General features: G+C 32.5%; 73 protein-coding genes, 2 tRNA genes and 1 pseudogene (1 of these 76 running past the window's edge). 53 read left to right on the top strand and 23 right to left on the bottom strand.

Annotated features, from left to right (window positions below; translation table 11 throughout):
- Window positions 1-483: 483 nt before the first annotated feature.
- Together SOJ_RS10795 and SOJ_RS10790 are read left to right on the top strand one after the other, a co-directional pair.
- Window positions 484-1,686, top strand: coding sequence for an MFS transporter (locus SOJ_RS10795; RefSeq protein ID WP_002508133.1), 1,203 nt, complete (start codon window positions 484-486; stop codon window positions 1,684-1,686).
- 106 nt (window positions 1,687-1,792) lie between these two features.
- Complete coding sequence (locus SOJ_RS10790) at window positions 1,793-2,335, top strand: GNAT family N-acetyltransferase (RefSeq protein ID WP_002508132.1); 543 nt, start codon at window positions 1,793-1,795, stop codon at window positions 2,333-2,335.
- Window positions 2,336-2,859: 524 nt separating this feature from the next.
- Here SOJ_RS10790 and SOJ_RS10785 read toward each other — a convergent pair.
- The 4 genes from SOJ_RS10785 to SOJ_RS10770 all read right to left on the bottom strand — a co-directional run bounded on the left by SOJ_RS10785 (window position 2,860) and on the right by SOJ_RS10770 (window position 7,239).
- On the bottom strand, window positions 2,860-3,240 hold the full coding sequence (locus SOJ_RS10785) for a YbaN family protein (RefSeq protein WP_002508131.1): 381 nt from the start codon (window positions 3,238-3,240) through the stop codon (window positions 2,860-2,862).
- Between the two features lie 131 nt (window positions 3,241-3,371).
- A complete protein-coding gene (locus tag SOJ_RS10780; protein WP_002508130.1) occupies window positions 3,372-4,361 on the bottom strand; it encodes a glycerophosphodiester phosphodiesterase in 990 nt (329 codons plus the stop codon).
- Between the two features lie 309 nt (window positions 4,362-4,670).
- On the bottom strand, window positions 4,671-6,044 hold the full coding sequence (gene argH, locus SOJ_RS10775; RefSeq protein ID WP_002508129.1) for an argininosuccinate lyase: 1,374 nt from the start codon (window positions 6,042-6,044) through the stop codon (window positions 4,671-4,673).
- Entirely contained in the window at window positions 6,034-7,239 is a 1,206-nt protein-coding gene (locus tag SOJ_RS10770) for an argininosuccinate synthase (protein ID WP_002508128.1), read from the bottom strand. The genes argH and SOJ_RS10770 overlap by 11 nt, the downstream gene beginning before the upstream one ends.
- A 342-nt stretch (window positions 7,240-7,581) precedes the next feature.
- On the opposite strand from SOJ_RS10770, the gene SOJ_RS10765 reads away from it, so the two are divergent.
- The 9 genes from SOJ_RS10765 (at window position 7,582) to SOJ_RS10725 (ending at window position 21,110) form a co-directional block, all read left to right on the top strand.
- Window positions 7,582-8,913, top strand: coding sequence for a glucose-6-phosphate isomerase (locus SOJ_RS10765; RefSeq protein ID WP_002508127.1), 1,332 nt, complete (start codon window positions 7,582-7,584; stop codon window positions 8,911-8,913).
- Between the two features lie 275 nt (window positions 8,914-9,188).
- Window positions 9,189-9,764, top strand: a complete 576-nt coding sequence (locus SOJ_RS10760; RefSeq protein WP_002508126.1) for a TVP38/TMEM64 family protein — start codon at window positions 9,189-9,191, stop codon at window positions 9,762-9,764.
- Between the two features lie 4 nt (window positions 9,765-9,768).
- A complete protein-coding gene (lepB, locus tag SOJ_RS10755) occupies window positions 9,769-10,287 on the top strand; it encodes a signal peptidase I (protein ID WP_002508125.1) in 519 nt (172 codons plus the stop codon).
- Window positions 10,288-10,305: 18 nt separating this feature from the next.
- On the top strand, window positions 10,306-10,881 hold the full coding sequence (lepB, locus tag SOJ_RS10750; RefSeq protein WP_002508124.1) for a signal peptidase I: 576 nt from the start codon (window positions 10,306-10,308) through the stop codon (window positions 10,879-10,881).
- Between the two features lie 293 nt (window positions 10,882-11,174).
- A complete protein-coding gene (gene addB, locus SOJ_RS10745; RefSeq protein WP_002508123.1) occupies window positions 11,175-14,642 on the top strand; it encodes a helicase-exonuclease AddAB subunit AddB in 3,468 nt (1,155 codons plus the stop codon).
- Window positions 14,636-18,295, top strand: a complete 3,660-nt coding sequence (addA, locus tag SOJ_RS10740; RefSeq protein ID WP_193379195.1) for a helicase-exonuclease AddAB subunit AddA — start codon at window positions 14,636-14,638, stop codon at window positions 18,293-18,295. Before addB ends, addA begins: the two co-directional genes overlap by 7 nt.
- Before the next feature lie 24 nt (window positions 18,296-18,319).
- Complete coding sequence (locus tag SOJ_RS10735; protein ID WP_002508121.1) at window positions 18,320-19,459, top strand: DUF418 domain-containing protein; 1,140 nt, start codon at window positions 18,320-18,322, stop codon at window positions 19,457-19,459.
- A 113-nt stretch (window positions 19,460-19,572) separates the two neighbouring features.
- Window positions 19,573-20,478, top strand: coding sequence for a fumarylacetoacetate hydrolase family protein (locus SOJ_RS10730; RefSeq protein WP_002508120.1), 906 nt, complete (start codon window positions 19,573-19,575; stop codon window positions 20,476-20,478).
- A gap of 242 nt (window positions 20,479-20,720) precedes the next feature.
- The gene (locus SOJ_RS10725; RefSeq protein WP_002508119.1) at window positions 20,721-21,110 is read left to right on the top strand and encodes a YisL family protein; all 390 of its coding nucleotides are present in this window, start codon (window positions 20,721-20,723) and stop codon (window positions 21,108-21,110) included.
- 81 nt (window positions 21,111-21,191) lie between these two features.
- On the opposite strand, the gene SOJ_RS10720 is transcribed toward SOJ_RS10725, so the two are convergent.
- Together SOJ_RS10720 and SOJ_RS10715 are read right to left on the bottom strand one after the other, a co-directional pair.
- Window positions 21,192-22,514 (bottom strand): CoA-disulfide reductase, encoded by a 1,323-nt coding sequence (locus SOJ_RS10720; protein WP_002508118.1) that lies wholly within the window; start codon window positions 22,512-22,514, stop codon window positions 21,192-21,194.
- Window positions 22,515-22,546: 32 nt separating this feature from the next.
- Complete coding sequence (locus tag SOJ_RS10715; RefSeq protein WP_002508117.1) at window positions 22,547-23,389, bottom strand: Cof-type HAD-IIB family hydrolase; 843 nt, start codon at window positions 23,387-23,389, stop codon at window positions 22,547-22,549.
- Window positions 23,390-23,502: 113 nt separating this feature from the next.
- Here SOJ_RS10715 and SOJ_RS10710 point away from each other — a divergent pair, with 113 nt between their 5' ends.
- Together SOJ_RS10710 and SOJ_RS10705 are read left to right on the top strand one after the other, a co-directional pair.
- Window positions 23,503-23,811 carry a metal-sulfur cluster assembly factor gene (locus SOJ_RS10710; RefSeq protein WP_002508116.1) on the top strand — a complete coding sequence of 103 codons (309 nt, stop codon included), beginning with the start codon at window positions 23,503-23,505 and terminating at the stop codon, window positions 23,809-23,811.
- A 232-nt stretch (window positions 23,812-24,043) separates the two neighbouring features.
- On the top strand, window positions 24,044-25,858 hold the full coding sequence (locus SOJ_RS10705; RefSeq protein ID WP_002508115.1) for an acyltransferase family protein: 1,815 nt from the start codon (window positions 24,044-24,046) through the stop codon (window positions 25,856-25,858).
- Window positions 25,859-26,080: 222 nt separating this feature from the next.
- Here SOJ_RS10705 and SOJ_RS10700 read toward each other — a convergent pair whose 3' ends face one another.
- On the bottom strand, window positions 26,081-26,500 hold the full coding sequence (locus SOJ_RS10700) for a nuclear transport factor 2 family protein (protein ID WP_002508114.1): 420 nt from the start codon (window positions 26,498-26,500) through the stop codon (window positions 26,081-26,083).
- A gap of 288 nt (window positions 26,501-26,788) precedes the next feature.
- On the opposite strand from SOJ_RS10700, the gene clpB reads away from it, so the two are divergent.
- Window positions 26,789-29,398, top strand: coding sequence for an ATP-dependent chaperone ClpB (gene clpB, locus SOJ_RS10695; RefSeq protein WP_002508113.1), 2,610 nt, complete (start codon window positions 26,789-26,791; stop codon window positions 29,396-29,398).
- A 104-nt stretch (window positions 29,399-29,502) separates the two neighbouring features.
- Here the strand turns inward: clpB and SOJ_RS10690 are convergent, their stop codons facing one another.
- Window positions 29,503-29,697 (bottom strand): DUF2929 family protein, encoded by a 195-nt coding sequence (locus tag SOJ_RS10690; RefSeq protein WP_002508112.1) that lies wholly within the window; start codon window positions 29,695-29,697, stop codon window positions 29,503-29,505.
- 227 nt (window positions 29,698-29,924) lie between these two features.
- Here SOJ_RS10690 and SOJ_RS10685 point away from each other — a divergent pair, with 227 nt between their 5' ends.
- The 3 genes from SOJ_RS10685 to SOJ_RS10675 all read left to right on the top strand — a co-directional run bounded on the left by SOJ_RS10685 (window position 29,925) and on the right by SOJ_RS10675 (window position 33,624).
- Window positions 29,925-30,866: a beta-ketoacyl-ACP synthase III gene (locus SOJ_RS10685; RefSeq protein WP_002508111.1), complete on the top strand. Its 942-nt coding sequence runs from the start codon at window positions 29,925-29,927 to the stop codon at window positions 30,864-30,866.
- Window positions 30,867-30,877: 11 nt separating this feature from the next.
- The gene (gene fabF / locus SOJ_RS10680; RefSeq protein ID WP_002508110.1) at window positions 30,878-32,122 is read left to right on the top strand and encodes a beta-ketoacyl-ACP synthase II; all 1,245 of its coding nucleotides are present in this window, start codon (window positions 30,878-30,880) and stop codon (window positions 32,120-32,122) included.
- A gap of 269 nt (window positions 32,123-32,391) precedes the next feature.
- Complete coding sequence (locus SOJ_RS10675) at window positions 32,392-33,624, top strand: MFS transporter (RefSeq protein WP_002508109.1); 1,233 nt, start codon at window positions 32,392-32,394, stop codon at window positions 33,622-33,624.
- Window positions 33,625-33,679: 55 nt separating this feature from the next.
- On the opposite strand, the gene SOJ_RS10670 is transcribed toward SOJ_RS10675, so the two are convergent.
- Window positions 33,680-34,054, bottom strand: a complete 375-nt coding sequence (locus tag SOJ_RS10670; RefSeq protein ID WP_002508108.1) for a DUF3899 domain-containing protein — start codon at window positions 34,052-34,054, stop codon at window positions 33,680-33,682.
- Between the two features lie 244 nt (window positions 34,055-34,298).
- On the opposite strand from SOJ_RS10670, the gene opp3b reads away from it, so the two are divergent.
- From opp3b to SOJ_RS10645, 5 genes are read left to right on the top strand one after another with little or no spacing between them, the layout of a single operon-like run.
- A complete protein-coding gene (gene opp3b / locus SOJ_RS10665) occupies window positions 34,299-35,225 on the top strand; it encodes an oligopeptide ABC transporter permease (protein ID WP_002508107.1) in 927 nt (308 codons plus the stop codon).
- Complete coding sequence (opp3C, locus tag SOJ_RS10660; protein ID WP_002508106.1) at window positions 35,225-36,292, top strand: oligopeptide ABC transporter permease; 1,068 nt, start codon at window positions 35,225-35,227, stop codon at window positions 36,290-36,292. The genes opp3b and opp3C overlap by 1 nt, the downstream gene beginning before the upstream one ends.
- Window positions 36,293-36,310: 18 nt before the next feature.
- Window positions 36,311-37,393 carry an ABC transporter ATP-binding protein gene (locus SOJ_RS10655; RefSeq protein ID WP_002508105.1) on the top strand — a complete coding sequence of 361 codons (1,083 nt, stop codon included), beginning with the start codon at window positions 36,311-36,313 and terminating at the stop codon, window positions 37,391-37,393.
- Window positions 37,383-38,327, top strand: coding sequence for an ABC transporter ATP-binding protein (locus SOJ_RS10650; RefSeq protein WP_002508104.1), 945 nt, complete (start codon window positions 37,383-37,385; stop codon window positions 38,325-38,327). The genes SOJ_RS10655 and SOJ_RS10650 overlap by 11 nt, the downstream gene beginning before the upstream one ends.
- Before the next feature lie 20 nt (window positions 38,328-38,347).
- Window positions 38,348-40,000 carry a peptide ABC transporter substrate-binding protein gene (locus SOJ_RS10645; RefSeq protein ID WP_002508103.1) on the top strand — a complete coding sequence of 551 codons (1,653 nt, stop codon included), beginning with the start codon at window positions 38,348-38,350 and terminating at the stop codon, window positions 39,998-40,000.
- Between the two features lie 276 nt (window positions 40,001-40,276).
- Here the strand turns inward: SOJ_RS10645 and trpS are convergent, their stop codons facing one another.
- Entirely contained in the window at window positions 40,277-41,266 is a 990-nt protein-coding gene (gene trpS / locus SOJ_RS10640; RefSeq protein ID WP_002508102.1) for a tryptophan--tRNA ligase, read from the bottom strand.
- Window positions 41,267-41,570: 304 nt separating this feature from the next.
- Between trpS and spxA the strand changes: the two genes are divergently transcribed.
- From spxA to SOJ_RS10615, 5 genes are all read left to right on the top strand, one after another.
- A complete protein-coding gene (gene spxA / locus SOJ_RS10635) occupies window positions 41,571-41,966 on the top strand; it encodes a transcriptional regulator SpxA (RefSeq protein WP_002483765.1) in 396 nt (131 codons plus the stop codon).
- Window positions 41,967-42,304: 338 nt separating this feature from the next.
- Window positions 42,305-43,024, top strand: coding sequence for an adaptor protein MecA (gene mecA, locus SOJ_RS10630; protein ID WP_002508101.1), 720 nt, complete (start codon window positions 42,305-42,307; stop codon window positions 43,022-43,024).
- A gap of 181 nt (window positions 43,025-43,205) precedes the next feature.
- Window positions 43,206-44,204 (top strand): competence protein CoiA, encoded by a 999-nt coding sequence (locus tag SOJ_RS10625; protein WP_002508100.1) that lies wholly within the window; start codon window positions 43,206-43,208, stop codon window positions 44,202-44,204.
- Window positions 44,205-44,258: 54 nt separating this feature from the next.
- Entirely contained in the window at window positions 44,259-46,067 is a 1,809-nt protein-coding gene (pepF, locus tag SOJ_RS10620; RefSeq protein ID WP_002508099.1) for an oligoendopeptidase F, read from the top strand.
- A 314-nt stretch (window positions 46,068-46,381) separates the two neighbouring features.
- Window positions 46,382-46,996, top strand: coding sequence for an NAD(P)-dependent oxidoreductase (locus tag SOJ_RS10615; protein WP_002508098.1), 615 nt, complete (start codon window positions 46,382-46,384; stop codon window positions 46,994-46,996).
- Window positions 46,997-47,443: 447 nt separating this feature from the next.
- Here SOJ_RS10615 and yjbH read toward each other — a convergent pair whose 3' ends face one another.
- The 3 genes from yjbH to SOJ_RS10600 form a co-directional block, all read right to left on the bottom strand.
- Window positions 47,444-48,232: a protease adaptor protein YjbH gene (gene yjbH, locus SOJ_RS10610; RefSeq protein ID WP_002508097.1), complete on the bottom strand. Its 789-nt coding sequence runs from the start codon at window positions 48,230-48,232 to the stop codon at window positions 47,444-47,446.
- A gap of 17 nt (window positions 48,233-48,249) precedes the next feature.
- Window positions 48,250-48,621, bottom strand: coding sequence for a truncated hemoglobin YjbI (locus SOJ_RS10605; protein WP_002508096.1), 372 nt, complete (start codon window positions 48,619-48,621; stop codon window positions 48,250-48,252).
- A gap of 87 nt (window positions 48,622-48,708) precedes the next feature.
- On the bottom strand, window positions 48,709-49,293 hold the full coding sequence (locus SOJ_RS10600) for a CYTH domain-containing protein (RefSeq protein WP_002508095.1): 585 nt from the start codon (window positions 49,291-49,293) through the stop codon (window positions 48,709-48,711).
- 188 nt (window positions 49,294-49,481) lie between these two features.
- On the opposite strand from SOJ_RS10600, the gene SOJ_RS10595 reads away from it, so the two are divergent.
- From SOJ_RS10595 to fabI, 7 genes are all read left to right on the top strand, one after another.
- Window positions 49,482-49,829: a hypothetical protein gene (locus tag SOJ_RS10595; protein WP_002508094.1), complete on the top strand. Its 348-nt coding sequence runs from the start codon at window positions 49,482-49,484 to the stop codon at window positions 49,827-49,829.
- Window positions 49,830-49,845: 16 nt separating this feature from the next.
- Complete coding sequence (locus SOJ_RS10590) at window positions 49,846-50,481, top strand: GTP pyrophosphokinase (protein ID WP_002508093.1); 636 nt, start codon at window positions 49,846-49,848, stop codon at window positions 50,479-50,481.
- Between the two features lie 11 nt (window positions 50,482-50,492).
- Window positions 50,493-51,302 carry an NAD kinase gene (locus SOJ_RS10585; protein WP_002508092.1) on the top strand — a complete coding sequence of 270 codons (810 nt, stop codon included), beginning with the start codon at window positions 50,493-50,495 and terminating at the stop codon, window positions 51,300-51,302.
- Complete coding sequence (locus SOJ_RS10580) at window positions 51,302-52,156, top strand: RluA family pseudouridine synthase (protein ID WP_002508091.1); 855 nt, start codon at window positions 51,302-51,304, stop codon at window positions 52,154-52,156. Before SOJ_RS10585 ends, SOJ_RS10580 begins: the two co-directional genes overlap by 1 nt.
- 27 nt (window positions 52,157-52,183) lie before the next feature.
- Window positions 52,184-53,569 (top strand): magnesium transporter, encoded by a 1,386-nt coding sequence (mgtE, locus tag SOJ_RS10575; protein ID WP_002508090.1) that lies wholly within the window; start codon window positions 52,184-52,186, stop codon window positions 53,567-53,569.
- 9 nt (window positions 53,570-53,578) lie between these two features.
- On the top strand, window positions 53,579-55,423 hold the full coding sequence (locus tag SOJ_RS10570) for a monovalent cation:proton antiporter family protein (RefSeq protein ID WP_002508089.1): 1,845 nt from the start codon (window positions 53,579-53,581) through the stop codon (window positions 55,421-55,423).
- Between the two features lie 264 nt (window positions 55,424-55,687).
- A complete protein-coding gene (gene fabI, locus SOJ_RS10565; RefSeq protein ID WP_002508088.1) occupies window positions 55,688-56,458 on the top strand; it encodes an enoyl-ACP reductase FabI in 771 nt (256 codons plus the stop codon).
- Window positions 56,459-56,638: 180 nt separating this feature from the next.
- Here the strand turns inward: fabI and cozEa are convergent, their stop codons facing one another.
- On the bottom strand, window positions 56,639-57,724 hold the full coding sequence (cozEa, locus tag SOJ_RS10560) for a lipoteichoic acid biosynthesis protein CozEa (RefSeq protein ID WP_002508087.1): 1,086 nt from the start codon (window positions 57,722-57,724) through the stop codon (window positions 56,639-56,641).
- A 338-nt stretch (window positions 57,725-58,062) separates the two neighbouring features.
- Between cozEa and SOJ_RS10555 the strand changes: the two genes are divergently transcribed.
- The 3 genes from SOJ_RS10555 (at window position 58,063) to SOJ_RS10545 (ending at window position 61,071) form a co-directional block, all read left to right on the top strand.
- On the top strand, window positions 58,063-59,634 hold the full coding sequence (locus SOJ_RS10555) for an alanine/glycine:cation symporter family protein (protein WP_002508086.1): 1,572 nt from the start codon (window positions 58,063-58,065) through the stop codon (window positions 59,632-59,634).
- A 95-nt stretch (window positions 59,635-59,729) separates the two neighbouring features.
- Entirely contained in the window at window positions 59,730-60,476 is a 747-nt protein-coding gene (locus tag SOJ_RS10550; protein ID WP_002508085.1) for an esterase family protein, read from the top strand.
- Window positions 60,477-60,561: 85 nt separating this feature from the next.
- Window positions 60,562-61,071 (top strand): YjcG family protein, encoded by a 510-nt coding sequence (locus SOJ_RS10545; protein ID WP_002508084.1) that lies wholly within the window; start codon window positions 60,562-60,564, stop codon window positions 61,069-61,071.
- A 115-nt stretch (window positions 61,072-61,186) separates the two neighbouring features.
- Here the strand turns inward: SOJ_RS10545 and ltaA are convergent, their stop codons facing one another.
- The gene (ltaA, locus tag SOJ_RS10540) at window positions 61,187-62,389 is read right to left on the bottom strand and encodes a lipoteichoic acid biosynthesis MFS flippase LtaA (RefSeq protein WP_037539564.1); all 1,203 of its coding nucleotides are present in this window, start codon (window positions 62,387-62,389) and stop codon (window positions 61,187-61,189) included.
- The gene (locus SOJ_RS10535) at window positions 62,367-63,542 is read right to left on the bottom strand and encodes a diglucosyl diacylglycerol synthase (protein ID WP_002508082.1); all 1,176 of its coding nucleotides are present in this window, start codon (window positions 63,540-63,542) and stop codon (window positions 62,367-62,369) included. Before SOJ_RS10535 ends, ltaA begins: the two co-directional genes overlap by 23 nt.
- A 431-nt stretch (window positions 63,543-63,973) precedes the next feature.
- Between SOJ_RS10535 and SOJ_RS10530 the strand changes: the two genes are divergently transcribed.
- The 8 genes and pseudogenes from SOJ_RS10530 to SOJ_RS10500 all read left to right on the top strand — a co-directional run bounded on the left by SOJ_RS10530 (window position 63,974) and on the right by SOJ_RS10500 (window position 73,607).
- Complete coding sequence (locus SOJ_RS10530) at window positions 63,974-65,458, top strand: UDP-N-acetylmuramoyl-L-alanyl-D-glutamate--L-lysine ligase (RefSeq protein ID WP_002512244.1); 1,485 nt, start codon at window positions 63,974-63,976, stop codon at window positions 65,456-65,458.
- On the top strand, window positions 65,448-65,687 hold the full coding sequence (locus SOJ_RS10525; RefSeq protein WP_052034664.1) for a YueH family protein: 240 nt from the start codon (window positions 65,448-65,450) through the stop codon (window positions 65,685-65,687). Before SOJ_RS10530 ends, SOJ_RS10525 begins: the two co-directional genes overlap by 11 nt.
- 12 nt (window positions 65,688-65,699) lie before the next feature.
- Window positions 65,700-67,262, top strand: a complete 1,563-nt coding sequence (locus SOJ_RS10520) for a peptide chain release factor 3 (protein ID WP_002508079.1) — start codon at window positions 65,700-65,702, stop codon at window positions 67,260-67,262.
- Between the two features lie 353 nt (window positions 67,263-67,615).
- A complete protein-coding gene (locus SOJ_RS10515) occupies window positions 67,616-68,419 on the top strand; it encodes a TerC family protein (protein ID WP_002508078.1) in 804 nt (267 codons plus the stop codon).
- Between the two features lie 269 nt (window positions 68,420-68,688).
- Window positions 68,689-68,779: pseudogene (locus SOJ_RS14885) on the top strand (hypothetical protein); the annotation flags it as partial.
- 152 nt (window positions 68,780-68,931) lie between these two features.
- Entirely contained in the window at window positions 68,932-70,476 is a 1,545-nt protein-coding gene (locus tag SOJ_RS10510; protein ID WP_443255803.1) for a S1C family serine protease, read from the top strand.
- An 18-nt stretch (window positions 70,477-70,494) separates the two neighbouring features.
- On the top strand, window positions 70,495-71,853 hold the full coding sequence (locus SOJ_RS10505; protein ID WP_002508076.1) for a TrkH family potassium uptake protein: 1,359 nt from the start codon (window positions 70,495-70,497) through the stop codon (window positions 71,851-71,853).
- Between the two features lie 245 nt (window positions 71,854-72,098).
- The gene (locus SOJ_RS10500; RefSeq protein WP_002508075.1) at window positions 72,099-73,607 is read left to right on the top strand and encodes a bifunctional metallophosphatase/5'-nucleotidase; all 1,509 of its coding nucleotides are present in this window, start codon (window positions 72,099-72,101) and stop codon (window positions 73,605-73,607) included.
- Window positions 73,608-73,868: 261 nt separating this feature from the next.
- Here SOJ_RS10500 and SOJ_RS10495 read toward each other — a convergent pair whose 3' ends face one another.
- The gene (locus SOJ_RS10495) at window positions 73,869-74,471 is read right to left on the bottom strand and encodes a CPBP family glutamic-type intramembrane protease (RefSeq protein ID WP_002508074.1); all 603 of its coding nucleotides are present in this window, start codon (window positions 74,469-74,471) and stop codon (window positions 73,869-73,871) included.
- 6 nt (window positions 74,472-74,477) lie between these two features.
- A complete protein-coding gene (locus tag SOJ_RS10490) occupies window positions 74,478-74,663 on the bottom strand; it encodes a YkvS family protein (protein ID WP_002508073.1) in 186 nt (61 codons plus the stop codon).
- A 200-nt stretch (window positions 74,664-74,863) separates the two neighbouring features.
- Here SOJ_RS10490 and SOJ_RS10485 point away from each other — a divergent pair, with 200 nt between their 5' ends.
- Entirely contained in the window at window positions 74,864-75,853 is a 990-nt protein-coding gene (locus SOJ_RS10485) for a lipoate--protein ligase (RefSeq protein WP_002508072.1), read from the top strand.
- A 99-nt stretch (window positions 75,854-75,952) separates the two neighbouring features.
- Here the strand turns inward: SOJ_RS10485 and SOJ_RS10480 are convergent, their stop codons facing one another.
- Window positions 75,953-76,171 (bottom strand): IDEAL domain-containing protein, encoded by a 219-nt coding sequence (locus tag SOJ_RS10480; protein ID WP_002508071.1) that lies wholly within the window; start codon window positions 76,169-76,171, stop codon window positions 75,953-75,955.
- A gap of 252 nt (window positions 76,172-76,423) precedes the next feature.
- Between SOJ_RS10480 and SOJ_RS10475 the strand changes: the two genes are divergently transcribed.
- The 3 genes from SOJ_RS10475 to SOJ_RS10465 all read left to right on the top strand — a co-directional run bounded on the left by SOJ_RS10475 (window position 76,424) and on the right by SOJ_RS10465 (window position 77,307).
- Window positions 76,424-76,987 (top strand): competence protein ComK, encoded by a 564-nt coding sequence (locus SOJ_RS10475; RefSeq protein ID WP_002508070.1) that lies wholly within the window; start codon window positions 76,424-76,426, stop codon window positions 76,985-76,987.
- Between the two features lie 154 nt (window positions 76,988-77,141).
- Window positions 77,142-77,216, top strand: a tRNA-Asn gene (locus SOJ_RS10470).
- Between the two features lie 2 nt (window positions 77,217-77,218).
- Window positions 77,219-77,307, top strand: a tRNA-Ser gene (locus tag SOJ_RS10465).
- 118 nt (window positions 77,308-77,425) lie between these two features.
- Here the strand turns inward: SOJ_RS10465 and SOJ_RS10460 are convergent.
- Entirely contained in the window at window positions 77,426-77,968 is a 543-nt protein-coding gene (locus SOJ_RS10460) for a recombinase family protein (protein ID WP_002508069.1), read from the bottom strand.
- 109 nt (window positions 77,969-78,077) lie between these two features.
- Between SOJ_RS10460 and SOJ_RS10455 the strand changes: the two genes are divergently transcribed.
- Window positions 78,078-79,529 (top strand): SulP family inorganic anion transporter, encoded by a 1,452-nt coding sequence (locus tag SOJ_RS10455; protein WP_002508068.1) that lies wholly within the window; start codon window positions 78,078-78,080, stop codon window positions 79,527-79,529.
- 13 nt (window positions 79,530-79,542) lie between these two features.
- Window positions 79,543-79,956, top strand: coding sequence for a universal stress protein (locus tag SOJ_RS10450; RefSeq protein WP_002508067.1), 414 nt, complete (start codon window positions 79,543-79,545; stop codon window positions 79,954-79,956).
- A gap of 150 nt (window positions 79,957-80,106) precedes the next feature.
- Here SOJ_RS10450 and SOJ_RS10445 read toward each other — a convergent pair whose 3' ends face one another.
- The 3 genes from SOJ_RS10445 to SOJ_RS10435 form a co-directional block, all read right to left on the bottom strand.
- On the bottom strand, window positions 80,107-80,220 hold the full coding sequence (locus tag SOJ_RS10445; protein WP_002508066.1) for a hypothetical protein: 114 nt from the start codon (window positions 80,218-80,220) through the stop codon (window positions 80,107-80,109).
- 13 nt (window positions 80,221-80,233) lie between these two features.
- Entirely contained in the window at window positions 80,234-81,118 is an 885-nt protein-coding gene (locus SOJ_RS10440) for a permease (protein ID WP_002508065.1), read from the bottom strand.
- A gap of 75 nt (window positions 81,119-81,193) precedes the next feature.
- Window positions 81,194-81,514 (bottom strand): ArsR/SmtB family transcription factor, encoded by a 321-nt coding sequence (locus tag SOJ_RS10435; protein WP_002508064.1) that lies wholly within the window; start codon window positions 81,512-81,514, stop codon window positions 81,194-81,196.
- Between the two features lie 156 nt (window positions 81,515-81,670).
- On the opposite strand from SOJ_RS10435, the gene SOJ_RS10430 reads away from it, so the two are divergent.
- Both SOJ_RS10430 and arsB read left to right on the top strand, forming a co-directional pair.
- Window positions 81,671-81,985, top strand: a complete 315-nt coding sequence (locus tag SOJ_RS10430) for an ArsR/SmtB family transcription factor (RefSeq protein WP_002508063.1) — start codon at window positions 81,671-81,673, stop codon at window positions 81,983-81,985.
- On the top strand, window positions 81,985-82,550 hold the beginning of the coding sequence (gene arsB, locus SOJ_RS10425) for an arsenite efflux transporter membrane subunit ArsB (RefSeq protein WP_002508062.1). Its footprint extends 727 nt past the window's final position; only the first 566 of its 1,293 coding nucleotides appear in the window; its start codon is at window positions 81,985-81,987; its stop codon lies off the right edge, out of view. Before SOJ_RS10430 ends, arsB begins: the two co-directional genes overlap by 1 nt.

Raw genomic sequence — 82,550 nt, 5'->3', positions numbered from 1 at the left:
TAATATAGATCGTATAACTTCGTATATGTATGCTATACGAAGTTTATTACGTATAACTTTATCGATATTTTTTTGTTAGTATATTACATTTAATTATCCATTTTTCTAAGGCTATGAGTACTGGTAGAAACTTTAATCATATTTCGGTTAATGAATAAACATTTATTGTATTTTATATGCTCTCTTCAAAGTGGAAGTTTAAAAAGTGAAAAACTTTATTTTTTGTATGCTACACAAAAATCTATACTAAACTTATAATTGTTATTAACATTGATTTAATTTAAACTGCTATGTTATTTATTTTCCGAATTATCAGACTTGTCGTACTTTTTTAGTTATGCTATTGTAAAAAAGAATATTAATAGCTAAATAATTAACTCCACCTTATAAACTATATAAAGAAAAGGATGACGACCCGATGTAAGATTATATTTAATTTAAAATAAAAATTAAATAATAAATTAATTCAAGGAGTAATTTCTGATGAATAAATCATCGTTTCGTTTTTTATGGATTGGTCAATCTCTCGCAAATAGCGGAGATGTTTTTTATATGGTGGGTTTAATAGCGATAATATACGAATTAACAGGTTCTGTAACTTATATGGCTTTTGTACCTTTTTTTATAACAGCATCAAGGTTTGTAAGTGGCATCATAGCTCCTTTAATTATTGAACGAGTTAGCCTAAAGGCACTTTTAGCTTATTCCCAATTAGGTAAAACAATAGCTATAATTATACTTATAGGTTATATAGATGTTTTTTCTTCTATTAACACAACTGTTTTAATTTTTTTCTTTGTAATTGCCATCTCCTTTTTAGACGGATGGGCAAATCCAGCGAGAAATGCATTTATTCCAATATTAGTCGAACAAAATGCTCTGGTGAAAGCTAATAGTTTACTTGCTATTCTTGATCAAACAATTCGTTTAGGCGGATGGGCAGTTGGAGGAATGCTTGTTGCTATTATAGGGGGAGTAAACGTTCTTTGGTTTACATTTTTCTTGTTTGTAACATCAACTTTTATGATGTTTTTAATTCCTAGTATTGATAAAAATATAGTGAGAGATGAACAGTCAATAAAACTATCAAATTGGGAAGTGTTAAAAAAAGGATGGGTAACTATTTGGCAAACACCCACCTTACGTACTATTAGTATCGTAGAATTTTTTGAATCGATTGCAAATGTGGTATGGGTAGCTGCAATTATGTACGTGTATGTAGACCAAGTTTTGCAAACTGGAGAACAATGGTGGGGGTATATAAACGCGACTTTTTTTTCTGGATTAATGATAGGTGGGTTTTTAAGTTTAAAATGGTCACATTTAGTAGATAGACTTTCCAGTAAAGTTATTTTAGTTGGAGCTCTCTTAGCTAGTTTAACAACTCTAATGTTTGGTTTAACGTCGACTCCGTGGATGGCATTAGTATTATCCTTATTATTTGGTTTGGTAAATCAGATGAAGGATGTTGCTCAAGAGACATTAGTACAGAAGAGTGTGGTTCATAGACTTTTACCTAATATTTACTCAGCAAAAGACGCTTTAATAACGGCAATTTTCGGGGGTTCCTCGCTAATTTTAGGTAATTTGACCGACTTATTTGGTGTGAGATTCATATTTATGTTAGCTGCAACACTGCTTTTTATATCTTCGATTATTGTGATTATAAATAGAAAGGATATTTGAGTAATCTATAATAAATGAAAAGGAAAATACATTTATTATTCGTTTTACACCTAAATAAAATATCAAAATATAAACACACTTATAAGATTTTAAAAGGAGGAGTACTATGTTTAAAACAAAGATTAATGACAATTTAAGCCTTAAAATTTTAGAAGAAAGAGATACTCAAGCACTTTTTAATATAGTAGATAATTCAAGAGACTATCTAAATGAATGGCTTCCCTTTGTAAAATTCACGAAAACAAGTGAAGATACTAAGCAATTTATAAAATCTGCGCTAAATCAATTTATAGAAAATGATGGGTTTCACTGTGGTATTTGGTACAACGAACAATTGATTGGTGTCATCGGATTACATTACATAAATTGGTTGAATGAAAAAACATCTATAGGCTATTATATTGATCAAAATTACGAAAATTTAGGAATAATGACAAAATGCACAAAATTTTTAATAGATTACTGTTTCAATGAAATAAATTTGAACAGAATTGAAATACAAACAGCGACTAAAAATATTAAAAGTCAAAAAATCCCCCGCAAATTAGGATTTAAACAAGAAGGCATTTTAAGAGAAGATGAAAAATTGAATGGAAAATTCGTTGATAGTTACGTGTTTAGCTTGCTTAAATCTGAATATAATAATTAAAAACTAAATTTTTCAGAAGATTATAGTTACCGAAGTTTACAAATAAAAAACTTACATTTTAAACTCACATTTTAAAACAAAGACAAATCAATTGTGATGTGAACCCCAAAAGTTGGACTTAAAAATCTAATTTTTAGGGGTGTTTTTTATAGATATTATATCTTTGAAACACTCTATTCCATGAAACTTATCATTTAATTCTTTTTGAAATTTAGGGTATCTCTATTTGTTGACACAGTAAATATATTAATTTCATTTTCTTTTGAAAAAGGGTGATTTATTGTGCGATTCCTTACTCGGTAAAAAAGCACTAGACAAAGAATACAGAAGAGGCTGTGTCCGTGGAAAGTGTGCATAAAAAAATGTCAACAAAGTCACAGAATTTGTTGACACTCTAAAAAGTTAGTTTGAAAACTAACTTTTTAAGTAAATGCGTTTAATAAATTTAATAGTTAATCCATATATCCAGTAATGGGATGATTATTAAAAAATAATACTTTCCTCAACACTATTATTTTTACCAGCTATTTTTTATCATAAAAATTAGCTGGTAATGTTTTTACAAAAGTAAATAAAACTATCGTCTGCAACGTTACCATGACTAATAAACCCAATCTTATATAAGGATGATCTATCATGAAAATTGAAAAGCCGATAACTATATAAAGACTTAACAAAAGTTTGAACTTATCCTTCAATGTATAGCCTTTGTTTTCTTTAAAGCTCTCAACATAATTAACATAAACCTTTGTTTGTACTAACCATTTTTCAAATTTATCAGAGCTTTTAGAAAAACAAAGTACTGCAACTAATAAAAATGGCGTAGTTGGTAACAAAGGTAATAAAACGCCAGCAAAACCAATGACTGTAAATAACACACCAATAATAATTAAAAAATATTTCAAAAAAACACTCCTATTGATAGCTATTATCAATAATAAACTAATTCATCACTATAGTAAATAACATAACATTTTACAGGATAGTTTTTATTTTGGTTGTTAATTTAGACATTTGTTGTAGGTAATGGAAATTCTTATTTTGCTTGTGTTTCATTTTCATTAATTACTTGTTTGTATAAATCTGGATAATTCGTAAAGACGCCATTTACGCCATATTCATTGAGTCGTTGCATGTCTGCTTTTTCATTAACAGTAAACGGATGAACTAAGAGACCTGCTTTTTTGAGATTATGCACATTTTGTTTTGTTAAATCTGTATGTTCAGGTCCTACGCCGACTACATACTGTTTGATTGCATTAAAGTCTTGTTGTGTCATACTAGGTAATTCACCCTTATCTAATAAGCGTACAAGCGGTATGTTAGGGTTAAGGTTTTGTAGCTTTAATAAACTTTCTTGTGAAAAGGATTGAAGCATAACATGTCCATTTTCAAGCGAATCACTATTTAATAAATTGTGTTTATTTAATGTATCTAGAAGTTTTTCTTCCATGCCAGGATAAACATCAGGCGATTTTGTTTCAATATAATAATTGGCACCTGAACCATAGCGTTGGAAAATTTCATCTAATGTCGGTACTTGGACACCTTCATAGTTTGAATTTGCATATTGAGGATTTTCCGCATTAAATTTACTTCCTGCATCTAATTGTTTCAGTTCTTCAAGTGTATATTGATCGACTCTACCTGTACCATTCGTTGTTCTATCAACAGTTTCATCGTGCATTGCGACGAGGTGACCATCTTTAGTCATTTGTAAATCAATTTCTATATATGATGCGCCTATGGCATTGTGACTCTTATCGTAAGCCGCTAGGGTATGCTCTGGTGCATAGCCACTTGCGCCTCTGTGAGCGATTGTTGTGAATTTTTCACCTGTTAAATTATGTAATTCGTTCTGCTTATTATTTATACCGTTTGAATGAGCGCTTTGTTGTGAATGAGAAGCGTTCTGATTTTCCATCTGACTGCCTTTACCACTTGCGTGAATCTCTGGAGATGCACCGAGACTCAATAATGATGTTACTGCAATACTTGAAATGATAAATTTACTGACGTGTTTCATAATGTTGTCACTCCTTAATCTGAACTGTAATTTCATAGTACAAAATAAAATCAGAAATAAGAATAGGATTTACAACATATTTATTCAAACTAAATAATGTTAAACATATAATTACAATTTATATCAAAAAATTACAAATAAAAGAACGACACTATACCTTGAATGGCTAATACAAGCTGTTTTCTCAAGAATTGTGGCTATTTGAAGATATATTAACTAGCAATACTGTCATTACGTCACAGGGTGCTATATATGTAACAAAAAGAACTGGAAGACCGCTTTTTTAAGCACGTTTCCCAGTTCTTTTTGCTAAAGTTGTTGCTTTATTATATTGATTTGTTGTTTTACTGCTTCTTGTCCCGTTGAACCATAACTGATTCTACGACTTACACAGTTTTCAGGTTTTAAGTAATCATAAATGTCCGCTTCGATACTAGCATGCGCGTTTTGATATTCTTCTAATGGAACGTCTAGTAAATAAACGTTATGTTGTATAGACCAAAGCACAATTTTACCAACGATCTCATGCGCATTTCTAAATGGCACACCTTTGTTGACTAAGTAATCTGCAAGTTCTGTTGCATTTGAAAAATCATTGTAGACTGTTTCTTGTAAGTGATCCACATTCACAGTCATTGTATCGACCATGCCTTCGAAGATACGTAGAGAACCTTTAAGTGTATGCACAGCATCAAAGAGTCCTTCTTTATCTTCTTGCATATCTTTATTGTATGCTAAAGGCAAACCTTTAAGTGTCATAAGCATACTCATAAGATTACCTGTCGTACGTCCAACTTTACCTCTAATTAATTCTGCCATATCAGGATTTTTCTTCTGTGGCATGATAGAAGAACCAGTTGAAAACACATCGGATAAAGTTATGAAATTTGCTTCTGCTGATGACCAAAAAATAATTTCTTCAGCAAAACGAGAAAGGTGAACCATAGTTAATGAAATGTTGTGTAACGTTTCAACAATGTAATCTCTATCGCTTACAGCATCCATGCTATTTTCATAAAGTGCGCTAAAGTTTAATAAAGATTGTGTTTCATGACGATCAATTGGATAAGTAGTACCACTTAATGCAGCTGCACCAAGAGGGGAAATGTCAATACGCTTTAAGCTATCTTGGAAACGTGATTTATCTCTTTCTAACATCCAATAATACGTCAATATATGATGTGCAAACGATATTGGTTGTGCTCTTTGTAAATGCGTATAACCAGGCATAATTGTATCAACATGTGCTTCAGCAACTTTTACAATAGTTTGTTGGAAAGCAGTGATAGATTCAATTAAGTAGTTAACTTCTTCTTTTGTATATAAATGCATATCAGTAGCGACTTGATCATTTCTACTACGTCCAGTGTGTAATCTGCCACCAGCATCACCGATACGTTTAATTAATTCATGTTCAATATTTAAGTGAATATCTTCTAAAGAAACGTCTAAGTTTAAATTACCTTGTTTATAATCAGCTAAAATAGCATTTAAGCCATCTATAATTTGTTCACAGTCTGAATCAGAAATAATACCTTGTTTGGCTAACATCGTTGCGTGAGCAATACTACCTTGGACATCGTATTCGATTAATGCTTTGTCAAAGTGGATAGAAGCATTGAATTCATCGACCCATGCTTCTGGTTGTTCACTAAATCTACCACCCCAAGCTTTACTGCTCATCGTTATATCCGCCATGTAACATAGAATTCACTTTAGTAGGTAGGCCAAAGATATCGATGAAACCAACTGCTGATTCTTGATTAAACGCGTCTTCTTTTGTATAAGTAGCTAATTTTTCATTATATAGTGTATGTGGCGATTTTCTGCCATTAACGATTGCATTACCTTTGTATAATTTAATACGTACATCACCTGTAACATATTGTTGCGTACTATCGACGAATACTTTTAAGCTATCTGTTAATGGAGAGAACCATAAGCCATTATAAATTTGTTCTGAGAATTGTTTTTCGATTACTGGTTTGAAATGTGCTACATCTTTTGTAAGGGTAATTGTTTCAAGTGCTTTGTGCGCTTTTACAATTACTTCAGCTGCAGGTGTTTCATAGACTTCTCTTGATTTAATACCTACAAGTCTATTTTCTACATGGTCAATTCTACCAATACCATGTTTACCAGCTAATTTATTTAAATATAAAATGAGCTCACTTAATTTATATGATTGACCGTCTAAAGCAGTAGGGATACCTTGCTCAAATGAAAGTACAATTTCATCTGATTCGTCAGGTGTATTTTCTATTGGATTAGTTAAGTCATATGCATCTTCTGGTGGTGTGGCATATGGATCTTCGAGAATACCACATTCGTTACTTCTACCCCATAAGTTTTGGTCTATTGAATAAGGTGTATCGTGTTGAATCGGTACTGGGATATTATGTTTAATTGCATAATCTATTTCTTCTTCACGACTCCAAGCCCATTCTCTAACTGGAGCAAATACTTTTAATTCTGGATCCAAAGCTTTAATTGCTACTTCAAAACGAACTTGGTCATTACCTTTACCAGTACAACCGTGTGCAATACCAACTGAATTTGTTTTGCTAGCAATTTCAACTAATTTTTTTGAAATTAAAGGTCTTGATAATGCAGATACTAATGGATAAGTACCTTCATACATTAAATTACCTTTAATTGCATATGATACGAAATCTTGACTGAATTCTTCAGTAGCATCAATAATGTGACATTCACTTGCCCCCATATCTAATGCTTTTTGATGAACGATGTCTAAATCCTTACCTTCACCTACGTCTAAACAACAAGCTACAATGTCGTAACCTTTATCTAATAACCATTTTACTGCAACACTTGTGTCTAAACCGCCTGAATATGCTAATACTATTTTCTCTTTCATAATTTCCACCTCTAATTGATATTTTTAAAATTTGTTTTTTTATTTGATATTGAATAGTATAGCAGATGTTTATTGAAAATAAAACCACTTTTATACATAAATATGCAAAAATATTCAGATAGGCTTATTCGTTAAAGGAAGTATTTATGTTACGAATATTGGAATAGTGTTGATTAAAAGGTTATATCTATATGTATATAATAATGAATAAAAAAAGTGATACGCTAAAAATAATTAGCAAAATTGTCATAATTTATGACTGATTATAGGCTAGTTGTTTGAATAGTCAAAATAAACTTAGTAATATTATACTGAAACTAAAAACACTGGAGGCAATATCAAATGACTCATATTCAATTAGATTATGGTAAAACTTTAGAATTTTTTGGAGAACACGAACTACAACAACAAAAAGATATCGTTAAATCAATTCATAAAACAATTCATGAAGGAACAGGCGCTGGTAGTGATTTCTTAGGTTGGATAGACCTTCCTGTTGATTATGATAAAGAAGAGTTTTCACGTATTTTAGAAGCTTCTAAACGTGTTAAAGAAAATACAGATGTATTTGTAGTAATTGGTATCGGCGGTTCATATTTAGGTGCACGTGCAGCTATTGAAATGTTAACTTCTTCATTTAGAAATAGTGATGAATATCCAGAAATCGTCTTTGTAGGTAATCATTTATCTTCAACATATACACAAGAGCTAATTGATTATTTAGATGGAAAAGATTTCTCAGTCAATGTAATTTCAAAATCTGGTACAACAACTGAACCAGCAGTTGCATTCAGATTGTTTAAACAATTACTTGAAAATAAATATGGCAAAGATGAAGCGAAAAAACGTATTTTTGCAACTACAGATAAAGAAAAAGGTGCATTAAAAGAATTAGCTACAAATGAAGGCTATGAAACATTTGTTGTACCTGACGATATTGGTGGTCGTTATTCAGTATTAACTGCAGTGGGCTTATTACCAATTGCAGTTGCTGGAATTGATATTAAAGCAATGATGGAAGGTGCAGCTAAAGCACGTGAAGAATTGTCATCAGAAAACATAGAAGACAATATTGCTTATCAATATGCAACTATCCGTAACGTTTTATATGCAAAAGGTTATGACACTGAAATGTTAATCAACTACGATCCTTCAATGCAATATTTCAATGAATGGTGGAAACAATTATTTGGCGAATCTGAAGGTAAAGACTTCAAAGGTATTTATCCTTCAAGTGCAAACTATACAACAGATTTACATTCTCTTGGCCAATATGTTCAAGAAGGACGTCGTTTCTTATTTGAAACAGTAGTAAAAGTAAATAATCCAAAACATAACATTACTATAGAAGAAGATAATGATAATTTAGATGGATTAAATTACTTAGCAGGTAAAACAATAGACGAAGTTAATACAAAAGCTTTTGAAGGTACACTATTAGCGCATACAGATGGTGGCGTTCCAAACATTGTTGTTGATATTCCTCGTTTAGATGAAGAAACATTTGGTTATATCGTTTACTTCTTCGAATTGGCTTGTACAATGAGTGGTTACCAATTAGGTGTGAATCCATTCAACCAACCAGGCGTTGAAGCATACAAACAAAATATGTTTGCTTTATTAGGTAAACCTGGATTTGAAGATAAAAAAGCAGAATTAGAAAAACGTTTATAATATAGAAACACTTGTTTCATTAAAATAGTGATTTAAGAAAAGACTCATTCCAAAAATAAATTTGGAATGAGTCTTTTCTGTATTGAAAACGCTAAAGTGAATAATAATTAGCTATATTTTTTCAAGCACATTACGATTACTAATACTATAAGTCTCTGACATGATGCTTTCTTCATTCTCGAGACTGATTTATATTAAATCTAGTACTTTATAGTTTTAAAAACATGATATTACACTTATAATTATAATCAATAGAAATGATGGAGATGGGTTAGATGACAGAAGAACAAGTACAATATTGGTTTGATTTATTCGGAAACCTAGGATATATTGTAGGTTTTTTATTGCCATTTATTGAAGCTTTTATTCCTATTTTGCCAATCATTGTATTTGTCATTGTTAACGTTAATGCATATGGTTTTATAATCGGAACTTTATTGGCTTGGATGGGTACAGTGGCTGGTAGTTATATAGTGTTCCTATTTTTTAGAAGGCTTACGCATACACGTTATATGAAGAAAATACAACAACGTACCTCTGTTCAGAGATTGATACATTTCATTGATAGAAAAGGCGTTCTTCCAATTTTTATTTTAATGTGTTTTCCATTTACACCAAGTGCTCTAGTCAATATTGTCGCAAGTTTATCGCATATTAAAGCACATGCCTATTTGACCGTTCTTATAGCTTCAAAATTTGTAATGATTGGGCTTGTAGGTTGGTTGGGGAATGATATTACAACTTTATTCACAAGCCCTACAAGATTGATAACTATCATCATCGTCATTTTAATAGTATGGTTTGTAGGACGAAAAATCGAGAAACATTTTATGCATTCTTCAGAGGAGTGACAACGTGCGATTCATAGTAAAACATTTGATTTCCATAATATTTGCGATTATTATTGTACTATTGATACAAGCGTTTGTAATTACAGGCGCCGTCATTAAAAATGATTGGATGGCTCCGAACCTTAAACAAGATGATCGAATTATTGTAAATAAGATTAAAACTACATTTAACATATTAGATAATAATGATATTATAATGTATCGTAAAGGCGATGAAATTCAATTCAGTAGAATTATTGGTAAACCTGGTCAATCTATTGCATATAAGAACGGGACGTTATACAGAGATGACAGGGCAGTGGATGAGCCTTATGCGAGTAATAGTATAAATGATTTATCACTTAGAAATATTCAGCAATCTGAAGGAGATATCATTCCACCGAATGCTTATTTTGTACTCAATGATAATCGTGAAAATAAACAAGATTCTAGAACGACTGGATTTATACAGAAAGAAGACATTATTGGAAATGTGAGTTTGAGGTATTTCCCATTTGAAAAATTCACAGTGAACTTTGATTAAATAGACGAGGTGTAAAAATTGAAAAAAGAGATATTGGAATGGATTGTGTCGATTGTCGTTGCAGTGGCATTGGTATTACTAATTGTAAATTTTGTGGCAAAACCATATACAGTTAAAGGTGACTCCATGGATCCTACGCTAAAAGACGGCGAACGTGTCATGGTCAATTTATTTGGTTATAAATTTGGCGATATAAAAAACGGTAACGTCATTGTCTTTCATGCAAATAAAGAAAGCGATTATGTTAAACGTGTTATCGGAACTGCTGGCGATAATGTTGAATACAAAAAAGACAAATTGTTTGTTAATGGTAAAGAAGTAGAAGAACCATATTTAGATTCAAACAAAAAAAATAAACAATATGAATATATTACAGGCAGCTTTGAAACAAAAGATTTAAATCAAGTAGATGGGAAAAATAAAATTCCTGAAGACAAGCTACTTGTGCTCGGTGATAATCGTGAAGTAAGTAAAGATAGCCGCTCATTTGGTTTAATAGACGAAGATCAAGTGGTTGGTAAAGTAACATTTAGTTTCTGGCCACTTAATGAAATGAAATTTGGATTTGATCCTGATACAGATCAAGATAAATAATAACTGAATTTAAGATATGGTTACCTAATATTATAAGAGAAGTGTTAATCTGTTAATTTAATGGATTAGCACTTTTTCTATACAAAAATCTATGAAATTAAATAATTTTCATTAATCAGCGTAGAGGTAATTTAAATCAGAGATCGTTACGGAATTTAAAAAAACATATGAAGGGGTATTTTTTATAAAGAACTGATTCAAATACTTAAAATAGTTGAATCAGTCAGATGAAAGATTCGTAAAGAAGAACCTTTTCTATGTTAAAATGTGAGTCAAAGGAGTGGAAGTTTGCCATGGAATTAAATGCTTATATTGGAAGAGCAGGAACAGGGAAGTCACATGAAATCATTGAAGAAATTAAAAGTAAAATGAAACAAGATCCACTAGGCGATCCCATTGTATTAATTGCTCCTACGCAAAATACTTTTCAACTCGAACAAGCATTTGTAAACGATCCTGAACTAAGTGGTAGTCTTAGAACAGAAGTGCTACACTTTGAACGTTTGAGTTACCGTGTGTTTCAAGAAGTCGGTGGCTTGATGGAACAACAGTTATCAAAAGCAGGTACAGAGATGATGATTTATGATATCATCCAACAACATCAAACAGAGTTGAAGCTCTATCGCTCTCAAGTTAAATACTATGGTTTTAGTGAAAAACTTTATGAACAAATACAAGATTTTAAAAAATATGCAGTTTCTCCAGAACAATTAGAGGAATATATAGCTGCAAATCAGTTACAAACACGCACGAAACATAAATTGCAAGACATCGCGCTTATTTATAAGCATTTAGAAGATAGAATAAATGGTGAATATGTATCAACTGAGGATTCGCTTCAACGTTTTATAACGATGATGGATCAATCTGAGTGGTTGAAACGAGCCGAAATATATATCGATGGTTTTCATAACTTTTCGACGTTAGAATATCAAATTATTCGTAGCTTAGTAAGTTATGCGAAAAAGGTTACCGTAGTATTAACTACAGACGGGGACAAAGATACGTTTAGTTTATTTAGAAAACCATCTGAATCTTTAACGCATATTGAAGACATCGCGAATGATTTGAATATTAAGGTCAACACTAAACGTTTTAATGAAACAAATCGGTTTAATAATAGTGATTTAAAACATTTAGAGCATAACTTTAACGCATTACAATTTGAGCCAATCTCGGCACAAGGCAATATTGAAATTTTAGAGGCATCTGTAATGCGCGAAGAAATTAATGAAGTAGCTCGTCGTATTTTGAGAGAAAATCGCGAACAAGGAAGACGTTTTCAAGATATCGCAATTTTGTATAGAGATGAATCTTATGCATATTTGATGGAATCGATATTACCGCAATATGATATTCCATACAATATAGATATTAAAGAATCTATGACGCATCACCCAGTAATGGAAATGATGCGCTCACTCATTGAAGTCATACAAACAAATTGGAATTTTGATCCACTTATGCGTCTGTTTAAGACAAATATACTTTCTAAAAAGTTTAAAGATAGTCATTATCTTATTGATATTTTAGAAAACTTTGTACTGGAACGTGGAATTTATGGCAAACGCTGGATTGATGAAAAATATTTCCATGTTGAACAATTTAGAAAAATGGGATTAAAGCGCCAGCCATTAACTGATGAAGAACGTGAAACGTTTGAACGTGTAATTCAAATGAAAACAGATGTGATTGATAAAGTGATGATGTTTGAATCGAAAATGAATAATGCTACAACTGCAATTGAATTTGCGACAGCCTTTTATGAAGCTATAGAAACATTCGATTTACCTAGTCAATTGATGACAGACCGAGACACATTAGATGTTGAGGGCGAACATAAAAAAGCAGAAGAAATTGACCAGATATGGAATGGTTTTATTCAAACATTGGATGATTTAGTTACTGTTTTTGGCGAACAGACTATGACTCAAACACGTTTTTTAGAATTGTTTGATATTGGCTTAGAGCAATTAGAATTTGTGATGATACCGCAAACGATTGATCAAGTGAGTATAGGGACGATGGATTTAGCTAAAGTTGATAACAAAGCACATGTATACCTTGTCGGTGTAAATGATGGGGTCATGCCACAAACTGTTGCATCATCGAGTTTGATTACAGACGACGAAAAGAAATACTTCCAAGAACAGTCAACGATAGAATTGAGCCCTACAGCAGATATATTACAAATGGATGAAGCATTTGTGTGCTACATTGCTATGACAAGAAGCCGTATAGCTGTTACATTTTCTTATTCTTTGATGGGAACTAGCGGAGATGAAAAAGAACCGAGCCCATTTTTAAATCAAATTCAACAGTTATATACAAATCTAGATATTCAAAATATTCATCATCAACATCAAGCTAATCCATTATTACTAATGGAACACCCACATCAAACTAAAATTGCATTATTTGAATCGTTAAAAGCATGGTTAGATGATGAGATTGTGGCTGATACATGGTTAGACACATATCAAGTGATGAGAGACGATAACAATTTAAATGATGGTTTGAGTTACTTATTATCGGCATTAATGTATGATAATGAAACGGTCCAATTAAGTGAATCATTGTCTTCAGATTTATATGGGAAGACGATTAATGCAAGTGTATCCAGATTTGAAGGATATCAAGCTTGTCCATTTAAACATTTTGCCTCACATGGTTTACGACTTAACGAACGTACAAAATACAAACTTGAAAATTTTGATTTAGGTGATATTTTCCACCAAGTGTTGAAATTCATTTCAGAAAAAGTGAATGGTGACTTTAAAAACTTAAATACGAAACAAATTCATAAATTAACATTAGAAGCTTTATCTGAAATATTACCTGAAGTTCAATTTAACTTGTTGAATTCAACGGCTTACTATCGCTATTTATCGCAACGAATCGGCGCTATTGTTGAGACCACTTTGACTGCGCTCAAATATCAAGGTAGTCACACAAAATTTACACCACAACGTTTCGAAGCAGGATTTAGAAGAAAACCGCGTGATAATAGTGAATTGTTAGCTGAGCCATTGAAGACAACACAAGGCGTTCCAATCAATATTCGTGGACAAATTGATCGTATAGATACATATCAGCAAGGTGATCAAAGTTTTGTGAATATTATTGATTATAAGTCTTCAAAATATAGTGGGACACTAGATTTGACTAAAGTCTATTATGGTATGCAAATGCAAATGATGACGTATATGGATATTGTGTTACAAAATAAATCACGTCTTGGTTTAACAGAGATGACTAAACCAGGAGGACTTTTATATTTTCATGTTCATGAACCGCGTATTAAATTAGCGTGGAACCAATTAAATGAAGATAAAAGAGATACAGAGTTTATTAATTCGTTTAAATTAAGTGGATTATTAAATAGTGATGAATCAGTATTAGATGCTTTTGATACAAGATTAGAGCCAAGTTATAATTCTGATATTGTACCACTTGGATTGAAAAAAGATGGCGGAATTAAAAGTAACGGTAAAGTTGCAGATGAAGAAACAATTTATAAATTAATAAAGCATAATAAAAAGAATTTTATTGAAACTGCCTCCAGTATTATGGATGGTCATACAGAAGTTGCACCAATGAAATATAATCAAACATTACCTTGTGAATTTTGTAATTATAAATCTGTATGTCATGTAGATGGTGCTATTGATAGCAAACGTTATCGTACTGTAGACGAGTCGATTAATCCGTTAGAAGCAGTGCAAAATGTGGAGTTAGAAAGCGAGGAAGATGAATTATGAGTCAAATTCCAGCAAAGCCAGCTGATACAAGATGGACTGATAACCAATGGAAAAGTATTTATGCCAAAGGACAAGATGTACTTGTAGCTGCGGCTGCAGGATCAGGCAAAACAGCTGTTTTAGTTGAGCGTATTATTCAGCGGATTATCAAAGATAAAATAGATGTTGACCGCTTACTTGTAGTGACTTTTACAAACGCAAGTGCACGTGAAATGAAACATCGTGTAGATCAACGTATTCAAGAAGCATCTATGGCATCACCTGATAATGCACATTTGAAAAATCAGCGGATCAAAATTCACCAAGCACAAATTTCTACACTCCATAGTTTTTGTTTGAAATTAATACAACACCATTACGATGTTTTAGATATTGATCCAAACTTTAGAACAAGTAGTGAAGCGGAAAATATTTTATTGCTTGAACAAACGATTGATGAAGTATTGGAAAGTCATTATGATGTGTTAGACCCAAGTTTCGTAGATTTGACTGAACAATTATCGTCTGATCGAAATGATGATCAATTACGGAATACGATTAAACAAATGTTTTATTTTAGTGTGGCGAATCCCAATCCTTTAACTTGGCTGCAAAATTTAGCAGACCCTTATTACAATGCTGAGCAACAAGATGATTTACTACAATTATTGAATGAAGTAGCAATGATTTTTATGAATTCAGCATTAGAAGCGTTGAATAAAAGTTATGATTTATTCATGATGCTAGAAGAAGTAGATAAACAAGTAGCTGTATTAGATAAGGAACGACACTTTTTAAATCAAGCGATGGAAGGCGGTCAATTGAATACGCAAGTCATTGCTGAACACCAATTTGAAGCGCGTTTCCCAGCTAAAAATAAGAAGATTAAAGAAGCGAATGAGATGATGCTTGATGCGTATGATGATGGTAAAAAACACTATGATCAATATAAAGCATTGGTCTCAAAAGTTCAGGAAGATTATTTTTCACGTGAAGCAGAAGAATTGAAGCTTGATATGCAGCGCTTAGCACCGAGAGTATCATATCTAACGCAAGTGACAGCAGATGTAATAAAGCAATTTAATTCGAAAAAAAGAAGTAGAAATCTCTTGGATTTTTCTGATTATGAACATTTTGCGTTACGCGTATTAATGAATGATGACGATACGCCTTCAGAAATTGCGGACATGTACCGTCAACAATTTGAAGAAATTCTTGTTGATGAATATCAAGATACGAATAGAGTTCAAGAGAAAATATTATCATGTATTAAACGAGGTAACGAGTCAGACGGCAACTTATTCATGGTAGGTGACGTGAAACAGTCTATCTATAAATTTAGACAGGCAGATCCAAGTTTATTTATAGGAAAATATAATCGTTTTTCATTAGATGGCTTAGAAAATGGTATGAGAATTGATTTGTCACAAAACTTTCGTTCAAGAGAAGAAGTACTAACAACAACGAATTATTTATTCAAACATATGATGGATGAAGCAGTAGGAGAAATTGTATATGACGATGCTGCACAATTGTATTATGGTGCTCCTTATGATGATAAGCCTCATGATGTTCAGATGAATATGTTGATAGAAGATGCTGAGTCAGATTTAAAAGGCGCAGAGCAAGAAGCTGAATATATCGTACAACAAGTTGAAGAAATAATGGATAAACATGAAATATATGATATGAAATTAGATGAATATCGTAAACCAAGCTATAAAGATATTGTCATACTTGAACGTTCATATGGTCAAGCACGTAAGATTCAACAGGCGTTTAAAGATCACAATATACCGTTCCATGTGAATAGTAAAGAAGGGTATTTTGAACAAGTAGAAATACGATTGATATTATCCTTTTTAAGAACAGTTGATAATCCGTTACAAGATATCTATTTAGTAGGGTTAATGCGTTCTGTGATTTATCAATTTACTGAAGATGAATTATCTAATATTCGCGTATTTAGTCCTAACGATGATTATTTTTATCAATCAATTAAAAATTATATGCTGAATGATGTTGCAAATAAAAAATTAGTGAAAAAATTAGATGCATTTCTAAAAGATATAGAGATGTATCAACATTATAGCCAAAGCCATCCGGTTTATCAGCTAATAGATAAGTTTTATAATGAGCATTATGTGATTCAATATTTCAGTGGTATTGTTGGAGGCAAAGGGCGTCGCGCCAATTTATATGGATTATTTAATAAAGCAGTAGAATTTGAGAATTCTAGTTTCCGTGGTTTATATCAATTTATCCGCTTTATAGATGAATTAATAGAACGTGGCAAAGATTTTGGAGAAGAAAACGTTATCGGTCCAAATGATGATGTGGTTAGAATGATGACGATTCATAGTAGTAAAGGGTTAGAATTTCCTTTTGTAATATATTCGGGGTTATCTCGTAAATTCAGAAGAGATGATTTACATAAACCAGTGATTTTAAATCAAACTTACGGTTTAGGAATGACTTATTACGATGTGGAAAGTAATTTATCGTATCCTTCGCTATCTTCCGTTACGTATAAAGCCATTGCAGAAAAAGAAATGGTCTCTGAAGAGATGAGACTCATATACGTTGCGCTCACACGTGCAAAAGAACAATTATTTTTAATAGGACGTGTTAAAGATGAGAAGGAATTAGCTCAGTTTGAACAAGTTTCTGTGTCGGATACTCATTTGCCTGTAAGTTATCGACTAACTGCGCAAAGACCGATTGATATGATTTATCCAATATTGTCTAAATATCAGTCATCTGCTTTACCGAATGAATTGCGTTTTGAACGCTCGATTGGTGACATCGATGCAACGATGAAACCCTATGTTCAATTAAATATAGATTTTTATCAAGATATTGCATCAGAAGCGGTAGTTGAAGAAAGTGAACGACGCACGATAGAAGATATTGAGACGCTGAATACGAATGACGAAGCAATTAAATCACAAATTCATCAACAGCTGAGCTATACGTATCCTTATCAAGACGTTGTCGATAAACCTTCAAAGCAGTCTGTATCTGAATTAAAACGTCAACTAGACACGGAACAAGCAGATACAAATTATGATAGAGTAAGACAATATCGTATAGGAACATCGTCTTATGAAAGACCTGGCTTTTTAAGTCATAGCTCTAAAAGGAAAGCAAATGAAGTTGGTACATTGATGCATACAGTGATGCAACACCTACCATTTAAACGCGATGGTCTATCACAACGTGAATTACATGCACATATTGATCAAATGATTGAAAAACACATCATACCGGAAGATGCGAAAGACGATATGCGCTATGAGGATATCTACACATTTATTAGTAGTGAACTATACACAATCATCGCCTCTAGTGATGCAATATATCGTGAATTACCATTCGTTGTGAATCAATCCAATGTGGATCATTTAAAAACCGATGACGAAGATGCTTCAATCATTCAAGGTATGATTGATCTTATATTTTTAAAAGATGACCAATATTATTTTGTAGATTATAAGACAGACGCATTTAATAGACGCCGGAACATGTCAGATGAAGAAATTGGTGCTCAATTAAGAGCGCGTTATAAGATACAGATGGAATATTACCGCACCACATTAGAAACAATATTAAAAACCGAAGTTAAAGGATATTTATATTTCTTTAAATTTGGACAACTTTCAATTGATACTTAAATTTCCAAAAAGAGGTGCTATATTGTGTCACCGCAACGCAGGTTATTTGAATTAGATGCATTACGTGGTTTTAGTTTGTTTGGCATCATATTAATGAATATTTTAGTTTTTAGTTTTCCTTATGAGGAAACTTATCTACCTGGAGTATTAAATGGTGCCAATGAAGGGCTATTCCGCATTGTTACACTTTTTGTTATCAGTTCATTTTATCCAATATTTACAATGTTATTTGGATATGGATTAAGCATTATGTATGAAAATAGTAAACGTAGAGGGATGTCATATTATCCTTTTATATATCGAAGATTAGTAGTTTTACTTATTTTTGGTGTACTACATGGCTATTTTTTATTTAATGGAGATATTTTATTTGGATATGGTTTTACCGGTATGATTGCAGTTTTATTTATCAAATTGAAACCTAAGACTTTAATTAAATCAGCTGCTGGCTTATTTATAATGAAAATTGTCATATTGGTTATTCCAATTTCTTTAGCATACTGGAATAAAGGTCGCCATGAAGCAAGTAATTATTCAGGTAAGTCACTTGCGCAATTGGTTGATATCAAACAAAATGGTCATTACTTTGAATTCTTACAAGTAAATGGATTGGAAAGTAAGTATAGTGTTATAGATATTGTTACAAGAGCTGCATATCTTGATCTTTTACCTTACATACTTATAGGTATTGCCGCACAAAAATTAAGTTTGATAACTAAGATTCAAAACAACCCACGTAGTGCCATGACATGGGGGAGCACTTTATTTATTATCGGTTATTTTATTAAACTTCCATTTGCCTTAGATTATGCAAACAATACGTTTTCAGTCATAAGTTCAATGGTAGGTGGTCCGATTCTTGCGATGGGATACATCTTGATCTTTGTTCGTTTATGTCAATATGCCAAAGCTGCGAAGGTACTAGACATTTTTAAATATCCTGGAAAACTTAGTTTATCAGTTTATATATCACAAAGTATCATTTTCACATTCATTTATAATGACATAGGATTAAGTTTATACAACAAGTTACCGCTCTATCAATCTTATATTATCGTAGTAGTTGTATATAGTTTGCAACTTTTAGCTTGTTATTATTATTTGAAATTCTTTAAGTATGGACCCATCGAGTGGTTATGGCGGAAAATTACTTACTTAAAATAAGACGCATTAGACACAAAACAATAGAATTTTGAAAATTCTAGTTATTTATTTGTTATTTAGTAGTAAATATAGTTATAATATGTAATAAGATATAGATGAGGAGCTGATATTGAATGAAATTCCTATCATTCAGACATGAAGGACAGACATCATATGGTGTGAAAGTAAAACGTGAAGAAGCTGCGTGGGACTTACAAAAAGTTTTTGCAGATTTTTCGGAGGGCGCGTTCCATCCTAAAACGTTATTAGACGGCCTTCAACAAAACCAAGTCGTAGATTTTCAAGAAGAAGTTCGTAAAGCAGTTGTTGCTGCAGAAGATAGTGGTAAAGGCGAAGATTATAAAGTACAATTTGCTGACATTGAATTTTTACCACCAGTAACACCAACTAATAATGTCATTGCCTTTGGACGTAATTATCAAGATCATGCTAACGAATTAAATCACGAAGTTCAACGCTTGTACGTATTTACTAAAGCCGCTTCTTCATTAACTGGAGATAATAGTACAATTCCTAATCATAAAGATATTACAGATCAATTAGATTATGAAGGTGAATTAGGTATTGTTATTGGAAAATCTGGTGAAAAAATACCAAAAGGCTTAGCATTAGATTACATTTATGGTTATACAATTATTAATGATGTTACAGACCGTAAAGCTCAAGATGCACAAGATCAAGCATTCTTATCTAAAAGTTTAACTGGCGGATGCCCCGTTGGACCTTACATCGTAACTAAAGATGAATTACCTACACCTGAAGACGTGAATATTGTTACAAAAGTAAACAATGATATTCGTCAAGATGGTAATACGAGTGCAATGATTCTTAAAATAGATGAATTAATTGAAGAAATTTCTAAATATGTTGCTTTACATCCAGGTGATATTATTGCAACTGGCACACCTGCTGGCGTAGGTGCAGGAATGAATCCTCCGCAATTTTTACAACCAGGTGATGAAGTTAAAGTTACAATTGATAATATTGGTACACTGACTAATTTTATCGCAGAAAAATAAACGATAGATATATTAACCGGGCTGACATATGTGATGCCCGGTTTTAATATGCGGAAAATAGAATTAACATTGCAATAACCGGCATATTCAAATAAAATAAGTAGTGCAGAATTTCTTTTTTGAAAAATATACTTATTTTGAGTATGATTAAGAAAGGCACTTTTTATTTTACTAATTAAAAGGTGCAACATACTTCTGTTTTACATATTATTGAAGTAAAAATTGTGTGGGGGTTATATATTATGTTACACATGCATATTGCAAGTTGGGTGTTATTAGTAATCTTGTTCTTTGCTGCTTATTTTAATTTTTCAGTAAAACAAGGCGCATCACCTTACTTTAAACCAATCCATATGCTCTTAAGAGTGTTTATGGTATTAGTTTTAATTTCAGGTTTTTGGACATGGATTCAAGCATTCTCATCTGGTAACGCTGGCGGGCATATGTTACTTACGTTGAAAATGATTGGTGGCGTAGCAGTAGTTGCACTTATGGAAGTGTCACTTGCAAAACGTAAAAAAGGTCAATCAAGTCATGGTTTATTGTGGACAACGATTATTGTTATTTTAATTACTATGCTGTTAGGTGTTATCTTGCCATGGGGACCAATTACGCAACTATTTGGTTTATAAAAAATTTAAAACATAAATCAAGTTTAATTAAAAAGGGATCTTCCAATTTTGGAAGGTCCCTTTTAGTTTGAATCACTAGTGCTATTTATTGCGTGCTTTGTAACCAATCATATTAATGATATCTTTAGGTCTACTATAGGGTGGGGCATAAGCAACTTCAAATTCTGTTAATTCGTCTATAGTTAATTTATGCATCATTGCCATAGACAGCACATCTATACGTTTGTCTGCACCTTTCTTTCCAACAGCAGCGGCACGTAAAATACGTCGGTTCGTTTTGTCAAAATGAATGCGTAAATGTAACTTTGTATTACCTGGATAATAACCCGCATGTTCTCCTTGTTTGGCTTCAACAGTTTCATAGTCGAAGTTCGAAAGTTCCTGTGGAGATACACCGACACTTGCAAAAGTATAATCGAAAAATTTTACAATATTTGAACCTAAGTAACCTTTAAATTGTATAGATGGGTCACCGGCTAATTGTTCTGCAATGATGCTTGCACCACGATGTGCACCCCAAGCTAACGGGATATGTGCATTTAAATCTACATGGCGATAATGTGAAGTGATAATATCACCTAAAGCATAGATATTAGGAATGTTAGTTTGAAATTGATCATTCACTGGCACATAGCCCTTGTCATCTAGAATGACATTGGATGACTCAATAAATGCTGAATTTGGTTTGACTCCGATACCTTCTATTATAAGGTCATAATCTTCGACTTTACCCGACTTAAAGTGAACTTCATTACCAATAACTTTGGATACTTGTTCATTTAAACGATAGTCTATATGTCTTTTTTCAATTTCATCGATAATTGGCTGATTCATGTCTTCGTCCATTAATTTATTGAGATGTGTTGAACGATGAACTAACGTAGGTGCGATACCTCTTTCATATAAATTATCTATAATTTCTAAACCAATATAGCCAGCGCCGATAACGAGCGCTTTTTTAACTTGGTTAGCTTCAATAAAGTCTTCAATTGCATCTGTATCTTCCATATTTCTTAAAGTGAATGTCATATCGCTATTTAAGTTTAACGTATTAGCACTACAGCCAGGGCTTAGAATTAATGTGTCATATCGTTCTTCAAAGGTTTTATCTTGGGTGTAATCGTAAACAGTTATGGTTTGTGAAGTATCATTGATTGAGGTTACTTCATGATAAGGTTTCACTACAATCTGTTTAGCATCGTAAAATGATTCTGGTGTTGCTTCTAGTATTTGATCTCTTGATGCTACGACGTTTCCTAAATAATAAGGCAAGGCGCAGTTTGCAAAACTCATATCACGATCTTTCTCGAAGACAATGATTTCACTTTCTTGATCTAATCTTCTTATTTGGCTGGCGACAGTCGCACCACCAGCAACAGCACCAACGACTATGATCTTATTCATAATAAATTGCCTCCTAGTGAGTAATTCTCATATTAAATATAAGATTTTACAGTTACTTCATATGGAATGTTTAATTGGAAGTAATCATTTAAATAACGACCAATACCATCATTATTATTTGAATGCGTGACTTCATTCGCAATATGTTTTAACTCATCTAAGCCATTTTCCATTGCGATACCATGTTTTGCGTATTTAATCATTTCTAAATCATTATCTTCATCACCGAATGCGATAATATGATTTCTATCAATATCTAAATGTGTTTTAACATAATCAATACCGCGTGCTTTGCTGATACCTTGTTTTACGATTTCTATAACTGGGAAAGGTGAACCCCATCTACGGTGTTCAATATTTTCTGCATAGAATCGTGTAAGCATTTGTTTAACTCTAGGAATCATAAATTCTTCTGCTTCTACTAAAATTGAAGTCGGTGATTCATTTAAACATGTAAGTAAATCGCCTGTTTCAATTTTTGGCGTACCCATGGAAAAACCATCGAATAATTTTTGATCATAGCTATTAAGAAATACATAATCTTTCACTTCTGCAATAATATTAGTAACGCCAAAATCATTTAAAGATTGAATAATATTTCGAGCTAAATCAAAATCTAGTCTTTCATGCATTGTTTCAAATTGATCATCTTTTGGATGATGTACAAATGCGCCGTTAAAGTTAACGACAGGTGTATTCATGTTAAGTTCATGATAATAAATTTGGCTTGCTCTGTAAGGTCGACCAGTAGCAATCATTAATTTGTGACCTTGATTTTGTAAAGTTGTTAGTACTTCTTTGGTATATGGTGTGATCACTTTTTCGTCGTTCAAAAGTGTTCCGTCTAAATCTAGACAAATTAAATAAGGTTTCATGTAAATCTCCTTAATCTTTGATAATTGATGTATAAATATCATAGCATTTTATTGGCGTTTTGTAAGATATTTGATATATTGTTAATAAGATTAAATACGAAGAGGTGAAATTTATGGAGGAAGATTTAAAAGATAGCATATTAGGTGCTTTAGAAATGGTAATTGACCCTGAGTTAGGTATTGATATTGTGAACTTAGGCTTAATATATAATGTGAATGTTGATGATGAAGGCTTATGCACAGTAGATATGACACTGACTTCTATGGGTTGTCCAATGGGACCGCAGATTATGAATCAAGTAAAAGAAGTATTAGCTGAAGTTCCGGAAGTTAAGGATACAGAGATTAATATCGTTTGGAGTCCACCATGGGGCAAAGATAAGATGTCTCGTTACGCTAAGATTGCTTTAGGCGTAAGCTAAGCTTTAATATGTAGAATGAAAACTAGTCTAGTAAGTACATTTTCAAATGTACTTTTACTTAGACTAGTTTTTTTGTCTTCTAAAATACAAACAATTTAAAATGTTTGATTTTATATTGCTCAATTCATTAAAAGTATTGCAGTTATATTACAAAAGTATTACAATGACTTTTGTAATACGTTACTATACATACAGTCATTTATACATTTTAATGAAGAAAGTTTGAGATAAAATGAAAAATAATTTGAATCAGCGTAATGGTATACAACAGCATACGCGTTATATGCCAGGACTAGATGGATTGAGAGCAATATCAGTAATTGGAATTATCATATATCATTTAAATAAACAATGGTTATCTGGTGGTTTCATTGGTGTCGATACTTTTTTTGTTATATCAGGTTATCTAATAACGAGTTTATTGTTAAAAGAATATGAAGAAACAGGTATTATAAATTTGAAACAATTTTGGTTGCGTCGAGTTAAAAGACTTATACCTGCAGTTTTCGTATTAGTACTTGTAGTTACATTGGCTACACTTATCTTTAAACCTGAACATATTGTTAGCATAAAACATGATGCATTTGCGGCATTTCTTTATGTATCTAATTGGTGGTATATAGCAACAGATGTTAATTATTTTGAACAGTTTGCATTCATGCCACTTAAACATTTATGGTCGCTTGCGATTGAAGAACAATTCTACATATTTTTTCCGGTAATTTTGATAATGTTGCTTTTAACAATGAAAAAACGTCGTAATGTCATCTTAATTTTTTTAGCGACATCAATCATTTCTTTATTGACGATGGTCATTATTTCAGGGCCACATTCATCACATTCTCGTGTGTATTTTGGGACTGATACGAGACTACAGACAATGTTGTTAGGGGTAATCCTTGCATTTATTTGGCCTCCATTCAAACTAAAAAAAGACCCTAATATCATTTTGCGCAATATAATTGATAGTATAGGCATGTTCGCTTTACTAGGACTATTGTTAGTGTTTTTCAAAGTAAGTGATGATAGTAGTTGGATATATAATGGAGGATTCTATTTAATATCCACATTAACTTTATTTGTGATAATTAGCGTAGTACATCCATCTGGTTATTTCGCTAAAATTATTGGTAACCGTTTGTTTGTCTATATTGGCAAACGCTCGTATAGTTTATATTTATGGCATTTTCCAATTATTAGTTTTTTACATGCTTATTATGTAGACGGTCAAATACCTGTTTACGTTTATATTATAGACTTAACTTTCACAGCTATTTTCGCAGAATTATCTTATCGTTATATTGAGACACCGTTTAGGAAAAATGGTTTTAAAATATTTACGTTTAAAAAGCTTAATAAAGTTCGATTTATTAGAACTGTAATATTAACTCTTATTGTGATTCCAACGCTCTTCGTTTTTGTAGGCGCTTTTGATCATTTAGGTAAAGATACAGATTCAAATAAAAAGACGACTTTTAATACAGAAAAAATTGATAAAACTTTAGTGCATCCAATACCAGTAGATGATGTTAATTTCTTAGGTAATGCAAATTTTAAAAAGGATAAGGATAATAAAGTGTACACGGATTTAAAACCGTTGTTTATTGGTGATTCCGTTATGGTTGATATTGGTCAACATCTAAATTCGCGTGTGCCTAATGCTAAAATTGACGGTGAAGTTGGACGAAATTTATATGATGCTATACCGTTAGTGGAACGGCAATATAATAAAAAGTATGACCAAGTCATATTAGAATTAGGTACAAACGGTGATTTTTCTAAAGAACAATTAAATGAATTAATTGGTAAATTTGGTAGTGCTAAAGTTTATTTAATAAACACACGAGTACCAAGAAATTATGAAAGTCACGTTAATGCGCTGATGAATGATGCAGCTAAAGAACATGATAATGTCATGCTCATCGATTGGTACAAACGTTCTGCAGGTCACTCTGAATACTTTGCACCAGATGGTATTCATTTAGAAAAGTCAGGTGTTGAAGCTATGACTGATAAAATATTAAAACATATAATTCCGAAAAAATGATGAATAAACAAGAAGTAATATGAGGAAGTGTATAATTAAAATAATAAAACGCCCTCAATTTTTGAGGACGTTCAGAATGTCGACAAAGTCTTACGCTTTGTCGATAATTTTTATGCATGCTTTCCAAGACTATAGCTTCAAACTGTAGTCTTTGTCTAGTGTTGTATTAACTAGTCAAACGTGGTCATAAAATACAGCTATGATGAATTGCACATTTTAATTTCAATATTTTTTATCTGCTGCATGAATAGGGTAATCATTCGCGCTCATATCACGTCTTGTCATGAATCCATTAGCATTAAATTCCCAATGTTCATTACCATGCGTACGCATCCACTGATTTGTACTTGCATCTCGCCATTCGTATTCAAATCTAACAGATATACGGTTGTCAGTATAGGACCACAATTCTTTCATTAATTTATAATCTAGTTCTTTATCCCATTTTCTATAAAGAAATGCTTTAATTTGCTCACGACCTTCGAAAAATTCACTACGGTTTCGCCAAACTGAATCTTCTGTATATGCTAAGCATACTTTTTCTGGATCTCTAGTATTCCATGTAGTTTCTGCCATTTTCACTTTTTGTAAGGCGCTCTGTGCATTGAAAGGTGGGACAGGCACTTTGATTTCTTCAGTCATTTTTGGACACTTCCTTTATTGTAAAGTTACAAGAAGTCTAGCAGAATATACTTTTTAATCAAGTTTTTACCACGCTATTTAAAAGCGGAAAAACAGTGTTTAAGCGTAGTGAAAAATGGGCAAAAGACTGATAGACATTGACTTATAAATAGGTGAAATAAATTTTAAAATGTAGACTAATTTGTTGATTATTTAAATGGAAAAGACTATAATTAAATTAAGGTCAAAGAAAGTCAAAGTCAAACTTGATTTATTTTGATCAAACTTTTAATGGTGAGGTGAATCATTTTGGATATTAATCAAATGACCTATGCAGTTCAAGGTGCTTTACAAAAAGCAGTTGAATTGGCAAAAGAAAATGAGAACCAAAATATAGAAATTGAAGCTGTGCTTAAAGCAGCACTTGAAGAAAATGAAAGCCTATTTAAAAGTGTTCTAGAAAGAGCAAATATTAATACAGAACAACTTGTTAATGCATATAATGAAAAATTAAAAAATTATCCATCGGTTCAAGGAGAAAACATTCAATATGGGCAATACATCAGCCCTAAAGCAAACGAACTTTTAAATAAAGCAGAATTTTATATGAATTCCTATGAAGATGAATATATATCTATGGAACATCTTATACTTTCTGCCATGGAAATTGATGAAACAACAAAACAGTTTGTCGGTAACAAAAAAGAAGTCATCGAAGAAATTATTAAAAAAATAAGAGGAGGTAATCACGTGACGTCACAAAATCCAGAATCAAATTATGAAGCATTAGAAAAATATGGTCGCGATCTAGTTGAAGAAGTACGTAAAGGGAATATGGATCCAGTCATAGGTCGTGACGAAGAAATTAGAAATACAGTCAGAATTTTAAGTAGAAAAACAAAAAATAATCCAGTATTGATAGGTGAACCTGGCGTTGGTAAAACAGCAATTGTTGAAGGACTAGCTCAACGTATTGTGCGTAAAGACGTACCTGAATCTTTACTAGATAAAACAATTTTCGAATTAGATTTAAGTGCACTTGTAGCAGGTGCTAAATATCGTGGTGAATTTGAAGAACGTTTGAAAGCAGTATTAAAAGAAGTGAAAGATTCAGATGGCAGAATTTTATTATTTATTGATGAAATTCATATGCTTGTTGGTGCAGGTAAAACAGAAGGTGCTATGGATGCTGGGAATATGTTGAAACCTATGCTTGCACGTGGCGAATTACATTGTATTGGTGCAACAACATTGAATGAATATAGAGAATATATTGAAAAAGATTCGGCTTTAGAACGTCGTTTCCAAAAAGTAAATGTATCTGAACCTGATGTAGAAGACACAATTTCAATTTTACGTGGACTAAAAGAACGTTACGAAGTGTATCATGGTGTCCGTATACAAGATAAAGCAATCGTAGCTGCTGCAGAATTATCAGATCGCTATATTACAGATCGTTTTTTACCTGATAAAGCGATTGATTTAGTGGATCAAGCGTGTGCAACGATCCGCACTGAGATGGGTTCCAATCCTACTGAACTAGATCAAGTCAATAGACGTGTAATGCAATTAGAAATTGAGGAAAGCGCCTTAAAAAATGAATCTGATAATTTAAGTAAACAGCGTTTACAAGAATTGCAACAAGAATTATCTAATGAAAAAGAAAAACAAAATGCAATACAATCTCGTGTTGAAGAAGAAAAAGGTAAAATAGCAAAACTACAAGAAAAACGTACAGAATTAGATGAAAGTAGAAAAGCATTAGAAGATGCTGAAAATAATTATGATTTAGAAAAAGCAGCGGAATTACAACATGGTAAAATTCCAGAATTAGAAAAAGAATTACGTGAACTTGAAGATGCGTTCCAAAACGAACAAAATGGTGATAATGATCGCATCATTCGCGAAATTGTTACAGATGAAGAAATTGGCGATATTGTTAGTTCTTGGACAGGTATACCAGTATCTAAACTTGTTGAAACTGAAAGAGAAAAATTATTAAATCTATCTGATATTTTACATGAGCGTGTAGTAGGACAAGATAAAGCGGTAGATTTAGTTGCAGACGCTGTTGTAAGAGCACGTGCGGGTATTAAAGATCCCAATAGACCCATTGGTAGTTTCTTATTCTTAGGTCCAACAGGTGTAGGTAAAACAGAACTTGCTAAATCATTAGCATCAACGTTATTTGATTCTGAAAAACATATGATTCGTATCGATATGAGTGAATATATGGAAAAACACTCAGTTTCACGCTTAATCGGTGCACCTCCAGGTTATGTAGGCCATGATGAAGGTGGACAATTAACAGAGGCAGTTCGCCGTAATCCTTATTCAGTGATATTGTTAGATGAAATTGAAAAGGCACATTCAGATGTATTTAATGTGCTTTTACAAATATTAGAAGAAGGTCGTTTAACGGATTCTAAAGGTCGAGAAGTTGATTTTAAAAATACAATTATTATTATGACAAGTAATATAGGATCTCAAGTACTATTAGAAAATGTTAAAGATGCAGGTGTCATTACTGATGCAACTGAAAAAGCTGTAATGAATAGCTTGAATCAATATTTCAAACCTGAAATTATCAACCGTATGGATGATATTGTACTCTTTAAACCATTAACAATTGGCGATATGAGTTTAATTGTAGATAAAATATTAACGCAATTAAACATCAGACTTATGTCACAAAGACTCTCAATTGATGTGTCTGATAAAGCAAAAGCATGGCTAGGTGAAGAAGCTTATGAACCACAATTTGGTGCTAGACCATTGAAACGTTTTGTGCAAAGACAAATTGAAACACCACTGGCACGCAAAATGATTAAAGAAAACTTAACAGAAGGTACAAAAGTAAACATAGACTTAGTGGATGATGGTTTGATATTTGAAGAAATCAAACCAAACAATGAATAAGAGTTTGATAAGTAGACACTTAATTTTAAAAATTAGTACAAAAAATGCCAACAAAGTCTCTGACTTTGTTGGCATTTTTTTTCGCGTCTAATTATAGACGTGTTCTAATGTTGTTCCTTTGTATCATCATTATTGCCTTTAATAACCATTTCAAATAATACAATAATAATAGTGAAAAATATCGCGCCTACAATAGGTGTGATGAGATTAAGCTCGCCACCGCCTGCTAAACTATTAAGCACAAAATTAATCATTTGCAATAAGACAATAGACCAAAATAAAGTTGCGAGGTATTTCATTATGTAATGCCTCCAATATAATATATATAGGTTCATTATAAATAAGAAAGCGCTATTTGTATAGTAGCAAAGTTAGATTCATAGTTTTACATTGTTATAACAGTAGCTTTAAATTATAATTAATCTGTAAAACATCTTATATGTTAGGTGTTGTTCTTGTATTTGAAATGTGTATTATGTTAAATTAATACCTGGTATTAAAATTAAAAATAAGAAGGTGTACAACCATGGACGTGGGTATTAAAGGTTTTGGTGCATACACACCTAAAAATGTTGTAGACAATACCTATTTTGAATCATTTTTAGAAACTTCAGATAAATGGATTTCACAAATGACTGGCATTAAGGAAAGAAGATGGGCGGATGAAGATGAAGAAACTTCAGATTTAGCTTATCATGCAAGTTTAAAAGCGATAGAAGATGCGAATATCGAAGCATCAGAAATTGATATGATTATCGTTGCAACATCAACTGGAGATTTTCCATTTCCTACAGTTGCTAACATATTACAAGAAAAATTAGGCATTGGTAAAGTTGCATCAATGGACCAACTTGCAGCATGTAGTGGTTTTATGTATGCCATGATAAATGCCAAGCAATTTGTTCAATCAGGCGACTACAAAAACATACTTGTTGTTGGTGCAGATAAATTATCTAAAATCACTGATTTTACAGACCGCTCAACTGCAATTTTATTTGGTGATGGTGCTGGCGCAGTTGTCATTGGAGAAGTATCTGAAGGCCGTGGTATTTTAAGCTACGAATTAGGTTCAGATGGTTCAGGAGGTAAATATCTATATTTAAATCCTGAAAATGGAAAAATATCTATGAATGGACGTGAAGTATTTAAGTTTGCAGTAAGAATCATGGGCGAAGCATCTAACAATGCAGTAGCTAAAGCAAATTTAACACCTGAAGATGTAGACTTGTTTGTACCACATCAAGCAAATATAAGAATTATGGAATCAGCGCGAGAACGCTTAGGCATTCCAAAAGAAAAAATGAGTGTTTCAGTAGATAAATATGGTAATACTTCAGCGGCTTCTATTCCGTTAAGTATTTCTCAAGAATTAGAAAATGGCAAGATTAAAGATGATGATGTCCTAGTACTAGTAGGATTTGGCGGCGGTCTTACATGGGGCGCTGTAACATTAAGATGGGGAAAATAGGAGGATAAAATATGACCAAAGAACAACGTGTTGTAATTACAGGAATTGGAGCATTATCACCTCTTGGTAACGATGCAAAAACATCATGGAATAATGCTCTAAACGGTGTAAGCGGTATTGATACCATTACACGTGTAGATACAACAGATTATAATGTTCATTTAGCGAGTGAGCTAAAAGATTTTAATATTGAAGACCACATGCCTAAAAAAGAAGCGCGACGTATGGATCGTTTTACACAATACGCAGTGGTTGCAGCTAGAGAAGCAGTACAAGATGCTAAATTAGTCATTAACGAAAATACTGCTAATAGAATAGGTGTATGGATTGGGTCTGGTATTGGCGGTATGGAAACATTTGAAATTTCACATAGCCAATTATTAAACCGTGGTCCTAGACGCGTGAGTCCTTTCTTTGTACCAATGCTTATTCCAGATATGGCAGCAGGGCAAGTATCAATTGATTTAGGTGCTAAAGGCCCTAATGGTGCGACAGTGACTGCATGTGCGACAGGTACGAATTCAATTGGTGAAGCATTTAAAGTTATACAACGTGGAGATGCAGACGCAATGATTTCAGGCGGAGCTGAGGCACCTATAACGCATATGGCATTAGCAGGTTTTAGTGCAAGTCGCGCTTTATCTACAAATGATGATAAAGAAACAGCTTGTAGACCATTCCAAGAAGGTCGTGATGGTTTTATTATGGGCGAAGGCGCTGGTATCGTAGTTCTTGAATCTCTTGATTCAGCTCTAGCGCGTGGGGCAGAAATCTATGCTGAAGTTGTAGGTTATGGTTCTAGTGGCGACGCACATCATATTACTGCACCTTCACCAGAAGGCGAAGGCGGTTCGCGTGCAATGCAAGCTGCTTTAGATGATGCTGGTATAGAGGCTAAAGAAGTACAATATCTTAATGCACATGGCACAAGTACACCAGTTGGAGATTTAACAGAAATCCAAGCAATTAAAAATACGTTTGGAGAAGCTGCTGCATCATTAAAGATAAGTTCGACGAAATCGATGACAGGTCATTTACTAGGTGCTACAGGTGGATTAGAAGCAATATTCTCTGCACTTTCTATTAGAGATAGTCGTATTGCGCCAACAATTCATGCAGACTCTCCAGATCCAGAATGTGATCTTGATATTGTACCAAATAAAGCGGAAGACTTAGAAATTAATTATGCGATGAGTAATAGTTTAGGCTTCGGTGGACATAATGCTGTAATCGTATTAAAAAAGTTCGCTGACTAAATCTATAAACTTTAATTTAAAAAGATTTAAAATGAATATGTCTAAGACGAATATAAATTAATGAAAACAGCCGAAATTTAAGATTTTGGCTGTTTTTTAGGTTGAGGTTTTATTTTTTCAATGTTAATACATTTTCTAAGTTTGTACTTAGACTACATTTTGATTTTTATTAACTTTATAATGATAAAATATTAATTTTGAAAATTGTGTTTACAGAACAAACGATTCATGTATAATGGGAATAATTTAGCAGTCAGGAGGGATGAAATTTGAAGAAATTTATGACGTTATCAACCACTTTGAAAACAAGATTAATAGCAGATTTCATCTTGAATGTAGCGAGTCAAGCGATTTTACCCTTTATGGCTTTATATTTAACGAGCAAAACAAATGCAGTTTTTGCTGGCGCTTTTTTAATCACAAATATTGTAGTTAGTTTTTTTGTGTCTTTTCTAGGTGGATACTTAGGCGACAATTATAATAGGAAGAAAGTCGTTAATTACATACATTTCTTATATGCTATATGCTTAATTATATTAAGTATAACTGTAACTATGGATGGTGTCGGTTTAATTATTTTTTGTGCTACAGTATTTATTTTTGAAATTTTATTTGCGGCGAGTCAACCTATTTTTGATGCGGCCATCATGGATGCGATATACGAAGAGGTAAGGGAATATGTATATCAAGTCAATTATTGGATGTTTAATATTAGTACGGCGATAGGGATGATGTTAGGTGCATTACTATACTTAGGTCATAAGCATTTATTATTTATTATGTTTTTCTTCGCTATGTTAGTGAGTTGGTATTTATTTGAAAAATATTATGACGTAGCACAAATTTATAATAAGAAAGAAGAACTGACATCTCGCTTTAAACATTTTGTGAATAGTTATCATGTTGTACTTAAAGATAAATACTATATGATTTTTAATTTAGGAATGATGTTAGTTTTTATGGCAGAACTCAGTTTAAATTCATATGTCGTAGTTAGATTAAAAGATGAGTTTGAAGCTTTTTATTTTTTAGGATTTTACATAGATGGTGTCAGAATGTTTACTGTCATTATGATTATCAATACGATTGTGGTAGCGACGTTAACTTTTACAGTGAATCGACTTATAGCGCAAACTTCTAAAAAAACTGTCTTTATCATCGGTATAGTGTTATATACGATAGGTTATAGTGTATTGACGTCAGCCAGTGCATTTTGGATATTGTGTTTATTTGCAATCATTGCCACGTTAGGAGAATTAATTTATTCACCGATTCAAAATGCGCAGCGCTTTTTAATGATACCTGATGACAAGCGCAGTACCTATTCTACATTTGGCATGGTATCTTATTATGGAGCCAATGTATTATCTAGATTCGGATTGATTTTGGGGGCATTTTTACTGCCATGGATGATGTCAGTCTATGTTGCTGCAGTTGTATTAATCGGTTTCGCCTTACTTTACTATGCACTATTCTTTAATCCCAATATAGAAACAAGATAATAAAAAGACTGTATTAGAGTATTGTTGAAAAATAAACAATATCTAATGCAGTCTTTTATATTGCAAAAGAAATTACGATAGAGAGTAATAAATAAAATAAATTACAAGCAAATGCAATTTTAACCCATGGCGTAACAAAATAATTTTCTTTTTTTGCTTGCGTAGGTTTGAAAAACTCGTCATTTTCGAGTGTGTCTTTATGTTTTTTGTTAGTAAGTTGGTATTTTAATCTTCTAAAACCATAGCTTGTAGGATCTAAAATACCTTCTTGGACAACAATAATAATGAAGAAGAAGATAGCTAATGAAATGGAAATATAGAAAAAGGTATTGATGTATAAGACTAATGTATGTGAAGCAAATAGCCAAACTAACAAAGCGAGTAAAGGTGTAAAAAGTATCCAAATCAGTAAACTTGTTATGCGTTTCATATTAACTCCTCCAATTATACAATAAATTTATTGTAACTTAATATAACTAAAAAATGAATATAAACTTCTATAAATTCAATTATATCAACACTTGTATAAGATTATAAAATAAATTGTTAATAAATTCTTTAATAATGTAAAGCAAAACAATATTGCTTTACACGTAAAGTAAAAGTATAATGTTAATAAATATTCTGAATATTTCAAAGGGAATGTTAATTCTGAATTTAAAGGGGGATAAAATATGCTTAAGTATGTTTTAAAGCGTTTGGGATATATGATTTTATCATTGTTCATAATCATTACGATTACATTTTTCTTAATGAAGCTTATGCCAGGTTCACCATTTAATGATGAAAAATTAAATGAAGAGCAGAAGCAAATTTTAAATGAAAAGTATGGTTTGAATGAACCTGTACCTGTACAGTATGCAAGTTATTTAAAGAATGTCGTTACGGGGGATTTTGGTAACTCATTCCAATATGATAACCAACCTGTATGGGACTTAATAAAACCAAGATTATTACCATCGCTTGAAATGGGACTGACAGCTATGGTTATTGGTGTGATATTAGGGTTGATTTTAGGAGTTATAGCAGCAGTACGGCAAAACAGTTGGGTCGACTATACAGCCACCGTCATTTCGGTTATTGCAGTATCAGTACCATCATTCGTTTTAGCAGTATTGCTCCAATACGTATTTGCAGTTAGATTACAATGGTTACCAGTTGCAGGTTGGGAAGGAATATCGACCGCGATACTGCCATCATTAGCACTATCGGCAGCAGTATTAGCAACGGTGGCAAGATACATAAGAGCAGAGATGATAGAAGTTTTAAGTTCGGATTATATCTTGTTAGCACGTGCAAAAGGTAATTCAACAATGAGAGTACTATTTGGTCACGCATTACGAAATGCATTGATACCGGTTGTTACGATTATTGTACCGATGTTAGCAAGTATCTTAACTGGTACTTTGACAATTGAAAATATTTTCGGTGTGCCAGGATTAGGGGATCAATTCGTGAGATCAATCACTACGAATGACTTCCCAGTTATCATGGCGACAACAATTTTATTCAGTACATTGTTTATTGTCTCCATTTTCATTGTAGATATTTTATACGGTTTAATTGATCCGCGTATCCGTATACAAGGGGGTAAAAAATAATGGCTGATAAAAAAGACGAAAAATTAACAGATGATCATTCAAATGCAGTTATGACGCATACTTCAGAAGGTATACCGGCATCTGATTTTATTAGAAGTAAGAATGATATTGAAAAAGAACCGGAAATGCAAAGAGAAAGTAAAAACTTTTGGCAAGATGCATGGAAGCAATTGAAACAAAATAAATTGGCCGTAGTTGGGATGATTGGCTTAATCCTTATCGTACTACTAGCATTGATTGGGCCTTTATTAAGTTCACATGATTATGCAGAACAAGATGTAGATAGACGTAACTTACCAGCTAAAATACCTGTGCTAGATCAAATACCATTTTTGCCATTTGATGGTGAAGGCGCAAAAGGTGTCGATGCTTATAAAGAAGCAGGCGTTACAGAAAACTTTTGGTTTGGTACAGATCAATTAGGTAGAGATTTATGGTCAAGAACTTGGCAAGGTGCGCAAGTATCATTATTCATTGGTGTGGTAGCAGCTTTGCTCGATATATTTATAGGTGTTGTGTATGGTGCAATATCTGGATTCTTTGGAGGACGGATAGATAATGTCATGCAGCGTATTATAGAAGTTGTTGCTTCGATACCTACACTGATCGTGGTTATCTTATTCGTATTAATTTTCGAGCCATCTATTTGGACCATCATTTTAGCCATGGCACTTACGGGTTGGATTGGTATGAGTCGTGTAGTACGTGGTGAATTCTTAAAATTAAAAACACAAGAATTTGTCTTAGCATCTACAACATTAGGTGCATCAAAATTAAAATTAATATTCAAACATATTTTACCTAATACACTTGGCGTTATCGTAGTAACTTCTATGTTTACAGTACCTAATGCCATATTCTTCGAAGCGTTCTTAAGTTTCATTGGTATTGGTGTACCGGCACCTAAGACGTCGTTAGGTTCGTTAGTAAATGAAGGTAGAGCAATGCTGTTAATTCACCCGCATGAATTATTTATACCAGCAGTAGTATTAAGTTTATTAATTTTATTCTTCTACTTATTTAGTGATGGATTACGCGATGCATTTGATCCTAAAATGCGCAGATAATAAAAGGGGGCAACATTTATGTCAGAACGAGTATTAGAAGTGAATAATTTGCATGTTTCCTTTGATATCGATGCTGGGGAAGTGCAAGCAGTTAGAGGTGTTGATTTCTTTGTCGATAAAGGTGAAACACTCGCAATTGTTGGTGAATCTGGTTCGGGGAAATCAGTCACAACAAAAGCAATCACTAAATTATTTCAAGGTGATGCAGGTAGAATTAAAAAAGGTGAAATTAATTTCTTAGGAGAAGATTTAGCAAAGAAATCAGAACAAGAATTAATTAAACTTAGAGGTAAAGATATATCTATGATCTTCCAAGATCCAATGACTTCTTTAAATCCAACGATGAAGATTGGCAAGCAAGTTATGGAACCTTTGATGAAGCATAGAAATTATAATAAAGTAGATGCGAAAAAACGTGCTTTAGAGATACTCAATTTAGTAGGTTTACCAAATGCAGAAAAACGTTTCACTGCCTATCCGCACCAATTTTCAGGCGGACAAAGACAAAGAATCGTTATTGCAACAGCACTAGCATGTGAACCGAAAGTATTGATTGCCGATGAACCAACAACCGCTTTAGATGTAACGATGCAGGCACAAATATTAGAGTTGATGAAAGAGCTTCAAGATAAAATTAGTACATCAATTATATTTATCACACATGATTTAGGTGTGGTTGCGAATATCGCAGATCGTGTGGCAGTAATGTATGGTGGTCAGATGATAGAAACCGGAGATGTAGATGAAATATTCTATGATCCTAAACATCCATACACTTGGGGATTATTATCATCAATGCCAGATTTAACTACAGGTTCAGAAACAGAATTGTTAGCTATACCAGGGACACCGCCAGATTTATTACACCCACCTAAAGGAGATGCTTTTGCAGAGCGTAGCCAATTTGCATTAGATATAGACTTTAAGACGCCACCACCTTGGTTTCAAGTATCACCTACACATTTTGTGAAATCGTGGTTGTTGGACGAACGTTCACCTTATATTGAGCCGCCAAAAATGGTGCAGAAACGTTTACGTGAAATGCCAAATAATTACGATAAACCTCAACAAGTAGAAAGGGTGTCGTTCGATGGAAAATAATAAAGATGTGCTATTACAAGTGAAAAACTTAAAACAATATTTTAATGAAGGTAAGCGAAATGAAGTTAGAGCCATCGAAAACATTTCCTTCGATGTATTTAAAGGGGAAACATTTGGTTTAGTAGGAGAATCAGGCTGTGGTAAATCAACTACAGGTAAAGCCATTATTAAATTGAATGATATTACAGATGGAGAAATACTATATGAAGGCGTAGATATTCAAAAGATAAAAAATCGTAAAGACTCATTGAAATTTAATAAAAAAATACAAATGATTTTCCAAGATCCCTATGCATCATTAAATCCACGTTTAAAAGTTATGGATATCGTAGCTGAAGGTATTGATATACATAAACTTGCTTCTGGGGTTAAAGATCGTAAGAAACGTGTTTATGATTTATTGGAAACAGTAGGTCTAAGTAAAGAGCATGCGAACCGTTACCCACATGAATTTTCTGGTGGACAACGCCAACGTATCGGCATTGCACGTGCATTAGCAGTACAACCAGAGTTTATTATTGCTGATGAACCGATTTCTGCATTAGACGTTTCTATCCAAGCGCAAGTTGTAAACTTGTTATTAAAATTACAGAAAGAGCGTGGCATTACATTCTTATTCATCGCCCATGACCTTTCAATGGTGAAATACATTTCTGACAGAATTGCAGTGATGCATTTCGGTAAAATCGTTGAGTTAGGTAGTGCTGATGAGATTTATCATCATCCTATGCATCCTTATACCAAATCTTTACTTTCAGCTGTACCTCAGCCAGATCCTGAAAGTGAAAGAGTGAGAAAGAGAACCGTTTTTAAAGAAGATGCAGAGAACAATGACAAGCGTTCATTGCACGAAGTACGACCAAACCATTATGTATTTACAACAGATGAAGAAGCGGAAAAACTGCAATCTGAAACACAGGAACCGTCTGTATAAAAGGGGAAAGGGGGATTATGATGAAAAAGTTTAAGTTATTTACGATACTCATTGCGCTGACAGTAGTATTAGCAGGCTGTGGTAGTGCTGAAGGTATATATTCAGATAAAGGACAAGTATTTAGAAAAGTGTTATCTCAAGATATTACGTCACTGGATTCAGCATTGGCAACAGATACAGTGTCATTTGATATGTATAACCAAATTTATGAAGGACTGTATACATTAGATAAAGATGATAAAGCGCAACCAGGTGTGGCAAAGGCAATGCCTAAAGAAAGCAATGGCGGTAAAACATTAACGATTGAATTGCGTAAAGATGCTAAATGGTCAAATGGAGATCCAGTTACTGCGCATGACTTCGAGTTTGCATGGAAACGAGTAGTTAATCCTGAAACAGCATCTGAATATGCCTATATTATGTACGATTTGAAAAATGCGGAAGATATTAATATGGGTAAAAAAGATGTGGATGAATTAGGCGTTAAAGCAGTTGATGATCATACATTAAAAGTAGAATTAAACAAACCAATTCCGTATATTAATGAAATGTTCGCTTTTGGTACATTTATGCCACAAAATGAAAAAGTTGTTAAAAAACATGGTCAGCAATATGGTACTACAGCTGATAAAACAGTGTTTAATGGACCTTTCAAAATAGAACAATGGAGGGTTGAAGATAAAATTCAACTGGTAAAAAATGAAGATTATTGGGATAAAGAAGCGGTTCATTTAGATCGTGTAAATTATAAAGTATTGAAAGACCAACAAGCAGGGGCATCATTATATGATACAGGCTCTGTTGATGATACTGTCATTACTGCTGACCAGGTTGATAAATATGAAGATAATGCAGGTTTGAAAAAACGCTTATTAGCAAGTACATTTTATATCAAATTAAACCAAAAAACTGTACCAGCATTTAAGAATAAAGATATGAGGCTTGCAATTTCACAAGCAATTAATAAAGAAGGCTATGTAAATGCTGTTAAAAATGATGGTTCGGAAGCAACAGATGGTTTCACATCTAAATTAACAGCAGAAACACCTGATGGTAAAGATTTTGCGGAAACGATTGATTCGCCATTATCATATAACCCAGAAGCTGCTAAAGAACATTATGAAAAAGCTAAAAAAGATTTAGGTATAAAAGATCTGACATTCACGATGAATACTGAAGATACACCAAGTTCAAAAATTTCAGCAGAATATATTAAAGCTCAAGTAGAAAAAACGTTGCCTGGTGTCACAATGAAAATTAAACAATTACCATTTAAACAACGTTTGAATCAAGAGTCTTCTGAAACACACGAAGCCTCATTATCTGGTTGGGGACCAGACTACCCAGACCCATTAACATTCTTAAGTATTATGACAACAGGTGCTGCTCAGAATAATACTGGCTGGGGTAGTAAAGAATATGATCAATTAATTGAAGATGCTAATGGCAAATTATTGAAAAAACCGGAAGAACGTAATGCTGCTATGAAGAAAGCAGAAGAAATGATGTTGGAAGATGCACCAGTTGCACCGATATATCAAAAAGGGGAAGCGCATTTAACAAATCCACAAGTTAAAGGCTTAATCTACCACCAAATTGGAGGAGATACATCTCTGAAAAATGTAAGAATAGATAAGAGTATTGATAGAGAAACTGGTGAAAAGAAAGAATAGAATTTTAACAATAAAATAAATATTATAAACAGCACATCAACATAAGGTTGGTGTGCTGTTTGCTTTCATATTAAACTAAAAGTTTACTAGTAAGTACTTATTTGAAATCAAGGCAACATTTCTATTTCCATTAGTTATACATTTATTTAAAGCACTAGCTGAAGACTACAGGATGAGATTGTGATTGCGGATAGCGAGCACAAAAAATGCCAACAAAGTCACTGACTTTGTTGGCATTATGATATATTCTAATCAAATAGAATGTGCCTGTTATAATTATCTTTTACGACCTAAGCCCATAGCTTTTTCCATTTTCTTCAATGTTTTGAAAGAAACTTTTTGTGCTTTATCTCTACCATTATCTAAAATAGTATCTAATTCATCTGAATTAAAATAGTACTCATATTTTTCTTGAAAATCTGTTAAGAATGTTTTTACGATTTCTGCTAAATCTGATTTAAACACACCATAATTAGAGTCTTTATATTTAAGTTGTAATGATTCTAGAGATTCATCCGTTAAACTAGAATAAATGGATAATAAATTAGAAATACCAGGTTTGTTATCTCTATCAAATTTTATAATACCATCTGAATCAGTTACTGCACTTTTGATTTTTTTAGCTGCAGTATTTGGTTGATCAAGTAAGGAAATGAAGTTCTTTTGATTATCATCACTTTTACTCATTTTTCTAGTCGGATCCTGTAAACTCATGACACGGCCACCAACTTTTGGTATGCGTATTTCAGGTTTGATTAATATATCGTTAAAGCGAGAATTAAATCTGTCTACTAAATTTCTAGTTAATTCTATATGTTGCTTTTGATCGTCGCCCACAGGAACAATATTCGTGTTATAGATTATGATGTCTGCAGCCATTAACGGTGGATATGTAAGTAAACCTGCTGGAACGCCTTCAGTTTGTTTAGTAGCTTTGTCTTTAAATTGTGTCATACGTTCCAATTCTCCAATAGAAGAGATCGTAGTGAGCATCCAACTCGCCTGTATATGCGCTGGTACTTCTGATTGTATGAATAATGTGGATTTCTCTGGGTCGATACCAGAAGCTAAATAAATCGCTGCAAGCTGTCTTGTTTGTTTACGTAACTTCAAACGATCTTGTGGAACAGTAATTGCGTGCTGATCCACGATGCAGAAGAAACAATTGTAATCGTCTTGGACTTCACTAAATTGTTTCAATGCACCAATGTAATTACCAAGTGTTGGAATACCACTGGGCTGGATACCTGAAAATAATGTTTCCATTTTTAGATGCCTACCTTCTAAAATTTAATTTAATATATATTACCTACATTATAACAGTATTTCAATCATTTGTAATTTATGTTAAACTATAGACATATCAATATTTCTACCTGAATTTATTGAGAAATGGTTTTATTTTAAATTTTTTGATAAAAATTAAAGAATTCTCATTTAATTTTAATGTTGAAAGGGTATACTTTGATTGTAAGGTTAAGGAAGACGAAGTTTACTTAAAAGTTTCTTGATCATATAAATATTGAAATCTAATGAATTTAAATTCATGAAAAATAGGAGAGTGAGATGTATGGTAACATTATTTACTTCACCAAGTTGCACATCTTGCCGTAAAGCGAAAGCATGGTTACAAGAACATGACATTCCGTATACGGAGCGTAACATTTTTTCAGAACACTTAACAATTGACGAAATCAAACAAATTTTAAAAATGACTGAAGACGGAACAGATGAAATTATATCTACACGTTCTAAGACTTACCAAAAGTTAAACGTTGATATAGACGCATTACCGCTTCAAGATTTATATTCAATTATTCAAGATAACCCTGGTTTATTACGTCGTCCAATTATTTTAGACGAAAAACGTTTACAAGTTGGTTATAACGAAGACGAAATCAGACGTTTCTTACCAAGAAAAGTACGTACGTTCCAATTACAAGAAGCGCAACGTATGGTTGACTAAAACAAATTACAATATTGGCCATAAAGTAGCATGCTTATGATGTTGCTTTATGGCTTTATTATATTTAGCATAACAAATAGACTCAGAGTGAAGTCAAACGAACCGATTGTTTTATATTTCAATACTTTTATAAACAATTGGTCATTTGATTAAAGAATGATAAATGCGAAACAGCACTTGGTAATTAGTGCTGTTTTTTTGGCTTATGTTAGGGTATGTGTTAATATAAGAGACCAATTAGGAAATAGTAAAAATCAATGAAACAAATCAATTGTAATTATTACTACGTTCTAATACAATAATGATTACTATTCATCGACTGTAAGGAGTGAGATGATATGAGAATAGAGCGTGTTGACGATACTACTGTTAAATTATTTATAACATATAGTGATATAGAGGCTAGAGGTTTTAAACGTGAGGATTTATGGACAAATCGTAAGCGTGGTGAAGAGTTCTTTTGGAACATGATGGAAGAAATCAACGAAGAAGAAGATTTTGTAGTTGAAGGACCTTTATGGATACAAGTACATGCTTTTGAAAAAGGTGTTGAAGTAACAATATCTAAATCTAAAAATGAAGATCTTATTAATATGTCAGAGAATGGTGATAATGAACAACTTGATTATCAAGTAAATGATTTATTATCACAGACGTTTGATCAAGATGATAGTTTAGAAGATTTATTTGAACAACGTCAACAACAAAAAGAAAGCAACCACAACCAAGATAATAACGACCATAAACAACAAAGCACACGTACAGTGATTGTTAGATTTAACGATTTAGAAGAAGTGATTGATTATGCACATCACAATAATCAATCAATAGATGACTTTGAAGATTTATTATACAGTTTTAATAATATATACTACTATGCTGTTCATTTTGATGAAACAGTGGATCAAGAATCAATTAATGATAGTTATAGTCAATTACTTGAATTCGCATATCCTACTGACAAATCAGAAGTATATTTAAACGACTATGCAAAAATTATTATGAGTCATAATGTTGCGTCACAAGTACGTCGTTATTTCCCAAGTGCGACAGAATAATGTAAATGTTTTGAATTTAAAATTGAGGCCTATTGAAATTTAATTTTCAGTAGGTCTTTTTGTGTACTCTTTTTTATTTAATGTTCAATTGTTAGAGGTATATAAGTAAGTTTCTATTATTACTATATTTTAAAAGTAATTATGCGTTAGTAACAGTGTAATAAAATGAGGTGATAAAATTTTGTTATGTGCAAAAAATGAAAGAAACCAAATCATATCAGCAATGATTGCTCATAAAGGGCATCAATATACGTGTCCGCATTGTCATAATAAGGTTATATTTAAAAAGGGCCAGTTCATTGCACCTCATTTTGCCCATGTAAGTGAAAGGGGGCTTACATGCAATAAAGGAGAAACTTATGAACACTATCGACTTAAATACCAGCTTGCTCAATGGTTTGAAAAATATAATTATGATGTTGCCATAGAACCTTATATAACAAAATGTTATCAATATCCTGATTTAATCATAAATCACAGTGTAGCAATTGAAATACAATTTTCACGAATTACGATATTAAATATAAAAAAACGCAGTATATCCTTACAAAAATGTGGACTAGATGTTGTGTGGATTATTAATAATCCAAGTTATGATAAGGTAACACAAATTTTAATGCTTACAACTTATGAACGGACTTATATTAATTTGAAAGAGCGCCATTTATTTGCTTGGAATAGTTACACCCAACAACTGTACAGATATAAGATTTTACAATATCTAGGAGGCAAACGTTATGTTGCGATAAGGGAGATTGTTTCAAATGATACTTTGATACATACTTCGACTCACGTAAATATTCAACATAACAATTTAACTTTAAAATTAAGTGGAACTGCAATTACTAAATACTTGAAGCATTGTCGTAATAGGCGTTCGGTACTCGAGCCGAGCCTTAGCGTTATGTACCAATTACAATTATCAGAAGCATGGATAAGTAAACACCTTGGCATAATTTTCCCAGAGCAATTATATGTGAAATCTCATCCGGTATATTGGCAATTACAACTTCTATTTATGCTAGCACATTTACAATTTAAGTTAAGTGATTTTATAAAACTAATTGAGTATAATGAATTTTATATAGGTGATATTAATAAGGAAGAAATTGCTAGTGAAATGGTTAGAAAATTTCAACAATTGAATTATAGCATTGGACTTAATAACGTGCAAAAATGATTGTTACGTGAGAAAATTATAATAATGAACTTTATAGGAGGTTTACTTAATATTATGACTGAACAATTAACAAGAGAAGAACAAGAACGTAAGTACCCTGAATATACTTGGGACTTAACTACTATTTTCGAATCAGATGAAGCTTTTGAAGCAGCATTTAAAGAAGTGGAAAATAACATAGGACAAGAAGAACAATTTAGAGGTCATTTAGCTGATAGTGCAGAAACACTTTATAACGCGTTAGCTTTAGAAGACGAACTAGGTTCTCAATTAGAAAAAGTATATGTATATGCACATTTAAAACAAGATCAAGACACTGCAAATGATAAGTACACTGGGTACGAATCACGTGCGCATCAACTTATTATTAAATTTAGTTCTGGATGGAGTTTCTTAGTTCCAGAAATTTTACAAATTGATGAAGCACAAATCCAAAATTTTATTGAATCTAATGATGATTTAAAACGTTACGCATTTGATTTGAAATTGATTAATGAAAAACGACCTCATGTTTTAAGTGCAGATAAAGAAAAATTACTTACTGAAGCACAAGATGCCTTATCAACAGCAGATAATGTATATGGTATGTTTAGTAACGCTGATTTAGAATTTGAGGATGCCATTGATAAAGATGGCAATCATCATTCATTAACTCAAGGCACGTTTATAAAATGTTTAGAATCAGATGATCGTATTTTACGTAAATCTGCATTTGAAAATTTATATAAAGCCTATGGTGCTTATAACAATACATTAAGCGCAACTTTAGCTGGTGAAGTGAAAAAGAATGTGTTTAATGCCAAAACACATAATTATGAAACTGCAAGAGCAGCAGCATTAAGTAATAATCATATACCAGAAGAAGTATATGATAATTTAGTTAAAACTGTGCATAACTACTTACCATTATTACATCGCTATACGAAATTACGTAAAGACTTATTAGGATTAGAAGATATGAAGATGTACGATCTTTATACACCTTTAGTTAAAGATGTGAAATTTGAAATGCCATATGAAGAAGCTAAAGATTGGATGGTAAAAGCTTTACAACCTATGGGAGAAGAGTATATGAAAGTTGTTGAAGAAGGGTTAAATCATCGTTGGGTAGACGTATACGAAAATAAAGGGAAACGTTCAGGTGGTTATTCTTCAGGTGCGCATTTAACTAATCCTTTTATATTATTAAATTGGTCTAATACAGTGAGCGATTTATATACATTAGTGCATGAATTTGGACACTCTGCACATAGTTATTTCAGTCGTCAAAACCAACCAGCCAATTCAAGTGGTTATACAATATTTGTAGCAGAAGTAGCTTCTACATGTAATGAGGCATTGTTAAGCGACTATATGGACAAACATTTAGATGATGAGCGTAGACTATTATTACTTAATCAAGAGCTTGAACGTTTCCGTGCAACGTTATTTAGACAAACAATGTTTGCTGAATTTGAGCATAAGATTCATCAAATCGAAGAAGCAGGAGAGCCACTTACAGCAAACCGTATGAATGAAGAATACGCAGAACTGAATAGACAATATTTTGGTGATTCTGTTGAAACAGATGAAGATATTAGTAAAGAATGGTCAAGAATACCTCACTTCTATATGAATTATTATGTGTATCAATATGCAACAGGATATAGTGCGGCTCAAAGTTTAAGTCGTCAAATTTTGACTGAAGGCCAACCAGCAGTAGATAGATATATTAATGAATTCTTGAAAAAAGGCAGCTCAGATTACCCAATTGAAATACTTAAAAATGCAGGTGTAGATATGACAACTCCTGAACCAATTGAACAAGCTTGCCAAGTATTTGAACAAAAATTAGACGCTTTTGAAAAGCTTATGAAAGCTTAGTGTGAATGTATTCGTTTTCAATATGACAAGTTTGTGACAAAGTGATTTTATTTAATCTAAAAGGTTGAAAGACGCATTTTAGCGTGTTATATTATAAACATGAAATTAATCACATAACAAACATACCCCTTTGTTTGAAGTGAGAAAATTTCTCCCATCCCCTTTGTTTAGCGCCGTGTAATCAGACACGGTGTTTTTTTATACCCTTTTTTAATTAAATTCAAAAATATGAATAACTATTCGTTTGACTTTAAAAAAGTAAAACTATAAAATTAACTTGTACTTAAAATAAATACAAGGAAGAGGCTGAATATATGAAATTAGCAGTTGTAGCAGCAAATGGTAAAGCAGGGCAACTCATTACGAAAGAAGCTTACGATAGAGGCTTAGATGTTACTGCCATTGTAAGAAGTTCAAATAAAACAGTAACAGATCAAGTGATTCAAAAAGATTTGTTCGATTTAACAACGGCTGACATTGCAGAATTTGACGTACTTATCGATGCTTTTGGACAATCTGATGAAAATAAATTAGATGAACATAGTAAATCAATGAAACATCTAGGTGATTTAGTAAGCAACAGCAACAAGCGTTTGTTAATTATTGGCGGGGCAGGTAGTTTATATGTAGATGAAGCACATACGCTGAAGTTGATAGACTCACCGGATTTTCCTGAACAATTTAAAAAGATTAGCCAAGCACAAATCAAAACACTAGAAGAAATACAAAAACGAAAAGATGTAAAATGGACATTTGTTTGTCCAGCGCCAGTTTTTCAATATGATGGTGAGAAAACTGGAGAATATAAATTGAGTGCAGACGAAGTTATTGGTTCAAAAGTAAGTTATGCAGATTTTGCTCAAGCAATGGTAGATGAAGTATTAGAAGCACAACACATCCAACAACGTTTTGCTGTATTTGCGAAATAAAATAATAATGAAAACTATAGTGAGATGAGAGTGGGACAGAAATTTAAATTTTCTAATAAAATTTAAATTTCTGTCCTAGCCTCGCTCAGCTGACTAGAAAATGGAATACAAGAACTTAATCTCTTGCATAAGAACTACTTGTCTTCAAAAATGAAGTAGCAGTTCTTTAAAAGCTTGATATAAGCGCATTTTGAATTCAGTCAACCACTGCCAATATAAAAATTGAGGTCGAGACATGTGGTATGTCCCACTCCTGAAATATAAATGGTGATTTGGACCGATACTTGCGGAAAAGCACTAGAAGAAGATTATAGAGTGAAGCTGTGCTAGCGAAAAGCATGCACAAAAAAATGCCAACAAAGCCTGAGACTTTGTTGGCATTCTGAGATAGCCTTTAGGGCTATCTTTTTATTTATTAAAAAATGTGGTTATCTGTTTATTGCACATTCAAATTTTAGATCTCCAAAATTTTCCATCTGGAGATTTAAGTTTTTCTATCTTTTGTTGCAGTGCTAATTTTTTAAGCTCTTTATTCATTAATTTTTCAGGCCATTCATAAATGGTAAGTAACTCTTCTTTAGTAACTAATTGCTGTTGTTGTATATAACCTTCTAGTGTAGGCGGTAATTTTTTTTCAATAGGTGTTCCAATTAGTTCATTTATGATATACGTATAGATGTGATAAGGATATAGACCTTCAACTTTCAAACCTTCTTCGTGAACGTCTTCGTTAAAGAATACGAGTGAAGGTGCTTCTTCAATCTCCATTTCTCGTGCAATATGCAAGTCTACTTGTAAGCTTTCTTTTAAATAGCTACTATGCAAATCTTCTTTAAAGACTTCGTAATCTAATCCTGCGTTACTTATGCAATTATTGACCATTGATTCAGTGATTATATCTCGTTTTGGTATAATTTCATTTTGTACAAGGTGTATAAAACGTTCTGCACGTAAGCGTCCTTGAAGTTCAGCAGCCTTATATGCGAGCGCAATATTATCTAAGTCCGATGTGCTTTGCGCTTGGCATTTAGTTAAGACACGTAAAGATGGATTTAATATATGTCTTATACTGATATATTGCTTATACTCTATACGCAATTTGGAGAGAATTGCTGACAATTTAAAGCAATCTTTACTGAATGGGTCGAAAAAAGAATAAATTTCTATCTTACTCACAGGTGAAAGATTCGCATCTTCACGACTATTAGCGTGTATTAATTTTAATTCTTCAGTCATGTACATTTCACCTACAATTAGTTTTCGGTATTAACAATATGATTCGCTGTTAAACGTAATCTTTCATACAAATAATCGCCGACACCCGCTTGGAAATCTGCATGCTGAATAGCACTATACATATTTTCGAGCCATGCGTCGCGTTCGTTGTTTGTTATTATAAACTCCATATGACGTCTTTTTAACATTGGATGACCATGTTCTTCTGAATAAAGGCTTGGTCCACCTAAAAATTGAGTCAAGAATTGTTTTTGTTTTCTACTTGTTTCTTGAAAATCTCCAGGAAACAAATGGTTAATTCTGTCGTCTTTTTCCACTAAGAAATAGAAATGGTCAATCATCTTATATAATGCGTCATGTCCAATGATTTCGTAAGGTGTCTGTGCCATTTTATCACCATATTCTCTTAATATATAACTAATATAACACGAATATTTACATTTGGAAGTAATTCGACTTTTTAAACTTGCGTACAATTAGTTATTGTTCAAATTTGATTTACGATTGAAAAATCTTTGAACTTTATTTTCGGGTGTTTCATGTTTAATGTCGAATGCTTCAAGAATCATTTTAAATTGAATTAAACCATCATCATAATCTTCAACTTCATATTCCAATTCATAGTCTTGATAATTTAAATAGTCACTTTTATCTAAGACGAGTAAATTGCCTTGAACTTCTTTTTCTAAACGTGAAGTAGTCAAAGCACCAAGAATCACAAGCTGATTAACGTCAACATTCATTTTATTTAATTGTTCGGTGATTTCTAATGGTAAATCATTCGCGACTAATTCTTTATTTAGTTCGGGTATAACATGTGTTTCAAAATTATATTCCATCAAGCCAACTTCGGCAGGTACCTTTAAGGTCATTTCATAGTAATCATCTTTTACGCGTATTCTCAATGCAGACTTATGCGAGCGTAAATCAAATTGCTCAGTATCTATATAATAGTTTGTCTGACTGAAGGGTTGCATCTCTGGGAAATACTTATTATATATAGATTGGTACTGTGATTGAGATAATAATTGTTTGAATTCAATTTCATTGTTAGTTGCCACGAGAAACACTCCTTTTAAGCATATAATGATTTATTTTAAAACACTTACGACATAATTTAAATTGAACTGCATTTTAAAATTAAAAATACTTCAGGTATTATGCTAAATTGTTGTCATAACATTAGAGTTGTAACGTGTTATGTACGATAGAATTATGTTAAAATGATGGAGAATAAGGAGGAACAAGCATGCGTATTTATGTAAATGAAATTAAAGTAACAGAAGATAGTATTAATTGTTATACAGAAGCGTCTACAGAAGGTCTGGAAGAAGCAGGACAAATGCTTGTTGACAGTGATAATTATAGTTTTGCATACATCTTGGATGATGGACAATCGTATTCATATTTAATTTTTGTTCAAGAAACTTGGTCTATGCTACATGAAAATAAAGGTAAGAAAATAATAGTAAATGATAAATTAGAATTACAGCAGTTCGAAAGGGAATTTAATTACATATTGGATAACATACAAGGTAATTTAAATTATGGTAAAGAGTTTGTTTCCGTTGTAGAAGATACTTTCGAATTAGAGTGAAGCGGAGTGAGGCATTATGAATCAATGGGATCAATTTTTATCTCCATATAAACAAGCAGTGGACGAATTGAAAATTAAATTAAAAGGCCTTAGAAAACAATACGAAGTAGAAGACAATGCTTCGCCAATTGAATTTGTAACCGGCCGTGTCAAACCAATGACTAGCATTATTGATAAAGCAAATAAGCGTCAAATTTCGTTTGATCGATTACATGAAGAAATGTATGATATCGCAGGATTACGCTTAATGTGTCAATTTGTTGATGACATTGAAGTAGTAGTTAATTTATTAAGACAACGTGAAGATTTTAAAGTTGTGGAAGAACGAGATTACATTAGTAATACCAAACAAAGTGGTTACCGTTCATTCCATGTTATTATTGAATATCCTATTGAAACACTAAAGGGAGAAAAGAAAATATTAGCAGAAATTCAAATCAGAACGCTAGCCATGAACTTTTGGGCCACTGTTGAACATACATTACGTTATAAATATGATGGAGATTACCCACCTGAGATTCAACATCGCCTTGAACGGGCAGCAGAAGCAGCGTTTTTACTTGATGAAGAAATGTCGGAAATCAAAGAAGAAATTCAAGAAGCCCAAAAATATTATTCTAAAAAACGCTCTAAGAAACACAATAATGACTAGGGGGTGTAATCATGCGTTATACGATATTATCTAAAGGTGATTCAAAATCGAATGCACTGAAACATAAAATGATTAACCATATGAAAGATTTTCAAATGGTTGAAGACCCAGACAACCCAGAGATAGTTATATCAGTGGGTGGTGATGGGACATTGTTACAAGCTTTCCATCAATATAGTCACATGTTATCTCGCTGTGCGTTTGTAGGGGTACATACTGGTCATTTAGGATTTTATGCGGATTGGTTACCACATGAAGTAGAAAAGTTAATTATTGAAATTAATAATTCAGAATTCCAAGTCATAGAATATCCTTTGTTAGAAATTATTGTGCGTTATAACGATAATGGTTACGAAACAAGATATTTAGCTTTAAACGAAGCAACTATGAAAACAGAAAATGGATCTACTTTAGTGGTCGATGTGAATATACGAGGTAATCAATTTGAACGATTTAGAGGTGATGGTTTATGTGTATCTACACCATCAGGTTCAACGGCATATAACAAAGCCCTAGGTGGCGCATTAATTCATCCATCTCTAGAAGCAATGCAAATTGCAGAAATTGCATCAATTAATAATAGAGTGTTTAGAACTGTAGGTTCGCCTTTAGTATTGCCGAAACACCATACATGTTTGATAACACCTGTAAACCATGACACGATATTAACTACTATTGATCATGTAAGTATTAAACATAAAAATGTTAATGCTATACAATTTAGAGTAGCAAATGAAAAAGTAAGGTTTGCTAGATTTAGACCATTTCCTTTCTGGAAAAGAGTACATGACTCCTTTATCTCTAGTGAGGAAGATGAGTAATGAAATTCACATATGATATTGAATTTCCAGAATTGGTAAGAACATTTTTACAAAAAAATCACTATTCTAAGCGGACTATAAGCGCCATTAAACATAATGGCGCTTTAGTTGTTAACGGACAGCCAGTTACAGTCAGAAAGCAGTTGGAAATTGGCGATGTGCTTCAAGTTCATTTAGGGCAAGAAACGCCAAGTTCGAATTTGCTGCCATTTACGGATAGATTGAATATCTTATATGAAGATGAATATTTACTTGTTGTATCGAAACCTGCACTTCAAAATTGTGCACCCTCGAGAGATCATAAACATTTGAGTTTAGTCGAACAAGTATTAGGATATTTTAAGCAGTCATCCCTCTCAATTACCCCTCATATCGTTACTCGGATAGATCGGAATACATCTGGCATCGTTATTTTTACCAAACATGGATTCATACATCATCTAATGTCTCAAACACAGGTTGATAAGCGATATTTATGTATATGCCATGGTAATTTGAAAAGTGAAGGCTTAATTGATGCACCTATTGCAAGGGATCCATCTAGTATTATTCAACGCCAAGTCAATGTGAAGGGTAAAGAAGCGAGAACACGTTTTAAATGCCTTCAATATTCTGAAGATTATAGTTTGAGTGAAGTACATTTATTAACTGGTAGGACACATCAAATACGTGTGCATTTTCAACATATAGGACATCCAATCGTGGGCGATGATTTATACGGAGAAAAGCATCCAATATATACACATCAATTATTACGCTGTGTACGTGTGTCTTTTATTCATCCAATCACGTATAAAAAGCTTGAAATAAATGATGATTATAGCGCAATAGAATCTATATTTAATATGATATAATTTTTAACATTCATGGAGGTGGGGCTATTGGCTAATGAAAAGGATTCAATCACTTTAGAAGATGAACAAGTATATGATCAAGCATTGCTAGATAAATTGCTGTTTGAAAATCATATCGATGAATTCAGAAAAGAATTCTTAGCGATGCATACATATGAACAAAGTGAATACTTTGAAGACAGTGATGAAGAAATTCGACAAAGAATATTTGAAGTATTATCACCAGAAGAAGTAGCTGATTTCTTTGAGCAATTAGAAATTGACGAAGATGAATATGAATCACTTTTTGACACTATGGATGCCGAATATGCGAGTAAAGTGTTAGAAGACATGTCTTATGATAATGCTGTAGATATAATGAATAAGTTATCTAAGCAAAAAATTGTTAGCTTGCTCACATTAATGAAACGTGAAGATGCTAAAGAAATCAAAGCATTACTACACTACGAAGAAGATACTGCTGGTGGTATCATGACGACAGAGTATATTTCTTTAAAAGCGACAATGCCAGTTAAAGAAGCAATGATGCATGTAAAAGAACAAGCACCAGATGCCGAAACAATTTATGTTATTTTTACAGTGAATGATAATAAACAACTCGCAGGTGTACTTTCGTTAAGAGATTTGATTGTGGCTGAAAATGATTCATATATTGAAGATATTATGAGTGAACGTGTAATCAGTGCAAATGCGGCAGATGATCAAGAAGATGTTGCTCAAAAAATGAGAGATTATGATTTTATTGCTATGCCTGTAGTAGATTATCAAGATCATTTACTTGGTATTATTACTATCGATGATATTTTAGATGTTATGGATGAAGAAGCTAGCGAAGACTACTCACGCTTAGCTGGTGTATCAGATGTTGATGCAACCAATGATTCCATTATAAAAACAGCTAGAAAACGCTTGCCTTGGTTAATCATATTAACATTTCTAGGTATGATTACTGCCACAATTTTAGGCTCTTTTGAAGATACTTTATCGCAAGTGGCATTATTAGCTGCCTTTATTCCCATTATAAGTGGGATGTCAGGTAATTCTGGAACGCAATCGCTTGCCGTTTCTGTACGTAATATTTCAACTGGTGAAATTTACGAGCAAAGTAAATTCAAAGTAGCATTGAGAGAAACAGGAAGCGGATTTTTAAGTGGTTTAATTTGCTCAATATTGCTATTTTTAATTATAATAATACTTTATGGTCAACCAATATTAGCAGTGATTGTTGGCGCTAGTTTGACGATAGCAATGACAGTCGGTACATTAGTAGGCTCAATGATTCCGTTAGTTATGGATAAACTGAAAATCGACCCCGCAGTGGCGAGTGGACCTTTTATTACAACAATTAACGATATTGTAAGTATGTTAATTTATTTTGGTTTAGCAACGTCATTTATGGCTTATTTAACGTAGGAGGGTTATATGGAATTTCTATCACTTGTTGTCGTTGTATTAGCGGCATTTTTAACACCAATTTTAGTCAATAGACTACGTGTTAGTTTTTTACCTGTCGTAGTTGCTGAAATATTAATGGGGATCGTCATTGGTCACTCATTTTTAAATTTAGTAGAACGCGATGCGATGCTTAATATTTTATCCACTTTAGGATTTATCTTTTTAATGTTTTTAAGTGGTTTAGAAATAGATTTTAAAGCATTTAAAAAAGATAAAAGTTCGACTGCACAAGAAGAAAAATCTAAAAAACAAGAACCTGGGCATTTACAATTAGCAGTTATTGTATTTATGGCTATTATGATTATTTCAATTGTATTTGCTTATATGTTTAAATGGTTTGGTTTAATTGATGACGTCTTACTTATGGTAATTATTATTTCAACAATTTCATTAGGTGTAGTAGTACCAACTTTAAAAGAAATGAACATTATGCGTACTACAATAGGACAATTTATCTTACTTGTTGCTGTATTAGCAGATTTAGTGACAATGATATTACTTACAGGTTATGGTGCGATACATGCTTCTGGTAGTACATCACTTTGGTTAATTGGTAGTTTAGTAGTATTTACGCTAATCTTTTATTTCTTAGGAGGCATCTTTAAGAAAGCGCAGTTCCTACAAATGTTGATGGATGGTACGACACAAATTGGAATACGTGCAGTCTTTGCATTGATTATTTTGTTAGTAGCTTTAGCAGAAGGCGTAGGAGCTGAAAATATACTTGGGGCATTTTTAGCAGGTGTCGTTGTATCACTCTTAGGTCCAGATGAAGATATGGTAGAGAAGTTAGACTCATTTGGTTATGGTTTCTTTATTCCTATATTTTTTATAATGGTAGGGGTAGATTTAAATATTCCAGAGTTAATTAAAGAACCTTCGTTATTATTAATAATACCCTTTTTAATATTAGCATTTTTAATTTCGAAATTAGTTCCTGTGTTTTACATACGTAGATGGTTTGATATGAAAACCACAATTTCTTCGGCCTTTCTACTAACTTCAACATTGTCTTTAGTAATCGCATCGGCGAAAATTGCTGAACAATTAGGTACTATTTCTAGTGAAATATCAGGTATTTTAATACTAAGTGCAGTTATTACATGTGTATTTGTACCTATTGTCTTTAAAAAGATGTTCCCAATGCCAGATGAAGCAACAAGACAAATTGAAGTTAGCTTAATCGGTAAAAATCAATTAACAATACCTATCGCTCAAAATTTAACTTCACAACTTTATCAAGTTTCACTTTATTATAGAAATGATTTAAGTGATAAACGCAAGCTTTCTGACGCCATTTCTATGGTTGAAATTGCAGATTATGAAGAAGAATTGTTGGAACGTTTAGGATTATTTGAAAGAAATATTGTAGTCTGTTCAACTAATGATGATGATATAAACCGAAAAGTTGCTTTAATGGCTAAAGAACGTGGCGTTAAACGAGTGATTTGTAGGTTAGAATCAAGTTCTAGTGATATTGAACTACAAAGAGAAGGCATAGAAGTATTCAGTAGCTATTTGAGTAACAAGATATTACTGAAAGGTCTAATTGAAACACCAAACATGCTTAATCTTTTAAGTAATGTTGAAACTTCATTATATGAAATTGCAATGTTAAATCATCAATATGACCAAATCCAATTACGTAATTTCCCATTCGATGGTGATATTATCTTTGTACGTATCATTAGAAATAATGAGTCTATCGTACCTCATGGTGATACACAATTACGTTATAGAGATAGAGTGATTGTAACTGGGTCTAAAGAATATGTGGATGAATTGAAACGTGAATTAGAATTTTATTATTAGTAAAAAGTATAGCGTTAAGTTGAAAAAGTGCTTTTTATGTTTTGATACCTCTGACGCCTTACTTTTATACATAGGTTAAAAATATCTTTTATTCATTAGAAGGTGTAGATATTTATTAAATAAATTATATATAGCAAAAAAACTGTTTAAACAATTAAACCAATGTTAAAATAAAGGATATTGGAATTGAGCCAATGAGCCCAAGCTTTCTGATGATTTCTCGAATCGCTTTAAAATGAAAACTTAAATAAAGGAGTTATTCTCATGTTTAATTTAGAAAATAAAACGTTTGTCATTATGGGTATTGCTAATAAACGTAGTATCGGATTTGGTGTAGCTAAAGTATTAGATGAATTAGGTGCAAATTTAGTATTTACATATCGTAAAGATAGAAGTAAAAAAGAGTTGGAAAAATTAGTAGCACAACTGAATCAAGAAACACATCATATGTACCAAATTGATGTTCAAAAAGATGAAGATGTTGTTGACGGTTTTGCGAAAATTGGCGAAGAAGTCGGAAACATTAATGGTGTTTATCACTCAATCGCTTTTGCAAACATGGAAGATTTACGTGGTCGTTTCATAGATACTTCTCGCGATGGTTTTTTATTAGCGCAAGACATAAGTTCGTACTCATTAACAATCGTGTCACGTGAAGCTAAAAAATTGATGCCTGAAGGTGGTAGTATCGTAGCTACAACTTACTTAGGTGGAGAATTTGCTGTTCAAAATTATAATGTTATGGGTGTTGCTAAAGCAAGTTTAGAAGCAAATGTCCGTTATTTAGCATTAGATTTAGGTGAAGACAATATTCGTGTAAATGCAATCTCAGCAGGACCAATACGTACTTTAAGTGCAAAAGGTGTAGGCGGATTCAATACGATTTTAAATGAGATAAAAGAACGCGCACCATTAAAACGTAATGTTGATCAAGAAGAAGTAGGTAAAACTGCAGCATACTTATTAAGTGATTTCTCTAGTGGAGTAACTGGTGAAAACATTCATGTTGACAGTGGTTATCATATCGTTAAATAATAATCAAAACACCTCTAAAATGCAATGTGTAGAAATTAACATTGCATGTTAGAGGTGTTTTTTTAAACTATGAAAATGGTAAATCGATGACAAACTAAAAAGCTGAAAGGTCTTTTACATTAAAAGAATCTTTCAGCTTTTTTAGTTAAATAACAATGAAGTTTTGATTTTATAAACGAGCTAATCTTTGACGTCACTATTAGCTGTTTCAATAAGCTGTTGTCTATACCGGAATACATTACGGACGATAGATTTAATAATAGCATATAGTGGCACTGCAACAAGAATGAGTACAAAACCACCAAGGTTACCTGCTGCTAAAATTACAACAATGACTGTTAATGGATGGATGTTTAAAGATTTACCCATAACATTTGGCGTAATGACATTTCCTTCTAGCTGTTGTGCAATCAGTGTAATGATACAGACCCAAATAAATATTGTTGGACTTTGTATAATGCCAATGATTCCAGCTGGTACAAATGCCATCCAAGGGCCTAAGAACGGAATCATATTGGCAAGACAGGCAAACATAACAAGTAATAATGTATAGTTAAGTCCTAGTATAGAATAACCAATATATAAAATGACACCTAAAATAATACTTACAGTTACTTGACCTTGAATATAAGATTTAACTGTTTCATTTAAGTCTTTTAATAATTCAACTACGAATACTTTTCTATCCCCTTTAAATAATCTTGCAATAAAAGGAATGAATCTTTCGTGGTCTTTTAGCATATAAATTAGGAAGAATGGCACCATGATAAGTAGAAACATAGTAGAAATAAATGATGTCACGAACCCTAATGAATTAGATAATATACTAGTAGCGCCATCGCTCATTGATTTAATCATATTATTAATTCTGTCTGTTACATCTGCTGGTAATCTTTCCATTTGATCTAAAGCAAAATTAACAATGCTTTGAATTTCATTTTGTAGAGCTGGGATTTGTTTAATTAATTTTGAAATTTGATCTATTATCAGCGGTGCAATATAACCTACAAAGCTGCTTATAATAATAACTAACGCAATCAAGATAATTGTTATACTACCCCAACGTGGAACTTTGTATTTTTCAAGAATTTTTTGAAAAGGTAAACAGACATAGAATAAGAAGCCGCTAAGTAACAGTGGTAACAATACCGATTGAATAATAACAATAAATGGTGTGAATACACTATGGACTTCCATTACTAATTTGATAAGTAAAAACAGGATGAGCAAGGCAACACCTGTTCTAAACCAAACCTTATTAAGCATAGGACTTTTCCTCCTAAAAAATCGTATTTGAAGTACTATTCAGTATATCTCAAATAGCTACAGAACAAAAGATAAAAATTGATGTCAATTCGATGAATAATTAAATCGATTCAAATAACTTTATAGAATATTAAGTAAAGTCACATAATGCATTAAATAGTGTAAAATTATTTTAACGGAGAATTTAAGTCATTAAAAATTTTTATTATTAATTCACAATCGAAAATATATAAATTGTGAAAAAGATAACTTATGAAATGCGTTGCGCGGAATATTTTATATGTGTATAATGATAAAAAATATCATTATACATAATGGTACAACAAGGGGGATACGTTATGTTAGAGAGTTTACTTACGTGGTTGTATGATATTGTATGGAGCAAGCCTTTAGTCTATGGTTTGTTACTTACGGGGGTATTATTTTCATTTATGTTACGCTTTTTCCAAGTTAGACATTTTAAAGAAATGATACGTCTAATGTTTCAAGGGGAGAAATCACCTACAGGTATATCCAGTTTCCAAGCGATTGCACTATCATTAGCAGGTCGTGTAGGTACTGGTAATATTGTAGGGGTGTCAACTGCCATATTCATTGGTGGTCCTGGTGCAATATTCTGGATGTGGGCATCAGCATTTTTAGGAGCTGGTAGTGCGTTTATTGAATCTACACTCGGTCAGATTTATAAAAGGGAAGAAAAGGGGCAATACCGAGGTGGACCAGCATTCTATATCGAATATGGTATCAAAGGTAAACTCGGTAAAATTTATGGTTTAATCTTTGCTGTAGTAACAGTAATTTCAGTAGGGTTATTATTACCAGGTGTTCAATCCAATGCAATTTCTAGTTCAATGAAAAATGCGTTTAGTTTTGATCCATGGATAGTCGCAACAGTTTTGGCAGTATTAATTGCTTTAATTATTTTCGGTGGTATTAAATGGATTGCAAACGCTGCAACAGCAGTTGTGCCGTTTATGGCAATTTTATATATTTTAATGGCAGTTGTTATTATATTTATTAATATTGAACAAGTTCCAGCGCTATTTGCTTTAATATTCAAATCTGCGTTTGGGTTTGAAGCAGCATTTGGTGGGATCGTTGGGGCAATGATTGAAATTGGTGTTAAAAGAGGTCTATATTCCAATGAAGCAGGTCAAGGAACGGGGCCACATGCTGCGTCTGCAGCAGAAGTATCTCATCCAGCTAAACAAGGTCTAGTACAATCATTCTCAGTATATATTGATACACTTTTTGTGTGTACAGCAACAGGTTTAATAATTTTACTTTCAGGTACATATAATGTCACTGTTAATGCTGACATGTCAGACGGTAAATCCAGTTTGATTAAAGATAATGGTGTTTTTGTAGAGATGTCGAATGGAGATAAAGATTACTCTGGTACAGCAATGTACGCGCAAGCTAGTATTGATAAAGCTTTCCAAGGAAGTGGTTATCAATTCGATCCTGCATTCTCAGGAATAGGGTCATACTTCATTGCGATTGCATTATTCTTCTTTGCCTTTACAACAATATTGGCATATTACTATATTGCTGAAACCAATATTACGTATCTAACTAGAAAAAGTTCGAAAAAAATGACTTTTGTTTATATTAATATCACTAGAACTGTTCTCATTGCAGCTACAGTGTATGGTGCAGTGAAAACTGCTGACTTAGCGTGGATGATGGGTGATTTAGGTGTAGGTATGATGGCTTGGCTAAATATCATTGCTATATGGATATTGCATAAGCCTGCAATTAACGCTTTGAAAGATTATGAGAAACAGAAGAACGACCTTGGATCAGGTAAAAAAGCAATTTATAAACCAGATCCTAAGAAATTACCTAATGCTGTCTTCTGGCACAAAGATTATCCTAAACGCCTAAAAGAAGAAAATTTTGAGGAATAACTCAGTATTCAATTTATAAAAATTAAGTTGAAATATTTTAAAATAATGCGTCTCTTGGTACAATGTCATTAAGACTACTAGGGGGCGCATTATTTATGTATGATTTTCAACCAGGAAGAATTAATAAAATTAGTTTTCCTAGCGAATTATTAGAAAGAGATGTCACACTATCTATTTACTTACCAAAAGATTTTTCGGAATTATTTAAGTATAAAGTTGTATTTTGTTTTGATGGTTTAGATTTTTTTAGTTTTGGAAGAATTCATAGAAGTTATGAAAATCTACGTGAAGCGAATGAAATTGAAAAAGCAATCTTCGTTGGCTTTCATTATGAAGACGTTGATAAACGCCGTGCTGAATTTCATCCACAAGGAGCGCGTACGCATTTAACAGTTAAAGCGGTAGCGAACGAAATTTTACCTTTCATTGATCGAACGTTTCCTACATATAAAGTAGGTAATGCGCGTATATTACTTGGAGATAGTTTAGCTGGAAGCGTAGCCTTAATGACTGCTTTATCTTATCCAAGAATTTTTAGTCAAGTCGGTTTATTAAGTCCACAACATGATGAAGTGATTCAGACTTTAATTGATCGATGTCAATTTCAAGAACAGTTAACAATATGGCATGCTGTTGGTTTAGAAGAAGAAGACTTTGAGTTACCAACAAACGGTAAACGTGCAGATTTTCTAACGCCTAACCGTGAACTGAAATCCATTATTGAAGCAAATAACTTCACGCATCATTACATAGAGTTTGAAGGCGGCCATAGATGGAAATCATGGAAGCATTTACTCGATGATTTGCTAAAGTATTTTTTGTCAGATAATATTTCATTTTAATAATCTGAATAAAATTTAGTTTAAAGTAACGAATTTTTCAGAAATTTGATATAATGTAATTATGTTAAACAAAGGAGGAATTTAAATGATTTTAGGATTAGCATTAATTCCGTCAAAAGCGTTTCAAGATGAAGTGAATGCATATCGTAAGCGTTATGATGCTCACTATGCGTCAATTATGCCGCATATCACGATTAAGGGGCAATTTAAAATAAACGATAGCGATTTAGAATCTGTCAAAGAGACAATTAAATCTAGACTTGAGGGTATACCAGCAGTTGATGTTCATGCAACAAAAGCATCGAACTTCGCGCCGATTACCAATGTCATTTATTTTAAAGTTGAAAAAACTGAAACTTTAGAAAAATTATTCTACAAATTTAACAATGGTGATTTCCATGGCGTGCCAGATCACTCATTTGTACCACATTTCACAATTGCGCAAGGACTAACAAGCCAAGAGTTCGAAGATATTTATGGACAATTGAAATTAGCGGGTATTGATTATAAAGAAACAATTGAACAACTTTCTTTAGTTTATTACGATGAGAAAGATGAAAAATGGAAAGTATTAGATAACTTTAACTTAGCTTAAATAATGCCCATTAGTAGCATCTATGATTGCTTACGATAAAAAATGGAATTAAAGAGGAGTCACTAACAAATTGTTAGTGACTCCTTATTTTGTGATTATAATCTTTGTGAATATGTTATGAGTTAAGGTGATATTTTTTATTTCTAATAAAGTATATGCCATAGAATATAGCTAAGAATAAGAATAATAATGCTGAGAAATAAAACGTATTATTTACAGAAGCTGTGAATTGGGTGATTAAGCCACCGACAAGCGGACCAATCATTGAACCAAATCCTTGTACACTGTTAAATACGCCCCAAGTCTCTTCTTGTTCATCTATATGTATATGGCTTGCCATAAATGTGTTCCATGCAGGTAGTAATATACCATACATCAGACCAATAAAGATTGCCAATATCCATACAAGTGCAATATCTGTAATCAGTGATAGAGCAAATATCATTATCGTATATAATATAAAACCACCAAAAATGACGCAGTACATAAATAATGTGCCATGTTTATCAATGACTTTTGATAAGAAGAGCATTGAGATTGCACAACCAATACCGCCAAATACAAGTGCCATAGTATATTCTACTGTAGATACACCGACAACTTTTGTTGCATATGTAGGTAGGATAGGAACTAATGCTGTGATAGAAGCACCTTGTAATAAAATACCTGGGAATAAAATTAAATGACGTTTTGTCACATCTACGATTTGACCTAATTGTTGTTTAACTGGTCGAGTATTATAATTCGTAAGTCTTATCTTCACGAAGTAATATAAAATCCAAGCAATTAGTACTACCAACGCCATCATAAATGCAAATTTCGTCGGATGGAACTTGAAGATAAGATTCATGCCCACCATACCGACAAGTAAACCGAGGAGCCATGAAAAATAAACATATCCCATTTGTTTGCCACGATTTTTCTCATCGACACTTGCAAGCATAATAACCCAAATAGGACTAACAGCTATACCAAGTAGTAGTGCACTGATAATTAGAACAATGGGAGAAGTCGGGAACCAAATGACTAAGAACAAGCTTCCGAATGCAAGTAGGAAACCTAATGTGAGTACGAGTTTCGTGCCTAATCGTTTAAGTAAAAAACCAATCACGAAGTTGGTAGTTGCATCAGCTATAAAATGAGCAGAAATAGCGATAGATGTAATACCTACCGCAATTGAGGTTGCTGTTGGAAGTAATGCTAAGTAACTTAATATATACATGCCTCGGGCAAATTCCATTAAGAACAAAATTACTAACAATATTATAAAGTTTTTATTTGAATGATAATTATCTTTATTTAACGAATAGCTTTGCATATAAAGGAACCTTTCCGTAAACTTCTTCATAGCGAGATGAATGATCTAGTAAATTTAACAAGTCATTACACAACTTGTAAGTTGAATATGGAATTCGAGATTCATTCATTGACTGAGTCATTTCTGCTATTTTTGATGGTGTATTTGTTAATGTTGCCACCTGTTGAATTGCTTCTTCAGGTGTGTCAGCAATCAAACCAAATCCTTTTTCTTCAAAGTAATTTGCATTCTCTAACTCTTGACCTGGAGCAGGATTTAAGAAAATCATAGGTGTTTGACGTGTCAAGGCTTCGGATATTGTGATGCCGCCTGGTTTAGTAATCATCAATTGGCTTGAAGCCATCCATTCATTCATATGCTTAGTATAGCCTACGATAAGTACGTTGTCGTAATTTTTAAATTGTGCAGATAACGTACGTTTCAATTCTTTATTTTTACCACAAATCATTACGACTTGAGAGTGAGGACTTCGGTTTAATATTTCTTGTATCATTTGATCGAAACCTTTTGATACACCAAAGGCACCTGCAGACATGAGTATTGTTGGTTTGTCAGGGGCTAAACTATTTTGGCGTAGCCACGATGTTTTATCAATATCTTCTTCGAATTTATCTGCGATAGGGATTCCTGTAACTTTTATCTGCGATTTAGGAATACCTATGCTAGCAAACTCATCTTTTAAATCTTCTGTAGCTAGATAATATCTTTGAGAATGAGGAGTTATCCAGTTCTTTTGCATTCTATAATCTGTCATCACAGTTGCAATAGGAATGTTCATATCAAATTGTTCTGTTAAAACAGACATTACTGGTGTTGGGAAAGTAAGCAAGATTAAATCAGGCTTTTCCTTTAACAGTAAATTTATTAATTTATTAAGTCCATAGTATTTATAGAAACATTTGTCTAATTGGTCGGGACGACTATAGTAAAATGCTTTGTACATATTTCTGAAATATTTAAAACTGTTAATGTACCACTTTTTACATATAGAAGTCAGTATTGGGTGAGCTTCTAAAAACAAATCATGTTCAATAACTGTTAAATTGTCTAGATTCATTTCGTTAAACTGGTTCACTACACTTTGAGTAACCTGTAAATGACCATTACCAAAGGATCCAGTAAGGATTAGTATTTTTTTATTTTGAGTAACCATTTAAGCCACCCTCCAATAGTATAAATTTAGCTCATGCTAAGTTTAACGCATTTCTTTGACATGCGAAAGAAAAAACATAATTACTGAAGATTATATCATTTTACATACTGATATGAAATGATTCATACTGAATTCAGAAATATGTATGCAGTAAATCAAGTCATTGTATATTAATACATTACCACGCTTAATATAAATGTATGCTTGAAAAGTAAAAATTAAGTGAATATATAGAAAGCATTAACAAATTAGTTACATAAATTTAACAAAGGAATTCAAAGCTAATTTAAACTCAAAAAAATCATGTGATTTTCCTGTTATAAAAGCACATATATAATAGGAAGAAATTATTATAATCTAGATAATAGATTCTATAAAATCAAAGAAAAACGTGTATAATAGAAGTATTGGAAATAAAGGAGCGATAAATGTTGGATGCAAATTTGTTATTTGAAAAAATAAGAGTAAAACAAGTTGTCGGTACGTTAGAGAGAGATGTAACAGATATCACAACTGATTCTCGTACTGCACAACAAGGTAGCGTTTTTGTAGCATCAAAAGGTTATACTGTTGATAGTCACAAATTCTGTCAAGACGTAGTAAACCAAGGCTGCCAAATCGTCGTCGTAAGTCAAGCGCAAGAATTAGACGGTAATGTGACACAAATCATAGTACCTGATACTTTACGCGTAGCAAGTCTATTAGCAAACAAGTTATTTAATTATCCAAGTAAACAGCTTGTCACTTATGGTGTTACAGGAACAAATGGTAAGACGTCAATTGCTACAATGATACACCATATCTATAGAAAATTAGGTAAAGGTAGTGCTTACTTAGGAACAAATGGTTTTCAGATTAATGAAGAAAAATCAAAAGGCTCTAATACTACACCAGAAACTGTAGCTTTAACTAAAAAAATCAATGAAGCTGTTGAAAAGAAAGCTGAAGCTATGACTTTAGAAGTTTCAAGTCATGGGTTATCATTGGGACGCTTAAGTGGTGTTAACTTTGATGTGGCAATTTTTTCAAATTTAACACAAGACCATTTAGATTTTCACGGTACGATGGAAGCATATGGCCATGCAAAATCACTATTATTTAGCCAACTTGGCCAAGATTTGTCTCAAGAAAAGTTTGTTGTGTTAAATCAAGATGATGGATTTTCTGAATATCTTGCGTCAGTATCACCATTTGAAGCGTTTACTTACGGCATTAATAACAAAGCACAATTTATGGCTGAAGATATAAATGAATCATTACAGGGTGCGACTTTTAATTTTGTAACGCCAGAGGGTAATTTTTATGTGAAATCACCATATGTCGGGCTTTTTAATGTTTCTAATATTATGGCAGCAATGATTGCTGTTTGGAGTAAGGGCGTTAATCTAAGTGAAATTGTAAAAGCAGTTGAAAACTTAGAACCAGTCGAAGGCAGACTCGAAGTATTAGACGAAACGTTACCAATTGATTTGATTATTGATTATGCACATACAGCAGATGGTATGGATAAATTAATTGATGCAGTTCAACCCTTTACTTCACAAAAATTAATTTTCTTATGTGGTTTGGCAGGAGAACGAGATATGAGCAAAGCACCTGAAATGGGACGTATTGCATGCCGTGCGGACTACGTGGTTTTCACACCAGATAATCCAGCAAACGATGAGCCTAAAGTGTTAACACAGGCACTAGCACAAGGTGCGACACATCAAAATTACATTGAATTTGATGATCGTGCAGAAGGAATTCGCCATGCGATTGATATCGCTGAACCTGGAGATACAGTAGTATTAGCTTCGAAAGGGCGGGAGCCGTATCAGATTATGCCCGGCCATGTAAAAGTACCTCATAGAGATGATTTGATTGGTTTAGAAGCGGCATATAAAAAATTTGGTGGTGGGCCAGTTGAAGATTAGTAATATAGATTGTAATGATGTGTATTCAAATTTATATATTTACGAAAATACTGAAGCGGAAGTATACTTAATTGCGCTGCCAGAATTAAATTGGTCATTAGAAATAGATACAACATTAAATGAAGATGATATCAATGATGAACTTGTGATACACTTGTTTACGTTACTTGACGAGTCTACAGCAACTAAGATTGCCACTGACATTGTCAAATTGATACTTGAGGATTAAAGGAGACTAAAAATGAGTATAAAGGAAGAAGTAGAATCAAGAAAAACCTTTGCAATTATATCTCATCCTGATGCTGGTAAAACCACATTAACTGAAAAGTTATTATTATTTGGTGGTGCGATTAGAGAAGCAGGAACTGTTAAAGGTAAAAAAAGTGGAAAATTTGCAACTAGTGACTGGATGAAAGTAGAACAAGAGCGTGGTATTTCAGTTACAAGTTCAGTGATGCAGTTTGATTATGATCACTATAAAATCAACATTCTAGATACACCAGGACACGAAGATTTTTCAGAAGACACATATAGAACACTTTTAGCAGTAGATAGTGCTGTTATGGTAGTTGACTGTGCAAAAGGAATTGAACCACAAACACTAAAACTTTTTAAAGTTTGTAAAATGAGAGGTATTCCAATCTTTACTTTTATTAATAAACTTGATCGTGTTGGTAAAGAACCATTTGAATTATTAGATGAAATTGAATCTACTTTAGAAATTGAAACATATCCCATGAATTGGCCGATAGGAATGGGACAAAATTTCTTTGGTATTATCGATCGCGACTCACATACAATTGAGCCTTTTAGAGAAGAAGAAAATACGCTGCATTTAAATGATGATTTTGAATTAGAAGAAGATCATAAAATGAAAAATGATAGCGCGTTTTCTCAAGCTATTGAAGAGTTGATGCTAGTAGAAGAAGCGGGCGAAGACTTTGATAATGAAGCATTACTAAATGGTGAATTAACGCCTGTATTTTTCGGTTCGGCATTAGCTAATTTTGGAGTTCAAAACTTCTTAAACGCTTATGTGGATCATGCACCAATGCCTCATAGTCGTCAAACAAAAGAAGAAGTGGAAGTAAAACCTTATGATTTAGATTTTTCAGGATTTATTTTCAAAATACAAGCGAACATGGACCCTAAACATAGAGACCGTATTGCCTTTATGCGTGTAGTAAGCGGTGCCTTTGAACGTGGCATGGATGTTACGTTACAGCGTACCAAGAAAAAACAAAAAATCACACGTTCAACATCATTCATGGCTGATGATAAAGAAACAGTAAACCATGCGGTGGCTGGAGATATTATTGGTTTGTATGATACTGGTAATTACCAAATTGGTGACACGTTAGTTGGTGGTAATCAAAAATTCAGTTTCCAAGAATTACCACAATTTACGCCAGAGTTATTTATGAAAGTTTCAGCTAAAAACGTTATGAAACAAAAGCACTTTCATAAAGGTATTGAACAATTAGTTCAAGAAGGTGCGATTCAATATTATAAAGCACTACACACAAACCAAATTCTTATTGGGGCAGTTGGACAGTTACAATTTGAAGTATTCGAACACCGCTTAAAAAATGAATACAATGTCGATGTTGTCATGGAGGCAGTCGGTCCGAAAATTGCACGTTGGATAGAAAATGAAGAAGAAGTTAAAGATAAGATGAGTACATCGCGTTCAATTTTAGTTAAAGATATTTATGAAAATTATGTGTTTTTATTTGATAATGAATTTGCAACGAGATGGTTTGAAGAGAAGTTTCCAGAAATTAAATTATATGGTTTGTTATAAAACTATATTTTGTGTATAATAACGATATTAATAGAATACCTATGACTTTGTAGTCAGAGGGGAGTAACTCAACTTTTATTAAAAATATATATGAAGCATGCATTTATATGCTTAAAGAAAATACTGTATATATCTTTTTAACATAGTCATTTTATCGTCATTACGAAGCTTGATTGCTTCCGGTAAAGTGGGCAGATACAAACTGTCGAGTGAGACCTTTGCTAATAGTGAATAACGCGATTGATTTGTTCTTTAGTGTATAAAAACTAAATGAACTAAATTAAATAGCGGCAATACACTAACTTAGCTTAGGTCTCTATTTTTATGTTTAAAAAATTAAGGAGTTGTCCTAGATGGATCCAAGTATGATTTTACCTTATTTATGGGTGCTCGTTGTTCTAGTATTTTTAGAAGGACTATTGGCTGCAGATAATGCCGTAGTTATGGCAGTTATGGTTAAACATTTACCGCCTGAACAACGAAAAAAAGCTTTGTTTTATGGTTTATTAGGTGCATTAGTATTCCGTTTTATTTCTTTATTCTTAATCAGTATTATCGCAAATCTTTGGTGGATACAAGCACTTGGTGCATTATACCTACTATATATGTCCATAACCAATTTGATATCCTTCTTTAAAGAGAAAGATAAGGAAGAACAAGAAGCTGGTGATGATCATCACTTTGATGAAGATGGTGGAGAGATTCACGCAAGCCCTAAAGAATTTTGGGGCACTGTATTAAAAGTTGAATTTGCAGATATTGCATTTGCTATTGATTCAATGCTTGCAGCTCTTGCAATTGCAGTGACATTACCAGCAGTTGGCATCCACTTCGGCGGAATGGACTTAGGTCAGTTTGCTGTTATGTTCATAGGTGGTATGTTGGGCGTTGTAATTATGCGTTTCGCTGCAACATGGTTTGTAAACTTATTAAACAAATACCCAGGTTTAGAAGGCGCAGCGTTTGCTATTGTTGGTTGGGTAGGTGTTAAATTAGTGGTCATGGTGCTTGCACATGAAGAAATCGCTGTTTTACCTGAACACTTCCCACATAGTACGTTATGGCAATCTATTTTCTGGACTGTCATGATATTGTTAGTAGTTATTGGTTGGTTAACTTCATTAAGAAATAACAAGAAAAAAGAAAAGCAAAAGTAAATGTTAAGGTAACTGGAAAAGCTCATAGAGGTTTTCCAGTTTTTTTATGTAAAAACATGTAAGGTATTATTTATAAATTTTAATATTGTCGTTTACTAAAATTGAGCAAGGATGTGTCAAAATATTTGAGAAAATCATTTAAAGTTAGAAATTTAGAAAGAAAGTGATTATAATCAGAATGTATCTACTTTTATAAAAGAAAATAAAGAAGAATTATCTATTATATTATGTCATAATAGAGAGTGAATATTTATGTAATATTAGGGGGGATTAAGGTGACTCAAAATAAAAAACACGTCATTCCTAAAGAAAAATATGGACGTAAACGACGTGAGTTTTTTCATAATGAAGAACGTGAACAACGTGTACATTTAGAGCATGAGGCCAGAGAACAGCGTAAAGAAAAAGCGCAAAAATTAGCCAAAAATAATGAAGAGCGTGTGAAAGAAAATTTACGAAAAGCACGTATTGAAAAGCTAACACAAGAAGAGATACAACAACAACAGGCTTTGATGGCTAAACAAAGTGGTTCTAAAGAAGATATAGATGTACCAAGCGATAAACAGTCATCAGATACCACACAGTCCTCAAGTTACCCACAGAAGCAAAATGCTAATTATCATACTCAAAGTAAGTCTGAGCAAGAAACAGATGATCATCGAGAGAATACAGAAAATGATACAGTGGTTACTGAGCAGAGCACATTATCAAAAAATCAATCGTCAAAAATTGATGAAGTAGATAACTTTTATTCAGAAGAAGCACAACAATCTCGAGTTGAAACATACGTTGAAGAAGAAGATGTAGATGCAAAAGAAGAAAAAGCGCAAACAACAGCGCGTAACAAGCATGCATCTCAACATCAAGGATCAAATCACACCAATCAAAATGGACAATTAAGCAACGTTGATAAGATTAAATATTTCTTTAAGGAACATTGGCCTAAAGTACTTATCGTTATTGCAGTTATATTATTATTAACATTGATGAATGCAATATTTACTAACGTTGATCAAAATGGTAATGACAAGGATAGTATTTTCCAAAGTAATAATGGTAAAGAAAAGTCATATACCGCAACTATGAAGAGCGCAAATAGTGCTACGCAATCAGTAGTAACGGTTGAGAATGATACAAGCAACAAAGGTTCTTCTGCAGAGAAAGAGACACAAGAAGCAGGTAAAGAAAATGAGCTAGGATCAGGTGTCGTCTACAAAAAAGTAAGCGACTCTATTTTTATCATGACAAATGCGCATGTAGTAAGAGACAAGAAAGAACAGAAGATTACATATGGTAACGGAGACTACTCAATAGGAAAAGTTATTGGTACAGATAAATTCTCTGATATTGCAGTGGTTAAAGCAAAGGTTAAGTCTAGGAGTGACGTTAAACCAATCAAAATGGGTGATTCAAGCACTTTAGTATTAGGGGAACCTATTATCGTTGTAGGGAATCCACTAGGTGTTGATTTTAAAGGTAGTGTTTCAGAAGGGATCGTATCAGGTCTTAATCGTCATATACCTGTAGATATTGATAAAGATGAACAATATGATGTACTAATGGATGCATTTCAAATCGATGCGCCGGTAAACCCTGGTAACTCTGGTGGTGGCGTGGTTAATAGAGATGGTAAATTAATAGGCATTGCATCGTTGAAGATAGATATGGATAATGTAGAAGGTATTGCATTTGCAATTCCAGTAAATCAAGCTGAATCAATAGCAAAAGAACTTGAAGCTAAAGGTGAAGTCAAATATCCTAATACAGGTGTTCGTATCATGAATGTTGCCGATATCGATGATGAAACGCGTCAATCATTACAACTACCTGAAGATGTGAAATCAGGTGTATTAATTGGTGAAGTTAAAGAAAATTCAACAGGTGAAAAATCTGGGTTGCAAAAAGATGATGTAATAGTAGAATTAGATGGTAAAGAATTAGAAGATAATCTAAGATATAGACAAATTATTTTTAATCATAAAGATGATTTGGATACATTACCAGCTAAAATATACAGAGATGGTAAGCTTAAGGATATCAAGATTAAATTGAAGTAGCGTTGGGGTGAATAAACGTTGTCCATTTTCAATCAATTGTTAAAAAAATCAAGCCCTCAACAAGGGATAGTGATGTATTATATTGTTGCAATTATCGTAGCATTTTTATTACTTAATTTACCATTTGTTCACAAATCTGGAATCAATGTTGACCCGATTGATTCTTTGTTTGTAGCAGTTTCAGGCGTGAGTGTGACTGGTTTATCGCCTGTTAATATCGTTGAGACATATACTACTTTTGGACAAATCATAATTATGATTATTCTAAATATCGGTGGTATTGGCGTCATGGCCATTGGTACGATGCTATGGGTGTTTTTAGGAAAACATATTGGCATGCGTGAACGTCAGCTTATTATGCTTGATAATAATAAAGATACCATGAGTGGTACAGTTAAACTGATTCTAGATATTGTACGTACAATTTTAATTATAGAACTTGTTGGAGCGTCATTATTAGCATTCTATTTTTATAGAGATAATCCAGATTTGCAATATGCAATTATGCAGGGTATGTTTGTAGCGGTATCTGCAACGACAAACGGCGGTTTAGACATAACAGGACAATCGTTAATTCCTTATGCTAATGACTATTTTGTTCAGACTATAGTTATGTTTTTAATTATTTTAGGATCTATTGGCTTTCCAGTATTAATTGAAGTAAAAGCATACATTAAAAATAGAATACCTAATTTTAGATTTTCGTTATTTGCTAAAATTACAACCATGACTTACTTAGTATTGTTTGTATTCGGCGCAATAATAATTTTATTATTTGAACATAACCATGCTTTTCAAAATATGACGTGGCATAAATCGTTATTTTACGCACTGTTCCAATCTGCAACAACAAGAAGTGCCGGATTACAAACCATTGATGTAAGTAATTTTGGAGAAGGTACGAATGTAATTATGAGTGTCTTAATGTTTATAGGTTCTTCACCGAGTTCAGTAGGTGGTGGTATTAGAACGACTACTTTCGCAATCTTAATCTTATTCTTATTGAACTTTAGCAATAATAATGAAAAAACCTCGATTAAAGCATTTAATCGTGAAATTCATACAACAGATGTACAACGCTCATTTGCTGTTTTTACAATGGCAGGAATACTCACATTTGCAGGTACGATTACAATACTTGTGGTTGAAAATGGCAAAATATCATTTCTACAAGCATTTTTCGAGGTCATGTCAGCGTTTGGGACATGTGGATTATCATTAGGTGTTACTGATGACATTAGTGGGATGAGTAAGATTGTATTGATGGTACTGATGTTTATTGGTCGTGTAGGACTTATTAGTTTTATTATTATGATTGGTGGGCGTAGAGAGCCAGACAAATACCATTATCCGAAAGAACGTATTCAAATTGGCTAAAACTTCATTTTGATAGTTTTAAGATGATTAATTATAAAGTTATTCCCTTTCTTGTGAAAACAGTGCAAGAGAGGGTTTTTTAATTTCAATGTTTTATAGAATAATGTAAAAGTACTAAAAAGAGGCAATTAAATGATTTAAGCAAGGCTTCTTAAATTATTAAAATTCTTAGAAGGTAATATTTTCTTTTGCTATCATGGGTATTCAGAAACATGTTATACTGAAGGAAATGAGGGGAGAGGCATATGAAAAAAAGCGAGAGAATTACAATAGATGTTATCACAACTTCAGATATGCACAGTCATTTTCTAAACGGAGATCATGGTTCTAATATATATAGAGCAGGTACTTACGTTAAAACGAAGAGAAAAGAAAATGAACATGTTATTTTGTTGGACAGTGGCGGTAGTTTGGCTGGTTCATTGGCTGCATTTTATTATGCTGTTGTTGCGCCATATAAGCGTCATCCTATGATAAAGCTGATGAATGCTATGCAATATGATGCAAGTGGTATTAGTCCTAATGAATTTAAATTCGGTTTGTCCTTCTTTTCAAGAGCGGTCTCTTTATCCAGGTTTCCATGGTTATCGGCGAATATTGAATATAAGCGTACAAGAGAACCTTATTTCTCTACACCTTATACGATAAAAGAAGTAGAAGGCGTCAAGATAGCTATTGTTGGATTAACTTCAGACGGATTGATGAACCGCGAACACTTTGAAATGGAAAATGAGCTACAAATTGATAAAACTTTAGTGGCTTCTAAAAGATGGATTCGCTTTATTCATGAAACTGAAATGCCAGATTTTCTTATAGTCATATATCATGGTGGTATAAACCAACTGAATAAATCCGCAAATGAACGCGAACAAAACGTGAATGAAGCGGAAAAAATTATGCAATCATTAGGCGTGATTGATTTACTGATTACTGGTCATCAACATCAAACTTTTATAGGTAGAGATGATCAAACATTGTATGTACAAGCTGGTCAAAATGCGGAACAATTAGTCCATGTAAAAATTAACTTTAAGCAAAGAACTACCTCATATGAATTAGAAGATGTTGAGTCACAAATTGTTGATTTAAACGAGTATAAGGAAGATGAGGATTTACTAAACTTAACATTTTATGATAGAAAAACTGTTGAACATTGGGGGAAAGAAGTTTTAAATGTTACGCCCGTTTCTGCTCAAGTAAACGGTTTAGGAGACGTTATTACGAAGCCCCATCCTTTCACGCAACTTTTACATGACGGTATTCGCTCAGAGTTTGATTATGATATTTCATGTGTACATTTACCTACCAGTGGAGAAGAAGGCTTAGAAGCAACAATAACCAATGAAGCATTATATAAAGCGTATCCGCATCCTGACGTGCCAGTTGATTTAACTTTAAAAGGACAGCAGATTAAAGATATTCTAGAGTATGGCTATTCACATATAGAATTTAGCCATGGTGAACTCAGTTTAACAATTATTGATGAAACATTATGTACGTTTTGGCAAGGCGTGGATTACACAATTGATATGAATGCTGCACCGTTTAATCGTGTTAATTTAAAAAACATAAGACTGAATCATATGTATCGTGTAAGTATGACAGATTATTGTTATAGAAATTATAGACAGTATTTAGAAAATGCAGTTATTCATGAAACTGGCGAAATAACGATGGTAGAATTAATATCTAGAAATTTGAAAAATGAGCATTATAAAATAAATCAAAAGCAAAGCTTTAATGTAATAACATAGGCTAAAGGATTGTAATATAAATACTACTATATCCTCGTTTGCATAAGATAGGGCTATAGACTCAGCATGTAGCCTTCAATTCATACTAGGCTATTCTAATTTGGCAAGTGTCTCGTATGCAACAGTGCTGTAATAACTGGAAAAATTAGTATTATAATATATTTATTTTATATAGCACAAAAAACTGGAAGGCGCTCATTATTTTAATGAGCGCCTTCCAGTTTTTAATTTTTAATAAAACGTATAAAGTTCCACAATAAGTTAAGCATGGAATATTAATAGAATTACTACTGCAACGATTTGTGCTATTACAGTGGTAGCAATTCTACGCGTATAAAAGTAGCTTATTGAGAGTGCAATTTGTACGATAAAGATGAAGAAAACAATCCATAAATTATCTAGATAGTAGAATAATGAAGCTGAGCAAAGCGCCGTAATTATAATGCTAAGCCAACTTGGTATGTTTAATTTAATCAATTCTTTTTGTAAAACTGTTCTCATATAGAGTTCATGACAAGGTATAACAAAGACTAATGTTATTAACATTTGCCATTTAAAATATACGCCAGTTCTTGTTAATTCTTTAATTAATTCAAGATATTTTATATCCGAAGAAATTGCTGCAATAATCAGCTGAATAATAATTAATACAATACCAGTAACAATTCCAACACCTAAAGAAGTAAGCAATCTCTTAGATTCTATATCTCTTTGATAAAAGATATAACTAATACCAGCTATGAGCATAATGCCAGTATATAAATACCAATACTCTTGTTTTTCTCCCCACATAATGAAGAGGATGATGTGGAATACAATAAAGCTTAAAAGAAACCATATTAAAGCCTTTGAAATTCTATTCATTTTTTACTATCCTTCTTGTTCAACGATTGTATATCGCTTATGATTAATAACAGTTTTTTCAGGCAAGTCTAAATCATTGAAATTCTCCATAATTGTTAAATCTACAATTACTGAATTATCATTAATTTTCTCTACACGGCCTTTTAAACCATCATAGAATTCTACTATATTTCCAACTTCTGCAACAGTCATTTTTAGTCCTCCCTAGAAATGCTAACTAGATAGTATTATACAAAAAAACTTAAGACAAATAAACAAATAACCATTAAATTGTGTGATATAAACCGATTTTGAAACTTTTTATCATATTTAATGTAAATGATTGGCATTTTTAGAGGAAATATAGCATAAATAAGGTAAGGGTATATTTTTAGGGAAAAGGAGTGCAATAGATGAAGTTTATTAGTAATAATGATATTACAGATCCAACATTAAATTTAGCAATGGAAGAATATGTATTAAAAAATATGCCGAAAGACGACAGCTATTTTCTATTTTATGTGAATAGACCGTCTATTATAATTGGTAAAAACCAAAATACGATTGAAGAAGTTAACAAACCATATATTGATGCACATAATATTGATGTTGTGAGACGTATATCTGGTGGAGGTGCTGTTTACCATGATGAAGGTAATTTAAATTTCAGTTTTATAACAGATGATGATGGTAACAGCTTCCATAATTTTAAAAAATTTACAGAGCCAATTGTTGAAGCATTAAAATCGTTGGGTGTTGATGCTGAAATGACTGGTAGAAATGATATTCAAGTAGGTAACGCCAAAATTTCAGGCAATGCTATGGTAAAAGTGAAAGATCGCATGTTTAGTCATGGTACATTAATGTTAAATAGTGAATTGGATGAAGTTCAGAACGCATTAAAAGTTAATCCTGCAAAAATTAAATCTAAAGGGATTAAATCTGTACGTAGCAGAGTCGCAAATATTTCAGAATTTCTTGAAGAACCTATTAATATTGATAACTTTAAAGATATTATTTTAAAAACTATTTTTGGAGAAGCAAATCAAGTTGAAACATATCAACTTACAGATGAAGATTGGAAAAATATTGAAGCATTGAGTAATGAGAAATATCGTACATGGGATTGGAATTATGGTAGAAATCCAAAATATAACTTTGAAAGAGAAGAGAAGTTTGAAAAAGGTTTCGTTCAGATTAAATTAGATGTTAAACAAGGTCGTATTGAGCACGCAAGAATTTTTGGAGATTTCTTCGGTGAAGGTGACATAACAGAACTTGAAAATGCATTAGAAGGTACGTTACACGAGTTTGATAGTATCGAGGAAGCATTTTCAAACTACGATATTTATCATTATTTTGGTGATATCGATCGCCATGAACTCATTAGATTAATGTCATAAACAAGAGTTATAAGTAAAAATAAAACTCAAAAAGGTCTATTCTCTAACTTATTGGTGTAAGTAGGGAATAGACCTTATTTTAAATAACAATCTATTAAATTATCCAACGAGAAATTCCTCCAGGTTTCTGTATTCTTCAGTATAACGTTTGAAATCCTGCTCGTTTTTATTCTTAAGCGCGTGGTCAATGAGGTATTCTAACTGCTGTTTACGGACATTTCTTAACGACTCATCAATGATTAATTCAATACCTAAATCATTAATCGTTGACACAAAAGATTCTAATGAATTGTATTTAACATTTGTATTGTTTTTCATTTTCAACACAGCCCCTCTATCTATATTTACATATAGTATACAGCCTTTTATTTTTGAAATCAATAAATAGTCAGATTTTTCCAAAAATATAAGTGTAATTTGCAACTTTTCAAAAAATAAGAAAATACAAAAGTATAATAACTAAAAATCAATTGTAGAAAATTTATAAAATATTTTATTAAATAAGTTGATTTTAAAATCTTTGTGTTATATTATTTGAGTATCACCATAAGTTTTAAGGAGGCGTCAGCTATGATTCAACAATACATTATTAAAAAAGGTGATATGGCTCTTCAACCTTGTAATTTATCTATAGGACTAAATGAAGGTACTTGTGTATTAAAGTATAAGGAGGAGCGTGATATCGTAAAGGAACGGACACATAAGATTATAGATCGTTCATGTAGATTTTATGGTAGCAGCTATGTATTTAAAAAAGAAGACACAATGAGAATTACAGGTATTAATAGTAAACCCCCGATATTATTCACTCCATTATTTCCTACTTATTTTTTTCCTACACATTCAGACCGAAAAGAAGAAAACACTTGGATCAATATTCATTATGTACAAACCATAAGAGCTTTAAAAGATAAAAAATGTAAAATCACATTTGTCGATAACCAGACTATAGTTGTTAATATTTCAGCACACAGTATGCATCATCAATACTTAAATGGTATATATTATTACTATATGATGGATAGAGCAGCTAGGGTGGCTACTTTTGATCCTGAATCTCCTATAGACTATACGAAACCACAATTAAATATTTATGAAGCATTAGCAAAATATTCTCTATTTGAAAATAAATAGCAAAACATTTCTAAAATATAAATGTAAAAATGTCATATGTGGAATATTATATTAATTTAGTGTAAATATTCCGTATATTTTTTTGGTTAAGGTACTTGAAAATTTCTCTGAAGTTGATATAATAGTATTTGTGCTTGATTGAGATATCAATTATTCCACAGTAGCTCAGTGGTAGAGCTATCGGCTGTTAACCGATCGGTCGTAGGTTCGAGTCCTACCTGTGGAGCCATTGGAAACGTACTCAAGTTGGCTGAAGAGGCGCCCCTGCTAAGGGTGTAGGTCGCGCAAGCGGCGCGAGAGTTCGAATCTCTCCGTTTCCGTTAATAAAAACAAGCTTTTTAATACCGAAGTCCTTAACAGGATTTCGGTATTTTTTTGTTCTAAAAAGAAAAATGTAAAGGCTAATTTATTTTGAACTTTACATTTTTTAACAAAATACTATTTATCTAAATGACGATACAAAGTTGCTCTGCTTATATTCGTTTTCTCTTTAATTTCATTTAAAGTATATTTTTTACTCATATACATTTCTATAGCATCTTTAAGATTCTTATCATCTCGCTTTGGCCTCCCCATATTTTTTCCTTCTTTGGTGTGGTTTTCTAATCCTATACGGGTTCTAAATTTAACGATATCACTCTGGAAATCAGTTATATTATGTAGTATTTCTAAGAATGATTCTTTAGTTGCTTTATTAATGTATTTTTTTAAATTTATTACGTATAGTGAAACATTCATCTTTGAAAGTCTATCTAATATATCTACTAAATGTTTGGTAGAATCAGCAAGTATGCATAAATCAGTTATATATAATGTATCTCCTGTAGATAAGTTTTCATTTAAAAGTAATTCTAATTGAATTCTTTTTTTATTATGAGCGTGAGACTCCTCAAAAATATCCTTTGTATAATTTGCAATTTTCTTATTTTGTTCTATCATTGAATCATTTATTATGACTGGCCTTACGTAGCCCAAATGCATTGGAAAGCACCACCTATAGATTTTTTTGAAAATAGTTTCATAAAGGGGTATACATATGAAACTATTCTGTTATACTTTATTTTATAATTTATTATAAAGGAGAGTAAATATGATTGAAACATTAAAACAGGAATGGCTAAATCAGCCTGGTAAAAATATCCTTGCTGGTATAGTTGTTGCATTGGCATTAATTCCTGAAGCCATCGCATTTTCAATTATAGCAGGAGTTGATCCTATGGTCGGGTTATATGCAGCCTTTATAATAGCCACTGTAACTGCTGTTGTAGGCGGAAGGCCTGCTATGATTTCAGGTGCAACGGGAGCTGTAGCGCTATTAGTGGTCCCTTTAGTTAAAGAACATGGCGTAGAATACCTTTTAGCTGCCACTATATTTATGGGTGCGATACAACTGATTTTAGGTTTGCTGAAAATTGGCCGTTTAATGAAATTTATACCCCGCTCAGTTATGATTGGTTTTGTTAATGCTTTAGGGATTATGATATTTATGTCCCAGATAGAACATATCTTTGGTATATCAATATCAACATATGTATATGTGATCATAACATTATTAATTGTTTATATTTTACCCCGTTTTTCAAAAGCAGTCCCTGCACCATTAATTGCTATTATCGTTTTAACTGGAATCTATATGTACACTGGAGCTGATGTGAGAACGGTAGGAGATTTAGGTACGATTAAGCAATCACTACCACATTTTTTAATTCCTAATGTTCCATTTAATTTCGAAACTTTACAAATTATTTTCCCTTATTCATTATCGATGGCAGTTGTCGGTCTAGTAGAAAGTTTACTTACAGCTAAAATTGTTGATGATGCTACAGATACTTACAGCAGTAAAAATAGAGAATCACGTGGACAAGGTATTGCTAATATCATCACTGGTTTCTTTGGTGGTATGGGAGGTTGTGCCATGATTGGTCAATCAGTCATTAATGTGAAATCAGGTGCAAATAGTAGATTGTCTACCTTTACAGCCGGCATTGTCCTGATATTTATGATTATAGTATTAGGCAACATTGTTGTACAAATTCCTATGCCTATCTTAGCAGGTATCATGGTTATGGTTTCTGTAGGAACTGTGGATTGGAATTCTTTTAAATATATCAAAAAAGCACCTAAAACAGATGCTATCGTTATGATAATAACTGTCATTATTGTTTTAATGACACACAATTTGGCAATTGGTGTAATTATTGGAGTCGTTTTCAGTGCATTGTTTTTTGCTACTAAAATTTCAAAAATTAATGTTATTTTAGAAGAATACAGTAATGTGAATTATTTGTATTTCAAAGGTCAAATCTTTTTTGTGTCTATTGATTCTATGATGGAACAAATTAATTTTAACGTTGAAAATAAAACGATAGAATTAGATTTTAATGATGCACATTTGTGGGATGACTCGGCAGTAGACGCAATAGATACTATAGTAAGGAAATTTGAAGAAAAGAATAATGTTGTCCATGTTGAAAAATTGAATTCGGATAGTCGGAAAATTGTGTCTGAGTTAAGCCAATTAAATGAGAATCACTTAAATTAAAGGAGTGCTATTTATGTATAAGTCAATTTTGTTAGCGGCGGATGGATCAGAGAACAGCTTGCGTTCAGCAAAAGAAATTTTAAATTTCATAGATGAAAATACGATTGTTACGATACTTACAGTTGTTGATGTTGATGAATCGAAAACAGACGTATTACATGGTAATAAGGGTGAAGGTTTAAATAATAAACGAGAAGATAAATTAGGAAATATCACTGAATTTTTCACCAAACATAGTGTGGAATATAAAGTGAAAATTGCACATGGCGTTCCTGCTGATACAGTAGTTGAAATTGCCAATGAGGGGGAGTATCAAGCTATAATTTTAGGAACCCGTGGCCTAAATAGCTTACAAGAAATGGTCTTAGGTAGTGTGAGTCATAAAGTAGCAAAACGCGCGCAAATCCCTGTAATTATCGTAAAGTAAAATGTAATTTGAATGATGTTGAGCTAAAATATAAGTAGTTGACTTTGATACCTACAAACAAAGGATCTTCTTAAATTTAGAAGATCCTTTGTTTGTAGGTTTTATTTTTTAGCTTTTAAACTTGTGAAAACTAGCAACAAGGTTTACTGTCTACTTCTTTTTCTCGTTATTTTCTTCTTTTTTATCCGTATGTTCTTCAATTTCTACTGAACAACATGATTGTTCTTGTGGTTTTAATTTTTTTAATGCATCTTTGAGACCCATTGACTACACCTCCTTAAATAATTAAGTTAACAATTAGACCAGTAGCAATTGCTACGACTAAAATTGCTATAACAAAAGATATTACAAATTTCTTTTTAAATAATTTAGATAACAAGACTACTTCAGGTATACTTGCGCCTGCGCCACCTATAATTAGTGCCACGACTGTACCTAGTGACATACCTTTAGATACTAAAGCTTCAGCTATAGGAAGCATTGTTTCTGGTCTGATATACATTGGAATACCAATAACAGAAGTAATAACAACAGAGATAATACCATCGCCACTTGCATATTGAGTTATAAATGTTTCTGGAATAAATCCATAAATAAACGCACCTATAAATACACCAATAATTAAATAAGGCAACATTAGATATAGGAAAGCCCAAGCATCGTTTAGCGCTTGCTTAACACGAGCCCCTGATTTATTTGAGAAGAAACCATCGCCTTTAACAGTAACGCCTTTATAACTCTCTGCCAGATTCATTTTTGAAAATACAAATCCTGTTAAAATACTGAAAATTGCTAAGACAATAAAATAAACAACAGCAACTTTCCAACCTAATAGAATCCATAGCATAAATATCATGAGTGGATTCATAAGTGGGGAAGCGATTAAGAAACTCATGGCTGGACCAAATGGAACTTTTGAATTTAATAATCCAGCAAGTATAGGAATAGTGGAACAAGAACAAAAGGGTGTAATAGCCCCAAAAGTCATTCCTAATACATAGTTAGTTGCTTTGTTAGGTTTGCTCAACAGCCTTCGTATTTTATCTTCTGAAACGAGTTGTTGAATTAAACTTACGATAAAACTTACAACTATAAATAGTGCTAACAATTCAAAAAATAACATTAAAAATGTTTTTATGAATTCGATGATTGACTCTGTCATTAGTGAAGCTCCTCTATATATTAATCAATTTTTCTTGATATATTAATCAAAAAATTGATTAATATAATATGAAAACTACAATATTTTACAACAAGTATCTTCAGTTAATACGACTTGGATTTGTGCTTCGTTGATTTTGTAATAGTTCCATGTACCATGCTTTTCAAGGATTAAAATTTGTGTATCGACCAATTTTTTTAAATGGTAAGAAAGTTTGGATTGTTTTAAATCTAATAACGCTTCTAAGTCACATACACATAGTGATTTATTAGTACTCTGACTAATTTTATTAAGTATTTTTAGACGGTTTTTGTCGGCAAGTGCGTTGAACATATTTTCATAATAGGTTAACTTGTCATCTTCATTTAAATGGTTTGCATTTTTTATAACATCCATAGATTACACCTTTCTAATTAATCAATTTTTTTTGATGTATTAACTATAATATATCATAATCATTTTTTCAATTAAAAATTCAGGATATTATTAATAGAATATAGACAATTATCTATATAGATGATATTCTATTTACTTGTGAGAGGAGAGATGAACTTGTCATATAAAGAATTATCAAACGTATTAAAAGTGCTTTCTAACCCAAGTAGATTAGAAATTATGGATTTACTTTCTTGTGGTGAGTTATGTGCATGTGATGTATTGGAACATTTTAAATTTTCTCAGCCAACTTTAAGTCATCATATGAAATCATTAGTAGAGTGTGAGTTAATTACTACACGAAAAGAGGGGAATAAGCGCATGTATCGGCTTAACCACGATGTATTTGAACAAATTAATCAAAGTTTAAATCTAATAAATACTACAAATGAATTATGTATTTGTAAAAATATGAAGTCAGGTGAGTGTTAATGATGACGATATTAGCAATCACAATCTTTGTATTAACGTTAATTTTTGTTATCTGGCAACCTAAAGGGTTAGATATTGGAATTACTGCATTAATTGGTGCTTTAGTAGCTATAATTACGGGTGTTGTAAGTTTTTCAGATGTACTGGAAGTTACTGGGATCGTTTGGAATGCGACTTTAACATTTGTTGCAGTTATTCTTATTTCACTTATATTAGATGAAATTGGGTTCTTTGAGTGGTCTGCTATACATATGGTTAGAGCATCAAAGGGTAATGGCCTGAAAATGTTTATCTTTATCATGCTTTTGGGTTCAGTTGTAGCAGCCTTCTTTGCAAATGATGGTGCAGCTTTAATACTTACCCCTATTGTATTAGCTATGGTACGTAATTTAGGCTTTGATAAAAAAGCAATATTTCCATTTATCATTGCTAGTGGTTTTATTGCAGATACAACTTCATTACCACTCATTGTTAGTAATTTAGTTAATATAGTTTCTGCAGATTATTTCGATATAGGTTTTATTGAATACTTTAGTAAAATGATTATACCTAATATATTCTCGTT

The sequence above is a fragment of the Staphylococcus sp. OJ82 genome (assembly GCF_000294465.1).
Taxonomy (GTDB): Bacteria; Bacillota; Bacilli; order Staphylococcales; family Staphylococcaceae; genus Staphylococcus; species Staphylococcus equorum.
Note: the sequence above shows the minus strand (reverse complement) of the source record. Positions and strands in the feature narration are given on the sequence as shown.

Excerpts from the sequence above, each read along its gene's own strand:
- SOJ_RS10795 (WP_002508133.1), top strand. The coding sequence starts at position 484 with ATGAATAAATCATCGTTTCGTTTTTTATGGATTGGTCAATCTCTCGCA.
- SOJ_RS10790 (WP_002508132.1), top strand. The coding sequence starts at position 1,793 with ATGTTTAAAACAAAGATTAATGACAATTTAAGCCTTAAAATTTTAGAA.
- SOJ_RS10780 (WP_002508130.1), bottom strand. The coding sequence starts at position 4,361 with ATGAAACACGTCAGTAAATTTATCATTTCAAGTATTGCAGTAACATCA.
- argH (WP_002508129.1), bottom strand. The coding sequence starts at position 6,044 with ATGAGCAGTAAAGCTTGGGGTGGTAGATTTAGTGAACAACCAGAAGCA.
- SOJ_RS10770 (WP_002508128.1), bottom strand. The coding sequence starts at position 7,239 with ATGAAAGAGAAAATAGTATTAGCATATTCAGGCGGTTTAGACACAAGT.
- SOJ_RS10765 (WP_002508127.1), top strand. The coding sequence starts at position 7,582 with ATGACTCATATTCAATTAGATTATGGTAAAACTTTAGAATTTTTTGGA.
- SOJ_RS10760 (WP_002508126.1), top strand. The coding sequence starts at position 9,189 with ATGACAGAAGAACAAGTACAATATTGGTTTGATTTATTCGGAAACCTA.
- addB (WP_002508123.1), top strand. The coding sequence starts at position 11,175 with ATGGAATTAAATGCTTATATTGGAAGAGCAGGAACAGGGAAGTCACAT.
- SOJ_RS10730 (WP_002508120.1), top strand. The coding sequence starts at position 19,573 with ATGAAATTCCTATCATTCAGACATGAAGGACAGACATCATATGGTGTG.
- SOJ_RS10725 (WP_002508119.1), top strand. The coding sequence starts at position 20,721 with ATGTTACACATGCATATTGCAAGTTGGGTGTTATTAGTAATCTTGTTC.
- SOJ_RS10720 (WP_002508118.1), bottom strand. The coding sequence starts at position 22,514 with ATGAATAAGATCATAGTCGTTGGTGCTGTTGCTGGTGGTGCGACTGTC.
- SOJ_RS10715 (WP_002508117.1), bottom strand. The coding sequence starts at position 23,389 with ATGAAACCTTATTTAATTTGTCTAGATTTAGACGGAACACTTTTGAAC.
- SOJ_RS10710 (WP_002508116.1), top strand. The coding sequence starts at position 23,503 with ATGGAGGAAGATTTAAAAGATAGCATATTAGGTGCTTTAGAAATGGTA.
- SOJ_RS10705 (WP_002508115.1), top strand. The coding sequence starts at position 24,044 with ATGAAAAATAATTTGAATCAGCGTAATGGTATACAACAGCATACGCGT.
- SOJ_RS10700 (WP_002508114.1), bottom strand. The coding sequence starts at position 26,500 with ATGACTGAAGAAATCAAAGTGCCTGTCCCACCTTTCAATGCACAGAGC.
- SOJ_RS10690 (WP_002508112.1), bottom strand. The coding sequence starts at position 29,697 with ATGAAATACCTCGCAACTTTATTTTGGTCTATTGTCTTATTGCAAATG.
- SOJ_RS10685 (WP_002508111.1), top strand. The coding sequence starts at position 29,925 with ATGGACGTGGGTATTAAAGGTTTTGGTGCATACACACCTAAAAATGTT.
- fabF (WP_002508110.1), top strand. The coding sequence starts at position 30,878 with ATGACCAAAGAACAACGTGTTGTAATTACAGGAATTGGAGCATTATCA.
- SOJ_RS10670 (WP_002508108.1), bottom strand. The coding sequence starts at position 34,054 with ATGAAACGCATAACAAGTTTACTGATTTGGATACTTTTTACACCTTTA.
- opp3b (WP_002508107.1), top strand. The coding sequence starts at position 34,299 with ATGCTTAAGTATGTTTTAAAGCGTTTGGGATATATGATTTTATCATTG.
- opp3C (WP_002508106.1), top strand. The coding sequence starts at position 35,225 with ATGGCTGATAAAAAAGACGAAAAATTAACAGATGATCATTCAAATGCA.
- SOJ_RS10655 (WP_002508105.1), top strand. The coding sequence starts at position 36,311 with ATGTCAGAACGAGTATTAGAAGTGAATAATTTGCATGTTTCCTTTGAT.
- SOJ_RS10650 (WP_002508104.1), top strand. The coding sequence starts at position 37,383 with ATGGAAAATAATAAAGATGTGCTATTACAAGTGAAAAACTTAAAACAA.
- SOJ_RS10645 (WP_002508103.1), top strand. The coding sequence starts at position 38,348 with ATGAAAAAGTTTAAGTTATTTACGATACTCATTGCGCTGACAGTAGTA.
- trpS (WP_002508102.1), bottom strand. The coding sequence starts at position 41,266 with ATGGAAACATTATTTTCAGGTATCCAGCCCAGTGGTATTCCAACACTT.
- spxA (WP_002483765.1), top strand. The coding sequence starts at position 41,571 with ATGGTAACATTATTTACTTCACCAAGTTGCACATCTTGCCGTAAAGCG.
- mecA (WP_002508101.1), top strand. The coding sequence starts at position 42,305 with ATGAGAATAGAGCGTGTTGACGATACTACTGTTAAATTATTTATAACA.
- pepF (WP_002508099.1), top strand. The coding sequence starts at position 44,259 with ATGACTGAACAATTAACAAGAGAAGAACAAGAACGTAAGTACCCTGAA.
- SOJ_RS10615 (WP_002508098.1), top strand. The coding sequence starts at position 46,382 with ATGAAATTAGCAGTTGTAGCAGCAAATGGTAAAGCAGGGCAACTCATT.
- yjbH (WP_002508097.1), bottom strand. The coding sequence starts at position 48,232 with ATGACTGAAGAATTAAAATTAATACACGCTAATAGTCGTGAAGATGCG.
- SOJ_RS10605 (WP_002508096.1), bottom strand. The coding sequence starts at position 48,621 with ATGGCACAGACACCTTACGAAATCATTGGACATGACGCATTATATAAG.
- SOJ_RS10595 (WP_002508094.1), top strand. The coding sequence starts at position 49,482 with ATGCGTATTTATGTAAATGAAATTAAAGTAACAGAAGATAGTATTAAT.
- SOJ_RS10590 (WP_002508093.1), top strand. The coding sequence starts at position 49,846 with ATGAATCAATGGGATCAATTTTTATCTCCATATAAACAAGCAGTGGAC.
- SOJ_RS10585 (WP_002508092.1), top strand. The coding sequence starts at position 50,493 with ATGCGTTATACGATATTATCTAAAGGTGATTCAAAATCGAATGCACTG.
- SOJ_RS10580 (WP_002508091.1), top strand. The coding sequence starts at position 51,302 with ATGAAATTCACATATGATATTGAATTTCCAGAATTGGTAAGAACATTT.
- SOJ_RS10570 (WP_002508089.1), top strand. The coding sequence starts at position 53,579 with ATGGAATTTCTATCACTTGTTGTCGTTGTATTAGCGGCATTTTTAACA.
- fabI (WP_002508088.1), top strand. The coding sequence starts at position 55,688 with ATGTTTAATTTAGAAAATAAAACGTTTGTCATTATGGGTATTGCTAAT.
- cozEa (WP_002508087.1), bottom strand. The coding sequence starts at position 57,724 with ATGCTTAATAAGGTTTGGTTTAGAACAGGTGTTGCCTTGCTCATCCTG.
- SOJ_RS10555 (WP_002508086.1), top strand. The coding sequence starts at position 58,063 with ATGTTAGAGAGTTTACTTACGTGGTTGTATGATATTGTATGGAGCAAG.
- SOJ_RS10550 (WP_002508085.1), top strand. The coding sequence starts at position 59,730 with ATGTATGATTTTCAACCAGGAAGAATTAATAAAATTAGTTTTCCTAGC.
- SOJ_RS10545 (WP_002508084.1), top strand. The coding sequence starts at position 60,562 with ATGATTTTAGGATTAGCATTAATTCCGTCAAAAGCGTTTCAAGATGAA.
- ltaA (WP_037539564.1), bottom strand. The coding sequence starts at position 62,389 with ATGCAAAGCTATTCGTTAAATAAAGATAATTATCATTCAAATAAAAAC.
- SOJ_RS10535 (WP_002508082.1), bottom strand. The coding sequence starts at position 63,542 with ATGGTTACTCAAAATAAAAAAATACTAATCCTTACTGGATCCTTTGGT.
- SOJ_RS10520 (WP_002508079.1), top strand. The coding sequence starts at position 65,700 with ATGAGTATAAAGGAAGAAGTAGAATCAAGAAAAACCTTTGCAATTATA.
- SOJ_RS10515 (WP_002508078.1), top strand. The coding sequence starts at position 67,616 with ATGGATCCAAGTATGATTTTACCTTATTTATGGGTGCTCGTTGTTCTA.
- SOJ_RS10510 (WP_443255803.1), top strand. The coding sequence starts at position 68,932 with ATGGCTAAACAAAGTGGTTCTAAAGAAGATATAGATGTACCAAGCGAT.
- SOJ_RS10500 (WP_002508075.1), top strand. The coding sequence starts at position 72,099 with ATGAAAAAAAGCGAGAGAATTACAATAGATGTTATCACAACTTCAGAT.
- SOJ_RS10495 (WP_002508074.1), bottom strand. The coding sequence starts at position 74,471 with ATGAATAGAATTTCAAAGGCTTTAATATGGTTTCTTTTAAGCTTTATT.
- SOJ_RS10490 (WP_002508073.1), bottom strand. The coding sequence starts at position 74,663 with ATGACTGTTGCAGAAGTTGGAAATATAGTAGAATTCTATGATGGTTTA.
- SOJ_RS10485 (WP_002508072.1), top strand. The coding sequence starts at position 74,864 with ATGAAGTTTATTAGTAATAATGATATTACAGATCCAACATTAAATTTA.
- SOJ_RS10480 (WP_002508071.1), bottom strand. The coding sequence starts at position 76,171 with ATGAAAAACAATACAAATGTTAAATACAATTCATTAGAATCTTTTGTG.
- SOJ_RS10475 (WP_002508070.1), top strand. The coding sequence starts at position 76,424 with ATGATTCAACAATACATTATTAAAAAAGGTGATATGGCTCTTCAACCT.
- SOJ_RS10460 (WP_002508069.1), bottom strand. The coding sequence starts at position 77,968 with ATGCATTTGGGCTACGTAAGGCCAGTCATAATAAATGATTCAATGATA.
- SOJ_RS10455 (WP_002508068.1), top strand. The coding sequence starts at position 78,078 with ATGATTGAAACATTAAAACAGGAATGGCTAAATCAGCCTGGTAAAAAT.
- SOJ_RS10450 (WP_002508067.1), top strand. The coding sequence starts at position 79,543 with ATGTATAAGTCAATTTTGTTAGCGGCGGATGGATCAGAGAACAGCTTG.
- SOJ_RS10445 (WP_002508066.1), bottom strand. The coding sequence starts at position 80,220 with ATGGGTCTCAAAGATGCATTAAAAAAATTAAAACCACAAGAACAATCA.
- SOJ_RS10440 (WP_002508065.1), bottom strand. The coding sequence starts at position 81,118 with ATGACAGAGTCAATCATCGAATTCATAAAAACATTTTTAATGTTATTT.
- SOJ_RS10435 (WP_002508064.1), bottom strand. The coding sequence starts at position 81,514 with ATGGATGTTATAAAAAATGCAAACCATTTAAATGAAGATGACAAGTTA.